The sequence below is a fragment of the Luteimonas sp. AC640a genome (assembly GCF_979256585.1).
This window is the reverse complement of the sequence record NZ_CEEDOV010000010.1, coordinates 623,534-731,884: the sequence shown is the minus strand read 5'-3', so window position 1 is coordinate 731,884 and position 108,351 is coordinate 623,534. Positions and strand designations below refer to the sequence as shown.

The window sequence follows — 108,351 nt, the reverse complement described above, 5'->3', positions numbered from 1 at the left end:
GATTTCCATGCGCATCCCGCGCCACGCCCCGCGACCGCCCCCGCGCGTCGCCGCGGGATGCGCATGGAAATCCCGCCGAATCAATCGTCTAGCGCCCGGATCGCCACCCCCAAGCGGCTCCAGGCCGGCCATGCCGGCTGGGGTTGGCTGTGGTCCTGGCTGCCCGGCGATGCCCGCCGCCGCAGTGCCCCGGCATCGATCGAAGACCGGTTTTCGGGAGACAAAATCCCATGAAAGGGACAATCAGGGCGCCTCTGGTGATTGTGGGCGCCACCGGGATGGTCGGAACGCGCGTGGTTGCGCAGGCCTTGGCCGCCGGGCGCCGCACGATCGCGGTCGCCAATGACGCCGAAGCGCTGGACCAGCTGCAGGCCAAACACGGTGCCGGACTGACCACGCTGTTCGCGGATATCCGCAGCGACGGTGACGCGGCCGATCTCGCCATGCGCCTGCGTGCACTGCCCGGCCCGGCGCCGGGTGCGGTGATCGCGGCGATCCGCGGCGCCGCCGGCAGCCAGCGTGTGCTCGATGCACCTGCCGACTTCCTGCGTCGCCGTCTCGACGAAGACCTGCTGCCACATCTCGCCATCGCGCGGCATCTGCTGCCGCTGCTCGCCACCCAGCCGCGCGCCGGTTATGTGCTGGTGGGCGGCCCGGGCGCGGACCAGCCGTGGTCCGGCTACGGCCATCACTCGATCGGCGCGTCCGCGCTGCGGATGCTCGCGCGGGTGCTGCACGAAGAAGCCCGCACGCTGCCGGTGCGCGTGCAGATGCTCGCCGTTGATTCGCCGGTGCGCTGCGATGCCAACGCCGCCCATGCGCGTGCGCAGTGGCCGGATGTCGATGCGATCGCCGACCACGCGCTGCGTCTGGTCGATGGCGCCGCGAATGCCGACGTCGCCCTCGTGCGCTTCCCGATCGGTGCGGCCGTGCGCCCGCCCGGCCTGTCCGACGACCTCGACGTCGGCCCCTGCGCACCCACCCATTCCCACCAGACCGATGCCAGCGCCTTGCTGCGTCGCCTCGCCACCGCCGCCTCCCCCCAGGAATCACGCTCATGATCCGCTCCCACCTCACACCGCGCGCGTGGCGCGCCCTCTCCGCGACTGGTCTCGCCGTGGCCGTCGCACTCGTCATCGCCGGCTGCGACACCCAGGCCCAGGAACAGAACCAGCCGCCACCGCCGGATGTCGGCGTCGCCGCCGTCCTGTCGGAACAGGTGCAGGACTGGAACGACGCTACCGGACGCATCGCCGCGATCGAAAGCGTCGAACTGCGACCGCGCGTCAGCGGTTACGTGCAGCGTGTGGCGTACGCCGAAGGCGATGAAGTGAAGCAGGGCGACCTGCTGTTCGTCATCGACCCGCGTCCGTATCGCGCCGCGCTGCAGCGCGCGGAAGCCGAACTCGCCCGCGCCCGCGCCGATGCCCAGCTGGCGACCACGCGTCACGCACGCGCACAGTCGCTGATCGATGCCAGCGCGATCTCGCGCGACGATTTCGAAGCCCGCAGCGCCGGTCGCGCCGAAGCCGAAGCCGCGGTGCGCGGCGCCCAGGCGGCGGTCGACACCGCGCGACTCGATCTGGCATTCACCGAAGTGCGTGCCCCGGTCGCCGGTCGCGCCGGTCGCGCGATGCTGACCACCGGCAATCTCGCCCAGGCCGATGCGTCGATGCTGACCACCGTGGTCTCGCAGGATCCGGTGCACGTCTACTTCGAAACCGACGAACGCACCTATCTGCGCCACCAGGCGATGTCGCGTGCCGGGACACGCACCAATGCCGACAACGCGGTGCGCGTGGGTCTGGCCGACGAGACCGGCTATCCGCACGTCGGCACCGTCGACTTCCTCGACAACCAGATCGATCCCACGACGGGCACCGTGCGCGCTCGCGCCGTACTGCCGAATCCGGATCGCCGCTTCACCCCGGGCCTGTTCGCCCGCGTGCAGTTGGAAGGCGCGGCCGCGCGGCCGGCGATCCTGATCGACGACAAGGCTGTGATCACCGACCAGGACCGCAAGTTCGTCTACGTCGTCGGCGAGGACAACACCGCGCAGCGTCGCGACATCGTGCCCGGCCGCGTCGTCGAGGGCCTGCGCGTCGTCGAATCGGGCCTCGCCGCCGGCGACAGGGTGATCGTCAACGGCGTGCAGAAGGTGTTCATGCCGGGCATGCCGGTCGCGCCGAAGGCGATTGCGATGCGTGGTGGCCAGCCGATCGAGGCGGTCGCGAAGCACTGACGCGCGCTGCTTGAGCCCCTCTCCCCTCGGGAGAGGGGTTGGGGTGAGGGCTGCCGGTCGCACCGGGATTGCCCCGCCCTCATCCGGCCCTCCGGGCCACCTTCTACCCCGAGGGCACGTTGTCCCCAAGGGAGAAGGGTTCGCTGTTTCGATTTTTCTCCAAACGGCCCCTGCGCCGCCCACAAGGATTTCCCCGTGGACTTCTCCCGCTTCTTCATCGACCGGCCGATCTTCGCCGCGGTGCTGTCGATCCTGATCTTCGCCGGTGGCCTGATCGCCATCCCGCTGCTGCCGATCGGCGAATACCCGGAGGTCGTGCCGCCTTCGGTGGTCGTGCGCACCGTGTATCCCGGTGCCAACCCGAAGGTGATCGCCGAAACCGTGGCGACGCCGCTCGAGGAAGCCATCAACGGTGTCGAGGACATGATGTACGTCAAGTCCGTCGCCGGCTCCGACGGCGTGCTGCAGCTCACCGTGACCTTCAAGCCCGGCACCGATGCCGACGAAGCGGCGGTGCGCGTGCAGAACCGCGTGGCCCAGGCGCTGGCGCGATTGCCCGAGGATGTCCGACGGCAAGGCGTGACCACGCAGAAGCAGTCGCCGGTGTTCCTGATGGTCGTGCATCTGACCTCGGAAGACGGCCGCTACGACTCGCTTTACCTGCGCAACTACATGCGGCTTCACGTCAAGGACGAGATGGCCAAGATCACCGGCGTCGGCGATGCGCAGCTGTTCGGTGGTGGCGATTACGCGATGCGCTTGTGGCTCGATCCCGACAAGATCGCCGCACGCGGCATGACCGCGAGCGATGTGGTGCGCGCGGTGCGCGAGCAGAACGTGCAGGTGTCCGCCGGCCAGCTCGGCGCCGAGCCGATGCCCAACGGCAGCGATTTCCTGCTGCCGATCAACGCGAAGGGTCGGCTGGAGAGCGTCCAGGAATTCGGCGACATCGTGCTGAAGTCCGGCGCCGATGGTGAGCTGGTGCGTCTGGCCGATGTCGCGCGTATCGAACTCGCTGCCGGCGACTACACGCTGCGTGCGCGCCTCGACGGCAAGAACGCGGCCGCGATCGGCATCTTCCAGGCACCTGGCGCGAACGCGCTCGACATCCGCGACGGTGTGGTCGCGAAGATGGACGAGCTGCGCCCGCAGCTGCCGCCGGGCGTGGAGATCCAGTCGATCTACGACACCACGATCTTCGTGCGCGATTCGATCAAGTCGGTCGTGGTCACGCTGATCGAAGCCACGCTGCTGGTGGTGCTGGTGGTGATCCTGTTCCTGCAGACCTGGCGCGCGTCGATCATTCCGCTGCTCGCGGTGCCGGTGTCGATCGTCGGCACGTTCGCGGTGCTGTATCTGCTCGGCTATTCGATCAACACGCTGACCCTGTTCGGGCTGGTGCTCGCGATCGGCATCGTGGTCGATGACGCGATCGTCGTGGTGGAAAACGTCGAGCGGCATATCGAACTCGGCGCCACGCCGCTCGAGGCCGCGCATCTGGCGATGAAGGAAGTCTCCGGCCCGATCATCGCGATCGCGCTGGTGCTGTGTGCGGTGTTCGTGCCGATGGCGTTCCTGACCGGTGTGACCGGCCAGTTCTACAAGCAGTTCGCGGTGACCATCGCGATCTCGACGGTGATCTCGGCGATCAATTCGCTGACCCTGTCGCCGGCGCTCGCCGCGAAGCTGCTGCGCGCGCACGACGCACCGAAGGATCGCGCGACGCGCATCATCGATCGCCTGTTCGGCTGGCTGTTCCGTCCGTTCAACCGTTTCTTCAACCGCAGTTCGGAGCGTTACGAGAGCGCGGTGTCGCGTTCGCTGGGCCGTCGCGGTGCGGTGTTCCTGGTCTACGCGGTGCTGCTGGTCGGCGCGGGCGTGATGTTCAAGGTGGTGCCGGCCGGCTTTATTCCGGTGCAGGACAAGCTGTACGTGATCGCCGGCGTGAAGATGCCCGAGGGCGCGTCGATCGAGCGCACCGACGTGGTGCTGAAGAAGATGGCCGCGCTCGCCAATGAAGTGGACGGCGTCGCCAGCGAGATCGCGTTCCCGGGCCTCAACCCGCTGCAGTTCACCAATACGCCCAACAACGGCGTGATCTTCTTCACTCTCGATCCCTTCAGCGAGCGCTCGCGCACCGCCGAAGAGATCACCGCAGAACTCAACCAGAAGTTCTCGACGATCCAGGAAGGCTTCACCTTCGCCTTCATGCCGCCGCCGATCCAGGGCCTCGGCAACGGTTCGGGCTGGTCGCTGTTCGTCGAGGACCGCACGCGTCTGGGCTACGGCGAACTGCAGGCGGCCGTGCAGGCGTTCCAGGGCGCGGCGATGCAAACGCCGGGTCTCGGTTATCCGATCAGCAGCTACCAGGCCAACGTGCCGCAGCTCGATGCCGACGTAGACCGCGTCAAGGCGAAGGCGCAGGGCGTACCGCTGACGGAACTGTTCGACACGCTGCAGACCTATCTGGGTTCGGCCTACGTCAACGACTTCAACATGTTCGGTCGCACCTGGCAGGTCATCGCCCAGGCCGACGGCCAGTTCCGCGACGAGGTGACCGACATCGCCAACCTGCGCACGCGCAATGCAGCGGGCGAGATGGTGCCGGTGGGTTCGATGGTCAACGTGCGCCAGACCTACGGCCCCGATCCGGTGATCCGCTTCAACGGCTATCCCGCCGCTGATCTGCTGGGCGATGCCGACCCGCGCGTGCTGTCTTCGGGTGAGGCCATGGCCAAGGTCACCGAGCTTGCTGGACAGGTGCTGCCGGCCGGTATGGGCATCGGCTGGAGCGACCTGAGCTACCAGCAGTCGAACCAGAGCGGTGCGGCGATGGTGGTGTTCCCGCTCGCGGTGCTGCTGGCATTCCTCGTGCTCGCGGCGTTGTATGAGAGCTGGTCGCTGCCGCTGGCGGTGATCCTGATCGTGCCGATGACGCTGCTGTCCGCCCTGTTCGGCGTGTGGCTGGCAGGCGGCGACAACAACGTGTTCGTGCAGGTGGGGCTGGTCGTGTTGATGGGCCTGGCATGCAAGAACGCGATCCTGATCGTCGAGTTCGCCCGCGAACTGGAAATGCAGGGCAAGGGCATCGTCGAATCCGCGCTGGAAGCCAGCCGTCTGCGTCTGCGTCCGATCGTCATGACGTCGGTCGCCTTCATCGCCGGCACCGTGCCGCTGGTGCTGTCGACGGGTGCAGGTGCGGAAGTCCGCTCGATCACCGGCGTCACCGTGTTCGCCGGCATGTTGGGCGTGACCCTCTTCGGCCTGTTTCTGACGCCGGTGTTCTACGTCGCATTGCGCAAGCTCGCCAATACCCCGGTGGTGTCGCACAAGCCGGTGCCGCATGACGCACCGGTCGGCAGCACGCACGCATGAGCCACGTCGCACACATTTCCTTCTTCGAGCCAGGCCGCGCCCCCGCGCGCGGCCGCGGCCCGCATCCCCCCACCAGGAGTCATCCATGAACACTTCGTCCCGCATCGCCCTCGTCACCGGTGCCACCCGCGGCATCGGTCTGGAAACCGTGCGTCAGCTCGCCGAAGCCGGTGTGCACACGCTGCTGGCCGGTCGCAATCGCGAGCGCGCCGTCGAAGCCGCATTGAAGCTGCAGGCCGACGGCCTGCCGGTCGAAGCCATTGCGCTCGACGTCACCGATGCCGCCAGCATCGCCGCGGCGGCGAAGACCATCGAAGACCGTCACGGGCGGCTCGACATCCTGGTCAACAACGCCGGCATCATTGCCGACGATCCGCAGCTCGGCACCGCCGGCCAGTCGATCGACACCTGGCGCACGACGTTCGAGACCAACGTGTTCGGCCTGATCGCGACCACGCAGGCGCTGCTGCCGCTGCTGCACAAGTCGGCAGCCGGTCGCATCGTCAACGTGTCCAGCCTGCTCGGCTCGATCAGCGAGCACCAGAACCCCGAGTCCTTCATTTACGACTTCAAGGGCGTGCCGGCCTACAACGTGTCCAAGAGCGCAGTGAACGCGTGGACCGTGCACCTAGCGCACGTGCTCAAGGACGCCGGCATCAAGGTCAACACGATCCATCCGGGCTACGTGCGCACCGACATGAACAAGTCGGGCGACGAACAGAACGGCGAACTCGAAGTCGCCGATGGCGCGCGCACCAGCGTGCGTCTCGCGCTGATCGACGATGCTGGCCCGACCGGCGGCTACTTCTATCTCGATGAGGTGCTGCCGTGGTGATGCGCCCACTGATCACGGTGCTGGCGGCAGCGCTGCTCGCCGCCTGCGCCGTCGGCCCCGAACACGTGCGGCCGTCGATGGCGGTGCCGCAGACCTTCGAAGGCACTGCCGCGCCGGATGCGACCACGGCGACCGCGAGCCCCGCGACCGCCACCGCCGCGCCGTTAGTGGCCGACACCGCGTTCTGGCAGGCGTTCGGCGATCCGCAGTTGAACGCGCTGGTCGACGACACGCTGCTCGCGAACCACGACCTGCGCATCGCGCTTGCCCGCTATGACCGCGCGAACGCATTGCTGCGCGGTACGCGTTTCGACCAGCTGCCGACGATCGATGCCAGCGGAACCGCCAGCAGCAATCATGCGAGTGCCGACCAGGCGCCCGGCGTGCCGCGTGATGCACGCGACACCGACAGCTTCGACGTCGGCGTCGGCGCGAGCTGGGAACTCGACCTGTTCGGCCGCGTGCGGCGCAGCGTCGAGGCCGGACGTGCCGATGTGGCCGCGAGCGCGGATGATCTGCGCGCGTTGCAGGTTGCGATCGTCGGCGAAGTGGCGACGGCCTATCTCGATCTGCGCGGCCTGCAGGAACGCTTGCGTGTGGCGACCGAGAACGCCGGCAACCAGCAGCACACGCTGGCGCTGGTCGACGCACGTCGCAATGCCGGACAGGACAGCGATTTCGATAGCGCGCGTGCGTCAGCGCAAGCCGCGTCGACGGCAGCACGCATCCCGATGCTGGAAGCCGAGATCGCCGTCGCGACGCATCGTATCGCCGTGCTGACCGGGCGCACGCCCGATGCATTGCGTGCGCAGCTGACCGTCGCGCGCGCATTGCCTGCGGTGCCGCGCGCGATCGATCCCGGCACGCCGGCCGACGTGCTGCGTCTGCGTCCCGACGTCTCCGCGGCCGAGCATCGCCTGCACTCGGCGACCGCGCGCGTTGGCGTCGCGACGGCGGATCTGTTCCCGCGGCTCACGCTGGGCGGCCTGATCGGCAGCCAGGCTGGTGACATCGACGCGCTGTTCGGCCGCGACAGCGAAACGCGACTGGTCGCGCTCGGCATTGACTGGTCGTTCCTCGACATCGGCCGCGTGCGTGCACGCATCGCCGCAGCCGACGCCGACGCCTCGATGGAACTCGCGCGTTACCAGCAGACCGTGCTGCGCGCGCTCGAAGACACCGGCAATGCATTGGTGCGCTTCGACCGCGCCCACGACGCCGACGTCGAACTCGAACGCGCCGCCCGCGACAGCGCCCGCGCCGCCCAACTCGCCCGCCTGCGTTTCGACGCCGGCGGCACCAGCCTGCTGGAAGTCCTCGACGCCGAGCGCACGCAGCTGCAGGCAGAGGACGCCTTCGCTTCGGGCCGCACGCGCACTGCGACGGATGCGGTCGCGCTCTATCGCGCGCTTGCGGGAGGCTGGCCGCAGACCTTGCCGGCGCGGGAGACGGCGGGGGTGCGCTGAGGGCCATCGCCTCAGATCATTGATCGGGGCTGCTACTGCTCGGAGCCCGTCATCCCGGCGGCTTCTAACGGACGAATGTCTGGTCAAGCCGGGATCCAGTGCCTCCCACTCGCTACGCATGCGCCCTCTAAGCCAGATTCGGGCGGTGGCTTGATTGGGTAAGTCGCGATTCGTGAAGCACCAAAGACACTGGATCCCGGCTTTCGCCGGGATGACAGATGGATAAGCAAAATTGCTCTGCTGAGATCGGTTGTCTCTGATGAGGGTCAGATCTCTCGCATGCGCAAACCCGAATCGATCAGAGCGCAGGTCCGTCCAACTCATGCGCCGGTGCCAAGACATGCGGGCCACCGCGTCCAGCGACATCGCGCGACTGCCGCTCCAGCGCTTCGAATCCCTGCTGTAGCCACGCCTGTCCGGCATCACTCGCCAGCTGCTCGCGCAAGCGTTCGGAGATTGCATGCCCATCCTCGCGCGCGGCAGATGACAGCAGATCACTCGCGAACGCGGAGGTCTCCAGACCTGCATCGCGCACCGGCACACTGCCCTGCACCGGGCCGATTCCGACACGCTGCCACTCCAGCGCCGCGGCCATCGCCTCGTTGCGCGGCATCGCGTCGCGGCAATCGATCTGGCACAGCGACGGCGGGGCCAACAAATCTCGCATGCCACGCCCGCCCGCCTTGTCGAAGACCGAAGTGCCGTAGATGGAGAGATGCTCTTCGGACCTATGGACCACGTATCGATCTGGATCGTCGGGAAGCGCGCGCTTTTCCAGCGGCGGCGGCCGGATCATGCTGTTGAGGTAGTCGATCCCGAGATTCCCCGCAAGAATTCCGAGCCCATCACGCCGATAGCCGCCACCGATGTCGCTGTGCGCGCCCGCAACGCCGACGTTGAGGAAGCGGCCATCCGACGTGGTTCCGAAATCGGTGATCCATGTGCCCTGGAACAGATTGCGCCGCTCGCTCATCGCCGTGATCTGGAACGCGGACACGACGGACTCCGCGAGGCGCCGGTCATTCTGCCGCGGTGCGCCGGTGCCGACCGGATCGAACAACGCCGCGGCCTGGATCACGGTACCGGGTTCGCGCAGCGGCGGATTGGGATACGACACCTGGCCAACGATCAGGCCATCCACATTGCGTTTGACGACTGCGTCTGTCGGATCTTGGACGCCGCGTTCTTCCACGAGTCGGGTAAACCCGGCCGCCTGTTCCGCTCCACGGCTGAAGCCGGTGGCCAGGATGCGAATGTCGGAGTCTGGATTCTCGATCAGCCATTTCTGGGCTTGGATGGCGAACTGAAGATACATGTCTTCGATACGCGCTTCGTAGCTGCCGCCATACGCGGCATCGATCATGCCGCTGACGCCACCCTGCGTACCTGGCCCCGCAACGTAGCCGGCATGGATTGGCACATAGCCGAGTCGGTCTTCTGCTGCCCGCGCGTAGCTGCGAATCTGCTCATCGACAAGCGCGACATTGGTGAACTTTGCCGGATCGCGCTTGCTGTTTCCGGTGCCGTCGAAGGACGCAACGAACAGGCGTTGCTCAGGCTTCTCCTCATCCAGCAGGAATGGTGCAGTAAAACGCTCGAGTGCGCGTTCGGCCTGCTCGAAACTCACGAGCTGCGCGGCTGTCGCGGCATCCGCCCGCACCCCATCGGGATGTCGATTCCCGCCCATGCTCCACCTCCATGTGGATCCGGATCAGTACGTTCTGCTCCACGCCAGCACGAGGTCGCTTCGTGAGTTGCTGTAGCGATTGCCGGGAATACGTGGCGCCTTCAACGAGATGAATGCCTTCATGTAGACATTGATCGTGCGGTCGTTGATTTCCATGATGACGTCAGGGTTCACCATCGGCGTGTACTCGGACATCTCTTCGCGTGGGGTTTCGTGGACGACCAGTTCATTCTTGAAGATCTCACCGATATCGACGTCAGCCTCCAGCGGCGTGCCGTCGCGGCTCTTCCACTTCACCACGGCGGGCGGTGGGAAGTTCCGGATCATGAGGTGGTTCGCGGTCTTGGCCTTTAGCGAGTTGGGGTGCACGTCTTCGAGCGCGGGACGCGGTCCGCTCGTGTGCGGACGGTCCGCGTAAACCACCAGACACTCCTGCACCGCGTAGGTTGCGATCCCGAAGTTGTGGCGCATGAACCTGAGTGGCCAGTCGGCCACGATGCGGGGGTCCGCATTGGCCGGGGGCACTGCGTTGGAGTCCTGTGTTGCCGCCATGCCCTGGCATCCTGTCGTTGTGAGTGCAGTGGCGATGATCGCGGCCGCGATCCGCTGCGCTGGCCTGCCATATCGATGCGGCTGCCCGATCCTGTGGGCCATCGTCGTGCTCCTGCCGTTGAACGGTTCCGCCGTGCGTCCCGGCACTTGCTCGATCTGTCCGGCGGGTTCGAACGGACGCGGGCGGAGATGCACAGGATGGCGCAAGCCGATGCTGCATGGAATCGGGGCATGCCGGGTCGCTGTGTGGGGGTTGGCGGGCAGGCAGTTCATGAGCGCATCGACATGCGGTCAGGCGATGAGGTGTCCCTCAAGCCAAAGCCCCCTCACCCCAACCCCTCTCCCGGGGGGAGAGGGGCTATCAGACGCCGCGCGCGGTCCGGAATCACGATGTGCACGCTTCGAGCCCCTCTCCCTCCAGGAGAGGGGTTGGGGTGAGGGCGGACACGCTCTGGAACACAACGAACTTGCAAGCCTGACCGGGCGCAATGCGGCTCATCGTCCACAGCATAAGAGCGCGTCTTATAGCTGTTGTGTCGCACACGCAAAGCGGCACGGCAGCTACAGACAGGTCGCGCGCGTCACGCGTCATGCGCTCGGAACGTTTGCCCCCACCCAACCCTCCCCCGCGTGCGGGGGAGGGCTCAAGACTTAAGGCCGCAGCTGGAGGGCTGCATGCGCTTCGGCAGCCCGGTTCAACCGCCCAACAGCACCCGGTTCATCCGCTGCACGAACGCAGCGGGATCCGGCAGCGGCGCGCCCGCGGCGATCTCGGCCTGCTCCAGCAGCAGTGTCGAAAGATCGGTCGCCTTCGCATCATCCGCTTCGCTTTCGATCCGCTGCAGCAGCGCGTGCTGCGGGTTGATCTCGAGCGTCGGCTTGCTCTCCGGCACGTCCTGGCCGGCTTCGCGCAGCAGGCGGGCGAGGTGCGGGGCCATTTCGTAGTCGGCCAGCGCCAGGCACGACGGCGAATCGGTCAGACGCGCGGACACGCGCACATCGCCGACGCGCTCGCCCAGCAGGGTCTTGATGCGCTCGACCAGTGGCGCGGCAGCAGTGGTGGCTTCGGCCTGCTTCGCCTTGTCGGCCTCGTCGAGCGGCAGTTCGCCCTTGGCGACGTTCTTCATCGACTTGCCGGCGTACTCGTGCAGGCTGCCGAGCATCCATTCGTCAATGCGGTCGAACATCAGCAGCACTTCGATGTCCTTCGCGCGGAAGGCTTCGAGCTGCGGGCTGCCGGCAGCGGCCTTGTGGCCATCGGCGGTGATGTACCAGATGGTGTCCTGGCCGACCGGCATGCGGCCGATGTAATCGTCCAGCGATACGGTCTGCGAGGCGCCCTCGCCCTTGGTCGATGCGAAGCGGAGGAGCTTCGCGATGCGCTCGCGGTTGGTCGCGTCCTCGACGATGCCTTCCTTCAGCGTGTTGCCGAAGGCCTTGTAGAACGCGGTGAACTTCTCGGGTTCGTCGCGGGCCAGCTTCTCGATCAGATCGAGCACGCGCTTCACGCACGCGCCCTTGATGCGGTCGAGCTGGCGGTTGTGCTGCAGCAGTTCGCGGCTGACGTTGAGCGGCAGATCGTCGGCATCGACAACGCCGCGCACAAAGCGCAGGTAGTTGGGCAGCAGTTCCTCGGCGGCGTCCATGACGAACACTCGCTTGATGTAGAGCTTCAAACCCTTGCGTTCGTCGCGCCCGCCCATCATCAGATCGAACGGCGGCTGCGACGGCAGATACAGCAGCGTGGTGAAGCTCTGGCTGCCTTCGACGCGGTTGTGGGTCCATGCGGCCGCGTCGTTGAAATCGTGGCCCAGCGCCTTGTAGAAGCCCTGGTATTCCTCGTCGCTGATCTCCGACTTGGGTCGGGTCCACAGCGCGGACGCGTCGTTGGCGGTTTCCCACTCCGGCGCGGCGTCGGCCTTGGCCGCGTCTTCGCCCTCGGCCGGCATCGGCGCGTCCTTGGGCATGCGGATCGGGAACGCGACGTGGTCGGAGTATTTGGTGACCAGCGACCGCAGCTTCCAGCCGTCGAGGAATTCGTCCTCGTCGGCCTTGAGATGCAGGATCACCGTGGTGCCGCGCTCGGGCAGGGTGACGGTCTCCAGCGAATACTCGCCGCGGCCGTCGCTTTCCCACTTCACGCCGGCCTCGGGCGCCGCGCCCGCGTGGCGGGTCAGCACGGTCACGCGGTCGGCGACCACGAAGGCCGAGTAGAAGCCCACGCCGAACTGGCCGATCAGGCGCGCGTCGGCCTTCTGCTCACCGCTCATCGCTTCGAGAAAGCGACGCGTACCGGAGCTGGCAATGGTGCCGATGTTGGCGACCACGTCGTCGCGATCCATGCCGATGCCCGTGTCGCGGATCGTCACCGTGCGCGCCGCCTTGTCCCAGCTGACATCGATGTGCAGCTCGCCGTCGCCGGCCAGCAGGTCGGGGCTGGCGATCGACTCGAATCGCAGCTTGTCGCAGGCGTCGGAGGCGTTGGAGATCAGCTCGCGCAGGAAGATCTCCTTGTGCGAGTAGAGCGAGTGCGTGACCAGATGCAGGACCTGGGCGACTTCGGCTTCGAACTTGCGGGTTTCGGCGGGTGCGGTCATTGCGTGCGGCGTCCGTGTGGAGGTGGTGCGAGCGGTCGATATTGGTGTGGATGGTGAGGAATCAAGGCGCGATGGACCGGCCGGGTGATGACGCCCGGCCAGCGTTCGAGACGCTGTCCACAGCGCTTCGTCGACATCCGAATCGAAGCGGCGTTAGACATCCGTCCAGTGCAGAGCGGTCGCGTGCGTCCAGCGGCGCGGGCTGGGCTGCCGCCATCGGCTCGCCATTGGAGAAGTGGCGCCGGCCTGGCACGCGGGACGGCCCGCGGTTCCGTCAGTCGCGCCTCAAGGATCGGATGTTCGTGTCGCCTCTGGAAGATATCGATCTGGTGCGTGGCAGCCGCGTTGTCCAGTGGCGTTAATTGCGTGCCGCCTTGGGACGCAGCCGCGTCTTACGAAGGAATCTGAATAGCGATTTCCTGCTTCCCCAGGAGATGAATAGCCCTGTGCGCTAAATCCGCGTTGAATATTCAGAGAGATAAACCCCGTTAATAGCGCTTCGTCACGGGAGCAGCACGTTAACCAAATATTAACTGCGCGTAGTCGCTCCAGATTAGATGGGCGCGATCCCTGCAACCGCCATCCATGCAAGTTGACGCCTGAGGATCTTCCGATGCACACGATCAACCGTGGTTTCGGGGTGCGACGCACCCGTCTCAGCCTTGCTGTTCCCGCCGCGCTCTGCGCGCTCGCGCTGCCGATCGCAGCGTCGGCCCAGAGCAGTACTGGACAACCGACGACGCTCGACCGCATCACGGTGACCGGTTCCAACATCCCGCGGACCGATACCGAAACCGCGTCGCCGGTGCAGGTGATCTCGCGCGAGCAGATCGACCGCACCGGCAAGACCACGGTCGGCGAGTATCTGCAGAGCCTGTCGGTCGATGGCGCCGGCTCGGTGCCCAAGAGTTTCGGCAATGGCTTCGCTGGCGGCGGCTCGGCGATCTCGCTGCGCGGCCTGGGCGCGGGGTCCACGCTGGTGCTGCTCAACGGGCGGCGCATGGCACCGTTTGGACTCGCCGATGACGGACAGAAGGTCTTCACTGACCTCAGCACGATTCCGCTGGACGCGGTCGCGCGCATCGAGATCCTCAAGGATGGTGCGTCGTCGATCTACGGCTCCGATGCGATCGCCGGCGTGGTCAACGTGATCCTGCGCGACGATTTCGAAGGCGCGATCGCCAGCGTGTCCTACGGCTGGTCCGGCGATGGCGGCGGCGATCAGCCCAAGGCCTCGCTGACCGCGGGCACCGGCAGCATGAGCGAAGACGGCTACAACGCGTTCTTCAGCATCGAGGCGGCCAAGACTGACGCGATCCGCGTGCGCGACCGGCGCGATCGCAAGTGGATCGGCACCGGCGACCTGCGCCCCTACGGCTATGCGATCGGCACCAATCTGCCCGGTCGTATCACCGGCGGCGGCACCGGTGCGGGTGGTGGCCCCAGCGGCGCGATCGAGAATCCGAACACCGGCCTGTTCGAATCGCTGCCGGGGTGCGCGGGGCTGTCGAACGTGACGCCGCAGGATCCGGCAGGCGGCTGCCTGTGGGATGTCGCGCAGTTCCGTGATCTCTCGCCTGAAGAGGAATACGTGAACTTCTTCTCGCGCGCGGCGTTCGCGGTGGGCGATACCGGCGAGCTGTACATGGAACTCAGCGCGGCGAACAAGAAGACGACGTTCCAGAACACGCCCTCGGGCGTCTCTGGTGCCTGGGGGTTCCCCGGTGGTCCGGTCAACGCCAGTGATCCCGGCCCCGGCGCCACCGTGCTCGGCCCGGACCATCCGGACAATCCGTATCCGGGCACCGCGAACCGGCTGCGTTACACCGCGTTCGATGTCGGCCCGCGCGTGACCTACAACGACAGCCGGTTCGTCCGCCTGCTGCTGGGCTTCAAGGGCACGGCCGGTGCGTGGGACTACGACGTCGGTTACCTGCATTCGGGCACCGATCTGACCAACGAGCGCACCGGCTTCCTGCAGTACAGCCACGTCAAGACCGCACTGGAAGATCCGAACAGCCCCGTCAGTTACTGGCGTATCGGCGACAACGGCGGCCAAAACTCGCAGGCGCTGTACGACTACATCTCGCCGCGCATCAGCGCGACCGGCCGCACGCGGCTCGACATCTTCGATGCCAAGGTCACACGCCCGTTGATGGATCTGCGAGGCGGCGCGCTCGGGCTCGCGCTCGGCGCCGAGTACCGGCGCCAGTCCGTGCTGCTCACGCCGCAGACGTTCACCGACCAGGGCGACATCATCGGTCTAGGCTATTCGGCCTACGGCGGCGTGGAGAAGGTCACCAGCGCCTACGCCGAACTGCAGGCACCGGTGCTCGAAAGTCTGGAGCTGACCGGCGCGCTGCGCGTCGACAAGTATGACGGTGGCGATACCGCGACGACGCCCAAGGTCGGCGTGAAGTGGTCACCGACGGACCGGATCGCAGTGCGCGGCACGTATGCGGAAGGGTTCCGTGCCCCGAACCCGGCAGAAGCGGGTACCGGCGGCCTCGCGGCTTTCAGCACAGCAGTTGATCCCGTGCGTTGCGCCGCACCAGGCAACGAACCACAGGATTGCGATGCCGCCCCGATCGCGCTGATCACCTCGCCCAATCCCGACCTCAAGCCCGAGGAGTCGAAGAGCACAACGGTGGGCTTCGTGCTGTCGCCATGGACCGGCGGTTCCCTCGCGTTCGATGCGTTCCGTATCCGCCGCACCGACGAGATCTTCGGTGGCAGTGCGGACGCAGCGATCGCGGCCGGCGGCGACAACGTCGTGCGCGGCACCAACGAGATTCCCGGCACGCCGGGCAGCGGCTCGATTCTCGCGGTGCTAGTGGGTTACGAGAACGCGTCGTCGACCACCGTTGAAGGCTTCGACGTCGATATGGAGCAACGCTTCGACCTCGGTGCGGGCAATCTGCGGCTGGATCTGCAGTTCACCCACATCAGTGCGTTCGAGCGCGAGGATCTCGACGGCACCGTCTACGAGTTCGCCGGCACCCACGGCAACTGCGATGTGACCAACTGCATCGGCACGCCGAAGAACAAGGCGAACTTCGGCGCGACATGGGAGATGGATGCGTTTTCGATCAGCAGCGTCGTGAACTGGCGCGACAGCATCCGCAATGTCACCGAGGCCGGCGACACCGAATGCGCCAACGGGTTCGCCAATGGCGACGACGCACCCAGCGGTTGCGAGCTCGCCTCGTTCTACACCGTCGACCTGTCGGCGCGCTGGATGCCCACCGCTCACTGGGAACTGTTCGGCTCGGTCAACAACGTCACCGACCGCATCGCGCCGCTCGACCCGCTGACCTACGGTGCGATCAACTACAACCCGATGGATTTCAGTGGTGCGATCGGGCGTTATTTCACGGTCGGCGCGAAGTTCAAGTTCGACTGAGTGTCATGTGAGACACCACAACGCCCCGGTAGTGCCGGGGCGTTGTGGTGAAGAGCGTTATGCGGAAGGCATGCCGGGATACACGCGATTTTCAGGGCGTTCCCAGATAGCGTCTCAAAGCGCACACACGCCGGACCGACATCCGATGCCTATGCAAGCGCGCGATGGGACATCCATCGCAAAAACAGATCACGCCGCGCTGCGCAGAGCACCGCGCAGGTTCGACCTCAGTTCCCGCGCGTCCCGAGATGCGACGTATCGACCTCGCGCGGCGGCGGCGCGGATTCGCCGCTCGCCATCGCCTCGAACACGCCGTCACGGCGCACCCAGGCGTGGAACAGCGCAGCGGCGAGATGCATCAGCACCGTGGCGAACAGCAGCATCGCCAGCCAGGTGTGCGCGGTGCGCAGCAGACTGTAGACCGCCGGGTCGTGCGGGGCGATCGGCGGCAGTGCGAATCCCGACCACAGGGTCACCGGATTGCCGGCCGCCGACACCATCGCCCAGCCGATCAGCGGCATCGCGAACAGCAGCGTGTACAGCGCCCAGTGCGAGGCGTGCGCGGCGAACACCTGCCAGCGCGGCAGGTCGGCGGGCAGCGGCGGCGGGGTGTGGAACAGGCGGTTGACCAGGCGCACGACGGCGAGCAGCAGGATCGCGATGCCGAGCGGACGATGCAGGTCCACCAGCGTCGGCCGCAGCGTCATCGAAGCGACCATGCCGACACCGACGAACAGCATCGCCAGCACCATCAGCGACATGCTCCAGTGCAGCACTCGGGCGAGGCCGTTGAAGTGGCGGGGCGCGTGCGTGCTCATGGTGCTTCCTCCTTCGTGGGCCGCTCGCCGGTCGTGGCCGGTGCGCCGCTGCCGGTGGCGATCTCGCGCTCGCGGCGGTCGAACGACTGCGCGTACACCGCTGCGCGCGCGGCGAGGATCGGATCGTCGGAGACCGCGACACCCGGCGGCAGGAAGGTCGGGTCGAAGTTCAGGTCGCGGCAGGCGCCGGTGGCTTGCGGTGATGCGCTTTCGATGACGACAGTGCCGAGCACGACCTGCTCGCGATCGTCCGGCCATGCGATCGACGGATCGGCGGTGTCGTCCTCCGGTCCTGCGACCGTCGCGACCATGTCCCAGCGCAGCGGGCCGGATGCCAGACGCGTTTGCAATTCCTGCTGCAGGTAGTCGTCATCGGCGGCCTCACGCTGCGCGGCCGACATCTCGACAAACGGCGCCTGCGGGCGCATCGCCCAACGCACCATGCGGCTGCCGCCGTTGGCATCGGTGAAACGGAATGCATGGATACCGTTGAATTGGGTGCTGGCGAAGCTGTCGGACCACGGCGCGGACTTGGCCCATGCGCCGAACTTCGCGCTTTCCGGATGTGCTTGCGCGAAGGCGGCCATACGCGCGGGATCGGGCTTGCCGGTGGCCGGGTCCGGCGCGCCGGCGACGGCCTGCGCGTGGAAGGCTTCGATCGAGGCGACGCCGAAGAACGGAAAGCTGTTCATCGCCATGCGCCATTCCTGGCCGTCGTCGCCCTTGAGCACCAGCGCCATGCTGCGCACGCGTGCCTGTGCGTCCAAGCCGTAGGGCGAGCCGCCGCCGATCGACATGCGGCCCAGCAGCGGCGTGCTGCCCGGTGCCAGGACCCGCGCTTTCGTCAGTGCCGCGGCCGCCTCGCTGCCTTCGAAATGGCCGACCACGCAGACGCCCTTCGCATGGGCCCGGCGGAATCCCGGGTAGGCCTCCGCCGATGTGCCTTCGATCGCATCGGTCATGCGCGCCGGCGTCAGCCGCTGCGGCGTCAGCCAGCCCGCGACCCACGCGAACAGCAAGGCCAGCGCAGCGACGATCGCGGCGATGGCCACGTAGGCACCCAGAGGGCGGGACGCCGGCGTGCGCGGCGGTGGTGCGGAAGGTGACATCGTGGCGTCCCGGAGGTGGCTGCGGCCGAGCATACGCGCGGCGGATGCGCACCGTGTGCAGGCCGCCAGCGACGTGCGCGGACTACAGCGGCCACACCAGCAGCAGCATCGGCATCGCCACTGCAATCACCACCACCTGCACCGGTAGTCCCAGCCGCCAGTAATCGCCGAAGCGGAAACCACCCGGGCCCAGGATCAGGGTGTTGTTCTGGTGGCCGATCGGGGTGAGGAACGCGCACGACGCGCCGACCGCCACCGCCATCAGGAACGGATCGGGACTGACGCCGAGCGTGGTCGCCGCGCCGATCGCGATCGGACACATCACGGCCGCAGTCGCCGCGTTGTTCATCAGGTCCGACAGGGTCATCGTCACCACCAGCACCAGGGCGAGGCCGACGATCGGATGGCCCTGCGCGACGGTGTCGAACAGGAAGCGTGCGATCAGGTCCGCGGTGCCGGTCGCTTCCATCGCGCCGGCCACCGGAATCAGCGCCGCCAGCAGCACGATCACCGGCCAGTCGATGGCGGTGTAGACCTCGCGCGGCGGCACGGTGCGCAGCACCATCGAGGCCAGCACGCCCAGCGCGAACGCGACCGCCGCCGGCACCAGACCGAACGCGGCAGCGGCCACCGACAGCGCGAGGATGGCCGAGGCGGTGAGCGCCTTGCGCCGGTCGGGCATGCGCAACTCGCGCTCGGCCAGCGGCACGCCGCCGAACTGCGCGACGAACGCGCTGATCGAATCCTGCGTGCCTTGCAGCAACAGCAGATCGCCGGCGCGGAATACGCGCGAACGCAGCCGCTTCATCGAGCGCTCGCCCTCGCGCGCGAACGCCAACAGGTTGATGCTGTACTGCGTGCGCAGCGACAGGTCGATCGCGGTGCGTCCGACCAGAGTCGAGCCCGGCAACACCGCGATCTCCTGCAGCACGATGTCGCTGTGCGGCGTGCGTGCTTCGTCCTTGTCTTTTTCGTCCTCGTCGTCGGCCGCATCGTCTGCGGGCTCGATGCCCGCAGCGTGCGTCCCGGTGCCGGCCTGTGCGTCGGTGCGCGTGGCGTGGTGCGCGGCGGTCTCGCGGTCAGGCGCGCCTGCCTCCGAAGTGGCCGGCGCGGTGTCGTCGCTGTCCGCGTCCGCTTCGTCGTCTTCGTCGTCGACGGCTTCCTCCAGCGCCAGGCCCAGGCTCGACAGCGCACCGGCGAGTGCGTCCGCCTCCGCTTCCAGCACCAGGATGTCGCCGGCCCGCACCCTGCGCGAGGGGTTGGGCGCATGCACGCGGAACTCGGCCTGCACCATGCCGACGATCTGCGCTTCGTGTTCGTCGAGGATCGTCTCGATCTCGCGCACGGTCTTGCCGACCGCCTTCGCGCCCTCGGGCACGCGCGCCTCGGTGAGATAGGCGCCGGTATCGAAGCCATCGACGCCCGCATTCTTGCGCGCCGGCACCAGCTTCCAGCCGCCGAGTGCGATCAGCACCACGCCGGCGACCGCCACCGCCACACCGACCGGCGAGAAGTCGAACATCGTGAACGCACCGGCATCGGTCTGCGCGCGGAAGCCCGAGACGATCAGATTCGGCGGCGTGCCGATCAGCGTGGTCATGCCGCCGAGGATCGAGCCGAACGCCAGCGGCATCAGCACCTGGCCCGGTGCCAGTGCCTGCTTGCGTGCGATCTGGATCGCCACCGGCATCAACAGCGCCAGCGCGCCGACGTTGTTCATGAAGGCCGACAGCAGCGCGGCCAGCGCAGTCAACGCGGCGATCGTCAGCATCGGCCCGGCCTTCGCGGGCAGCACCACGCGCGCCAGCGCATCCACCGCGCCGGAGGTCTGCAGCCCACGGCTCAACACCAGCACGCAGGCCACGGTGATGACGGCCGGATGGGCGAAGCCCGCGAACGCATCGCCACCGGGCACCAGCCCGACCAGCACGCACAGCAGCAGCGCCGCGCCGGCCACCATGTCGTGGCGCCAGCGGCTCCACAGGAACATGCCGACAGTCGCAGCCAGGATGGCGAGAATCAGGATCTGGTCAGTCTGCACGGTGGCACTGTGATGGAAAGGGCGTGCGGCAGACTAAAGCACGCCCGTATGCGGCAAGTGCAAGCGCGTGTGCACCATCGGATCTGTGCCGGTGCGGTGTGCCCGTATCGATGCGACGCGGGATGTGCTGCGCGCGTGCCAGCTATTGCGCGCAGCGCCCCCACACAGCGCGGTCCACGTGGCATGCCATGGCGTGCACCGCCGGGGTGAGGCTGGATGCACCAGCCTCACCGTCGCCCGCGTGATGCACGCGGACAGATCCGATCAGGGCTGGTAGCAATCGCCCGACGGATCGACCTCGATCTGGATCAGATCGCCACCTGCGCCGCCCCAGACATTGCCGCCGGTGAAGATCAGGCAGCCCTCGTCGCGGAACAACGCCTGCAGGCGCGTGGCGTCATTGCCGAAGTAGAACGGAATCCAGCGCTTGCCCGATTCATAGGTGTGGAAGCGGTCCGGCGTGCCGTCCATCAGGTCCTGCACATCCTGCATGCTCATGCCGATCTGCAGCTGCGCGAACTTGCTGCCCTCGGCGGGCGTGCCCACGATTTCGCCGGTGAACGAGCCATCCTGCGACGGCACTTCCCGCGTCTGTCCATCATTGGCCGCGACCATCCCCGACGCCGCGACCGACAGCGCCAGTACGGCGCTGATTCCCCAATTGCGCATTGCAATCCCCTTGCGTGCTGCGTCGCCGGAATGACGACGGCGGGGGAATGCTAGCAGGCGGCAACGCTCGCCGAGGATCCCGCCGGTGCGCGCTACGGCGTTGCGATGTAGATCCCGTGCGCGGCGTACAGCATGAAGAGCACCTTGTGCGCGAGCGTCGAGATCACCGCAGTCCTGCGCGATCGTGATCGCAGCAGCAGATAGCCGACATTGAGGACCAGCACGATCCATGTGGACACCAGAATCGCCAGCGCGCCACCCGACCAATGGAACACCGCACCGTAGCCAACGATGCCGATGACCGCGCCGACCGACGCAGATCGCAGCCAACGTGCAGCGAGTTCGATGCAACCCACCGTCCAGAACAGCCCCTCCAGAATGCCGATCGGGATTGCCACCGCCAGGAAAAGCCCGATCGGCACATCCGACAACCCGGCGTCGACCGGAGGCGGTGAGAGCAGCAGCAGGTCCGCCAGCTCCAGACCACCAAAGAGCAGAAGTGTGGTCATCAGCACGAACCGCCACACGGATCCGGTTGCTGCATCTCCCTCATCGAGCGCGCGTATTGCAGCGGGTGACGCCCCGGCGGCGAAGCGTTCCAGGCGTTCCAGCGTCAGACGTTGGTTGTGACGCAGGAAGCTGTCTTCGAGATCCTGTCCTGACAGGGACGCATCGGACTGCTCCGACAGCCAGTCCACGAACGGCAGGCGCCCAGCGAAGACCTGCCGCTCACTGGACGACTGCGGCCCGGCTGCACGCGTCGGTGGGTCACCATCATTGACGGCATCGTAGAGATAGAGGTCGCCGTCCTTCGCGAGACCCATCCCGCAGTAGTCGCGATGCGCGTAGACAAGCACGTCGCCCGTGTCGAGCCGGTCCGCAACGCGCGTAGCGAGCGTCGGTCCGACGCGCATGGTTACGCGCTGTCCCGTGCGTCGACCAGACTCCGCGCCGCCCCATTACTGCGTCCGATCTCCCCGATCGCCGTCAGATCCACGCCCTCGATGCACGCCAGATTGAACCCGTACTCGTTCGGCGCGCTGCGACGCTGGTGATGCGTGTAGATGCCGCAGACACTGCAGAACCAGTGTTTGGCGATCTTCGTGTTCCATTGATACAGCGTCAGCACGTCTGCACCGCGGGTCACCCGCAGGCGGTCCAGCGTCACGCCGGCCATCACCGCGCCCTTGCGGCTGCAGATCGAGCAGTTGCAGCGGCGGATGTTCTCGAAGCCGTCGATCAGATCGACCTCGAATTCGACGGCCTTGCAGTGACAGGTGCCGGTGACGGTGTGCATTGCATGGATCCTGGATGGCCTGCGTGGGCGCGAACTATGATCCCACGTGCCGTCGGTGGAAGACGCGCCGCGCTGCCCGTCGGGCGGACAGTGAAAAACGAATCCGCTTGCGACCTGTCAGGCTTGGCGAGTGCCCGTACGTCACCGTCAGCTTCCTCGCATTCGTGACGGGCAACATGATCCTCAATCATCTTTGAGGCGCGCCGCACGTCCCAGCGTTCATTCGCGCACCGCAGTCACCCAAGCTGCATCACCCCGCGTCGAGCAACGCGCGCAGCTTGAGTACCGTCGCCCAGTTGCGGGTCGTCAATGCGCGACCTGCCTTGCCCAACAACGCCGGCGCAACCTTGCTCTCCAGCAAGCCGGCCGGACATTCCAGATAGCCGGCGTCGCCGGTGACGACCAGCCGCTCCGGCAATACCGCCAGTGGCTGCAGATCGTCCAGCAGCCGCAACGTTTCCGGTGCCTGCGCGAAGATCACCAGACACCGCGAATGCGCCGACTCGGCCGGCGCCACTGGGCTCTCGCTGACGATGCGGTCCACCTCCGCTGCCGACTTGACGATCACCGGCGTCGACACGCCCATCTGCGTGGACAACGCATCGGCAATGGTCTGCGCGAACTTCGCCGTCGAACGCACCGGCGCAGTGACCACCGCATTGCCGCTGTTGAGCAACGTCCGCACCTGCGTGCAGCCCAGGGATTCGAGCAGTTGCTTGAACGCCGCCATCGACACGCGGTTGCCTTTGCCGACATTGACGCCACGGAGCAGAACGACGAAACGAGGCATGGCGATCATCCGGCATGTTGGGCGCACCGCGAGTGTGCAGCAACGCAAGGCACTCCCGGAGCGGAATCAGCGGTGTCGTAACGGAGCTGCGGGACGACATGCGAACGCGTGTATCTCCTGATCGCATCGATCAGCTGCCGCACGACGTGCCGCCTACGCGATTGCGGCCTCGCGTGATGTCGCACCGCCCGTGAGCGGCGCTGCTTCCGGACACAGTCTGTCGAAACGGCAGGCATTCAAGCCGAACCGGCCCGTGCCCTGGGTCAAAAGCTCGCGGGCTTACAGCGTCTGGGCGGAGCAGGACACCCGCTCGAACTGGAAATCCATGGCGCGTTGCGCACCGTTCCGCGTGCCTTCGATGCGTACCGACATGCCCGAGTCGTTCGCTCGTGAGTAGGTGATGCTCTGCGGAAAATCGTGCGCCGGATTCTCGAACGTTGCCGTGCCATCGGCAATCCGGGTGGCGACGAACGCGGTCTCCTTCTGCTGCGAAGGCGTGGCGGTGTAGATCACCTGATTCTGCCCGTCCACATGCAGGCGGAGGAACTCGTGCTCGACAGTCCTGCCGTCGCGGATCAGTCTGCCGACGCCCAGCATCGTGCCGCCGGCAAGTGGCTGCCAGTACTCTCCGGAGCCGGCGTCACCCTGCGGATTCGACCAGCAGCCCCCGATCCAGGCCAAGGGTTCCAGTGGGCCTGCACGTAGCGGCGAGGCGCAACCGAAGCACAGACCTGCCGCAAGAAGCACCGAGAGCTGACGCATGCGGACCTCCAAGACCAAAGTTTGAATCGACGGCGATGCACGCATGGCGATTCCCGTGTGGGTGGTGCCTCTGATACCGGCGATGACGTCGAGGTGCAAATGACGACGCCCACATCGCGCGTCACCGGCGGTCCGCCATGTCTGAAGCCGAACGTGCTACAGGCCCGGATCGATCGAGCCGTCAGAATTGGACGCGGGCACCTTGCGCGTAATCGTCTCCTGCAGACGGCCGATCGGAATGCCGAGCAGTCTGACCACGCCCACGTTGTCGATCGTGCGCCCGTCCGCAGACAGCACCAGTTCCTGATGCATGAACACCGGTCCCTTCACCCTGTAACGCAGCGACAGGCGCGATCCCGAGACCGTCGCCTCGACCGGCCCTGCCGCGTCGCTGAGCGTGGCCGCGTAGTGATTCCTGGCGGTGCGCGTCATGACCCAGAAGCGCGACTGCGGCGGCTCGCCGGCGAAGGTGATGGTCTGATCCAGACGGAACGTCCCGTCGCTCTGTTCGATGCCGTGGCTGGTGACGTGGAAGGCGCGCGGCTTGCGAAAGACGAATTTCAGCGTGCCGCGACCTTCGCTCTCACCCCCGAATCCAGCGCGTGGCGTGAACTCGACGGGCGCCTGCGCCGCGGCCAGCGAGCACGCCACGGTCGCCGCAGTAAGGAGTGCAAGGAACAACCATTTCAGTGCGCTTGCCATGCTCGACGCCTGCGTGGAACGGACACGTAGTGTGGCGGCAAACCGTGCGATGTAGATCGAGGGCTGCACGCGACAGCGCAGTCCACGCCCTGCTCAAAGCATCCAGCGAAATCAAGTGAACCTGACGCAGTGATCGCTCAAGAACGCACTGATGAAAAGTTGTGGGCGTGTATGACAAGGTGCAACGCAGCACGAGAAGCAGTCTGCCAGTGCTGCACCCCTGAGCGCCCTCGTCACTCCGACAGCGTGACGCGCAGTGGCCCAATCCTGCGGGCCACCAGGTTGTAGAACGAAGCGAGCGCTGCGGCCAAAGCCGTACCCGCGACCGCGCTGAGCAGCGGATACAACAAGAAGACGCCTGCCGATGGCATTCCGTCGAAGCTGAGACTGATCGGCCCGTTCAACGAAAGGGCGGTGACATGTCCCGGCGCGAGCCACGCGCTCACAGCTGCAGTGACCGACGCAAATACGCCGAGTCCGAAGAACAGGACCGCGGCGACCGGAAGCACGCTTCTGATCGATATACGGGTGATTGCTTTTGACACGTGCGGCCTCTCCCTGAACGCTTTGCCTGTGAAGCGCATTTGAGCATCTTGCCGGGCTCGAAGGCGGCGCTCAACGCGCAGAAGCGACCGTCCGGTTGCATGAAGTGCTATGGGCACAGTGATCCTGTGCGCTTCACGATGCGGGATCGAAGTGGAAGACCCGCAGTTCCTGCTCGCACCGGCAGGCGGTTGCGAGCCGCGCGGCCCACGCCACCGCTGCGTCGCGTGACGGAAGCTCGAGCACCGCGAAGCCACCGTCAAGTTCAGGCCCGGATGGATAGCCGCCTTCAGCAACGCTGCCATCGCCCGAGACGCGAACCACCGGCACGCCCGCATCGACACCGCCGCCGAACACATAGACGCCGGCCGCTTTCGCCGCTTCGATGACCGCATGGGAGTCGCGGCTGGCGCGTTCCAGCTCGGCGTCGCGCACCACCATCGCAGCGGCAGGGAAGGAGATCAGGTACTTCGCCATCAGGATCCACCTTGCAGAAGACCGGCGTCGCCGCGGGACGTGAACCAGGCACCGTTATCTATTCGGGTGGCGAGCGTTCGTACCGGTGCTTCAGTCGCCACGTCAGAACAGGAGTGTGCCGATCACGAAGACGGCCGGAATCGACAGCACACCGTACGTCACCAGGGTTGCGCGATAGGCCGACGTGTTCGGAACAAGTCGCTTCCCCCAGGCCCGCATCGCCAACGCAACCGCCAACAACGCCGGGAGAAAGAGCAGGGCCGACAGGTATCCGGCGCTCCCTTCGAACGTCGATGCGCCGGCGATGTAGGGGACAAGGAACGCAATCGCACCTGCCACTGTCACCGCGGCCAGCACTGACAAACATCGATGTAGGGCGCTTGCTTTCATAGGACTCGTGTACATGACGGAGCGCCACGCCCTTCGCAGTTGATGCCTTGCGCGACGCTTCCGCTGGAATCAAGTGAACCTGACACCGTTATGTTTCCGGTTGTCAGCCGGCCAACCCTTCCACCTCTGCAGGTGAGAGCACGACCGCGTGCTTGTAGCCCGGATTGACCGCGATTCCAAACGGAGGACGTGTGATCTTCAGCGCCCAATTGAACTCCGTGACCAGAGAGTGCTGGAACTCCGGCTGCTCCTTGAGCAACGGCGCGGCCTTGTCCGGGCTCGTAAAGACCGCCAGCACCGGAAAGCCTTGAGGGCCATTCAATGTCATGGGCTTGAAATCTGCAGGCAGCACGCCGTTCTCCAGCCCTTTATTCAGGGGCACGGCGACGCGCGAGCGCAGCAGCATCGTGATGAGCTCTGGCCGAAGGGCCGGCTCGGAGGTCGTACGAATGATCAGCGCTTACAACACGTTTGCATGCATCTCGTCTCCGCGACCCGACGTTTGAGTTAAGCCGCGCAGGAGAGCGGCATCGATTCGAATGGACAACTATGCGCCGGATGTGAACCTGACCCAGTTATCTCGTTATCTGCGCAGAGAGGTGATAGGTAAACCTGGCGCCGTTATCCCACGTGCAGTCAGTTGAGCGCTCTGCATGCGGAGACGGCATCGTTCGGACCCGGGTCGTCCACGATGCAGATCACGAACTTTGCGGACTTCTCGAGCGTGAACGTGAACCTGTTTCGGCTGTCCGATTCGTAGTTGGCGCGCACGATGGCGCTCGAAGTGATACGCCAGCCATCATTGAGCAGCGCTTCCATCGAATTCTCCAACGGCGCCCATCGCGTTGAAACAGTGTTCGACGCGAGAGCGCCGAACGATGCTAATAAAGCGGCAATTCCCACTGCAGCGGTTAGTCTATTCATCGCCTCAGATCTCCAGAAGTTAAGTAAAACTACACCGTTATCGCAACGCGGCTATCGCGCGCAACGGTTCGAACGATATTAAGTGAACCTGGAACACTTAGTCCGCAGCCCCTTGCCCGTAATGACTCTCTCGGAGCTAACGGCGCGATTGGAGCTCATAAATGCCCATGAGGACATCGCAATTGCCGCAAGTGATGAGGCCAAACTGAGTGTGACGATCGTCCGTGACAATTCTCTACTCCTTTCGATTGACTGAGCTAGAAGGGCCAGCCTCCACTAATTCTTGAGCGCAGCTCTTCCCATACGCAAGCAACTGTCGACGATCTTCAGCCCACGCTGCGCAGTTGCCTACTCACTATGCGCCACGTCTTCCATGTCGACAGTCATCACGAGATGCATCCCGACCTCAGATCTCGTAGTCCTGCCTATGCATCCGGGTGCGGACAGACGGCGAGCGTCTGCCCGCACCCCGGTTCTGGTACTGCGATCAGTGCGGCCGTAGGCCGGTAGCAGACTGGACGCGCGCCAGTGCGCGGTGATGAGGCATCACGCCATAAGCAGGCGGCGCTTCACGAACGCGGTTCTGCGCCGAGCTTTGATCAAGAGTCTGATCTTCAACTTGCAGAAGGATCTCGCGCACCTTGGCCGCGTGGTCGAAGATCGCGTGTCCCACGACAGGCATCGTCTGCGTCGCGTAGTCCGCCATCTCGCCGGCGGACACCACATCACCATGCGCTGAAATCAGTTCGAGCAGGCGGTTGAGCGCATCGATCTGGTCCAGCGTCACACCGAAGCGCAGTATCGGCGCGTCGGCGTCGGCTGCGTGCACGTCGATAGCGTCGTCAACCTCTGTGCCGTCTTCGTCCTCATCGTCATCGTCACCTTCGGTGTCCTCGGCCGCAGCTCGCGCCTTGCGTGCCTTCCGCATCGCCGGGAACGTCACCTCGTCCAGCACCAGCTCCACCTGTTCGCCCAGCAGCTCCAGGCACACCGCCACCTCGCCTGCACGAATGTCCGGGATGTACTCGTCGTCCTCGTTCGCCGTGCGCGGCTGCGCCACACGTGACAGGAAATCCATGTGCTCGCGCAGCTTCTTCAGCCGGAACTGGCTGTCCTCGGGCAGGAAATAGCCCACCGTCTCTTCGGCATCCATTTCGAACTTCGACATCGTCGCCTCTCCTCAATCCATGAAGTGCCCGGCCACCGGAACGGTGGACGGGAAGTCGGGAGGCTAGAAACCGCTTAGAGCCGGCGGGCGTATTCCCCCGAAGGGTGTTGTATTAGCCGCCCTCCCGACGCAGGCATCGCGTCGGTTGCGCCCGCGAAACGACGGGCACAAAAAACCCACCAGTTTGTCGGAGGTGGGTACCGCTCTAAGAGGAGTTTCTAGGCTCCTTGTGGCCGAGTCTGCTACGGCTCGACGTTGCCGGTCAAGTCGGAGAACTTGCATGGCACGGGTCGGAAATTCCGATGCGGTCGCACCTAACGCGACTATGCATCCCCTTCCGGTAACAACGTGACCTATTAATGATTACAGTCCGCCTCTGTTTACTCGGCGCTAGGAGTGATGCCTGGCCTGCAGAATTAAGTGAACCTGGCACCGTTATCGCCGCAGTCTGCAACGGCTGAATCACCGAATCACTCTGGCGAGTGGTACTGCAGCACCCGACAAAAGGAGAACAGCAAATGCCTCAACGCTCAGGCGCGGCTGTCATGCACTCGGATTTGACAGGAAGCTCCTTACGGCACTGTTAGGAATCATCCTGCTGGGGATCTTTTGGCGGAAGGAGCAATTTGACGTCCACACTTCGAATGTTACCGCCATTGTAAATTTGTTTATCCGCGTACCGAGCAAGTCGGTCATTGATTGGCCCAAGCAACTTTTTGGCAACTATGTTGCCAGTTAGCACTCCGCTTCTTTCGATTTCCGCAGCCAAAGTGCTCTTTGACAAGCCCTTTCGAAAATGCCTTGAAACATAAAGTCCAACCCCAGCCCCCAAGAGAACCATCAGGGTTGCTGATCCTGATCTAACACCTGTGATACCCACGTATGAAAGCTCGCTTGACCGCTTGCGAGGGTGGAAGTATGTGTCGGAAAGCGTGCCAAACCGAGTCCATTCATAGTATTCCTCAACGACGCTATCTATATCGTCAATGATCGATGCAAGATCGTACTTCGTTATGAACTGATCGAATTCGATTGTTACTTCAATTCTTGCTTCGGAATCCATAATCATCACCGTGAGTCAGCTTATGTTTTACACTTTCCCTACTGTAGGTGCCGAGAGCCCGGCGTGAGCGGCCGATAACGCCTCGATGTCAGCAACACCGTTCCAGCAAGGGCCACACGCCGGATCTCGCGCCTTGCGCCCGAAAAGCTGCACGAGGCAACTCTCGTACCGATAAGCGTGGGCCCGGGCGCGATGCTCTCGACAGGTTAACTCTATCGGATAATTGCGATGACGGCAGTGGGAATCGATGTGGGCAAGGCGGCACTGGATGTCGTCATCGACGGCGCATCCGTCGTGACGCAATTCGCCAACAGCGCAGCCGGTACCCGCAAGCTCGTGCGTCGATTGCAAGGCATCGGCGATGCACGTGTCGTGGTCGAGGCCACGGGCGGCTACGAGGACGTGATGCTTGAAGCCTGCAGCCATGCCGGTGTGTGGGCATCGCGGATCAATCCGCGACAGGAGCGGGACTTCGCGCGCGCGACCTAATAAATAGCACTCCGACCCTTGTTCGGTGCGATTAGCAAATTCCCACATGTCATCTAGCGCAACTCCCCGATCCTCTACTAGTACCGACGTGGCCTCGGGAGAAATTGCTCTCTGACCCCTGTTACTCGCCTTCTAGCGGAGCTACGTGAACTTGGCACCGTTATCCACTATCGCCCACTTAGTACTACGCAAAGCACCATCAGTGCACCGAGCGCGCCTGAAATCCATAGCATCACAAACACAGACGACTCTCCAGATCGCAACGGAGAGGTAACCAACTCGCGGTACTCACTTATAGTCAAGTAGCGATAGATCTTACGCCTCCACTTAACTCTAAATTGTCTCTGTTGCGTCAGAAAGACCCAGTTTGCGTAAATTATTGAGATCAAGTACGCGAGCCCTATCAGGGCCATTACGTTAAACACCCAGGCTGGAACTTGACTGGTCAGTTTTCCTGCTATCAATGCAAGTCCATAGAATAAGGCCCCAGCGGTACCAAGAGATAGCTGCTTAAAGTTATCGGATATCTTGGACGTCTCTTCATTAACGACCTTCCTTAGATCCTCAAGGCTTTTCATTGCATCTTTGCTTTGTTCATACAAACCAAAGCGATAGGTAATCTTGGCGCCGTCCAAAGCAACGGCACAAGCTTCCTTGATCACAGCAGCAACTCGCTTACTTCCGCGTTCCGCTACCCGAGAGAGTTCGTGAGCGAAGATTCGGTGACGGATCTCAGATTCGCGTCCAATCTCATATACCCATCGCAGCGCTGCTTGCAGGTCCAAGAAACCGTCACTTCCGAGCTCTGACGGATGCCATCCATGATCTGTCTCGCAGATAAGCTTTGGCGGTCCAGCGAATTCCAACCTAGAGCTTTCAGCCTCCGAAGCGAGACACGTTGATCCGGCCTGAAAAGAGGCCGGCAACCACGCTTTGAACGCAGGGTCACCCCACGGGGTGGGGCTCTCAGCTGTCAATACAAATGGTCTTACGTCAGCTGGCACAAGATCCGCGCCGCCTAATGACCTGACAAGTTCGCGCGGCGATTTGATGCGAAGATGATTAACAACTTTACAGTCTTCCTCCCAAGAACAAATCTTAAATCCTAGGGTTTCAAATCCAACATTTGAGGATGCAACGCGGACCAGACCAACCGATGAGGGAGCACCATCGAGCCAGCTTCTAAAGGCTTTAATAGTTAAGAACCCAATCCCAACATCCACTTCAGGCTTATCAAACGAAACGCTGTAAGGCTCAAGCCCCGAATGCAGCGCATCTTCCAGCACCGAAAACTCAGCCGCATCCGTAATATCGCAAGGCATGCCGTTCTTTCTCAGTATCTCTACAAGCGTTCGCGAATCGTCAACTGACAGACCGTTTATCGTTATGGATTTATCCACGCCCTCAGAAACGCTCACTTCATTTTTTTCAATCAGCTGCTCTACGAAGTGCGCCAATGGTTTCAGAGACTGTTTCATCGACTTCGATCTTCTCTGTAGTTATCGTTATGGTTGCGAAACCATTGTCCTTAATAACCGTCGTTACTCGCACGTTCTGAAGCGACTCGGGGTACTCGATGCTTACCTTTTCCTTTGTTCTTATCTTTCGTTTTGCTGCCGACCTCAAGATTTGAAGATTGGGGGCAAAACTTAGCCCAGCAATTTTTCGTTTTCGAAGAAAGGCTAGTGTTATTTCTCTCAGCTCTTCGGCTTCTATCTCGTCTTCTGGTCGGCCGGCTGCGACAAAGACCGCATCGACTATCGCCCGATTATCAATCTGTACGGACCTGCGCAAACTATCAATAATCGTAGCGCGAGCTACTGCCGGGCCGCTTGGCCACGTTTCATCTGGACAAGACTTCAAAATATCGAGAACTGCGTCGGATACAGCTTTGTTCAATTCGATATCGTCTCGCTCTCGTGTCACACCAAGGAATGTGGAATAGAAGCCAGTGATATCGGGAGAACGCGCTGCACGGTCCTTCGCAGCGACCGAACTCTCACAGACACCATCGACTACGCGAAATAGAGCCGACTTCTGTAAGGCACGCTTATCTTTTATGAACGCTTCGACGATACGGCGTAGCTGTCTCGTACTTTGAGAATCGCGAGGCTTTCGAAATGGCGTGAGGACTTCGCTGTAGTCGTATTTGAGCATGGCAAACAGCTTGGTTTCGGGTTTTCCGCACGAAAGTTCGAAGCAGAAAAATGCTCCTTTTCCAGTTTGCCCTCCACGGTGAAGACGGTGAAAGTCCTTAGCTAGGGAAGTGGCGCCGGTAGCAAACTGCTTTGCTGGAGTTGAGACCTCTTCGAGCGTCCTCTTGGTTTCACTGTCTTTCTCGAATTGGAAAACAGGCGCGACATCGACGGCGAGAATTCGTTCAAGAAAGAACTCTGCATGCTCCACTTCCTGCATTCGAGCTCTTGCGATGAAATCGCCATCTCCAATAACCTGAAAGTTCATCCTTACAATTGCGAGATTAGCCAGCTCTTCATCTGAAAAAAAACTCATGGTTGCTTCCTCCCTGAACCACGGTTATTGCTGTTGATGACTTCGAGAACGTAGATCAGAGTTGACTTTTCGAGCTTCTAAAGCAAGAGGGGCGCCCAAATTGGGCACCCCTCCTGCATCCTTCTAGAATTTAAGGCCTACCTCACTTCAACCCACGATGCTCCAGCAACGGCTCCACGCTCGGCTCCTTTCCGCGGAACTCGCGATACGCCACTGCGAGATCCTGCGAGTGGCCGATCGACAGAATCTTGTCACGGAAGATCTGGCCGTTCTCGCGGGTCAGGCCGCCGTTCTCGCGGAACCACTGGAAGGCGTCGTGGTCGAGGACTTCGGCGCCGAAGTAGGCGTAGTAGCCGGCCGCGTAACCGCCGCCCCAGATGTGGCTGAAGTAGCTGGTGCGATAGCGCGGCGGCACGGCGGCGAGGTCGACCTTGTACTTCTCGAGCGCCTGCTTCTCGAAGGCATCGACGTCCTGCTTGGCTTCGCCCGCGGGCAGGGTGTGCCAGGCGAGATCGAGCAGGGCGGCCGAGAGGTACTCGGTGGTGGCGTAGCCCTGGTTGAAGGTGCGGGCGGTGACGATCTTGTCGACCAGTTCTTGCGGCATGGCGTCGCCGGTCTGGTAGTGCTTGGCGTAGTTGGCGAAGACCTTGGGATCGAGCGCCCAGTGCTCGTTGAACTGCGAAGGGAACTCGACGAAGTCGCGCGGGGTGTTGGTGCCGGCGACCGACGGGTACTTCGTGTTCGAGAAGAAGCCGTGCAGCGCGTGGCCGAACTCGTGGAACAGGGTGGTCACGTCGTCGAAGCTCAGCAGCGCGGGCTGGCCGGCGGCGGGCTTGGTGAAGTTCTCGACGTTGTAGACGACGGGAATGGTGCCGGTCAGGCCGTTCTGCTCGACGAAGTTGCCCATCCACGCGCCGCCCTGCTTGCTGTCGCGCTTGAAGGGGTCGAGATAGAACAGGGCGAGCTGCTTGCCGTCGGCGTCGAAGATGTCGAACACGCGCACGTCGGGGTGGTAGACGGGGATGTCCTTCCGCTCCTTGGCGGTGATGCCGTAGAGCTGGTTGGCGGCGAAGAACACGCCGTCGTTGAGCACGCGGTCGAGCTCGAAGTAGGGCTTGATCTGCGACTCGTCGAGATCGAACTCGGCCTTGCGGACCTGCTCGGCGTAGAAATCCCAATCGGCGGCGCCGGCGGTGAAGCCGCCGTTCTGTGCATCGACCACGCCCTGGATCTTGGCGAGCTCGGCGCGCGCACGCGCGGTGGCGGCGGGCACGGTGTCGGTGAGCAGCTTGAGTGCGGCTTCCGGCGTCTTCGCCATCTGGTCGGCAATGCTGTAGGCGGCGTAGTTCGGGAAGCCGAGCAGCTGCGCCTTCTGCGCGCGCAGTTCGGCGAGTCGCTGGATGGTGGCGCGGGTGTCGTTGGCGTCGCCCTTTTCGGCGCGGCCGGTGGACGCGGCGAGCACGCGCTCGCGCAGGGCGCGGTTCTTCAGCGAGGCGAGCACCGGCTGCTGCGTCGTGTTCTGCAGGCTCAGCAGCCACTGGCCTTCTTTACCGGCGGCCTTGGCGGCATCGGCGGCGGCGGCGATCGCGCCGTCATCCAGGCCGTCGAGTTCGGCGACATCGGTGACGAACACGCCGCCGGCGTTGCCGGCCGCGAGCAGCTTGTTGCCGAACGCCGTCGACAGCGAGCTTTCCTCGATGTTGAGCTTGCGCAGCAACGGTTTGCCGTCCTCGCGCTCCGACAGCTGCGCGCCCGCGCGCACGAAGGACTCCTGGTAATGCTCGACCAGACGCTTCTGCTGCGGATCGGTCAGCGCGTCACGCGCTTCGTAGATGGTTTCGACGCGGGCGAACAGGGCGGGATCGAGATAGATCGCGTCGCTGTGCTCGGCGAGCTTCGGCGCCAGCGCTTCCTCGGCGGTCTGCAGCGCCGGATTGGTGTTGGCGCCGGTGAGCATGAAGAACACATTGGTCGCGCGGGTCAGCAGTTCGCCGCTGCGCTCCATGGCTTCGATGGTGTTCTCGAAAGTCGGCGCGTCTGGGTTGTCGGCGATGGCGCGGATCTCGGCCAGGTGCTGCTTCATGCCTTCTTCGATGGCCGGCTGGTAGTCGGCGTCTTTCAGCTTGTCGAAGGGCGGGGCCTGGAACGGCAGCGCGCTGGCGGTGAACAGGGCGTTCTCGGCGGGCGCGGCGGTGGCGGCGGTATCGGTGGCAGGCATCGTGGGCTCGGTGGGCGTGCGGTCGCCGCAGGCGGACAGCGCCAGCGCGATCGCGGAAGACAGGAGCAGCGTACGCAACATGGGAGGGAACTCCGGAAAGACAACGCAGGGATAGCGTCGGTCGCGCTGGGCGCGGCCCGCCAGCCGCGCAGCGTGCGCCTGTCGCGGGCACTTGGGTATGTGCCGTTCGTTGGCCAGTTCAGCTTGTGGTGCGGGAGGGCGCGGCGCGGCCGCGACGGGTCACTCGGTGCACGCGTCCTGGTGAACGCTCAGACGGTGCCGCGGTGCTTGCCCATCCAGGGCGCATACCAGTTGCGGATCATCGCCATGTCGGCGTCGGCATCGTCGCTGGGCTGGAACATCGGGCCGAAGCCGATGACCTTGTCGGGGTAATGGAAGTACAGCGTCTGGATCGGCACGTTGGCGGCCTTGGCGATCTTCCAGAAGCCGGTCTTCCAGCGTTCGACACGCTTGCGCGTGCCCTCGGGCGCGAGGCCGTACCAGAAGGCGTCATTGCCATTGATCGCGGCGGCGGCCTGTTCGATGACGCGCGAGGCGCGGCTGCGGTCGACCGGAATCACACCGAGCGCGCGCAGCGCCCAGCCGAGCACCGGGATACGGAACAGCGAGTCCTTGCCGAGCACGCGGATGTCGAGGCCCAGCGCGGCCTTGGCGGCGAAGCCCCAGACGCCGTCCCAGTTGGACGAGTGCGGCGCACCGATCAGCACCAGGCGCGGGACGTCGGGCAGTTCACCGACGATGCGCCAGCCACCGACACGCAGGATGCTGCGGCCGACCCAGCGTGCAAGGCGGCTGGGCCTGACACGCGGCGCGCGCGGTGGAACGGGAACCAGGAACGGATACTTCGAAGTACTCATGCGTCCTCGGCGCAGGGCCAATGTGACGGGATCAATCCCAGTCGCGCGTGGCGCGACCGCGCTTGATGGTACTGCGTTCGCGTTTCGCCCCGAGTCGCCGCTCTTTCGAGCCGCGTGTGGGCTTGGTCGCGACGCGCGCCTTGGGCACTTCGTAACCGAAGGCGACGAAAGCGGCCAGACGCTCGCGCGCGTCTTCGCGGTTGCGGTCCTGGGTGCGGAAGCGTTGCGCGTTGATCACCAGCACACCGGCTTCGGTGATGCGCCGGTCGCGACGTGCCAGCAACCGCGTGCGCACGTGTTCGGGCAACGAGGGCGAGCCGGCGATGTCGAAGCGCAGCTCGACCGCGGTCGAGACCTTGTTGACGTTCTGGCCACCGGGACCACTCGCGCGCACGAAACGTTCGACGAGTTCGTCTTCTGGAATGGCGGGCGGCGTGGACATGGGCGGCGATTGTAGAGGGTGGGGGTGGAGGGGCGGTCGCTGGGCTTGCATGCGCGCCGGCGAAGCCGCTTTCGAGCCCTCCCCCGTGAACGGGGGAGGGCTTGAGCCACTACGCCGGCATTCCCGGAAACAACATCAACGCCTTCGCGAACTCGTCGCCGGGCGGCGTGTCCACCACCAGGCGCGCGCCCGTCTGCGGATGATCGAACCCCACGCGCTCGGCGTGCAGCAACATGCGGTGGATACCGAGCATGCGGAAGTTGCGGTTGTGGCGGCCGTCGCCGTGGCTGGTGTCGCCGATCAGGTGATGCGACAGATGCTTGAGGTGCCGGCGGATCTGGCGGAAGCGGCCGGTCATCGGTTCGGCGCGCAGCAGTGCATAGCGCGACGTCGGGAAACCCGCCGACGGCACCGACAGTTCGGTCGTCGCCAGTCGGGTGAAACGCGTAACCGCAGGTTTCTTCACCGGCTTGCCGGGGCCGCCATCGAGCGGGTGATCGACGACGATGTCATCCGGCCAGCCGCGGCAGATCGCGAGGTAGTGCTTTTCGACGCTGCGGGCCATCCACTGCGTGCCGAGTGCGGACGCAGTGTCGCGATCGAAGGCCACGAGCAGGCCGCCGCTGGTCGCGCGGTCGAGCCGGTGGATCAGGAACAGCGGTCGGCCGAACTGTTCGCGCAGGCGATCGGCGAGGAAGTCGTGTTCGTCGCGCGCGAGTGCGCTGTCGTGGACCATCAGGCCCGCTGGCTTGTTGACGACGGCCAGCCATTCGTCGATGTAACGCACTTCGATCATCGTGAATCCACTGGTGTGCCGCCGCCGGTCGGCCGCAACTGATCTGCTATTTTCGTCGATCGTCTTCGCCAACGGGGGATCCGCATGCAACGTCGTCTGCGTGCCTGTGTCGTGGTGCTGTTGCTCGGCGCCGCATGGCCGCTGTGGGCCGCGCCGCCGCAGCTCGATGCACCGGTGCACGAAGCCGAAGGCATCCGCGAGTAGCGCTTCGACAACGGCCTGGCGCTGGTGCTGTTTCCCGACAACAGCAAGCCGGTGACCACGGTCAACGTGACCTACCGCGTGGGTTCGCGCCACGAGGGCTACGGCGAAACCGGCATGGCGCATCTGCTCGAACACTTGGTGTTCAAGGGCACGCCGACGCACACCGATATTCCCGGCGAAATGCGCCGCCGCGGCGTGCGCTTCAACGGCACCACGTGGCTGGACCGCACCAACTACTTCGCAAGCTTCTCCACCGATGCCGACACGCTGGACTGGGTGCTGCGCATGGAGGCCGACCGCATGGTCAACTCGCGCATCGCGCGCGAGGATCTCGACAGCGAGATGACAGTCGTGCGCAACGAGATGGAATCGGGCGAGAACAATCCGGTGCGCGCGCTGGTGCAGCGCGTAATGGGCGCGGCCTACCAGTGGCACAACTACGGCAACGCGACGATCGGTGCGCGCAGCGATGTGGAGAACGTGCCGATCGACCGGCTGCAGGCGTTCTATCGCACCTGGTATCAGCCCGATAACGCAGTGCTGGTCATCGCCGGCGATTTCGATCCAGAGCAGGCACTGGCCGTGGTCGGTGCGAGCTTCGGCGCGTTGCCGAAGCCGACGCGTGCGTTGCCGGTGACCTACACGCGCGAACCCGCGCAGGACGGCGAACGTCACGTGGTGGTGCGCCGCGTGGGACGCACGCCGTATCTCGTCGCCGGCTATCACATTCCTGCCGGCCGCCATGACGACAGCGCAGCGGTGGCGGTGCTGTCGCAGGTACTGGGCAGCACGCCGGGCGGACGCCTGCATCGCGCGCTGATCGAACCGGGCCGCGCGACCGGTGCGTCGGCATCCGCACTGGCGATGGACGAACCCGGCTATCTGACCTTCGTCGCCGAGGCGCCGGAAGGCAGCGACCTCGACGCGCTGCAGACCGAGCTGCTGGCGCTGGTGGAAGACGCGACCACGACGCCGTTCACCGATGCGGAGGTCGACGATGCGAAGCAGCGCATGCTCGCCGGATACGAACGCGCGATGCGCGACCCGAATGCGATCGGCGTGGCGTTGTCGGAAGCCATCGCGCAGGGCGACTGGCGTCTGCTGCTGCGCACACGCGATCGGCTCGACGCGGTGACCGTGGATGATGTCACGCGCGTCGCGCGGACCTATCTGCGCCGCGACAACCGCACCACCGGCCAGTTCCTGCCCACCGACGCGGTCGAGCGCGTGACGATCACCGAAGCGCCGACGGCCGAGGCCGCGCTGGCGGATTTCGTGCCACGCGCCGCACTCGATGCCGGCGAAGCCTTCGATCCGTCGTACGCCAACATCGATGCACGGACGAAGCTGTCGACGTTGTCCAACGGCGCGAAGCTCGCGGTGCTCGACAAGGACACGCGCGGCAATTCGGTGCAGATCCGCATGAATCTGCGGCTGGGCGATGCGCAGCGTCTGCAGGACCGCGCGACTGCCGGACAGATGGCCGGCACGCTGCTGATGCGTGGCAGCGCAGGCTACGACCGTGCGGCGCTGTCGCGACATCTGACATCGCTGCGATCGACGCTGAGCGTCGGCGGCACCGCGACCACGGTGACGGTGGCCGCGACGACCGATCGCGAACATGTCGGCGCGCTGCTCGATCTCGTCGCCGATGTCCTGCGCAAGCCCACCTTTCCGGACAGCGAGTTTGCTCAGCTGCGTAGTCAGCAGCTGACCGGCATCCGCGGCAGCATGAGCGAACCGGGCGCGGTCGCGAACCAGGCACTGTCGCAGCACTTCAATGCGTTTCCGAAGGGCCACCCCTACCACGCGACCACGTTCGAAGAACGCATCGCGCTGATCGAAGCCTTGCAACTCGACGATGTGCGCGCCTTCCATCGCGATTTCTACGGCATGGGCGAGGGCACGACGATTGCGGTGGTCGGCGATGTCGATGCGGACGCGGTGCGCACGCAGCTCGACGACCTGTTCGGCGACTGGACATTGCCGACGCCATTCGCGCGCATCGAAGCGCCGTATGTCGCGCGCGAGGCGGTGCACGAACAGCTGCACACGCCCGACAAGGCCAATGCGACGCTGATTGCGCGGCAGTCGCTGCGCATGGATCAGGACCACGCGGATTACCCGGCGCTGCTGATCGGCAACTACATCCTCGGCGGCTCGGGCATGAAGTCACGCCTGGGCGATCGCATCCGCCAGCGCGAAGGCCTGAGCTACGGCGTGGGTTCGAACTTCTCCGCCAGCGTGTTCGACGATGCCGGCATGTTCGGCGTGTCGGCGATCGCGGCGCCGGAAAACATGGCGCAGGTGGAAACCGCGGTGCGCGAGGAGCTGCAGCGCATCCGCAGCGAAGGCATCACCCAGGCCGAACTCGACGACGCACTCGACGGCATGCTGCGCGCCCGCCGCACCTCACGCGCGAATGATCCCGAACTCGTCGGCATGCTCGACAGCAATCTCTATATCGGTCGCGACATGGCGTATTCAGCCGCGTTCGAAGAGAAGCTGCGTGCGTTGACGCCGGAAGACGTGCGGGCGGCGATGGCGCGGCATCTGCAGCCGGAGGCGTTGTCGGTGTTCATCGGTGGGGATTTCAAGGATTGAGTGGCGTTGGCGTTCTTTCTCGGAAGAAGAACGCAGCCTCGTAGGATGGGTAGAGCGAAGCGAAACCCATCGCTGCGAACAATCCATGCGGTCTTTTGAGGCCCAAGTGCGTTGCACCGTCGACGTCGTGTGTTGGCGTCAACGGTTGATGGGTTTCGCTGACGCTCTACCCATCCTACGGAGGCATTGACCTCTCTACCTGCCCTCACCCGACGCGCCTCGCGCGTCGACCCCGGATCTGGTCCGGGGTTGGCTCTCTCCCAGAGGGAGAGGTGCTGATTCGCTGCTGCCGATGGGTCGGCGCCCGATCGGGGAGCCTGGTCGGTCATCGCTGAGAGTTGCGGCGCCTTTTTCTGAGCCCTTCTCCCTTTGGGAGAAGGTGCCCAAAGGGCGGATGAGGGCGCTTCTCAACGGTCCTCTCTACCAGCCCTCACCCGACGCGCCTTGCGCGTCGACCTCTCCCAAAGGGAGAGGTGCATAAAGAGCACGCTTGACTCAACCCGCCGGCGTGGGCGGTGCCTGCGAGGCCATCGCCTCGAGTTCGTCGCACATCTGCTTCTGCTGTGGCGGCGTGGCCTGGGTGAACTGGGCGTTGGTCTTTTCGTGCGCGGAGGCGAACTCGCCGTCGAAGGTGCCGACGTCGCCGCCCATCTTCGTGAACTCCTGGCGCAGCTGGTCCTTGGCCTGATTGAGCTGCGCGTCCGACACGTTCGGATCGCAGAGCTTCGCGGCCGCGTGCATCGCGCCGGCGATGCCGGCGATCTGGGTCAGCATGGTGCTCGCCGCATCACCGGTCAGCGGCGCATCGACCGGCGGCTTGCCGGATTCGATCTGCGCCTGCGCGGCGTCCGATGGCTGGGTCTGCGTGTCCTCGACCGGCTGGGTCTGCGTTGCGTCATCGCTCGCGGGCTGCGGCGCAGCGCCACAGGCGGCGAGGCCGAACACCGCGGGCACGAGCAGGCAGGCGAAACGTCGGGTACGGGGAAGCGTCATGCGGCCATCTCCATCAGGGGAGCGGCGAGCCTAGCAAACGCGTTGCGAAGGCCGGGCGGTGTCCCGTCAGGGCGTCTGCGGTGTGGCGCGGCGCGAGCGGTAGGCCTGCAGATGCACCCAGGCGGCGTCGACATGCGGCACCGCGCGACCGGCCGCGCGTGCACGCGCGCGCAGGTCGCCGATGATCTGCAGCGCTTCGACGTCCTGACCGGACTCGAGATCGCGCAGCATCGAGGCGGTGACCGTCGAACCGGCCTTCGTCAGCAGTGCGCGCGCCTGCTGCGCGGCCTCGGTCGGAATCGCATGACCGTCCGCGGCGGCGACCGCGAGGCATTCCTCGTGCAGCGCCGACAGGAATGCGCTGCCGCCATCGCTGTCGACGATGCGACCGATGCTGGCGCGCATCAGGCAGGTCGCCGCGGCCAACGCGGCGAGGAAGGTGAACTTGTTCCAGGCGGCCTGCATGAAGCTGTCGCTGCGCACGGCGTCGAAACCGGTGGCGCCTGCGCACACCGCCTCCAGCGCGCGCGTGCGTGCACTGCCGTTGTGCGCCGCGTCGCGCTCGCCGAAGGTCATCGACGGCGGCGACGGGAGATGCACCACTTCGCCATCCTCACCCTTCATCGCGCTGATGAAACACAGGCCGCCGAGTACGCGCGCAGCGCCGAAGCGCGCGTCGAGCGCGGCGTAGTGCAGCAGGCCGTTGAGAATCGGCAGCACCGCGGTGTCCGTCGTCACGGCCGGCGCGATCGCGTCGATCGAGCTGTCGAGGTCGTAGGCCTTGCAGCTCAGCAGCACCAGATCGAAAGGCCGGTCCGCGGCGAGTGCGGGCAGCGCATCGGCCGTGACGTGCGCCACCGGAAACTGCGCATCGCCCAGGCCACTGCGGATGCGCAGGCCGTCCCGTTCGAGCTGCGCCGCACGCGCGGCACGCACGAGGAAAGTGACGTCGACACCGGCCTGCGCGAGGCGACCGCCGAAGTAACCGCCGGTGCCACCGGCGCCGAGAACGAGAATGCGCATGACCAGTCCTTGTGCAGGGATGCGCGCGGCGCTCGCCGCGCGCAGGTAAATCTCAGCTGCGCAGACCGATGCCGCGCTTGAGCAGCCACAGCGCCAGCGCGCCGAGTGCGATGACGAAGCCGATCATCAGCGCGAACGACACGCCCAGCGAGACGTCGCTGACGCCGAGCAGGCCGTAGCGGAACGCGTTGACCATGTAGAAGATCGGGTTGGCATGCGTCGCGGTTTCGGCCCAGCCGGGCAGCAGCGAGACCGAATAGAACACGCCGCCCAGATACGTCAGCGGGGTCAGGATGAAGATCGGCACGATGGCGACATCGTCGAACTTCTTCGCGTAGACCGCATTGACGAAACCGGCCAACGCGAAGATCGTCGCGCCCAGCAGCACGGTAGCGAACGTCACCAGCGGATGCGGAATGCGCACGGTGGTGAACAGCATCGCGATGCACAGCACGATGACACCGACGGCGAGACCGCGCGCGACCGCGCCGATCACGTAACCACCCAGGATCACCCAGCTCGGCATCGGGCTGACCAGCAGCTCTTCGACGTGGCGGCCGAACTTCGCGCCGAAGAAACTCGACGAGATGTTGCCGTAGCTGTTCTGGATCACGCTCATCATCACCAGGCCCGGCACGATGAAATCCATGTAGCGGATGCCGTCCATCTCGCCGACACGCGCGCCGATCAGGCCGCCGAAGATCAGGAAGTACAGCGTCATCGTGATCGCCGGCGGCACGAGGGTCTGGCCCCAGATGCGCAGGATGCGGACGATTTCGCGCCGCGCGATCGTGTACAGCGCAACCCAGTGGCGCTGCGCGGTGCCTTCGATGGCGGCGACGTCGGTGTGGGTGGTCTTCGTGTTCATGCCGTTTTCTCCTGCTGCGAGGCGGCATTGGGGCCGGTCATGCGCACGAACAGTTCCTCGAGGCGGTTGGACTTGGTGCGCATCGAACGCACGCGGATGCCGGCGCCGTCGAGCGTGGCGAACACGCGGTTGAGATCCATCGCGCGCGGCATGTCGAGTTCCAGCGTGTGGTCGTCGGTCGCGACCAGCTCCGCGCCCTCGATCGGCGGCAGCGTGGTCGGCAAGGTCCCGTCGATGTCGAAAATGAAACCCTCGACGTCGAGCTTGGACAGCAGCACGCGCATCGGGCCCTGCTCGACGATGATGCCGCGATCGATGATCGCCAGATTGCGGCACAGGCTCTCGGCTTCTTCCAGGTAATGCGTGGTGAGGATGATCGTCGTGCCGGCGGCGTTGATCTCCTTGAGCGTCTGCCACATGCCGCGGCGGATCTCGATGTCGACGCCGGCGGTGGGCTCGTCGAGGATCAGCAGGCGCGGGCGCGTCATCATCGCGCGGGCGATCATCAACCGACGCTTCATGCCGCCCGAGAGCGTGCGCGACATCGTCGTGGCCTTGTCCCACAACTGCGCGCGCTTGAGTTCCTCTTCGGCGCGCACCATCGCCTCGGCACGCGGGATGCCGTAGAAGCCCGCGTAGTTGACGAGGATGTCGAAGGGCTTTTCGAAGAAGTTGAAGTTCAGTTCCTGCGGCACCAGGCCGATCAGGCGCATCGCCGCGTCGCGGTTGGTGTGCAGATCGGTGCCGAACAGGCGCACGTCGCCCGAGGTCTTGTTGACCAGCGAGGAGATGATGCCGATCAGCGTCGACTTGCCGGCGCCGTTGGGGCCGAGCAGGGCGAAGAAATCACCGGGCGCGACGTCGAGCGAAATGCCCTTGAGCGCCTCGACACCGCCGTCATAGGTTTTACGCAGATCGCGCACCGACAGGGCGGCGTCTGCCTGGGAATTGGGGGGCATGGTCCATCGCTCGTGCCGCGGATGGCGCGGCGGGGGACCGTAGTATAAGGACGCCTCGACGGCGCAGGCCGCAACGGCGCGTTGCATGCGTGGGGCGGTGCAGCGGCACAACGCGGTGTTGCGGCCTGTGCACCGGGCGCCCCGCACCGACCCGCTACCATAGGCGCATGGAGCCCCACCGGCCGCGCACAGCGCCGGATGCTCGCCGAATCACGGACAAATTCCCGCAGTGGCCATCACGCAGTTCCCCATCAAGCTCGTCTCGCGGCGCATGGTCGCGCCGACCGTTGCCCACCTGTCCTTCGTCCGCGACGACGGCCAGCCGCTGGACTTCATCCCCGGGCAGTTCATCCAGATCCATTTCGAGTACGCCGACGGCACCGCGACCAAACGCTCGTATTCGCTGGCGACGATCCACGACCATGCGATCGGACCGGGCGAGGCGATCGAAGTCGCCGTGAGCTACGTACCCGGCGGCGCGGCGACGGCGCTGTTCGAAGGCATGGATCTGGGCAGCACGGTGCAGGCCAGCGGCCCGTTCGGGCGTTTCTGCCTAATGCCGCAGGACACCAACCGCCGGTATCTGCTGGTCGGCACCGGCACCGGCGTGACTCCGTACCGGGCGATGCTGCCGCTGCTGGAGACGGCGATCGCCGAGCGTGGCGTCGAGGTGGTGCTGCTGATGGGCGCGCGCACGCCGGCCGAACTGCTGTATGGCGACGACTTCCGCGCGTTCGCCGACGCCCACCCGAACTTCCGTTTCGTCCCGTGCTTCTCGCGTGAGCTGCCGGACGCGCCGCATGCCGATGTCCGCCACGGCTATGTGCAGCAGTTCCTCGAGGAATTCGCACCGGGCGAGGGCGACATCGCCTACCTGTGCGGCAATCCGAACATGGTCGACGCGACGTTCGAGGCGCTCAAGGGCTTCGGCCTGCCGGTGCCGCTGATTCGTCGCGAGAAGTACGTCAGCAGCAAGTGACCCGGTGCGGATGACGACGCCCGACAGCGCCACGCCGCAGCACGCCCCGTTCGCCTCCCTGATGCCGCCTGCGCCCGAAGCGCCGGCAGCGAAACGCCCACTGTGGCGGCGCGCGCTGCGGCCGCTGGCGCTGTTTCTCGCTGGCGGTCTGTTCGGCGTTGGCCTCGCGAAGCTCGGCCTGCCGGCGCTGGAAACGCTGCCACGCGGCACGGGATTCGCGCTGCTGGCCGGTTTCTTCCTGTCGCTGTGGCCGCACATCGTGTTGCACGAAGCGGGGCATGCGCTCGCGGGTCTGTCGCGCGGTATGTCCGCGATCGCGTTCGGTGTCGGGCCGCTCCGGATCGAGCGCGGCAGCAACGGCCGCTGGCGCTGGCGCTACGGCGGGGGCGTGCGCGGCATCGGTGGCTTCGCGGCGTTACTGCCCCGCGGCGAACGTGGCCTGTCGCGCCTCGACCAGACCGTTTTCCTGCTGGGCGGGCCGCTGGCGAATCTGGTGACGGCTGCGCTGTGCCTGGCCCTGGTGGTCTGGGTGCCGATGTCGACCTGGTGGATCGCCGCAGGTCTGGGCGTGACGCTCGGCGCCGTGTTCATGGGCCTCGGCAATCTGGTCCCGCTGCACAAGGAGGGGTGGCGCTCCGATGGCCGCGGCCTGCTCGATCTCGCGCGTCGCACGCCGGATGCCGCGCTGCAGTTGCAGATCAACCAGTTGATGGCGCTGAGTCTGGCCGATGTGCGACCGCGCGACTGGCCGGCCACGTCGATCCCCGTCGTGGATGCCGACGTCGCCAGCAGCGGCCTGCAGCTGACCGCGCGCCTGTTGCGGCTGTCGTACGCCTCCGATCGCCGCGATGCCGAGGCCGCGCGCCAGGAAGCCGAGGCGCTGGCCGCCGCATTTCCGAAAGCGCCTGCCGTGTTCCAGTCCGCCATCGCGGTCACGCTCGCCAGTCATGCGGCGCTGCTGGTCGGTGATCGCCCTTTGCTGGCTGCCTGGCGTGCCCACTGCGAAGGCGGGCTGATGGATCTGTCGCCGTATCGCGCATGGATCGATGCCGAAATCGCAGGCCTGGACGGCGACACAGACGCGGTCGCGTCGCATCTGAAACAGGCCCACGTGCTCGCGGAACGGCTGCCGGACGCGGCCAGCCGCCGCGTGTTCGAGGAGCGCCTGGCCGTGCTGGCGCAGACGATCGACAGCGTGGCCATCGCGCCCTGAAGTATCAGGCGGCATGTCAAGCACGCTTGACACGCCAATGCGCGCCACGCATGCTCCGTGTCAAGCCAACTTGACACACGGTCCCGCCATGGACGCATCGTCTGCCCGTTTCCCGCTGCGCGCCGTCGCCGTGCTGCTGCTCGCCGCTGCGGTCGCCTTGCGGCTGCTGGTGCCGACGGCGCCGGAATGGACCAGCGCCCTGATCCTGCTGTCGGCGGTGCTCATCGGCGTGGTGTCGCTGTCCCGGCGCGCGACCGCCTGCGATGACGCGCCCCCGGCGCTGCGGCGTCGCTATACCCGCGATGTACTCATCGGCATGGGCGCCTACACCGTGCTGCTGTTCGTCTCCCTGCTGCTGCTGCGCAGTGTCGAGGCGCCGACGCTGCGCGCGCTGATCGCCCTGATGCCGGTCGCGCCGATCGCGCTTGTGTTGCGGGCGATGGTCCATTTCGTCCGCGGCGTCGACGAGCTGCAGCAGCGCATCGAGTTCGAAGCGGTCTGCATCGCCGCCGCACTGGTCGCGTTCGCGTACATGACGGCAGGGTTCCTGCAGGCGGCGCGTGTCATCGACGTGCCCGCGAGCGCGGCGATGCTGTGGGTGTTTCCGCTGCTGTGCGGCACCTACGGCATCGCCAAAGCCATCATCGCGCGGCGCTACCGGTGAGCGCGCGCGGATGAAGAGCCGGGTGCGCGAACTGCGCGAGGCCTGCGGCTGGTCACAAGCACAACTCGGCGAACGTCTGGATGTATCGAGACAGACGATCAACGCGATCGAAACCGGAAAGTACGACCCCAGCCTGCCGCTGGCGTTCCGGATCGCACGCGAGTTCGCCGAGCCCATCGAATCCATTTTCCTGTTCGAGGACGTTCCATGACAGCAATGAGGCTTTCCCTGCTGGCGCTGGCCGCGAGCGCGACGCTCGCCGGCTGCAGCGGCGGTGCACCGGCCCCCGCCGAAGGCGACGGCGCGCGACCGGCGCGTATGTTCGGCCAGATCCCGTTTCACGCCTGCACGCTCGACGGCGGCAACGCCGCCACGCGCGTCGAGGCGCAGTGCGCGACCTTCGAGGTGCCGGAGAATCCCGACGCGCCGGAAGGCCGCAAGATCGGTCTCAACATCGCGTGGCTGCCGGCCGACGCAAGTGACGGCGGCACGGCCGACCCGGTGTTTTTCCTCGCTGGCGGACCCGGTCAGGCGGCGACCGAACTGGCCGCGCAGATCAACGCCGGCCTGCGCGAAGTGCGCCGCCAGCGCGACATCGTGCTGGTCGACCAGCGCGGCACGGGCAGTTCGAACCCGCTCGACTGCGTGGACGCCGATGGCGCGCCGATGGAACTCGATGCGCTGACCACGCCGACCGATACCGACCTCGATGCCTATGTCGGCCGTTGCCTCGCCGGTCTGGCGGATCGCGCCGATCCGCGCTTCTACACGACCGCCAACGCGATCCGCGACCTCGACACCGTGCGCGCCGCACTCGGCGCCGAACAGTTGAACCTGGTCGGCGGCTCCTACGGCACGCGTGTGGCGCAGCAGTACGCGATGGCGTATCCACAACACACGCGCAGCATCGTGCTCGACGGCGTGGCGCCGAACGATCTGGTCGTCGGCGGCGAGTTCGCGCACACCTTCGAGGATGCGCTCAGCCTGCAGTCGAAGCAGTGCGCGCAGGACGCCGCCTGCCGGACGCGCTTCCCGACCGATCTGCAGGCGCAGCTGCGCGGCGTGCTGTCGACGCTGCAGACGACGCCGGCGCCGGTGACCTATCGCGATCCGACCACCGGCGCGCAGCGCGATGGCGTGGTCACGCCGGACACGGTGACCGGCCTCGCGTTCCTGTTCTCGTACGCACCGCAGACCGCGTCGCTGCTGCCGCTGATCCTCGATGAAGCGGCACAGGGCCGCTACGGCCCGCTGATGTCGCTGTCGCAACTGATGGTCAGCAACGTCGGCGGCCAGATGACCCGCGGCATGCAGTGGTCGGTGATCTGCGCCGAAGACGCCGGCCGGTATCGCGAAGACGGCCGCGTCGCGGACACGATCCTCGGCCCCGGTGTCGCCAGCATGTTCTTCGGCGCCTGCCGCACGTGGCCGACCGGTACGCCGCCGGCCAACCACACCGCGGCGCTGCAGTCGGACGTCCCCGCGCTGCTGATGTCGGGAGAACTCGACCCGGTGACGCCGCCCGCGTATGCCGAGCGCGTGCTGGCCGGTCTGCCCAACGGTCGCCATCTGGTGTTCAAGGGTCAGGGCCACGGCACGTTCGCGCTCGGCTGCGCGCCCAAGCTGCTCGCGCAGTTCATCGAATCGACCGACGCCAAGGCGCTCGACGCCACGTGCCTGGACGCGATGCGTCCGGTGCCGCCGTTCACCAGCTTCAACGGGTGGTCGCCGTGACCGCGCCGCGCCTGTCGACTTCCCTCTTTCTTCCGGAGCTCCGCCGATGATCACGGCCCAGCAACTGCACAAGGCGTTCAAGACGAAGACCGGCGCGGTCAAGGCCGTCGACGGCGTCGACTTCGTCGCCGAGGACGGCCGTATCACCGGCCTGCTCGGCCCCAACGGCGCCGGCAAGACGACGACGCTGCGCATGCTCTACACGCTGATGCAGCCCGACAGCGGCCGCGTGCTGGTCGACGGCATCGACGCTGCGCAGGACCCGGCTGCGGTGCGCCGCGTGCTCGGCGTGCTGCCCGATGCGCGCGGCGTCTACAAGCGCTTGACCGCACGCGAGAACATCCGCTACTTCGGCGAGCTGCATGGTCTGTCGAAAGCGGAGATCAATGAGCGCACGCGTGTGCTCAGCGAACAGCTCGACATGGGCGAGATTCTCGACCGCCAGACCGAAGGTTTCAGCCAGGGCCAGCGCACCAAGACCGCGATCGCCCGCGCGCTGGTGCACGACCCGCGCAACGTGATTCTCGACGAGCCGACCAACGGCCTGGACGTGATGACCACGCGCGCGATGCGCGAGTTCCTGTTCAAGCTGCGCGACGACGGCCGCTGCGTGATCTTCTCGAGCCACATCATGCAGGAGGTCGCAGCCCTCTGTGACCGCATCGTCATCGTCGCCAAGGGTCGCGTCGTCGCCGACGGCACCGCCGACGAACTGCGCGAGCGGTTCGGCAAACCGAATCTCGAAGATGCATTCGTCAGTGCGATCGGTTCCGAGGAGGGCCTGCTGGCATGAGCAACCTGAAATGGATGTGGTGCGTGGTGCGAAAGGAGCTGCTCGACATCGCACGCGACCGGCGCACGTTGTTCATGGCGCTGCTGCTCGGTCCGTTGATGTACCCGCTGCTGATGCTGGGCATGAACTTCATGGCCGAGAAACGCATGAAAACCGAACAGGACCGCGTGCTGGAAGTGCCGGTGATCGGCGCCGAACACGCACCGAATCTGGTCGCGCATCTGGCGACGCTCGGTATCCAGGCCGTCGATGCACCGGCGGATCTCGACGCCGCGATCGCCGGCCAGGACATCGACGTGGCGATCGAGATTCCGGCGAGCTTTGCCGAGGACTGGCATGCCGGCCGCCCGGCGACGGTCGAGATCATCAGCGACAGCACGCGCCGCAATGCCGAGACGCCGACGCGTCGTGTGCGTACCGCGATTGCCGCGTACGGCCAGCAGGTCGGCGCCTTGCGCCTGCTCGCCCGCGGCATTGATCCCGCGGTGGTGCAGCCGGTCGCAGTCGGCACCCGCGATACCGCAACCGAGGAAGCCAAGCGCGGCATCATGCTGGCGGTGCTGCTGCCGTATCTGCTGATCCTGTCGAGCTTCATCGGTGGCTCGTACCTGATCCTCGACGCCACCGCCGGCGAACGCGAACGGCAGTCGCTGGAACCGCTGCTGGCCACGCCGGCCTCCCGCGGCGCCATCGTCAGCGGCAAGATCGCCGCGGCCTGCATCATCGGCATGTGTTCGCTGTTGCTGACCCTACTCGCGTTCAAGATCAGCGCGCAGATGGGCGGCGGCTCGGCGCGGATGCTCGACGTGAGCTTCATGGCCATCGGCAAGATGCTGCTGGTCCTGCTGCCGATGCTGTTCGTCGGCACGTCGCTGCTGACGTTCCTCGCCGCGACCGCCAAGAGCATGAAGGAAGCCCAGAGCCACATCGTCTGGCTGATGCTGCTGCCGATGGTTCCGAGCTTCGTGTTGATGATCAACCCGATCAAGACCGAGCTGTGGCAGTTCGCCGTGCCGTTCCTCGCGCAGAACCAGTTGCTGCTGAAGATCATCCGCGCCGAACCGATCGCACCGGAAGTCTGGGGTGTGTATCTGGGTGCGAGCCTGGCGCTGGCTGCCGCGCTGTGGCTGCTGGCGGTGTGGCGATATGGGCAGGAGAAGTTGGCGGTTGCCGGCTGACGTCAGCCTTCGCCTTCAGAAGAAAGCCCGGCATGTGCCGGGCTTTTTTTGCCTGTCCTTGTCAGACGTCTCGACGCATGGGGCGGCTGTTCGTCACGCCGCGATGCACCCGCTTACCCGAAGGGCGCCGCTCATGGCTGTGCGGCGTTTTCCAGGTCTGCGATCTGGAGCAGGGCGTTCTGAAGAACAATGCAACAGCAACAGCGAAAACAGAACACCGCTACCGCTCCGAATGCCCAGCGTCCTGATGATCCCGCCGCACGAACAGATCCGGCTGGATCAGCTCGATGAAGGCCCGCGCTTGCGGTGACAGCACCTTGCCCTTGCGCACGACAACGCCGTAGGAGCGCGCCGGAAACCACGCCGACACCGACCGCGTCGCCAGTCGTGCGCTGTCGCTGTCGTCGAGGCAGATCGAGCTGACGATCGAGATGCCCATGCCCATCGCCACGTACTGCTTGATGACCTCCCAGCCGCCGACTTCCAGCGCCACCGTGTAGGGCACCCGCGCCTGCTGGAACACCTGGTCGACGAGGCGGTAGGTGATCTGGCGTTTCGGCGGGAGGATCAGGCCGTAGCGGCCGATCTCCTCCAGCGTGAGCGTTTTCGCGCGGGCGAGGGCGTGGTCGGGCGGGGTCAGCAGGATCGGGTCGAAGCGGTAGACCGGCGCGTAGCTGAGATCGCCGGGCACATCGACCATGGAGCCGACCACGAGGTCGACGGCGTCGCTTCGCAGCAGGTCGGTGCCGTCCGCGGTGATCGCGTCCTGCAGCGTCAGGCGGACGTCCGGGTGCTGGCGGCGGAACAGATCGACGATGCGTGGCAGCAGATAGAGGATGGTCGAGCTGTTGGCCGCGACCGTCAGTTCGCCGGCATCGAGTCCGCCCACTTCGCGCCGGAACGCCGCCGGCAGGCCGTCGAGCCCTTCGACCAGGGGCATCGCCAGCGCGTAGAGCGCTTCGCCTTCGCGCGTGGGCACCAGCCGCCGGCCGCTGCGCTCCAGCAACTTGACCCCCAGCTCGCGTTCCAGGGCCTGCAACTGCAGCGAAATTGCCGGCTGGCTGACGTACAGCGCCTCGGCGGCCCGTGAGACTGACCCCAAACGCGTGGTCTGACAGAACGCGCGAAGTGGTTTGAGTCGATCGCTCTTGTACGGAAACCTGAGGTCTGATGGGGACTTGGCGGACATGGGATTGCTCGTATAAGCGCAGCTGATGATAGTCATTGACAGAACTCGGTTGTCAAATAATCGGCATGGGAGGACGGTCTGCTGCACCGCAATACCGCCGCTGCACGCGAAAGGACCGCTCCCGTGAATGCCGTCATCAAGCCCGCTCCGCCCACCGAAGATCCGCGCACCACCGTGCCTGCTGGCACCCCGGCCGACCTCCTGGACACCGCCGCCCTCGCGTTCCTGGCCGATCTACACGACCGGTTCGATGCCCGCCGGCTGGGCCTGCTGGCCGAACGCCAGAACCGCCAGGCCGCCTTCGATGCCGGCGCGCTGCCGGACTTCCGCACCGCGACACGCAGCATCCGCGAGTCCGAATGGCGGGTCGCGCCATTGCCGGCCGCGCTGCGTGACCGGCGGGTCGAGATCACCGGTCCCGTCGATCCGAAGATGGTCATCAACGCGCTGAACTCCGGCGCCAGCTGCTACATGGCCGACTTCGAGGATTCGACCTCGCCGACCTGGCGCAACCTGTTGACCGGTCAGCGCGCGCTGCGCGACGCGATCGCCGGCACCCTGGCATTCACCTCGCCCGCCGGCAAGCGTTATGCGCTGAAGCTCGAGGACCAACGTGCGGTCCTGATCGTGCGTCCGCGTGGCTGGCATCTCGACGAGAAGCATGTGCGCATAGACGGCGCGCCGATGTCGGGCGCCCTGTTCGATGCCGGCCTGTTCGCCTTCCACAACGCGCACGCGCTGGCAGCGAAGGACCGCGGCCCGTACTTCTACATTCCCAAGCTGCAGTCGATGGAAGAGGCCCAGCTGTGGGACGACGTGCTGGCCCACATCGAACGCACGCTGGGGCTGCCGGCCGGGCAGATCCGCGTGACGGTGCTGATCGAAACCCTGCCGGCCGTGTTCGAGATGGACGAGATCCTGCACGCGCTGAAGGGCCGCATCGCCGGTCTCAACTGCGGCCGCTGGGACTACATCTTTTCCTATCTCAAGACCTTCCGCCGCCACCGCGACCGCGTGCTGCCGGAGCGCGCGCAGGTCACGATGACGCAGCCGTTCCTGAAGGCGTACTCGGAGCTGCTGGTGCAGACCTGTCACCGCCGCGGCGCGCATGCGATGGGTGGTATGGCAGCGCAGATTCCGATCGCCGGCGATGACGCGGCGAACGATGCGGCGATGGCGCGCGTGCGCGCCGACAAGCTGCGCGAGGTCACCGCGGGCCATGACGGCACCTGGGTCGCGCATCCGGCACTGATTCCGCTGGCGAAACAGATCTTCGACGAGCGCATGCGCGGCACGCACCAGCACGCGATGACGCGCGACGACGTGCTGGTGGACCGCGACGATCTGATCGCACCGTCCATCGGCACGATCAGCCGCGCGGGATTCGACGGCAACGTCGAGGTCTGCGTGCGGTACATCGCCGCCTGGCTCGACGGCAATGGCTGCGTGCCGATCCACCACATGATGGAAGACGCCGCGACGGCCGAGATCGCGCGCGCGCAACTCTGGCAGTGGATCCACTACGCCGACGACGGCCACGCGCCGCTGCATCTCGAAGACGGGACTGCGATCGACGAGGCGCTGCTTGACCGGGTGCTGCTGTCGCTGCCTTCGAAGCTCTCCGGTCAGGACATCCCGGGCGCGGCGCGCGTGCCCGAAGCCATCGCGCTGCTGGAAGACCTGACGCATCGCGACACGCTCGAAGACTTTCTGACATTGCCGGCGTACGCGCGGCTTTGAGTCGCCGTGATCGCCGCCGATCAGACGCTCGTCCAGATCACTCATCCCGCATCCCGCTCCAAAGGAGACCTGCCATGACCACCCGCCAGCAACAGATCGACGCCCTGCAGCAGGACTGGACCACCAACACGCGCTGGAGCGGCATCCAGCGGCCGTACTCCGCCGCCGATGTCGTGCGTCTGCGCGGCAGCGTGCAGCCCGAGCACACGCTGGCCAAGCGCGGCGCCGAGAAGCTGTGGGACCTCGTCAACGGCGAGGCGAAGAAGGGCTACGTCAACGCCTTCGGCGCGATCAGCGCGGGCCAGGCGATGCAGCAGGCCAAGGCCGGTCTGGAAGCGGTGTATCTGTCCGGCTGGCAGGTCGCCGCCGACGGCAACAGCTCCGAAACCATGTACCCGGACCAGTCGCTGTATGCCTACGACTCGGTGCCGACGATGGTCCGCCGGATCAACAACACTTTCCAGCGCGCCGACGAAATCCAGTGGAAGAACATCGCTGACGGCAAGCTCGACGAGTCTGAGGCGATCGATTTCTTCCTGCCGATCGTCGCAGACGGCGAGGCCGGCTTCGGCGGCGTGCTCAACGCCTACGAGCTGATGAAGAACATGCTCGTCGCCGGCGCCTCCGGTGTGCATTTCGAGGACCAGCTGGCCGCGGTCAAGAAGTGCGGTCACATGGGCGGCAAGGTGCTGGTGCCCACCCAGGAGGCCGTGCAGAAACTGGTCGCCGCGCGCCTGGCCGCGGACGTGCTCGGGGTGCCGGCGATCGTGCTCGCGCGCACCGATGCTGAAGCTGCGAATCTGCTCACCTCGGATTTCGACGCCAACGACGCGCCCTTCGTCACCGGCGAGCGCACCGCGGAAGGTTTCTACAAGGTGCGCAACGGTCTGGAGCAGGCGATCAGCCGCGGCGTGGCCTACGCGCCATACGCGGATCTGGTCTGGTGCGAGACCGGCACGCCGGACATCGGCTTCGCCCGCGAATTCGCCCAGGCGGTGCACGAGAAGCATCCCGGCAAGCTGCTGAGCTACAACTGCTCGCCGAGCTTCAACTGGAAGAAGAACCTCGATGACCGCCAGATCGCAAGCTTCCAGGAGGACCTGGCGGCGCTGGGCTACAAGTTCCAGTTCATCACCCTGGCCGGCATTCACATCAACTGGTTCAACAGTTTCCAGTTCGCCCACGACTACGCCCGCGGCGAAGGCATGAAGCACTACGTCGAACAGGTGCAGGAACGCGAGTTCGCCGCGCGCGACAAGGGCTACACCTTCGTCTCGCACCAGCAGGAAGTCGGCGCCGGCTACTTCGACGACGTGACCACGGTGATCCAGGGCGGCGCGTCGAGCGTGACTGCGCTGACGGGTTCGACGGAAGAAGAACAGTTCTATGAAACCAGGGCGGCCTGACTCGGCGATGCGGGTGAAGGCGTTATCGCCAGATACGGCAAAGCGTGGCGGTCGACTGAACGATAGTGTCGATATCCCGCGACAGCTCGGAGAAAAGGATGACCCGAACCCGATTGACCGCCGTATTGACAGCGTTTCTGATCATACCCGCTGCGTTCACCGCCATCGCGCAGGAGCCTGCTGCTGAAAGCAGCGTGGTGAACGCGGCCCAGGAGGAGCGCGTGGAGAAGGACGAAGAGGCACTGGTCTGCACGCGGACCAGGCAGACCGGCAGTAACCGCGTGACGCGGCTTTGCAGGACGGCGGAAGAGGCGCGTGTCGAAAGACGCGCGGCGGAAGAGGCGATGCGGCGGAAAAAAAGTCAGCCCACGCGACCAGACCAGTCCTGAAATCGGTGCAAGGCGCGCGGGTGCGCCTTACACCCCCGATGACCTCATCAGGCGGCTCTCGACGCGGTCCGCCACTTCACGTGCGCCTGAATGGGGCGTTTTGGTGCAAGGCCGCGTCAAGTGGGGTAGGGTCGACAGCCAACTCACTTTCTAGGAGCAACCGATGCGATCGGTCGGCCTTGCCGCGGCATGTTTTGCCCTCAGTCTGATAGTTGTTCCAGTGTCCTTTGCCCAGGATGTCGCCGCGCCCGCCGTGGTTGCGCCGGCGGAAGCGGCCCCGGTGGTCGCTGCGGCCGAGCCCGTGCGGCCCGCCCAGGCCGCGGCCGAGGAGCCGACGATCTGCCGGCATGAGAAGCCCATCGGAAGCAAGCGGGCGACGCGTATCTGCAGGTCGGCTGCATCCAAGGAAGAGGCGCGCGAAGATACGCTCGATGCGCTTCGCTATCGGCGCGGCACACCGCGCGGCCAGGATCTGGGGATCTGACGGACGTTTCGATCTGAAAAGTGCGTCGGTCCGCCATGGCGGCCAATTCGTGATTTTTTTTCGCCGAGCGGGCATGGCGATAAGCGTGGCGTGCTCGCGTGTGAGATGTGGACGAGGCATGGCGTCGCTCCGGGGCGATTGCACGCGACGTTGGAAGCGGTCTTACGTGACGTGTCCGCAGGTTGGATCGGAACGGTTTTCTGCCTGCAGTGAGATAAACCGTGCCGTGCGGGGCGCTGGGGCATCAGGCGCATCCCGCGGCGCGAACGCCGCGGTGACACTTGTTACTTCCGCACTTCCTGCGTATGCGACTTCAGCGCATCCGCCAGGCCCGGCACGCCATCGGCACCGGTCGTCACGGTGATGCTCGAGCCCTTGAACTCTTCGCCGATCGGCTGCGAACGCCCGCCGAGGCAGGTTTCGAGGAAGCCTTCGGCCACCGCATTGAACGCCTTGTTGTTTTCCGGCCGCGCAAAGCCGTGGCCTTCGTCGGGGAACAGCACATAGGTGACCGGAATGTTCTTCGCGGTCATCGCCTCGACGATCTGGTCGCTCTCGGCCTGCTTCACGCGCGGGTCATTGGCACCCTGGCCGATCAGCAATGGCTTGGTAATCGCGTCGGCACGGCTCAGCGGTGAGCGTTCGGTCAGCCAGGCCTTGCCTGCATCGGTACGCGGATCGCCCATGCGCCGGGTCAGCTGCTCGAAGAAGCTCGCCCAGTACGGCGGCACCGTCGACAGCAGCGTGTTGAGGTTGGCCGGGCCGACGATGTCGACGCCGCAGGCGAAGGTCTCCGGCGTGAACGTCAGGCCGACCAGCGTCGCGTAGCCGCCGTAGCTGCCGCCCATGATCGCGACCTTGTCGGACGTGGTGACGCCGCTGTCGACCGCCCATTGCACGGCGTCGATCAGATCGTCGTGCATCTTCGCCGCCCACTCGCCGTTGCCGGCGTTGGTGAAGTCCTTGCCGAAACCGGTCGAGCCGCGGAAGTTGACGCTCATCACCGCATAGCCGCGATTCGCCAGCCACTGGTCCATCGCGCTGTAGCCGTAGCCGTCGCGCGCCCATGGGCCGCCGTGCACCAGCAGCACCATCGGCACGGGCGCATCGGCCTTGCCGTCGTTGTCGGCGTCGGCGTGCTTGGGCAGGGTGAGATAGCTGACGAGGGTCAGGCCGTCGCGCGACTTGAGTTTCAGCGGCCACATCGGCACCAGCGGCTTGCCGTCCAGCGCAGGGCGGCCGGAGAACAGCTCGGTCAGCGTGCCTTCGGCGCCGTTCTCGCCGCGGTCGTACCGGTAATAGACCACCGGTGATTCAGCGGCGGAGTACGCGACCAGCCAGTGGCGATCGTCGAGCGTGCGGCTGTTGATCGAGACCTCGCCCGGGCCGATCGCTTCGAGCTTGGCGAGATCGGCCTTGATCGAATCGTCGAGCGTCGTCCATTCCTCGCGCAGATAATTCACCGACACTGCCTGCAGCACGCCGGTGCGCGGATCGGTCAGGCTGCCGCCGACATCGGCGCGCGGATCCTGGTGCACCAGCGTCTTCTCGCCGCTGGTGGTGTCGATCGCATACAGCGCGGCGGTGTTGCGTTCGCGCGAATCGGACATGTACAGCGTCTTGCCGTCTTCGGTGAGACCTGCCGGCGCGGTGGTCAGCACGTCCTCGAACGGGATGTCGTCCTGCACCTCCCAGGCATCGCCGTTGCGACGCAGGACGTCCATGCCGCCATCGGGCCGGCTGCGCGAGGCGAAGCGCAGCGCGTAATCGGCATCGGCGATGTAGCCGGCGATCTGGTCGCTGTTCTGCTCGACCAGCATGCGCGCGCCGCTGGCGAGATCGACCTTGTAGAGGTCGTGCCACTGCGCGTCGCGGTCGTTAATGCCGACCAGCAGCGTGTCGGGTTGGCGATGGCTCACGCCGACGACCTGCGCGGTGGTCTTCGGGAACGGCGTCAGGTCGCGCGCCTGCGCGCTGTCGACATCGACTGCGAACAGATGGAAATCCTCGTCGCCGCCGGTGTCGCGCAGATACAGCAGCGTGCCCGACTTGTAGGTCCAGAAATAACTGCGGATGCCGCGCGCGGTGTCCTGGGTGACTGCCTTCGCCGCGCCCGGATTGTCGGCCGGTGCGACCCAGACATTCATCGTGCCGTCGACCGGTGCGATCCAGCTGAGGTATTTGCCGTCGGGGCTCAGCTGCACGCCGGCACGTTCAGGATTGCCGAAGAGTGCCTCACGCGGAATGAGTTCGACATCGGCGAGCGTGGTCGGCGGGGCGGCGGCGGGTGCCTGCGCGGCAGCATCGGCAGGTTCGTTGCGACCGCCACACGCGGTCAGCGCGACGGCGATGCCGGTCGCGAGCATGAGTTGACGCATTGGTATTCCCCGGGTGAGTTGTGCCGCTTGACGCTAGCGCGACGGCCTGCCGGACGTGTTGGAAACCCGTTAAGTACTCGGCGTGACCGATGGCAGGGTGGCGCAGGTCTGTGCGGGGCACGATGCTCGATCGCGCGCTGCGCGTTCCGCGCATCCAGCGTCATCCGCTTTTCCCCGACTCTTTCTGGAGAGATTCATGCACGAGTTCCGACGCGTTGCGTGGTGGTCGACATGCGTGCTGGCGATACTGATGAGCGGCTGCGCGAGGCAGCCCGGCGGGGCGGAGGAGATGACGTCTGCGGACGCGCCGCAGGCCGAGGTCGTCTCTGCGGAAAACGCGTCGGCTGCGGGCGCAACGGTCGACGCGCCCGTGCAGATGGCATCCGGCGCGATGACCCAGAACGATCCTGGCCGGAGTTTCGTGCGGACCGCGGACGTGCGGTTCTCGGTCGACGATGTCTACCGGTCGGCGCTCGCCATCGAAGACCTTGCGGCCAGTCAGGACGGATTCGTGGTCTCCAACCGGATCCGTTCCGATACACAGGAGGTGCGACGCCACAGGATCGGCGACGGACGACTGCTGGAACTGACCGAGTACACGACACAGGGCGAGCTCGTCGTCCGGGTGCCCAGCGATCGCGCGCAGGTCTTCCTGCGTGAACTCGCCACGCAGATGACGTTCCTCGACAGCCGCGACTTCGAGGCCCGGGATGTGCAGTTCGATCTGCTGCGCCAGCAGCTCGCCCATGCGCGGTCGGAGACCTTGCAGCAGTCGCTGGCGCAGGCCGTCCGTGACGAGGATCGCTTGGACCGCAAAGGCGAGGCGTTCGCCGCTCGCGAGCAGGCGCTGGCTGCACGCGACGACGCCCGCGTCGCGCAACGCGAGGTCGAAGACCGCATTGCATTCGCGACGCTGTCGTTGTCGCTGTATCAGCCGTCGCAGGTGCGGCGCAGCGAGCGGCCGGATCCGGATGCGGCATTCGCGCAGCATCGGCCGGGATTCTTCGCCCGGATCGGACAGGCGCTGCGCGGCGGCTGGCAGGGCGTGCTCGATGTCACGGTCGGTCTGGTGGCCATGTGGCCGTTGTGGGTGTTCGTACTCGTCGCCGTGCTGGTCGCGCGTGCCTGGATGCGCGTGCGCACGCAAAGGAAAAGCTAGGCATTCGACGCCGCACACCGGCTCAGGCCTGGGGCGAGCGTCCTGCGTTGGCGCCCCGATACCCCAACGCCTCGGTGAGATGCGGCGTGGCAATGGCCTCGCTGCCATCGAGGTCGGCAATCGTCCGCGCGACGCGCAGGATGCGGTGCATCGAACGGGCCGACAGGTGCAGAGCCTCGATCGCGCGCTCAAGCAGTGCCTGGTCCTTCGGCGCGAGGCGGCAGTCGCGCGCGGTCGTGCTCTGATCGAGCTGGGCATTGAGCGTGCCGGCACGCGCGTACTGTCTTTCGCGTGCAGACGCGACGCGCGCGGCGACGTCGGCGCTGGGTTCGCCGCCAGGCGCATCGGGGCGCAGTGCCGACGGTGGCAGGCGTGGCACATCGACATGCAGATCGATGCGGTCCAGCAGCGGTCCGGAAATGCGTGCGCGGTAACGGGTGATGAGGTCGTTGCTGCAACGGCAGCGGCTGGAGACGTCGCCGGCCCAGCCGCATGGGCACGGGTTCATCGCCGCAACCAGCTGGAAGCGCGCGGGGAACTCGCTCTGGCGCGCGGCGCGCGAGATCGTGACGACACCCGATTCCAGCGGCTCGCGCAGTACTTCCAGCGCGTGCCGCTGCCATTCCGGCAATTCGTCGAGAAACAGCACCCCGTTGTGCGCCAGCGAAATCTCGCCGGGTCGCGGTTCGGCGCCGCCACCCACCAGCGCGACCGCGCTGGCGGTGTGATGCGGATTGCGGAACGGGCGCGTGCGCCAGGCGGTCGGATCCAGTCCGCGCCCGCTGACGGACAGCACCGCCGCGGTCTCCAGTGCTTCGGCCTCGCTTGCGGGTGGCAGCAGGCCGGGCAGTCGCGACGCCAGCAGTGTCTTTCCGCAACCGGGCGGTCCAACGAGCAGGAGGTGGTGTCCGCCAGCCGCTGCAATCTCCAGCGCGCGTCGCGCCTGCGCCTGGCCGCGCACATCGCGCAAGTCGATCGTCGGCACCTCGCGTTGCGGTGGTGGCACCGCCTGCGGCAATGACTTCTGGCCGCCGAGCATCGCGCAGACTTCGAGCAGCGTGCGGGCGGTATGGACGGCCACATCGGACGCGAGCGCGGCTTCGGGGCCGTTCGCCGCGGGCACCAGCAGCGAACGTCCGGTACCGGCGACTGCAAGCGCGGCAGGCAGCGCACCATCGATCGCGCGCAGTTCGCCGGTCAGGCCGAGTTCGCCGACGAACTCCCAGTCGCGCAGCGCGTCGGCTGGAATCTGTCCGCTCGCGGCGAGGATGCCCAGCGCGATCGGCAGATCGAAGCGGCCGCCGCTCTTGGGCAGATCGGCGGGTGCGAGATTGACGGTGATGCGGCGTGCGGGAAATTCGTACTGCGCGCACTGGATCGCGGCGCGGACCCGGTCCTTGGCTTCGCGTACCGCGGCTTCCGGCAGCCCGACGATCGACATCGACGGCAGGCCGCCGCCGAGATGCACTTCGATCTTGACCTCTGGGGCGCGGATGCCTGCGCGCGCACGTCCGTGCACGAGCGCAAGTCCCATGGTGTGTCCTCTAGTGGGCGGTGTTGCTCACGTTGCCGGTCGACGCGGCGCTCGCCGGCGACGACTGGGCCTCGATCTGGCGCACCTGCGCTTCCAGCGCTTCGAGCTTCTCGCGCGTGCGCAGCAGCACCGCGCGCTGGACTTCGAATTCCTCGCGGGTCACCAGATCCAGCTTGGTCAGGCCCGACTGCAGCACGGCCTTGAAGTTTTCCTGGATCTCTTCGCGGCTCTCGCGCAGGCCCGGCGGCACCAGGCTGCTGAGGCGGCGGGCGAGTTCGTCGACGGAGTTCAGATCGATCATCACGGTGTCCTTGATTGCATGGCCAGACTCGCCCGGCGGTTGAATGCATGCCGTCGGCAGCGGCCTTGGGGCGCGGTAGGGGAATCCCGGCGCCTGGCGGGGCGGCACTACAGCATGCGGGTAGGACCGCGACAAGCCGCGGTTGCAGCGATCGTGTGGGGCGTCGCGTGAGCGTGGCGTATCCTTGTTCCGAATCCATACCGGGGAGGCCCATGCGATGAAAATGGTCATGGCCATCATCAAACCGTTCAAGCTCGACGACGTGCGCGAAGCGCTCGCCGATGTCGGCGTCAACGGCATTACCGTCACCGAAGTGAAAGGCTTTGGCCGCCAGAAGGGCCACACCGAGCTATATCGCGGCGCCGAGTACGTGGTCGACTTCCTGCCGAAGGTGAAGCTGGAAATCGTGATTACCGACGACATCGTCGACAACGTCGTCGAAGCGATCCTCAAGTCCGCCGGCATGGGCAAGATCGGCGACGGCAAGATCTTCGTCTACGACCTCGAACGCGCGGTGCGGATCCGCACTGGCGAGCTCGACGGGGATGCGATCTAGCGCGCCCTGGCTCGTATTGCTGCCCGCGTTGCTGCTGAGCGGCGCGAGCACGTCAGGCAATGGCCCGCTGCGTGTAGATCCGCAGCCGGTCCATTACGCCGAATGCGGTTGTTCGCTCACGCATGGCGAGGTGCCTTGGGCTTGGACCTTCGTGCCACCGCTGCTGATGCAGCGCCTCGATGCCGGATCGCCAGCGGTCATTCGCGTCGACGGCGCTGACCGGGTCATGAGCGAGGTGAGCGGCACGCTGAACGTCTGGGGCGTGCGTTGCGGCATGCCGATCAACGCCCGCTTCGAGGGCGGACGCTACACGGCCTGGTTCGCAGGCTTCGTCACGCGCACCTGTTACGAAAACGAAGGGTGCGAGTACTTCAAGTTCCGCGGACGCCTCTCGGTCGTCCGCGATGATGGCGCGCGCATCGCACGCCCGGTCACGGGCAGCTGCGGCTGCTGAGAACTCAGCCTTCGCCCAGCGCCTTCGCAACGAACGGCGGCAGCGACTGCGCGCCCTTGTGGATGTCGGCGGTGTAGTAGAGCGTCTCGAACGGCTTCGCGCGTGCGTCGGCTTCGCGGAAGTCGAAGCCCTGGCCCTTGCGCGCCAGGGTGCAGCTCCACCAGCCGGTCGGGTAGCACGGCTGCGGGAACGGCAGGGTCTGGAACGTGGTGAAGCCGGCTTTGCCCATCTCGGCGCGCATGGCCTGGATCAGCTCCAGCAGCACCAGCGGCGATTCGGACTGCTGGACGAGGATGCCGTCGTCCTTCAGCGCGCGATGGCAGCTTTCGAAGAAGGCCTTGTTGAACAGGCCCTCCGCCGGGCCGACCGGATCGGTCGAATCGACGATGACGATGTCGACACTGCCGGGTTCGCAATTCGCCATGTAGGCGATGCCGTCGTCGAACAGGATCTCGGCGCGCGGGTCGCCATTGGATTCGCACAGCTCGGGGAAGTACTTCTCCGCCATACGCGTGACCTGCTCGTCGATGTCGCACTGCACGGCCTTCTCGACGCCCGGGTGGCGCAGCACTTCGCGCAGCGTGCCGCAGTCGCCGCCGCCGATGATGACCACGGTCTTCGGCGCGGTATGCGTGAACAGCGCCGGGTGCGACATCATCTCGTGATAGAGGAAATTGTCGCGCGTGGTGACCATCATCGCGCCGTCGATGAGCATGACGTTGCCCCAGTCGGTGCTCTCGTAGATCTCGATCTTCTGGAACGGCGACTGCACCTCGTCGAGCTTCATATTCACGCGGAAGCCGATGGCCGAGCCGGCGGTTTCGAAGTTTTCGTAGAGCCAGTTGGGCGCGGTCATGAGGTGTCCTGGAAAGCGGATGAGGGAAATTCCGGCGACGGCGTGTAGAAGCAGTGCCCCGCGCGAGGGGCGAAATTGTAGCGAAGTCCAGGTGTCGGCTTCGTGTCCGGGCCGATGCGATACTGCGACGCACCCGCTGCCCACACCGCCCGAGCCCATGGAAGATCGCCGCGCGGCGCAGGCCGCCACTGCCCGCCATTGCGCGCGAGTCGAGCGCCTCGAAACCCTTGCCGCCGCGGCGCCACGCGCATATCTGATCCGGGTCCTGCTGCTGGCACTCGCCGGTTACGGTTTCCTGATCGGGCTGTTGCTGCTGCTCCTGGCCGCGCCGCTCGCGATCGCATGGCAGGTGCTCGTGCAGGGCGTCCGTTTCGACCCGCAACTGGCGATCGTGCTGCTGATCGCCGGTGCCGGCATCGCCGCGCTGGTACGCGCGCTGTGGATGCGCTTCGAGGTGCCGGACGGACGATTGCTGGCAGCGGATGAGGCGCCGATGCTGCAGGCCGAAGTCGAGCGTCTGCGCAAGGCGACCGGTGCACCGCCGCTGGCGGGCATCGTCATCGACACCCAGCTCAATGCCGCCGCGGCCAGCCTGCCGCGCCTGCTGGGACTGGCCGGACACCGGCATTACCTCGTGCTGGGTCTGCCCTTGCTGCAGCTGCTCGATCGCGACGAGGCGGCCGCGGTGATCGCACACGAGTTCGGACATTTCGGCGAACAACACGGCCGCCTCGCCGGCTGGCTCTACCGCGTGCGCTTCACCTGGTATCGCGCCGTCGACGGCCTGGCGCGCAGCGGCTTCCTGCTGTCGCTGCCGATCGCGCGCTTCTACGCGTGGTACGCGCCGCTGTTCGACGCGTGGAGCTTCGTCCTCGCGCGGGCACACGAGTTCCGCGCCGACGCGACCGCCGCACGGGTGGTCAGCCGGGACGCGATGGCCAGTGCGCTGCTGCGCATCGAACACGGCAGCGGGCGCCTGCAGTCGACGCTGTGGCCGCGCGTGCTGGCCCGCGCCCGCGTGCAATCGCATCCGCCGGCGCAGTTGCTGGCGCCGTTGATCGATGGCCTGCGCGCTGGGCCACAGCCGGATCCGGCGCGCCTGCTCGCGATTGCCGATCGCGATGTCGACCCCTATGACACGCATCCGGTGCTGGCGCGGCGTCTCGACGCGCTGAACGCGTCTGCCGTCCTGCGCACGCCCAGCGAACCTGCATCGGTGTGGCTCGGCGACGCGCTGGACGCCATCGAACGCGAACTGGACCAGCACTGGCGCACGCAACTGAGGACGGAATGGCAGGCGCTGCACGCCGCGGGCGCGGACGATCGCGCACGTTTCCATGCGCTCGACGCCTCGCCGGAGCGCTCGGCCAACGAAGCCGTCGAACATGCGCGTCTGTTCGAGACAGTCGAGATCGACCGTGATCCGCTACCGGTGCTGGCGCGCGCGCATGCTGCGCATCCGGACAGCGCAATGGTCGCGTTCCGGCTCGGACTACGCCAGCTGCAGGCGGGCGATATTGGCGGCATCAGCCATCTGCGTCAGGCGGTCGCGCGCGATGCAGGCGCAGTCGGGCCGGTTGGCGAGGCGCTGGCGGCACTGCTGCGCGATCCCGACGTGGATGCCGACACGGCTCGCCAGATCACCGCGCTGCGCGACGAACTCGCCCCGCGCGCCGACGATCTGCGTGATCGCGATGCCGTTGCCGATGGCGATACCCTGCAGCTGCACGATCTCGACACCGCCGCGCTGGGGCGCCTGACCGCCACGCTCGCCAGCCACGAACGTATCGTCAGCGCGTGGCTGGTGCGCAAACAGGTCGCGATGCGCGAACAGTCCGCGCATTACGTGCTGCTGCTGGACTGGCGTGGCTCGATCGCCAGCGAAGCCGCCGGCCTGCGCGCGGTGTCGGAGGCGATGCAGCTGCCGGGCAGCCACACCGTGTTCACCGGCAGCGACGCCGCGGCGCTCGCGAAGCGGGTGCGGCGCCTGTGCGGCGCGCCGGTCTTTCAGAAGGGGAGGGGCCGCGCGCTCTGAGCGTGGCTGCGGCCGGTGTCACCACAGGTTCGGCTGCCAGACCCTAGACTATGCGGCCTTCACGCTCGACCGGAATGCCGCCGATGACCGCCTGGTCCACCGACCTCGCCCGCAAGACCTACTCGATCCCGCACTGGAGCGAGGGGTATTTCGACGTCGATGACGCCGGCCGCATCGTGGTGTCGCCGCGCGGCAAGCACGGCCCGTCGATCGCCCTGCCAGAGGCGGTCGACGCCGCGCGCGCGAACGGCGCGCAGCTGCCGATGCTGGTGCGTTTCCCCGACATCCTCGGCGATCGCCTCGCGCGATTGCAGGAGGCCTTCGCGCAGGCCCAGGCCGAGTGGGAGTATCCGGGCGGTTACACGGCCGTCTATCCGATCAAGGTCAACCAGCACCAGGGCGTCGCGGGCACGCTGGCCACGCACCACGGCGACGGCTTCGGTCTGGAGGCGGGCAGCAAGCCGGAACTGATGGCGGTGCTCGCGCTGTCGCGTCCGGGTGGTCTCGTGGTCTGCAACGGCTACAAGGACCGCGAGTACATCCGTCTCGCGCTGATCGGCCGCAAGCTCGGCCTTGAGACCTTCATCGTCGTCGAGAAGCCGTCCGAGCTCGCGCTGGTGATGGAAGAAGCCGCGGCGCTCGGCGTGAAGCCCGGCCTCGGTGTGCGCATGCGCTTGGCTTCGCTCGGCGCCGGCAAGTGGCAGAACAGCGGCGGCGACAAGGCCAAGTTCGGCCTCAACCCGCGCCAGCTGCTCGACCTGTGGAAGAAGCTGCGCGACGCCGGCATGGCGGACTGCCTGCAGCTGCTGCATTTCCACATGGGCTCGCAGATCTCCAATGTCCGCGACATCTCCAACGGCATGCGCGAAGCGGTGCGGTACTTCGTCGAGCTGACCAAGCTCGGCGCGACGATCAGCCACGTCGATGTCGGCGGTGGTCTGGGTGTCGATTACGAAGGCACGCGCTCGCGCAGCTACAACTCGGTGAACTACGGCATCCGCCAGTACGCCGGTTCGATCGTGCAGCCGCTGGCGCAGGCCTGCGCCGAACACGGTCTCACGCCGCCGCGCATCGTCACCGAATGCGGCCGCGCGATGACCGCGCATCACGCGGTGCTGGTCGCCAACGTCTCCGAAGTCGAACGTGCGCCGGAAGGCCGCGTGCCCGACGTGCACGATGACGAGCCGGCAGTCGTCGCGAACCTGCGCGAACTGCATGCCGAACTGACCTCGCGTCCGGCGGTCGAGCTCTTCCACGAAGCGCAGCACCAGCACGCTGAAGGCCTGGCGCTGTACGCGCTCGGTCAGATGGACCTGACGCACCGCGCGCGCATCGACGATCTGTTCTATGCGATCGCGCATGCGGTGCGCGCGCGGCTGACCTTCGACGAGAAGAGTCATCGTCCGTTGCTCGACGAGCTCAACGAGCGGCTGGTCGACAAGTACTTCGTCAACTTCAGTGTGTTCGAATCGATGCCGGACGTCTGGGCGATCGACCAGGTGTTCCCGATCGTGCCGATCGAGCGCCTCGATGAACTGCCCGAGCGCCGCGGCGTGATCGCCGATCTGACCTGCGACTCCGACGGCAAGATCGACATCTACGTCGAGAACGAGGATCTCGACACCTCGCTGCCGCTGCACGCGTTGCGCAAGGGCGAGCAGTACCGGCTCGGCTTCTTCATGGTCGGTGCGTACCAGGAAATCCTCGGCGACATCCACAACCTGTTCGGCGATACCGACGCGGTCGAAGTGAAGATCGAAGGCGATGGCATCACAGTCGTGCAGCAGCGCCGCGGCGACACCACCGACGTGATGCTCGACTACGTGGGCTATCGCCTCGAAGACCTGCGCGCGCGCTACACCGCGCTGGTCGACGATGCCGCGCTGGCCGCCGACGAATCGCAGCGGCTCAAGGATGCGCTGGAAGCCGGGCTCACCGGTTACACGTATCTGGACGACACACCGTTGGAGTGATGCGCCGGTGATCAGGGCGCGACCACGCCATGCAGCTGGCGCGCTTCCTGCAGTGTCACCTGGCCGTCCTTGTCGAAGTCGGCCTGCAGCACCATGTTCACCTGTGACTGCAGGTAGTTCTCAAGCGTGATGCGGCCGTCGCCGTCGACGTCGTAGATGGCGAATGCGTTGTTGGTGACCACGGCCAGCAACGCAGGCGTGAGCTGGTCTGCGCCGTGGCGTAGTTGCTGTTGCCTGACTTCATCCCGGCTCAGGATCCCATCGTTGTCGAGATCGTCCTTGCGGAAATGACGTGCCGATGCCGCACGGACTTCGGCCTGCGTGATTACGCCATCGCGGTTCGCGTCGGCATCGCGGAACATGAATTCAACATGGGCTGCCCCGCCCGGATTGGCTTGGGCCGGCGTTGCGCCGAGCAGCAACAGCGGCGCGAGCGTCGCGAGACAGATTCCTTTCATGGGCGTGGCGTCCTGCCGTGGATGTGTGGCGGACACGTTAGCAATCCGGCTGCGCGCGCAGGGCCGCGTCGTCGCATCGGAATTCTCCGCACGCCGCGTCATGCCATCGCGTCCCGGTGACATGCAGCAGCCCGTCGGCGTCGGCAATCGGACGCGATGTTGGGTCTATGCTGCGGCGCTATCGCGGCTTGCCGCGTTCCACGTCGACAGGAGATCCGTCATGCGTCACTTCAATCCCACCCGTGCCGTTCTGACCCTCGCGCTCGCCGCCGTGCTCGTCGCTTGCGCCGAGCCAGCGCCGCCGCCGGCTACCGTCGATGCCCCGCCGCCGCCGATGACGACCGCCGACACCGCGCCTGCCGCTGACAGCGCCGACGTGCATCGTTTCAAGATCGGCACGCTCGATGCAGCCGTGCTGCGCGATGGCGACATCCGGTTTCCCAATGACGGCAAGACGCTCGGCATCGGTGCGCCGAAGGCCGAAGTCGACGCGTTGCTGACGAAGGCCGGCGAACCCACCGACACGGTGCATCTGAGCGTGCAGGCGCTGCTGGTGCGCAGCGGCGATCGCGTGCTGCTGTTCGACACCGGCGCCGGCGATGCCGACTTCGCTGATGCCGGCCGCCTGCCTGCATCGTTGCGCGCGGCGGGCGTCGAGCCCGCGCAGATCACCGACATCTTCATCAGCCACGCGCATCCCGACCACGTCGGCGGGCTCGTCGACAACGCCGGCCAGGCCGTGTTCGCGAATGCGACCGTGCACCTCTCGGCGCCGGAATGGCAGGCGCTGCAGGCCGACGCTTCGAACGCCGCGCTGGCGGCGGCGATCTCGCCGCGCGTCGACGCATTCGCACCGGGCGCGGAGGTGGTGCCGGGCGTTACTGCGGTGGTGGTTGAAGGCCACACGGCGGGACATAGCGCCTACGAGATCGTCGACGGCGATGCGCGCCTGCTCTACATCGGCGACGGCGCGCACCACTTCGCGGTGTCGGTGCAGCGCCCGCAGTGGACGATCGCGTTCGACGGCGATGCGCCGGCCGCCGAAGCCAGCCGCGAGGCCCTGCTGACCCGCGCGGCCGACAGCGGCGTCACCGTGGCCTCGCCGCATTTCCCGTATCCGGGTCTGGGTCAGATCGTGCGCCGCGAGGGCAGCTTCGTCTGGGCGCCGTTGCAGTAAACCGTCGCGCCGGTGCGGGCGCATGCCGTCCGCACCGTCTTCAACGCGTCGGCGCGATGACGCCCTGGTGCATGCGGATCAGTTCGGCGCGCGTGACCTTGCCGTCGCCGTCGTGGTCCGCCATCAGCAGGCCGTGCACGAAGGCCTGTTGCGTTTCGGCGAGCGTGACCCGGCCATCGCCGTTGGCATCCCAGAGCTGCATCGTCGCCTGTCGCAGCGCGACGTGGATGTCGGGTGGAAATCCGACGCCGCCCGGGCTGCCTTTTGCGACCTGAGGGTCGAGTTCGCCGATGACCAGCACATCGTCCCGGTTCGTATCGAGTGTCCGGAAGACCCGCGCCGCTTCCGCGCGGGCTTCGGCCTGGTCGATCACACCATCACGATTGGTGTCCTGCCCGGCGAACATGCGGTCCACCTCGCGATTGGCCGAAGCGGCTGTGGACACGAGCAGCAGCGGAACGAGCAGGGCGGCGGTGCAGAGGCTCCGGAACATGACGACTCCTTGTCGGGCAGGACGCGCGTCTGTGCGCATCGGCAGTGTATCGAGGCAACGTGTTTGCGCGGCCGCGCGCCGTCTCAGGCCTCGCGATGGATCTGGAAGCCCGCGAACGACTGGCTCACTGGCATCACTTCGAGCCGGTTGATGTTGAGGTGCGGCGGCAGGTTCGCGACCCACCACAGGGTCTCGGCGATGTCGTCGGCGACGATCGGCTGCGCGCCGGTGTACAGCGTGTCGGACGCGTCCTGGTCGCCGCTGGTGCGGACGAGGGTGAACTCGGTTTCGGCCAGGCCAGGCTCGATCGAGGTCACGCGCACGCCGGTGCCGTGCAGATCGCTGCGCAGGCCCAGCGAGAACTGGGTGACGAAGGCCTTCGTGCCGCCGTAGGCGTTGCCGCCGGGATACGGATAGCTGCCGGCGATCGAGCTGACGTTGAGGATCGCGCCGCGGCGTTCGATCAGCGTCGGCAGCAGCGCGTGCGTCAGCGTGACCAGTGCGGTGACGTTGGTGTCGATCATCTGCCGCCACTGCGCAAGATCCGCGTGCTGCGCCGGCGCGGTGCCGAGTGCGAGACCGGCGTTGTTGACCAGTGCGTCAATGTCGCGGAAGTCCGCTGGCAGCGCATCGAGCGCGGCATGCATCGCGGCTTCATCGCGGATGTCGAACGCGGCGGTGTGCAGGCGCTCGCTGCCGTGCGCATCGACCAGCGCCTGCAACCGCTCGACGCGACGACCCGTCGCGACCACGCGCCAGCCGCCGGCGAGAAAACGTGCGACGGCCGCTGCGCCGAAACCGGAGGTGCCGCCGGTGATGAGAATGGTGCGGGTCATGGCGAGTCTCCTTGAAGCGCGACGCGCCGGCAGGCGGCGCGCGATGGATGCGGAATCAGGACGTGCCGGCGCGTGTAGTCCGCGCCGGGTTGCGGCTTACTCGGACGCCTGGTCCGCGCAGCACTTCTTGTACTTCTTGCCGCTGCCGCAGTTGCAGGGATCGTTGCGGCCGGGCACGTCGGCGCGCTTGGCCGGCGCAGGACGACGGTCGTGCAGACGTTGCAGGTACATGTCGTAGAGCATGTCCGGCAGGTCGTAGGTCAGGTCGAAACGCTCGTCGAGGGTGAGCATTTCCTCGGCCGTCATCTCCGCATCGGCGAGCTGCGTGGGATCGACGATCGCCAGGCGCGTGATCACGCCCAGATCGTTGTCGATCGCCTCGTGGTCTTCCATCCACTTCGCCCAGTCGTCTTCGAACTGCGCGGCGCCGCGCAGGAAGCCGGCGGCCCAGGCTGCGGCGAACGGGAAATCCTCGGGGATGCCGTCGAGCGCATCGGCGCCGTCGGCCTTGTCTTCGTCGCCTTCGGATTCGGGCGGCAGGCCGAGCAGCGGCATCAGCGATTCGCGATCGTTCGCTTCCGAGGGATCGTGGCGGATGCGCTGTTCGACTTCGGCGGCCAGTCGCGTGATCAGCGCCTCGGCTTCGCGGGTCTGACGTTCGTCGCGGCGCGGCACCTCGCCGCTGCCCCAGATCGCCGGGAACACCGTCGGCAGTTCGACATCGACCGGGCCGACCGCGAGCGCGGACAGAAAACCGTCGAGCATTTCCAGATTGCCGAGGCCGGTTTCGGGATCGGTGCAGCGATCGAGCAGCACATCCAGCCGGTCGAGTTCGGCGTCGCTGAGGGCGGTCGTGGGCTGGGTGGTCATGCGGAGTCGGCAACGTGCGGGGGTGGTACAGCTTACCCGGTGACGTCGCCGCGCCGGCTCACCAGATGCCGGGCAGAAGCCGACGCGTCGTGCGTGCGTATTCGGGATAGTCGACCGGGAACGCCGCCGACAGCGCGGCCTCCTCGATGCGGATGCGCCCGCGCAGCGCGAACCATAACGGCGCGGCGACGACCAGCGGCGCCAGCCAGCTGCCGAGGACGCACAGAAACCCCGCGAATGTCATCAGCAGTCCGGTGTACGAGGGATGGCGCAGCTGCCGGTAGGGACCACTGCGGATCAGCTTGTGGTCGGCGGCGATGGCCACATCGACCGTGAAGTGCTCGGCGAGCTCATGGATCGCCCACCAGCGGAACAGCATGCCGGCGAGCATCAGCGTGCAGCCGCCCCACAGCAGAGTGGGCTGCCAAGCCGGCGGAAACCGACCCGGTGGCCAGATCGACACCAGCATCGCCACGGTCACGCAACCGCCGATCACCAGCACCAGCCGCGCCAGCGTGCCGGCATCGCGCCTTCGGTCGGACGCGCGATGACGCAGCCCGATCCACAGTTCGCTCAGGCACCACAACACACTCATTGCCGCGAACACGAGGACGCCGGCCATGGGCAGGTTCCGGAAGAGGGAGAGACGAGCCTTGCAGGCTCAGTGTGATGTCGGAGTGCCGGGCGTGGGTGTGCCCGGCGGCTTGATCGCGGGTGTTTCGTTTTCGACCGCTTCGCTCGGCACGCGCCGCCGACCGGTGGTCGACTTGCCGCGCGTGCGCGCTTTCGTCGCGCGATGTTTCTGCAACATGTCCTCGGCCAGCACCACATCCTCGGACAGGATGCCGGCCGCACGCGCGATCGCGATGCGCGCCGCCGCCCGGTTCTCGTCCGGATTGGCCTGCAGCAGTTCGCGGATCGCCTCGCGCACCGACGCCTGCGCGTTGTGCTTCAGCTTCAGATCGCTGCCCTGCTGGAACAGCGCCAGCAGCACGTCGACGACGGGTTTGATCAGTGCCGCTTCGATGGTCATGGCGCCCTTCCTCCCTTGAGCCTCCATTGTCCGCAGGCGGATCGCGTGGGCTGCGATCCGGGTGCGACGGGGGACACGGAATGGGGAGCTGGAAAGGCACCGGCGCGGAAAGCTGAAGCGCTCCGCTTCGAGCCCCTCTCCCCGGGGAGAGGGGTTGGGGTGAGGGGCGGACGCTCGCCATGAGCGGAACCCGGGCGCGGGAGCTCTACCCTCACCCGACGCGCGCTGCGCGTCGACCTCTCCCGGAGGGAGAGGTGCTCAATTACGCCGTCTGGGCGGAAGACTCGTGCTTACTGCGCCTTGATCGCCAGCGCCGGCAGGCCGCCGTTGCCGAGCTTCTGCTTGGCTTCTGCCAGATCCGTCGCAGTGCCGTAGGGCCCCATGCGGACGCGATACACGGTGCGGCCGGCGGCTTCGCCCGATTCCACGCGTGCGGTCAGGCCGAGCAGGGCGATGCGGGCCTTGAGGGCTTCGGCGTCCCCGGAGGCGCTGAACGAGCCGGCCTGCAGGATGTAGCGGGCATCGCCGGCTGCGGCCGGCGTGGCGCTCGCTGCAGTGGCCGGCGCGGTGGTCGCCTGCTGTGCCGGCGTCGGGCGCTGTTCCGGCAGCGGCTGCGGGCCGGTCGTCGCGCCGCCGGCCATGTCGGCGGCGTCGGGATGCTGGGCCTGCAGCGCCTGCTGCTGCGCCTCGGCCCGCTGCTGGCGCTGGGCTTCGGCGCGCGTGCTTGCAGCGAGTTCGGCGTCCGTCATCGGGACTTCCTGCTCGGGCAGCATCGTGTAGAAATCGTAGTCCGTCGACGCGCCCTGCTGGCTCGCAGCGGCACGCGGGCGCTGCCCCGCTGGCGTCGGCAGTTCGGGTTCTGCATCCGCGTCCGTGGTGCTGACCGCCGGCTGCGCATCGGGATTCGGGCTCGGCCGGAAGAAGCCATCCTGCGAATCGGGTTTGAGCAGGCGCGGCACCGCCAGCACGATGCCCAGCGCGAGCACCACACCGATGATCATCCATGCCCAGCCCGGCAATCCGCCGGAGCTGCCGCCGTTGCGTCGGGCCTGGGTCTTGCCGCGTCGTGCCGCCATTACATCGCCTCCGGGGCCTGCACGCCGAGCAGCGTGAGGCCGTTGCGCAGTACCTGTCGCACTGCAATGGCCAGCGCCAGACGTGCATCGCGCACGTCGGCGTCATCGACCAGGAACTGGTGATCGTTGTAGTACGTCTGGAAGCCCTGTGCCAGCTCCAGCAGGTAGGTCGCGATCAGGTGGGGTTCAAGCTGCGCGCCCGCGGCGGCCACGATTTCCGGCCAGCGCGACAGGTCGATCAGCACGTCGCGCAACGCGACGTCCGCCATGTCCGGCAACTGCGCCAGGCCGTTCTGCAGATCGAACGCGAGACCCGCGTCGCCGAGCTTGCGCAGCAGACCGCAGATGCGCGCATGCGAGAGCTGCACGTAGTAGACCGGGTTGTCGAGCGACTGGCTGCGGGCCAGGTCGATGTCGAACACCAGCTGCGAGTCGGGCTTGCGCGCGACCAGGAACCAGCGCGTCGCATCGCGGCCGGCTTCGTCGATCAGATCGCGCAGCGTCAGATAGCTGCCGGCGCGCTTGCTGAGCTTCACTTCCTCGCCGCCGCGCATCACCGTGACCATCTGGTGCAGCACGTATTCCGGCCAGCCCTGCGGAATGCCGGCATCGAGCGCCTGCAGGCCCGCGCGCACACGCGCCAGCGAGCCGTGGTGATCGGCGCCGAGTTCGGTGATCGCACGCGTGTAGCCGCGCTGCCACTTCGACAGGTGATAGGCCACGTCCGGCACGAAGTACGTGTACGTGCCGTCGGACTTGCGCATCACGCGGTCCTTGTCGTCGCCATAGTCGGTGCTGCGCAGCCACAGCGCGCCGCCTTCTTCGTAGGTGTGGCCGTGGGCGACGAGCTCGCGCACGGTTTCTTCCACCTTGCCGTCGGCGTACAGCGACGACTCGAGGAAGTACACGTCGAAGCCGACGCCGAACGCGGCGAGGTCCTCGTTCTGCTCGCGGCGCAGCCACGCCACGGCGAAGCGGCGGATCGCGTCGAGATCGTCGGCGTCGTTGACGCCCGCGACGGTGTGGCCGTCGACTTCGACCGTCGCGCCATCGAGATACGCGCGCGCGACATCGCCGATGTAGTCGCCGTTGTAGGCGTCGGTCGGCCAGTCGGCATCGCCGGGCTTGCGCCCCTTGGCGCGCGCCTGGGTGGAGCGGGCGAGATTCTCGATCTGCACGCCGGCGTCGTTGTAATAGAACTCGCGCTTGACGTGCCAGCCGTTGGCATCGAGCACGCGTGCGATGCAATCGCCGATCACCGCCGCGCGGCCGTGGCCGACATGCAGCGGGCCGGTCGGGTTCGCCGAGACGTATTCCACGCCCGCCGTCTGCGAGGCCCCCCTGTCGTTGCGGCCGAAGGCATCGCCCTGCGTGTGCACGGCGACCAGCTGGTCGCGCCATGCCTTCGCGGTGAACCGGAAATTGAGGAAGCCCGGGCCGGCGATCTCGACCGCGGCGATCGAGTCGTTCACCGGCAGCGCATCCACCAGCGCCTGTGCGATCGCGCGCGGGTTCGACTTCGCGGGCTTGGCCAGCAGCATCGCCGCATTCGTCGACGCATCGCCGTGGCTGCGATCCTTCGGACGCTCGACGGTGAAGTCGGGCGTGGCGAAGTCGGCAGGCAATGTGCCGGCGGCGCGCAGGGCGGCAATGGCCTGCTCGACGAGCGGCTCGATCAGGGCGCGGAGCTGGGATTTCACGGAATTTCGATCGCGGACAAACGGCCCGCCATTGTACGCGAGCGCTGATGGCGCCCCGGGTTCCGTGATGGACGAACGTGCGAAGCCCTCCCCTGCAACGCGGGGGAGGGTTGGGAGGGGGCAAACGAACCGATCGACGAGAGCCCGACTCACGCGGCGACTCCGCGCCCGAGTCTTGAACTGCGCCCACTGACGGTTCGCCCCCACCCAACCCGTCCGGCCCGGCGCAGCGCGCCCGGCATTCGATCCCTCCGCGCGGCAGTGCCGCGCAAGCGGACGGCTCTCATCCCCCGTTGAAACGGGGGAGGGCTATGGTCCCCACCGCGCGTATGCTTTGCGCCCCTCGACCCGACTGCCCACGTGGACGCGCTGTTTCCCGAACTGATCTGGCTGGTCTGCGTCGCCTTCATGGCCGGGCTGGTCGATGCCGCGGTGGGCGGAGGCGGACTGGTGCAGTTGCCGGGGCTGTTCACCGCGCTGCCGCAGCACACGCCCGCGGCGCTGCTGGGCACCAACAAGTTCAGTTCGTTCTTCGGCACCGCTGCCGCCGGTTGGCGCTACGCGCGCAACGTGCGCTTTCCGTGGGCGCCGGTGCTGTTCGCCGCGGCCACCGCGTTCGTGTTCTCGTTCCTCGGCGCCACGGCGGTGACGCTGCTGCCGCGCGACGCCGTGCGGCCGCTGATCCTCGCGCTGCTGATCGCGATGCTGGCCTACACGCTGGTCAAGAAGGATTTCGGCGCGCTGCACCGGCCGCGCGATGTGGGCCGCCGCGAGCTCGGGCTGGCGTTGTTGATGGGCGCGGCGATCGGCTTCTACGACGGCCTGTTCGGCCCCGGCACCGGCAGCTTCCTGATCTTTCTGTTCATCCGCTTCTTCGGGCTGGACTTCCTGCGCGCCACCGCTGCGTCGAAGATCGTCAACATCGCGACCAATCTGGCCGCGCTGTCGTTCTTCGTGCCCTCGGGCCATGTGCTGCTGGCGTTCGCGGTGCCGATGGCGGTGGCGAACGTGGCCGGCGCGTTCGCCGGCACCCGGCTCGCGCTGCGCGGCGGCACGCCGGTGATCCGCAAGCTGTTCGTCACGCTGGTGGTCGTGCTCATCGCCAAGATGGGCTGGGACACGCTCGCCGGCGCCTGAGGGCCGGCGGAAACAAACCTTAAGGCAACGCTGAGAAAGTCGTCATTCCCGCGAAGGCGGGAATGACGAACAAGGACAGATTTGCGCAGTGGTGCCTCAGCGGCGGTTGCCGCCCACTTCGATGAAGCGCAGGAATTCGGCGCGGGTGCGGGCGTCTTCGCGGAAGCTGCCGAGCATCGTCGAGGTGATCATGCTCACGCCGCGCTTGTGCACGCCGCGGGTGGTCATGCACTCGTGCGCGCCTTCGACGACCACGCCCACGCCCAACGGCGCCAGTGCACGCTGGATGCAGCCGGCGATCTGCGCGGTCATCTTTTCCTGCACCTGGAAACGCTTGGCATAAGCTTCGACCACGCGCGCCAGCTTGCTGATGCCCACGACCTTGCCGGCCGGCAGATAGCCCACGTGCACCCGGCCGATGATCGGTGCCATGTGATGCTCGCAGTGGCTTTCGTATTCGATGTCGCGCAGCACGATCAGCTCGTCATAGCCGGCAACTTCCTCGAACGTCCGCGCGAGATACGCATCGGCATCGGTCGCATAGCCGCTGAACCACTCGGTGTAGGCGTCGGCCACGCGGCGTGGCGTGTCGAGCAGACCTTCGCGCGCCGGGTCTTCGCCGGCCCAGCGCAGCAGGGTGCGGACCGCGGATTCGGCGTCGTCGCGGCTGACGCCGTGGCGGGCGTCGGAATCAGAAGAACGGGTCATGGGCGGGCACCGCGACAAAGAGCGCCATGGTACCGCGTCGTATTCACCGCATCCGCGGCCGAACGCTCAGCCGACTTTGGGGCCGGGCGAATCCAGCGCGACATCGACATCGTCACCAGGCGTGAGCGACCAGGCGTCCTCGACCGCGCCACGGGCCTCGATCCAGCCGAGGCGGGACTTGTCGCGCGCGCTGTTCCATTCGCGCTCCAGCTGCGGCTCGACCTGGTCGAAGCGGCTGCCGACATGGCGCTGGCGGCTGTCGCGGCCGAACCGGTAGGCCGGGGCGTAGTCGTTCCAGTGACGGCCGGCCGAGTAATAGGGCGCCTGCGGGAGACCAGCCTTGAACTGGGCCTCGAGCGCGTCCTGGCCGTCAGCGGCCGCATCGGCTGGCGTGCGTTGGTCTGGCGTAATGGCGCTGTTGTGCAGGTCGTTGGTCATGGCGGGTCCCGCGAGCACGCCAGCGCCGACAAGGCGTGTGGGAGGACGTGCTGCACGATGGACGCTAGCCCCGCACCTGTCTGACAGCGGTGAACAAGCGCGGCAGCGCGAGCCTTGCACCAGCTGCGATTCAGCGCGGCGGCGTTTCCGCTTCGAGACTGGCCAGCACCGCCGCGGTGAATGTCGCCGGATCGAAGCGCTTGCCGGTCGGATCCTCGCCCCGCCGCACCAGCACCACGCCGCGCGACGGCACCACGATCACGTACTGCCCGCGGTTGCCCATCGCGGCGAAGGTGTCGGCCGGCACGCCCGGCGCGCGCTGCATCAACCACAGGGTCGCGCCGTAGCCGAGATCGCCTTCGGGCTGCGGGCCGGACGGCGTCGTCGCGGCGCGAACCCAGCCGTCGGGCAGCAGACGGCGGCCTTCGAAGACGCCGCCCTGCTGCAGCAGCAGGCCGAAGCGGCCGAGGTCGCGCGCGGTCGACCAGACCTGACTCGACAGCACGAAGCCGCCACGCCAGTCGGTCTCGGCCACGGTGCGGGTCATGCCCAGCGGCCAGAACAGGTCGGTGAACGGCCGCGACAGGGCACGGGCCTCGTCGCCAGTCGCCGCGCGCAGGGCATGCACGGCCAGCACGCTGTCGTTGTTGGCGTAGCGGAACTGCGTGCCGGGCGGGTGCGCCAACGGCCAGCCGGTCGCGGATTCGGCCACGGTGACGCCGCCGAAATACAGGGCGTCGGTGCGGTTGCCGGCGGTGTCGCTGTGCAGGCCGCTGCTCATGCGCAACAACTGGTCGACGGTGATCGATGCGCGCGGATCGCCCGGCGCCTGCCATTCGGGCACCGGCGCCGGCTTCGACGGATCGAGTTCGCCGGCCGCCTGCGCCACGCCGACCAGCGCGCCGGCCAGGCTCTTGGCCACCGACCAGGTGCGCTGCGAGGTGTGCGGGCCGAAACCATCGCGATAGCGCTCGGCGACGATGCGGCCGTCCTGCAGCACCAGTACGCCGGTCGTCGCATGGCCTTCGCCGTAATTCGGCGTGTCGAATGCGGCGGCCACGGCTGCTTCGAGCGCGGCCGCATCGCCGCGCGGCGTTGCAGTCGCGTCGCGTTCGCCGAGCGGCCAGGGCCGGTCATCGAGATCCGGCGTCGCGGTATCGAAGCGCGGCAACGCGGAGATCGCATCGACGCCCGCACCGATCGGCAGCTGCGCGCAGCCGAGATTCGGGCGCCACGCGGCGATGCGCGGCGGCAGCGCGTCGTCGAACGCGACCGACACCGTGTGCGCGTCGGCATCGACCACCGCGTCCAGCCCCAGCACGTCGTCCTGGTAATCGGGATAGATGCCGACGAACTCGAGCGCCTGCGCCTGTGCCGCCGTGCGACCGGCATTGAACTGCACGCTGCACAGCGTCAGCGCCTTGTAGCCCGCAGCGATCGCGCGTGCATGGGTCACGCGTTCGCGTTCGGCCGTCGTCTGCGCAGCGGCGGACGTGGTGATGAGCAGCAGCGGCAGCAACAGGGCGAGACGCATCGGCATTCCGGGCAGCGGGACTGAACGCCAGTGTAGGCGTCGCGCTTTGCCGCGCGACCGGCGACGGGCATCATGTCCGGCCGGACACACGCAACACACGGAGCAGGACATGACGGACGCCACTGGCACGCGACGCATCAAGCGGTCGAAGACGACGGCCCTGCTGTTGATGGGCACCGCGCCGTTGCTGTTCAGTGCCTGCCAGCGCACCGCGCCGGTGGAAGTGCAGGACGGCCTCTACACCTCGGTCGACACCTGCGCGCAGGCGGTCGGCGACACCGCCACCTGCCGCATCGCGTTCGAGCAGGCCAAGTTGCAGTCGGCCGACACCGCGCCGCAGTACAGCAGCCGCGCAGCTTGCGAAGCGGAGTTCCCGGCCGAGGAGTGCGTCGAGCAGAAGACCTCGACCGGGCATTCCTTCATCGGTCCGCTGATGGCCGGCTTCTTCCTGTCGTCGATGTTGAACAACAACCGCGGCGGCCTCGCCCAGCAGACGCCGCAAGCCTCGCCCGCGTTCCGCGACAACCGCCAGGGCTGGTTGCGCCCGAACGGCGCACCGGGCGCCGGCCGCGCCGGCATGGCGCCGGTGTCGGCGACGCCGGATCGCGCGGTCACCGCGAATCGCGGCGGCTTCGGCCGTTCGGCCAACGGTCGCAGCACCGGCGGCTGAGGTGCGGCGCGTCGCAATCGTCGAACGCGGCGACTGGCAGGCGCAGGCCGCCGAGTGCGGCTTCCGGTTCCACACCATCGATGGCGCCCGCTACTGGGACGAGCGCGCGTATTACGCGTTCTCGATGGCGCAGATCGAGCACGACCTCGAAGACCCCAGCGTCGAAGTGCACCAGATGGCGATGGGCATGGTCGACGAGATCGTCGAGAGCGATGCGCTGATGCAGCGCCTCGCGATTCCGGAAGTCTTCCGCGACTGGATCGCCGAGAGCTGGCGCAAGCGCGAACCGCATCTCTACGGCCGTCTGGATTTCGCCTACGACGGGAATGGCCCGGCCAAGCTCTACGAACTCAACTACGACACGCCGACCTCGCTGTTCGAAGCCGCGTTCTTCCAGTGGCAGTGGCTGGAGGACCAGCGCGCCAGCGGACGTCTGCCGGGCGACGCCGACCAGTTCAATTCGATCCATGAAGCGCTGGTCGACCGCTTCGCCGAACTCGCGTCCAGCCTGCCACCGCCGCTGTTGTTCGCCGCCGTGCGCGAATCCGAAGAAGACCAGGGCACCATCGCCTACCTGCGCGACTGCGCATCGCAGGCGGGCCTGCACGGCGCGGCGATCGCGCTGGAAGACATCGGCCTGTCCGAAGACGGCCGCTACACCGATCTCGACGACACGGTGATCGGCTCGCTGTTCAAGCTGTATCCGCTCGAAGACCTGTTCAACGACGACTTCGGCCGCGCGCTGCCCAAATCCGGCCTGCGCCTCATCGAACCGCCGTGGAAGGCCGTGCTGAGCAACAAAGGCCTGCTGCCGCTGCTGTGGGAGCGGCATCGCGGGCATCCGAATCTGCTCGCGGCCGAATTCGACACCGGCGGCGACCTGCCCGCCGGCTGGGTACGCAAACCGCTGCATTCGCGCGAAGGCGCGAACATCGAACTGCATCTCGCCGACGGCCAGCGCCTGCACAGCGACGGCCCTTACGCCGGCCCGAGCATCCGCCAGGCCGCGCATCCGCTGCCGGCGTTCGATGGTCATTACCCGATGGTCGGCAGTTGGATCGTCGGCGATCACGCGTGTGGCATCGGCATCCGCGAGGACGACTCGCCGATCACGCGGGACAGCGCGCGCTTCGTGCCGCACGCGATCGTCGAAGCGGATGCACCGGCGACGTTTTACGCCTGAGGATTGAGGCACTAAGCGCGAGTGGAGCTCGCGGGCGTGTCGCTAGAGCCCTCCCCCGCGCGCGGGGGGTGAGAGCGGTCCGCTTGCGCGGCATGCCGCGCGGATCGATCGAACGACCGGCGCGCTGCGCCGGGCCGGGCCGGATGGGTTGGGTGGGGGCGAACGTTCCGCCCACGCACGACTCAATCCATACGTACGTCCCGCGCTTCGATCCACGCATCCATCACGCGACAGACACCATCCGGATTCGACAGCACGTCGTCGTTCCAGAAGCGCAGCACATGAAATCCGCATCGACGTAGATACGCATCGCGCGCTGCATCGGATCGCGAACCGTTGTGCTGCCCGCCGTCCACTTCGATCACCAGCGCGGGTTCCAGGCTCGCGAAGTCGACGATGAACGGTCCGATCGGGTGTTGCCTTCGGAACTTCAGGTTGCAGCGCTGTCGGGCACGCAGGTGATGCCAGAGCGCGTGCTCAGCAGGCGTCATTGCACGTCGCAGGCGTTTGGCGAGCAGGTTGCGTTGGCCAGCGCGCATGGCGAATGTCCGGCAGAAGCTGGATCGACAGGCTGTGCTTCTCGCGAATCGGAGGCCAGCGGCGCAATGACCTAGCGAGCGTCGGGTCTGCCCCCACCCAACCCTCCCCGCTCGCGGGGGAGGGCTCAAGACGCACGTGACATAAGTCGGCGCACGCGGCCCATTGCCCGGGCGTGTCCCGCGCTGCGCTGGATGGTCCCGACGCCGCGCCCTCGGAGCCCTCCCCCGCTAGCGGGGGAGGGTTGGGTGGGGGGCAGCCTCTCAGCGCCAGAGTGGGTTTAACGCGCGTCTGCACGCGATCGAAAACCGGCTGGCCTTCCACCTTCGAATGCCTACCCAGTGCATGTCATCCGTTACGCAGCCCCCCACTCCTGCGATCATGTACGCATGACCACGCCTCTTCCGTTCTCCACGCTCGCGCTGTCGCCTGCCCTGTTGCAGGGCGTCGATGCCCTCGGCTACACGTCGATGACCCCGATCCAGGCCGAATCGCTGCCGCCGATCCTCGAAGGCCGCGATGTCATCGCCCAGGCGCCGACCGGCAGTGGCAAGACCGCGGCATTCGGGCTCGGCCTGCTGCAGAAGATCGATACCGGCCTGATCGAGACCCAGGCGCTGGTGCTGTGCCCGACCCGCGAGCTCGCCGACCAGGTCGGCAAGCAGCTGCGCAAGCTCGCGCTCGGCATTCCGAACCTCAAGCTCTCGCTGCTGTGCGGCGGCATTCCGCTCGGCCCGCAGCTGGCGTCGCTGACGCATCCGCCGCATGTGGTCGTCGGCACGCCGGGCCGCATCCAGGAACTGGCGAAGAAGAAGGCGCTGCACCTGCGCCACGTGCGCACGCTGGTGCTCGACGAAGCCGACCGCATGCTCGACATGGGCTTCGAGGAATCGATCCGCGACATCGTCAAGCGCGTGCCGCCGACGCGGCAGGGCCTGCTGTTCTCCGCCACATTCCCGGACGAGATCCGCGATCTCGGCACCGCGATGCTGCGCGAGCCGGTACAGATCGGCGTCGAAGGTGACGCGCCGGCGCCGAAGATCGAGCAGATTTTCCACGAGGTCGAACCGTCGCGCCGCGCGCCGCAGCTGGCCGCGCTGCTGCTGCGGCATCGCCCGGAATCGGCGGTGGTGTTCTGCAACACCCGCGCCGACGTCAACGAAGTCGCCGGCTCGCTTGCGCACTACGGCTTCGATGCGCTCGCGCTGCACGGCGACATGGAACAGCGCGATCGCGACGAAGTGCTGGTGCGCTTCGCCAACCGCAGCTGCAACGTACTCGTTGCTAGCGACGTCGCCGCGCGCGGGCTCGACGTCGAGGACATCGGCGCAGTCGTGAACTACGAACTGCCGCACGACGCCGACACCTACGTGCACCGCATCGGCCGCACCGGTCGTGCGGGCCGCTCGGGCCTGGCGCTGAGCCTTGTGACGCCGCGCGAGATGCCACGCACCGCGCTCGTCGAAGGACAGTTCGGCGCACCGCTGCGCTGGGACAAACTGTTGCCGCTCAGTGGCAAGGGCAGCGATGTGCCGGCCGCGCCGATGGTAACGCTGCGCATCGATGCCGGCCGTACCGACAAGCTGCGCCCCGGCGACATTGTCGGTGCGCTGACCGGCGACGCCGGCCTGCACAAGGACGCCATCGGCAAGATCGACGTCTTCGCCACGCGCAGCTACGTCGCCATCACGCGCGGCAAGGTGCAGCAGGCGGTCAACCATCTGCGCGACGGCAAGATCAAGGGCCGCCGCTTCCGCGTGCAGCCGCTGAAGACGACGTAATCGTCCGCGGCGCTGCGCGAGACTGCGCGCATGCGCCTGCTGATCATCACCTACGGCACCGAGGGCGACGCGCGACCGCTCGCCGCGCTCGGCTTTGCGTTGATGCGCGCCGGGCACTCCGTGCATCTGCTCGGCGATGCCGACACGCTCGACAGCGCACGCGCTCTCGGTGTGCCGGCCACCGCATTGGCCGGTGACATCCGCGGCACGCTGTCGCGCATGCGGGCGATGCGCCAGATCGAACGTGCACTGATCCGCATCGTCGAGGTGCGCACGCCCGAATGGATGCAGCAGGCGATGTCACTCGGTGCGGGCTGCGACGCGGTGATCGTGTCGGGCCTCACCGCGTTCGTCGGCCTGTCGGTGGCAGAAGCGCTGCGCGTGCCGGCGATCGGCGCGATGATGATTCCGATCAGTCCGACTGCTGCGTTCACCTCGCCGCTGTCACCGCTGCGTCTGCCGCGCGTGCTCAACCGCAGCTCGCACGCGTTCGTGAACCACATGGTCTGGCGCACGTTCCGCGCGACGACGAATCGCGGCCGCGTGGCGGTCGGTCTGCCGCCGCGCACGGCGCTGTGGACCGCGCATCCGGTGCTCTATGGCGTGTCGCCGGCGCTGCTGCCGGACATCGACGACTGGCCGGACGACGCGATCGCCTGCGGCCAGTGGGTGCCGCCGTCGACGGACTGGACGCCACCGGCCGATCTCGCCGACTGGATCGCGTCGGGTCCGCCGCCGGTCTATGCCGGCTTCGGCAGCATGAGTGGCTTCGATGCGCCGCGCGTGCGTGATGCTTTGCTGGAAGCGGTCGGCGATCGGCGCGTGCTGTTCAATCCCGGCTGGAGCGGCATCGACACCACCGGTCTTCCGCCGAACATCCACGTCATCGGCAGCGTGCCGCACGACTGGCTGCTGCCGCGCTGCGCGCTGGCGATCCATCACGGGGGCTCGGGCACCACGCATTCCGCGTGCCGCGCCGGCATTGCGTCGGTGATCCTGCCGTTCGCCGGCGACCAGCCGTTCTGGGCCGGCCGCCTGCGCGCGCTGGGCATCGCCGATCGCGTGCTGTCGGGCCGCCGTCCGTCGGCGTCCGGCCTGCGCGCCGCGATCGCATTTGCCGAACGTCCGGAAACCCGCGAGCACGCGGCTGCACTAGGTGCGGTGATGCGGACGGAAGACGGGTGCGCGACGGCCGTTGCGTGGATCGCGCGATTGGTCGAGCGCGGCGCCACGGTACGCCGCGTATAGCGTTCACCGCATCCTGGCTGAACGGGCGCGCCGGACCTCGGGTTCACCCGAGTGTCGGCATCGAGCGCGGTCAGGAAAATGAAATTCCCCACTTCGGAAGGACCGCAGCTTATGAGCGACAACGCATCGGGCGTCTCGGGCGCCGACTCTTCGAACGGCGCCAGCGACGCGCGCGGCGCTGCGGCTGAAGCCGCCGCCGAGCACGGTCTGGACGCCACCGCCAGCGCGTCCAACGAAGCGGTGTCCGCAGCCGAGACCGGCAAGGCCGCCGCCGCTGCGGGTGACACCTGCACCGCCGAAGCCTCGACGAACCGTGCGGAAGCGGCGGCTGCAGAAGCGGTCGAAGCGGCTGCGGCACTGGCCGACATCGCGGCGAACAATCCGACGCCGGCGACCGAAGCAATGGCGGGTTTCGCGGCGAGCTATGCGCAGGCAGCGACCGAGGCCGCTGCGTCCGCGCGTAGTGCGCTCGACGGCATGCAGGCGTCGCAAGGACTGGGCGCCTGCGTATCCGAAGCGCCGACGTCGCCGACGCAGGGACTGGCGCTGTCCACGATCAACCAGTTGGGCGGGATCTGGTCGTGATTGGCTAGCGCTGGCAAGCGTTCTCGCGTTCTGCCCCTCTGCCCCTCTGCCCCTCTGCCCCTCTGCTTTTCGCTTGTGGCTTGTGGCTTGAGCAGGCTTTGCTCTCTCTTTCTCTCAGCTCGTCACTCATGCACACCTCTCCCTTAGGGAGAGGTCGACGTGCGCAGCGCGTCGGGTGAGGGAAGCACCCATGTGCGGCACTCGAGAACGTCTGCTGCGACCCAACAACCCATCTCTTCTGGCCGGCATTCCGCTCTGAAGGACGGAAAGCGCGAACCGTGCAACCTCGATCTCGACTCAGCGGCATGACTCGTATCGAGTCGCGTCGCGCGCCCAGTGGCTGAAGTCGCGGTCGCCGAGGGACGAGGCGTCGGAGGAATGGTCTCGCGCTGAAGTGGCGAGCCCTCACTCGACGCGCCGGGCGCGTCGATCTCTCCCAGAGGGAGAGATGAAAGTCGCGCGCTTCAGGGGCGCGTGGAAAATGAAGCGGCAGGCTTGCGGGGCTTGGTGCCGAGGACCTCAGCCCTCGCTCGACGCGCGTCGATCAATCCCCGAGGGAGGAGATGCGGGGATCGCACGGGTTTACGAGGACACCGGCTCAGCCCGCTTCGCAAAATCTGCGCACGTGCTCGATCAGTGCACGCAGTTTCGGCGGCAGGTTGCGGCGATCGGGGTAGTACAGAAAGAAACCGGGGAACGGCGGCAGGAAGTCGTCGAGCACGGTCACCAGTTCGCCGCGCGCGATCCACGGCGCGAACGTCTCCTCGATGCCCATGGTCAGGCCGCCGTCGGCGAGTGCGGTGCGCACCATCAACAGCATGTCGTTTGTCGTGACCTGCGGCTGCACGGCGACGTCGAAATCCTGTCCGTCCTGCACGAATTCCCAGCGATAGGGCGCCACACCCGGCGCGGGCCGCCAGCCGATGCAGCGATGCGCGACCAGTTCGCGCGGATGCGTCGGTGTGCCGTGTGCTTCCAGATAGCCGGGCGTCGCCACGACGACCTGGCGCACCGGCCCGGTCAGCGGCACCGCGATCATGTCCTGCTCGATCACCTCGCCCAGCCGCACGCCGGCATCGAAGCCTTCGGCGACGATGTCCGACTCGTCGTCGGTCACGGTCACGTCGAGCACGACCTGCGGATAGGCCTGCGCGAACGTCGCGACCAGCGGGCCGGCGAGAAAGCGTTCGGCGATCGAGGTCACCGCGACGCGCAGCAGGCCACGCGGTGGGCCATCGTCGAGCGCGTCATCCAGCGCAGCGCCGATCCGCGCCAGCGGCTGCGCGATCTGTTGATGCAGGCGGTGCCCGGCCTCGGTCAGCCGCACGCTGCGGGTGGAGCGCGTCACCAGCGCAACGCCCAGCCGGTCCTCCAGCTTGCGCATGCCCTGGCTGACGGCCGATCGGGTGACGCCCAGGCGATCGGCGGCAGCGCGGAAGTTGTCGCTTTCGGCGACCGCGACGAACACGCGCAGCAGGTTGAGGTCGAGATCCATTGGTTAGCCAGTCTAACCACAGCATCCAGTGCGGAGGGAGTTCTCGCGACACCGGGCCGCGCCTACCGTATCTGCACCGGGCCCAGACGCCCCACGCAGGAGTTTTCCCATGCAGCAGGACCTCGCCAATCGCATCGTGTTGATCACCGGCGCCAGCAGCGGCATCGGCGCCGCCACCGCGCGCGAACTCGCCGCCCGTGGCGCCACCGTCGTGCTCGGCGCACGCCGCGTCGATCGCCTGGATGCCCTGGTCGCGGAGATTACGGACGCAGGCGGCCGCGCCGAAGCGCGCGCGCTGGATGTCGTGTCGGCAGACGAGGTGCAGGCCTTCGCCGACCACGCGCTCGCCGCGCACGGCCGCATCGACGCCCTCATCAACAACGCCGGCGTCATGCCGCTGTCGCCGTTGTCGGCGCGCAAGCGCGACGAGTGGGATCGCATGATCGACGTCAACATCCGCGGCGTGCTGCACGGCATCGCGGCGGTGCTGCCGGCGATGGAACAGCAGGGCTTCGGCCACGTGATCAACGTCGCCTCGATCGGCGCGCATCAGGTGTTTCCCACATCGGCCGTGTACTGCGCCACCAAGTACGCGGTGTGGGCGATCTCCGAAGGCCTGCGGCAGGAGACCACCACGCTGCGTGTGACCGTGGTCAGCCCGGGCACCACCACCTCGGAACTCGCCGACACCATCACCCACGCCGGCGCAGCTGCAGGCATGCGCGATTTCCGCCGCATCACGATCGAGCCGGAGGCCATCGCGCGCACGATCGCGTTCGCGATGACCCAGCCCGACGACGTCGATGTCAGCGAGCTGATCGTGCGTCCCGTCGCGAGTCCGTATTGATGGCCGCCCGCATGGTGCCGCACTGCTGCCGGCTCGCCGGCCTCGCGATCGCGATGGGACTCGCGGTGCCGGTGGTGCCCGCGCACGCCGGCGATGCCCCGACGCAGGCCATCACCCCCGACAACGCTGCGCAGATCCGCGCTGCGTTCGAGGCCTGGCGACTCGGGCAGGGCAGCGTGTTCGACCTGCTCGCCGACGATGTGGTGTGGACCGTCGCCGGCGACAGTCCGGTCTCGGGCACGTACCGCTCGAAGCTGGCATTCCTGGACGATGCAGTCGCGCCGATCACCGCGCGACTCGCGACGCCGATCGTGCCGCAGGTGGTACGCATCGTCGCCGATGGAGCGCATGTCGTCGTGCTGTGGCAGGGCAGCGCCACCGCGCGCGACGGCAGCACATACCGCAATCACTACGCCTGGCATCTGGAACTCGCCGACGGCCGCATCGTGCGCGCGACCGCGTTCCTCGACACCTGGGCGCTCGCGCAGTTGCTCGATCCCACCTGAACACGTGACGCCCCGCGCAGCTACACTCCGCTCCGGATCTGGGGAGACCGCGCATGCAACACGAGACCGACGCCGCATCGCGGCCCGTCGACGGCACGCCGATGCCGGCCACGCCGGGTGGCCGCATCAGTTTCGAGCGCCTGCGCGAGCGCAGCGACGAACTCGAACTGCTGATCTCCGGCCTGCTGGTGTTCGGTCTGTTCACCGTGCCGGGCCGGCTGTTCGACGCGTGGGTGTCCAACACCATCCACGCCGACGGCATGGCGCAGTACGCGATCTGGTTCGGATTCGCAGTCGGCGTGGGCGTGAGCTACGCACTGGCGACTGCCTTCATGACGCACATCGCGATCCGCGGTTACTGGGTCGCCCTGATCGGTCTGAAGGCGACCTTCCCTGACGGCGTGCGCTGGGACCGGCTCACGTCGATGGGGCCGGTGTCCCGTGGCTACCAGCGTGACCTGATCGGCGACATCGGACAGGCGATCGAACGCGCCGACCGCATGGCGTCGATCCTGTTCGCGATGAGCATCCTGATGGCGATCACCATCGCCGGCGTCGGCGTGACCGCGATCGCATTGATGGTGCTCGGAAGTCTGGCCGGTGCACTGTTCGGCATGGCCGACCGCGTCGCGCTGATCGTGGGCGTGGTGCTGTACGCGGTGTTCCTCGCCGGCACGCTGGCGATGGTGGTGTGCGAGAAAATGATCGCGCGCCGCGACGCGGCAGGGCGTCCCAGCGACGGTCTGCGCCGCCTGTTGCTGCGGCTGTTGCGCCTCTACAGCGTGCTGGTGCCGCAGCGCCTGATCGGGCCGATGCAGCTCACCCTGCAGAGCAATCTCAACGGCCGCGCGTTTCTCGTCGTCTACGGGCTCGTCATCGGCGGCGCGATGCTGATCGGCGGTCTGCAGGTCATCAATTCGATGAAGTTCTCGCTGCTGCAGGGTTACGACGTCATCACCGAAGAAGCCGTGGACCACGGCATGCTCGGCGCCCACTACGAGAACATGCGCGCCGAACACGACGCCCTGCTGCGCTTCCCGATGATTCCATCGGACCGCATCGCCGAAACACATCTGCGACTCTTCATTCCGCACCAACCACAGCGCGACAACGCACTCGCGCGCCGCCTGTGTCCGACGCTCACCGACGGCCGCAACACGGCTGAAGGCACGGCCGCCACCCGCAATGCCATCGACTGCATGGCGGCGATGTGGACCGTGACCATCGACGGCGTCGCGATCCCGCTCGACGACTTTGTGCCCATCGAACGTCGTGATCTCGGGATGCGCGGCCTGGTCGGCTACATCCCGCTCGGCGAGCGTCAGCCCGGTCGTCACAACCTCGCACTGACCTGGAACGCCAAGGGCGACGAAAGCGGCAAGCAGCGCCGCCGCGAGTACCGCATCCCGTTCTGGTTCATTCCGCAGATCGCCGAGCGCGTGGAGCGGGATTGATCGATCCGCGAACCGTCCGCGCGATGCGGAATCGTGACGCGACACGCATTTCCAGCCATCGACGCGTGACGCACTCCGATCCGGTGTCCGGTTCCCGAAGAGCGACGCGTTTCCGTTAGTCGAGCAGACGATTGACTGCCTGCCGGCAGTCCTTGTCCATCGCATCGATTCGATCGTGCGCAGATGCGTGCGATGACGGAGGAGCGCGCGTAATGAAAGGCATTGTGGACGACGCAACGGAGAATCCGCTGACCCTGCCGGACGTGCCTGGCATGCGCGGAAAATGGACGCCCATCGAGGGCGTCGACGACAAGCAGCTGCAGGAAGTCTGGCAAACACTGGAAGCGCAGCAGGAACTGCAGCATCTCAAGGCGACGTCGCAGATTCCGGATGCTCTGGCGCGCTTCGCGAAAGATCAGGCACTGCAGGTCGATGATGTATCGATCACGCCCAGCCAGGTGACCTTGCAGTTCGTACAGCCAGATGGCCGACCCGTGACCGGCGCCCGTGTGCGCCTCGCCGCGGCAACCGAGGACGAGGGCGAAATTGAGGCGCTACATACGCGCACTCAAGCCCTGTCTTCGGATGGCTCCGCCGTCTTGAAACTGCCCACCGAGTGGCATGCGAGACACATCAAGGCACTGCAGCTGGTGCTGATCGGCGGCAACGGGACGCAGGCGATCACGATTCCGCTGCCACGCGGTACCGCGGACGGCGATCTGTTGCCTGCCACCGTGCGCGAACAGGTCGAGCCGCTGTCGCTCGGCGTGTTGGCCAAGCTGGCGGATCTCGCCGCAGGTGGCGATCGCGAAGACGTCGAGCACGCGGTGCCGGTCAAGCCTGAGGTCGCATTGGGCGAAGGGGACTGCGGCATGGTGTTCCGATCCGATCCATCCCAGGACCGGTTCTCCTACAGCCTGATGTTCCGCCTGACGGATCCCGCGCTGAGTCGCAAAACGCTCGCGCGTCTGTCACACCTGCACAGGGAAGGCGGCCAGTTGCAACCGGTCTACCCGGGCATTCCGGTGTCGGGACGCGATCCGTTGTTCGCAGTCGACCGCGTCGCGATCGATCGGCCTATCTCGACCGAATCCTTCCGTCGTGCGATCTCGGGCGTCGGCGCGGTCTCGACGACGCCCCTGGCTGCCACGTTGGCGATCGGATACGTGGTGACACTCGCGCAGCGCTGGACGCAGAACGGACTGGCACTGGGTGATCTCGTCTACTCGCTGCCTCTGGCGCCCGGCGAGCAGCAGCGCATCGCCGTCGTCGAACGCACCGAAACTGCGAGCGTCATGGAGCGCGAAGCGCTGGAGCAACGCGAGGACATGCGCTTCGATCAGGCCGATTCCAGTTCGGTGCAGGCCACGTTCGCCGCGGGCTTCAGCGAGTCGGCGCAGGGCGGGTCGGAGTACAGCGCGAATTCCAGTTCATTCTCCGTGGCCGCAGCCGCCGGTGGCGGTGGTGTGTTTCCCTTCGGCGCGTTCGCAGGCGGAGTTGCCACGAGCTATGGGCAGGCGAGTGCGAACGGCTCCACATCGACGTGGATGTCCGGCGCCCGGCAGTCGACCTCGAACGCTGCCCAGAACACCCAGGCATCGGTCAGCCGTCGCGCGAGTGCGGTGCGTAGTGCGTCGCGCGCGTCGATGCGGCTCGCCACTGCAAGCGAGACCACGCAGGTCACCACCAAGGTCATTACCAACCACAACAAGACGCGCGCGCTGACCATGCAGTACTGGGAAGTGCTGCGGCTGTTCGATGTCACGACGGTGGTGCAGGACGTCAACCTCGTCTGCCTGGTGCCGCTGGACGTCGTCGACTTTCTTCCGGCAGGCCAGGCTGCAACGCTGTCGACGTCTGCCCTGAACCGGAACCAGCTGCTGAGCCGCTACGCCAAGCTGCTCACGCATGCCGATGTGCTGCAGCGTGAGGTGCCTTGGCGACTGCGCAAGGGCCTGCAGGCGTTGATCGAGTTCGCAGCCGACCCACGCAGCGACGTGCAGGGGCCGACGGGGCCGGCCATCACGACGATCGTCGTGAAGGTGACGGGTGGATTCACGGCATTCGACCAGCCGCAGGTGCAACTGCTGTTCCGCAATGGTGTGCGGTCACAGACGACGCGGCTCGGTGGTAGTCCGCCGTCGCCGCCGACGGGTGAGCATGCGTTCTCCGAAGAGATCGAACTGTTCGACTGGCTGCGCAGAACACGCGACGGTGCGCTTGAGCTGAAGGCCAACATTCCGTTGCCGAGATCGCTTCCGCTCAACGACGTGGTCGGCGCGGTGATCACGAACGGCGCACGCAGGCTGGATTACGTGTTCGCGCCGAAGGGCGCATCCACGGCGCAATCGTTCCTCGGCGCGAATCCTGTCGAACTCGCAGGCCTGCTCGGCAAGCTCGCACTGGACGTGCGCGTGTCGAAGTCGTATCCGGCCGAACGCGTCGAACGTGAAAGCGGCGACCTGGACGTGACAGTGAGTGCCGCGCCACAGGACGTTAGCGGGGGCCAGCCACCGGATGTGATCCCGACCTCGAGCGGCACGATCGTGCCGGGCAGCGGCCTGACGGTCTCGGCCAGCCGTATGGCGGCGCTGCTGTCCTACGACGATCTGCTGGAGATCGAGAAGACCCTGCAATGGGTGTTGCGCAACGCGGTCCGCTGCAGCATCCGCGTGGTCGCGTCGTTGACGGCCGAGGAGCGCACGATGCTGCTCGAACGCTATTCGGTGACACCGCCGTTCGTGGACAAGGACGGCGATGTGCAGGAAGGCGTGCCGCTGTTGTCGTGCGTCTCGAACAAGGTCCTCGGCTTCTACGGCAACTCCATCGTCATGCCGTTCCAGATCCCCGCTGTGCTCGCCGAGGAGATCGGGACGGACACCGGGAAGCTCCAGCGCGCACTCAAGCGCTTCCACATGGAAGCCTTCGATCAGCCGGTTTCGACGATCGCGTTGCCGACGCGCGGTGTGCTCGGCGAAGCGGTCCTCGGCCGGTGCCCCGCCGCCGAGAAGATCGACCTCACCCGGTTCTGGAACTGGAAGGATTCACCCGGCGACGAAGCCACTGCGATCGATGCGATCGGAATGCCGTCCGGCAGCCTGACCGCCGGCCAGACCGCGCCCAATACCCTCGGTCCGGCGACGCCGATCATCAACAACTTCTCGACCAGTGGCACTGCTGCCGACAGCTCGCTCGCCGCGGCGATCGCGCAGCGTGCGATCGATCTGGGCAAACCGTTCGACGTGGCGGCGTTGACCAACGCCGGCAACCTCAAGGACGTCGTGAACAAGACCACCGACACTGCCGAGTCGGCGCGCAAGGACGCGTTGTCGGCGGCCAAGGAAGTCGCCATCAAGGCGATGGAGACCGCAGTTGCCTACAAGGGTGTGAAGCCTGCGGCCGGAGAGAAAGACGGCGCAGGCGGGAAGAAGGAGGAGCCGAAGACACCGACGCCCACGACACCTGCGACACCGGCACCAACGCCCACACCTGCGCCGCAACCGGCACCATCCGGGCAGGTCGTCGTACCGGCGGCGGCGAAACCCGCGCAGCTGCAGGTGTTCTTCAACAAGCGCGAAAGCGTCATGACCGACACGACCGCCGAGGGTCGGAGCGGACAGAACGTGCGCGTGGCTGCATTCGTCGATGCAGCGAAGGCCTACAAGGCCACGCGGATCGTCGTGCGTGGATCGGCATCGCCCGAAGGCACGCTGCAGTTCAACACCGAGCTCATCGCAGACCGCGGCGAAACGCTCGCGTTGAAGCTCCGGGCCGCATTGCCGGGGGTCGCGGTGGATATCGCGGCGGGCAGCATCCGGCCCGGCGCACCTTCGGACGAATATCCCGAACTCCGGCGCGCGGACGCCGACATCACCGCGCCCTGAGTGCGGACGCAGAGGATACGGACATGGCAGATGGATTCGATCCGATCGACGAAGCGCTGGCTGCGGTCATCCGCGCGGCGGCTTCGCCGGAAGTGCAGGAAGCGCAGGTACTGATGCTGCGCCGGCTCGCGCTCGAAGGCAGCGTGGTGCCGTCGCGCATTCCCGCGCCGCTCAACATCACCGAACTGGGGGGCTACCTCAATCTCCTGTCGACGTCGGGCGACACCGCCCTGCGTACGTCCGCCATCGCGGCTGCGCTCGGTCTCGCCAGCCCCGGCGCGATGGCCTGGGAGGATGCACCGCCGGGCATCGGCTTCGGCCAGATCGGCAATGACACCACCGGCATTGCCGAGGCTGAGGGGATCCTGCTGTCGGTGCCGATGCGGGCCGATTTCGCCGAGGCCTGGCGGCAGCGCGTCCTACCGCGGTTGGCCGAGCTCGGTGCGTCACTGCCGTTGTGGGCACCTGCGTTGCGCCTGCCGTCCCTGGACCCTGCCGCCGTACCGATCGATCCCCTGTTTCTGCTGGGGCGTCGTGTCTGGATAGCGCCCGAGGCCGCGCTGACTGATCCCGATACGGATCCGGTGCGACTTGGCCGGGGCGATGACGATCCGCAGGACACCCAGCGCGTCACCGTGCGCGCAACCCGCGGTGTCATCGGTGCGCCCTGGCATGCGCTCGTATGGGACCGGACAGCCGATACCCTCGTCGTACGTGCACTCGCCGAAGTCAGCGGTGCCGACGTCGGGCCCATCGTGGCCCTCGCCGGATTCCGGCTGGAGCAGGCTGCGGGACCGCCGTCGCAACGGTTTGATCTGTCGTGGGGGCGGCTCACGAATCTCACCGGCCTGATGCCAGGCGTCAGTCGGCTCGGCGATGAACTCGAAGCCGTCTGGTCGCCCCGTGCAATTGCACGCAGTGCGTTTGCAGCCCGCGTCGACGAGGTGTGGAACGGGGCCGGCTTCGCAGCGTCAGACTGAAGCGTGCAGCCGACGCATCAGCGCGTCTCGAGCGTGATGTTCGGATGCGCTGCGATGATTTCCAGCACGAGATCGAAGAACGTCGGTCCGGTGCCTGCCTCGAGCGCGTCGAGGTCGCGACGGATGCGCGCCTTGTCGTAGCGGCCGGGCGTGTCGAGCTTGTCCTGCAGCCACGCGCGCGTGACGTCGATGCCGAGATCGCGTCGGTTCTTCTCGAAATCCGTCCAGACCAGCGTCACCGGCGCGTCGCCATCGAGCGCGCCGTAACCGCCGTAGAGCATGTCGTCGAGCGCATCGAGGCTGTGGCCGAGCGGCCAGTCGACGCCGGTCATGAAGACCCGGTTGACCGCGTCGTAGAACGACGCGAGATCATGGATGCGGCTGCCGTCGAGGGTCAGGGCCTGGGACATGGGTGTCGGGCGATGGCGGTGCGGGAGGTCTGCATCATCGATGCACGCGCGTGACGACAGGCCCCGGCGTGGGCGATGTGGGCCGGCGACATGTGCAAGCGCCGGTAGTAGGCACTCAGCTCTCGAGCACGCGCCCGACCGCCGCGTCCCGGCCGTCTTCCACTGCGCGGGCCAGCGCCGCCACGCCGCGGTGGATGTTGACCTTCACCAGAGATTCGGACTGGCCGGTCATGCGGCTCGCCTCGACGACGCTGTAGCCCTGCAGCTTGACCAGCCGGATGGCGGTCGCCTGTGCCGGCTTGAGCGTCGCCAGCAGCGCATCGAGCAGCAGCGCGCTGTCGATCTCGCCGCGCGGATCGGTGGAGACAAGGTCGGGGTCGAGCGGTTCGTCCTGGCGGCGCAGGCCGCGCAGGCGGTCGATCCACTTGTAGCGCGCAATCGCCGCGATCCAGGGACGCGCGGGTTCGCCGGCTCGATAGGTGTGGCGCTTTTCGTGCACGGCGATCAGTGCGTCCTGGGCCGCGTCGTCGACCATCGAGGCCGGCAGGCGATGGCGGTAATAGCTGCGCAGCCACGGCCCCAGTTGGGACAGCAGGCGTGCGTAAGCGCGCGCGTCGCCGGCCTGCGCGGCCACGAGCAGCGTCTCCCAGCTGTCGGCGTCGGCCCCACCGTCCGCCCGCGTCGTCACCATGCCGGGCCTCCCGCCTGCGCACGCGGGGAGTGTGGCGCATCGCTGCGCCGCAGACGCGCCGACCACAGTCCCGGGCTGCCGCAGGCCCGCGGCCGGTGCCGCGCGGGTGCCGTCACCCGGCATCGCGGTCGCCGCGCGCCGGCGGCAGCAGCGCGGCCAGCAGGCCCGCGTGCAGCCAGCTCGATAGCATCCCGCCCGCGATGTGGACGGCGTCGTCCTCGCCGTGCGCCGCCACGAGTCCGGCACACAGCGCACCGTAGGACACGCCGGCCGCGATCTGGCGGAGCGCATCGCCTTCGCCCGGTGTCGCGCGGCGGCAGACCGGCTCGCCGTCCTCGCGCCAGACGACGATCTGCCCCGGCTGCGCGAGCACGGCGGCCTCGGGCGGCGCCTCGTCGCCTGCGAGCGCACGCCAGGTGGCGAGGCAGTCGGTGCGGATGTCGACGACCGCGAGCGCGGGCACCAGCTGCAGGCGCAGGCCGGCCCAGTCGTCGCCGTCGAAACCGGCCGCCGCGCGCTGGAAGGCCGCAGCGTCCAGCGGGTGCGCGTCGCCCGCGGAGAAGACGCCATGCATCGCCCAGTCCAGCGCGGCGATGTCGGCGACGTCCGCTTCGTGCACGAACAGCGTGGCCAGCAGATCCGCGAAGCCCTCGCCGACCGCGTCCAGGGTCCAGCTGCCGGGTGGATGCTGGATCAGGTAATGCGCGGCCGCCGCGGTGAACGGCCCGTCGCCGACGCAGCGCCGCGTGCGCGCGAACGTGCTGCGCATCGCCTCGAACTGCGCGCTGCGCGTGTTGTTGCGGTAGACCGCCAGCCCGCGCGCCATGTCCGGGCCCCAGTCGGAAGGCAGCGCCGCCGCCTCGTCGTGCAGACAGCCCATGAAGGTCGACTGCAGTGCGGCCAGGCTCATGCGACGGCCTGCTGCGGCGTGGCGTCCGTCGCCAGGGTGCGCGCACGGTCGAGTTCGTGTTCCAGGTCCTCGAGCGGCGGAATGTCGCCGTCGCGCTCGAGCATCGTCGCCACCGTACCGGGACATCGGGCGATCACGGACCGGTAGAGGGCCCAGACCGCGTCGCAGACCGCGCGGTCGTGAGTGTCGATGCGCAGTTCGCCGGGCGTATGGCCGGCCAGGTGGATCTGCCGCACCTGCGCCAGCGGCAGGCCGTCGATGTAGGCGGCGGCGTCCCAGCCGTGGTTGCAGGCGCTGACGTAGACGTTGTTGACGTCCAGCAGCAGCCCGCAGCCGGTGCGGTGCGCCATCTCGGCGATGAATTCCCATTCGGTCATCGTGTCGTCCGGGAACCGGCAGTAGCTCGACGGGTTCTCGAACAACATCGTGCGCCCCAGCCGGGTCTGGGCGCGGTCGATGTTCGCGCAGACCAGGTCCAGCGTGCGGCGGGTGTAGGGCAGCGGCAGCAGGTCGTGGCTGTTGTGCGCCTGGGTTCGGGTCCAGCAGAGGTGGTCGGACAACCACAGCGGTTCGATCCGGTCGGCGAGTCGGCGCAGACGCACCAGGTAGGCGTCGTCGAGGCCGTGGGCGGATCCGACCGACAGCGAGACGCCGTGCAGCGCAACGGGCCAGTGCTGGCGGACGCGTTCCAGCGTCGCCAGCGCACGGCCACCGTCGACCATGAAGTTCTCCGAGATCACTTCGACGAAATCAACGCGCGCATCCCCAGCGAGGAAGCGCGGATAGTGCTCGCGGCGCATGCCCAGGCCGAACGTGCGGGCAGGAGGGACGTGCGGCATGGGCGGACTCCGGAACATGGGGCGCCCGCATGCCGAAACGGGCACGCGGGTCGCCGGTGAGCAGGTCAGCGCAGGTCGCCGATCGTGCCGTTTTTGGTCAGGCACTCGCCGGCCTTCAGGGCCACGAAGCCGTGGCCCGCGCAGGCGTTCATGCCCTTGCAGCTGTGCTCGGTGGTGGCGCAGTCGGAGTTGCCCTTGCAGTCGTGGACGCCGTAGCAGTGGATCGTGTCGTCACTGTTGATGGCGCGGCCGGCGCTGCCGTTGGGCGCGGGTGCGGCGAAGGCGGCAGCGGACAGGGCGAGCGCTGCGGCGGATGCGGCGAGGGTGGCGATCGAGCGGTGGGTGATGTGCATGGCAAGCCTCATGGGTCGATGGGAGTGAACGGAGTCACGGGGCGTCGACCCGCGGGCCGATCGCTAGACAGGAGTTCGCAGCAGCGGGTGCGCCGGTTACAGCACGACGATTTTTTTTCGTCTGTAACCGCGGTGACGCTTCGTCCGAACTCCGATAGGCCACCGCGGATTTGCGGGGCCACCCACCCACGACACCCAGGAGTCATCCCATGGACACCCGTACCCTCGCCCGCATCTCCGGTCTCGCCCTCGCCGCCGGTCTGTTCGCCCAGGCCGTCCCTGCCGTCGCCCAGGACGCCGGCGCACCCGAAAAGTGCTACGGCATCGCCAAGGCCGGTCAGAACGACTGCGCCGCCGGCCCCGGCACCAGCTGCGCCGGTTCGTCCACGCGCGACTACCAGGGCAATGCCTGGAAGCTCGTGCCCAAGGGCACCTGCACCACGACCCGCACGCCTGCCGGCACCGGGTCGCTGACCCCCATCGACCGCTGACGGCACGCCGCCATGACCCGTACGTATCCCCACCCCGGCGGCATCGTCCGCCACCTCTCTGGCCCGGTCGGCGAGGGGCTGGCGCTGCTCGTCGCCCGCCTGGCCCTGGCCAGCGTGTTCTGGCGCGCCGGGCGCAGCAAGGTCGTCGAGGGCACTTGGCTGCAGATCAGCGACGGCACCCGATATCTGTTCGAGCACGAGTACGCCGGCGTGCCGCTGCTGCCGCCCGAGCTCGCGGTGCAGCTGGCGACCTGGGCCGAGTTCGGGCTGCCGCTGTTGCTGCTGCTCGGCCTGGGCTCGCGTCTCGCAGCGACGGGTCTGCTCGGGATGACCGTCGTGATCCAGCTGTTCGTCTATCCTGACGCCTGGCCCGTCCACCTCGTCTGGGCCGGTCTGGCCCTGGTGCTGATCTCGCGCGGCAGCGGCCTGTTGTCGTTCGATGCCGTCCTGGCCCGTGTCGCGCGCGGTCGCGGCGGCACTGCTGACGCCGCGACCCGCCCGAGGATGACGTGATGGACCGAGACGACGCCCTGATCGCACGCCTGTCGGCGGACCTGCGCCCGGTCCGCCCGCAGCGCGCGCGCGCGGGCTGGGGTCTGCTGGCGCTGGCGGTGCTGGGCACGGCGGCGCTGGTGCATCTGGGTTTCGGCCTGAAGCCCGGCATCGTCCTGTCGCCGGACGGGCGCTGGGTGCTGCTGGCGGAACTGGTGCTGGCGACGCTGGGGTTGGCCTGCGCCCTGGCGGTCGTCGCGATGGCCTCGCCATCGCGCACCGCGCGTCCGGCAGCGTTCTGGCTGGTGGCAGCGGCCTCGCTGATGCCGGTCGCGGGTCTCGTCGTGCTGGCGGTTCCGGGATTCGGCGACGGCGCCGTCCACAGCGAGCAGGGCCATTGGGAGTGCGCGTTGTGGGGTTCGGTCAGCAGCCTGCTCACCGCGGCCGTGCTCGTGGGCTGGTTGCGGCGCGGCGCCCCGGCCTCGCCCGCCCGCGCCGGGCTCTACACCGGCCTGGCATCGGGCGCGCTCGGCAGTGCCATCTACGGCCTGTCCTGCCCGATCATCGGCGTCGAGCACTGGGCGATCTGGCATTTCCTGCCAGTGCTGGGCTGTGGCCTGGCCGGACGTCTGGCACTGCCGCGGCTGCTGCGCTGGTAGCAGTGCAGGTTCGTCGGTCCGGTGACGCGGGCGCCCTACGCGAACGCCGTCGATAGAGCGCATCCCGTTCCGGTTCATTCCGCAAATCGCCGCGCGCGGTTCGAGCCTGATCTGCGGATGCAACGCCGGATCGCCGAACCTCGGGCCGCTGCTGACCGCCGCTGCATCGAGGTCACGCTAAACGCGTGCCTCGTCGTCGCGGCCTGGCGTGTCGAGCTTGTTCTGTCATCACGCGCGCGTGGTGATCGTTCGCCTGGACGCCTCCCATCTTTCGATACAGGCCTCGCATCGCATCGGCCATGCGGTCGCTCAGTTCTTGTGGAACGCTGGCGGCGGGAACGTCGCGATCTTGGCTTCCTCCACCGCGGCGCGCGCTGTGGTCCAGTCGTCACGCAGAAATGCATGGATCGCGCCGATCTCCGCATCGCTCAGATGCGACAGCTGCTCCCGCGCGACGATGCCCATCAGACTGCCCTGCGCATACAGATCGCGCCCGTCGCGTGCGATACCGGTCCGCAGCAGCGTCGTGAACTCCGCGGGCGAGTACCCCTTGGCGAGCACCAGCGGTGGCGCGTTGATGATCTGTTTCGGCGTCTGGTGATGGCAATTGACGCACCCGACGATGTAGACGAGATGCTCGCCGGACGGCGCGGCCGCAACGGGCGCCGCAACCGAAGCCGCCGCAACCGGCACAACCGGCGGTCCGGGGGTGCAGGACGCCAACCACGGCGCGCAGCAGAGGGCGAGGGCGAAAAGACGTGTGCGGGTCATGCCGGGCCTGCTTTCGAATGCATCCATCGAAAACAGACGTGGACGGCGGGGCGATGCGGCCAGGTCTGACACGCCCGGCGTCCGCGTCGTCGCCTGAAATGGTGGGGGCGATCGGCGATTGCTAGGCTTGCGCCGGCGTCGCGCGATGCCGCACACGGACCCCCTGATGACGCACATCCGCCTGGGCACCTGGAGCCTGCTGCTCCTGCTCGCCAGCCTGCACGGTCTGCTGATGGCGGCGCTGCTGTGGCGGACCCGCGAGAACGGCACCGCCAACCGCGTACTCGCCGCGCTGCTGATCGTCATGGTGCTGAAGATCACCCCGTACACGATCGGCTACGCGGGCGTGTACGACGCATTCCAGTGGCTGACGTTCGCGCCGTTCTACTGGGACCTGGCGATCGGGCCCTGCGTCTGGCTCTATGCGCGCCAGCTCGCGATCACGCGCCTGCCGCGCGGCTGGGCGTGGCACCTCCTGCCGGCGGCGCTGCAGGGCGCCTACTACCTCGTGCAGTTCATGCGGCCGCTGCCGGACAAGCTCGCGTTCAACGCGGCGGTCCATCACCCTTGGGCGCTGCCGGTCGAAACCGCTGCGGTGCAGCTGTCGATGCTCGTCTACCTGGTGCTCGCGTATCGCAGCTTCCGCGGTTACCAGCACTGGCTCGAACAGCACAGCGCCGCGCGCGAGGAGTGGCGGCTGCGTTGGCTGCAGCGTTTCATCGTGGCGATGCTGGCGTGGAGTCTGCTGCGGCTGGGATTCGCGATTGCCGACCGTGCCGTGGGCGGACTCGGCTACTTTCGTGAGTTCCCGATGTACGTGGCGCTGGCAACGCTGGTCTATTACCTCGGGCTCGAAGGCTGGCGCCATGCACGCGATGTGCGACCGCGCATCGGCGATGCGGGCCCGGGACTCGCGGCACCGGATGCGTCGGTCGACACGCCGCCTGACATGCCGTCGGCCCGGGCGCCCCGCGACTGGGCTGCCCTCGGCGCACGTATCGAGGCAGCGGTCGTCGAGGGTGGTTGGTGGCGGGAGCCGACGCTCGACCTCGACGCGCTGGCGCGTCGGGTCGGCAGCAACACCAACTACGTGTCCCGCGCGCTCAACGAAGGTCTCGGGCTGAGCTTCAGCGCCCTGATCAACCGGATGCGGGTCGAGGACGCGCAACGCCGGCTGGTCGGCGACGACGACATCCTCGACATCGGCCTGTCGGTCGGCTTCGGTTCCAAAGCCACCTTCAACCGGGTGTTCCGTGCGTCCACCGGCTGCACGCCCAGCGAGTGGCGGCGCAGGCGACGTCCCGATTCCTGAAACGCGTGCAGACGCTGGTGCGATGAGGCGCCGCGCGGCGGCGGCGGGTCGATGCTCCGACATCGTCTCTCCACTGTCGGAACGTCCATGGCGCGCTTCGTACTGCTCCTGTGTTGTCTGTTCGCGTTTCCGTTATCCGTGTCGCTGGCCGCAGCGCCCGACCCGGATCGTGCGCGTCTGGACGATGTCCTGTCGGGTGCCGGCCTCGTCTCCGATATCGATCGGCTGCAGCGCACCTACACGGCGCTCCATCCCGGCCTGTATCGCTACGCCACGCCGCAAGAAGTGCGGACGCGCTTCGACGGTCTGCGTCGCGCACTCGCCGGCGGTGCCACGCGCGGCGAGGCCTTCCTGGCATTCGCGCGTTTCGCCGCCACGATCCGCTGCGGACACACATTCCCCAATGTCCTCAACCAGCCCGAAGCGCTGCAATCCGCGCTGCTCGGCGGCGCGCAGCGGCTGCCGTTCCACTTCCGCTGGATCGCAGGCCGCATGGTGGTGACCGACGGCTTCGGCATTGCGGATCTGCAACCCGGCGCGGACGTCTTCACCATCGGCGGCGTGCCTGCGCAGGACATGCTGACCGCGCTGCTGCAGGTCGCCCGCGCTGACGGCGGCAACGACGCCAAGCGCATCGCGCAGATGCAGGTGCTGGGCTACGACGCCATCGAGGCGTTCGATGTCTACCTGCCGCTGCTGTACCCCGGACTCGGAGAGCGCCCGATCGTGGTCTGGCGGAATCCCGATGGCACGCGCATCGAGCGCGCATTGCAGGGTTTGACGCTCGCCCAGCGCCGCGCGCAGTTGACGAATCCTGCCGCAGCCTCGCCAGGTGCGCCGGCATGGTCGCTCGACACGCGCGACCCGGCGCTGGCGGTGCTGCGCATGCCGACCTGGGCCCTGTTCAACAGCACGTGGGACTGGCGCGCCTTCATCGACACTGCGTTCGCGCAACTCGATGCAGCCGGCACGCCCGCGCTCGTCATCGATCTGCGCGGCAACGAAGGCGGACTCGGGGTCGGCGAAGTGCTGCTCGCGCATCTCGCGGCCGCACCGATCCAACTCCCGCGCATCGAACATCGGGTCCGCGTCCGTCGTGTGCCGGACGACCTGCGTGCTGGCCTGTCGACCTGGGACCGCAGCTTCTACGACTGGGGCGACGCCGCCACGCCGCGCGCCGGAGATGATCTCCGTCTGACGCGCTGGCAGCCCGACACTGGCGTCGAGCGCATCACGCCTGTCGCGCCGCGCTACACCGGGAAAGTCTTCGTCCTGATCGGCGCCGAGAACAGTTCGGCGACCTTCGAATTCGCGCAGCAGGCCAAGGCCAGCAGACTGGCCACCCTGGTGGGGCAGACCACCGGCGGCAACCAGCGCGGCATCAACGGCAGCGCATTCTTCTTCCTGACCCTGCCGCACAGTGGCATCGAGCTGGACCTGCCGCTGGTCGGCCAGTTTCCGCTCGGTCCGTTCCCCGATGGCGCGCCACCGGATGCCGGTATCGCGCCCGATATCCGGGTAGAGCACACGGTGCAGAACATTATCGAAGGTCGCGATGCGGAGATGGACGCGGTCAGGCGCGCCCTGCGTGCGGGCTGAAGTCCCGGGACCGTGTCACCGGCCGCGACGCCGGCTGCTTCGCGCAGTGTCTGCTCGATCTTGAACCCGTGGCGGCCTGCACCGCCGGGCCCCAGCGTCGAGTGGGCCGTGCCCCGCGCAGGTTACCGTCGACGGTGACCTTGCTGCGCGTGGGCAGCCGTGCGCTGGCGGCGGGCGGCAGCACGAAGAACGTCCACGTCGCGGTCTTCGGCGTGGCCGTTCGCAGGCGTCGGGCCGTGAAGCGGATCGGGTGGACTGCACGTATGCGGCGACGACAGGTGCGTCGCGCATGACCCACGGTCCCGGAGGCGGACCAGCGCACCTGTCGGCTCGACGCCACGCGCGCTCGATCACTTCAGCAGTTGAGATCGTATGTCGTCGCACGTCGCACGTCGCACGTCGAAAACGCAGACGCAGACGCGAAGATCAAACTGGATCCCAGCGTGCGCTGGGATGACGGGCTGAAGGCTCGCAGGCCGGTGTCCAGTCGAGCGCGACCGATTTCCACGATCTCGCATCAGCATGCGCCTGCGAAGACTTCGCAACTGGCCTGCTCCACCCACAGAAAGTCCCGACCCGCATCGCGTCGACGCCCGCACGCCCGCAGTACGATCTGCATTCCACACGCGGAAGACACGCATGACCTGGTCCGCCACCCAGTACAGCCGTTTCGAGGAGGAGCGCACGCGCCCGTCTCGCGATGTCGTCGCCGCCATCCCGCGCGACAGCGCGGCGTATGCGGTCGATCTGGGCTGCGGTCCCGGCAATTCCACGCAGGTGCTGGCCGCGCGCTATCCCGACGCGACGATCCTCGGCATCGACAGCGCCGACGACATGATCCGCGCCGCACGCGAACGTCTGCCGGACGTCGCGTTCGACGTCGCCGACATCGCCAGCTGGCGCGCCGAACGCCCGGTCGATGTCATCCTCGCCAACGCGTCGCTGCAGTGGCTGCCCGATCACGCGCAGCTGTACCCGCAGTTGCTGGCGCAGCTCGCCGACGGCGGCTGTCTCGCCGTGCAGACGCCGGACAATCTCGGCGAGCCGCCGCATCGCGTCGCGCAGACGCTCGCGGCATCGCCGCGCTGGTTTCCGCGTATCGGCCATGTGCAGCATCCCGACCGCCACGACGCCGCGTGGTACCACGCACTGCTGACGCCGCTGTGCAGTCGCGTCGACATCTGGCGCACGACCTATTTCCATCCGCTGGCCGATCACGCCGCCGTTGTCGAATGGTTCAAGGGCTCCGCACTCGGCCCCTATCTCGCGCCGCTGGACGACGCGGAGCGCAGCGAATTTCTCGATGCGTATTGGGACGGCATCACGCGCGCGATGCCCGCACAGGCCGATAGCAGCGTGCTGCTGCCGTTTCCGCGTCTGTTCGTCGTCGCGCAGGTCTAGCGGGACGCGAACTGCGTTGCCGCACACGCGTGGTGCGGGAGGCAGTCCGCCTGCGAGGAAGTCGATGGAAAGCTCGACTGCGGCAGGTCGATATCGATCGGTTTGCGGAGCATCCATGCAGCGACGAATGCGAACACGAACATCGCGACCAGAAGCATCACGCATGCACCCAGCAGGATCTTGATTCCACGCGACATCGGCGCCGTGCGCCGGCGCGGGTAGCCACATTGGGGGCAGGCGATCGCCTGGTCACTGATCTCGCGTCCGCACTCCTTGCATTGCACCAGAGCCATTCGAATCTCCTGTCGATGAAGGGATCGCGTCTGCACGACCGACCGGACGACGCAAGCACCAGCCCCAGACTAACGCCTGATCCAAGGTGTCATCACATCCGCACGATTCTTTCATGCGGCCTTTGCAAACGCCGCCACACACTCGCCGTTCCCTTTCAAAGGAGTGACCCGCATGGGCCTGTTCTCGAAAATCGCCGACCGCATCTTCGGTCGCAAGGATGCACCCGCGCCGACGTCCAAGCCTGCCGCGCCCGCCAAGCCGGCGGCCGTGATCTTCACCGGCAGCGAGAACGATCCCAAGGTGTCGCCGCCGTCGCACAATCCGGCGCCCGCCGGGCCCGTGCCCGCGCAGCCGGCCGAACCCGTCGATGTCGAAGCGGTGCTGACCGCGCTCGCCGCCGAGAAGGGCGGTGCCAGCGACTGGCGTCGTTCGATCGTCGACCTGCTGAAGCTGCTCGATCTCGATTCCAACCTCGAGGCGCGCAAGGAGCTCGCGGCCGAGCTCGACGTCAACGCGGGCGCGCACGGCAGCGCCGAGCAGAACCTCGCGCTGCACAAGGCCGTGATGCGCAAGCTGGCCGAGAACGGCGGCAAGGTGCCGGACGATCTGAAGGACTGACCGGTCGAAACGACATGTAGAAAAGCGGGCCGGCGCCTCACACGCGCCGGCCCGCTGCATTCAATCCGCACCGCGCGACATGATCAGCCGCGTCCCGCAGGTTTCACCAATACATCGATCGCGCCATCAGCGCCGCGCGCCGCCCGCACTTCGAACAGCTGGCCGCCTTCGACGTCGGTCATGAAGAACTCGACCGCGCCGTCGGCCGCGAACTGCGGCGGGTGGAAGCTGTAGCCACCACGCTCGATCGCGCCGCGGTGCGCATCGCTGGAAATGTTCGCCTCGGTCTCGGGCACGCGTCCCGGCGGCACGTCATCGCCGAATGCGACCACCGCTTCGGCCCAGAGCGACGGGCTCGCCTCGTCACCGCAGGCGTTGAGGACGCGCGCGAGCGCATCCGTGTCACCACGGCCGACGACTTCGTCGCCGTGCAGCACCGCGTAGGTTTCCGTCAACGCCGACAGCACATTGTTCGAGCGCACGCCCACCAGACGGCATGCGCCTGCCGCGCCGTCCGGCAGGTCAGTCACGACGACATCCGTCACCTGCCATCCATGGGCCTTCGCAGCCGCTGCGGCCACGCGCTTGCTGGTCTCGTCCATCGACTTCGCCGTCGATTCGGTTGGGGTCGCCGCGGGCGCGCCCGCCTGCTGCATGCACCCGGTCGGGGCGACCATCAACAGGCAACAGCCGGCGGCGTGGATCAGCGTGCGCATGGGTCGACTCGAATCCTTTCGCAGATGAAATGGGCGAGGCCGCGCTTCAACGACCGGTGGCTGGTGCGCGGCATGCATCACCACCCTGCAATCTGCACGGCGCGGCGTCCATCCGGGCAGGCCCCAACTGCGCGCGTACGGGATGAACAGGGGCGTTGCGGCGTCATCTGATGCCTGCGACTGGTCGTCGGGCCTGGCGTCGCCCGGCACCTGCATGCCGGCTGGATCACAACCGTCACGTGCCCGCGTTTGCACATCCGCTCGCGTTACGATGCCGGTCCCCACGCCGCACCTCCAGATTCCGCATGAAGGCCCGCACCTCCGACGCATTGCAGGCGGCATGAGCGAGGCGTTTCGCCGTCCGGAGGGACGCGCCCCGTCCCGCAACGAACGTCTGCAGCCGTGGTTCTCCGCGCTGGTCAGCGCCGTGCTGCATGTGCTGTTCGCGTATCTGTTGCTGACCTCCCAGCCGATCGTCTTCAAGACGCCGCAGGGCGCATCGGCCGGCAGCCCGATGGCGGTCGAGTACATCGGCATCACCCCGCCGCAGCCGGTGACCGCGCCAATTGCGAGCCCGCCACCGCAGACGCCGCCCACGCAGGCCGCGCCCGTGACGTCGCGTGTGGTGACCACGCGTGTCGAGGAAGCCGCCGAACCGGTGCCGCCCGACGAGGTCGCGCCCGTCGAAGCCCTCACCGAAGTCCGTCCGCCGCGTCCCGCGCCGCCGGCCCCGGCGACACCGCCGCAACCCGTGCAGTCGCAGGCCGCCGCCAGCCCGCCCGATGCCCAGCGTCGCACGCGCACCTGGGGCCAGCCGCCCGGCATGCTGCCCGAGGCGACTGCGCCGGTGAACGCCGGCCGCGAACGTACCGCGCGCATCGGCCAGGGCCGCGGCCGCGATTCCACGTCCGACCAGCCCAGCCTCGAAGTCGGCGGCTACCAGGTGGTCTACGACACCACCAGCGAAACCCGCCTGCGCGAATGGCGCGACGAAGGTGTCACCGAACTCTTCATCCCGCTGCCCGGCACCCGCGATTACATGGTGTGCCCGCTGGAAACCGCGATCCGCCGCGAGTCCAGCGACTGCCGCATGCTGGCCCCGGAAGATCCGCAGATGGCCAACATCCGCGACGCGCGCGAGGTCATCGGCTTCCATCGCGTGTACCGCCGCGGCGAAGTGGTCTGGCGCGGGCCGGGGCCGTACCGCTGAGCGTTCAGGGTCGCGCGTCACGTGTGTTGCCGTGACCGACGACCCGACCGTGGACAGCTGACCGCGTCGATCGATGCGCTGCGAAGCCGTGGGCGGCTGCCACTGGAGAATGAAAACCTCGAGTCGTGACGATGACCGTTGCTGATCGGTTTAGTTTCTGTTAACCATGCTGCAGCGCGGCATAAAGCGGCCGCAACGGTTACGGAACCCGGGGGGGTCACCACTGCCGAGGACTACGCCATGCATGCCACGCAGCACACGCGCCGCTCAGATCTCTCACGTCTGAGCGTCGCAATCCGGGGAGGAATCGCTGTATCAGTGCTCGCAGCCGGCGCACCCGTCTTCGCGCAGCAATCCCCTCCTGCCCAGGAGGAAGCGGCCACGCTCGACACCGTGTCGGTGCTCGGCAGCCGCAGTCAACCACGGTCGGTGTCGTCGTCGGCGGTGCCGATCGACATTATCGGCGCAGACGAATTCCGCAACCAGGGCGCCACCGACGCGCTCGATCAGCTGCGTGTGCTCGTGCCGTCGTTCAACGTCAGCACCGTGCCGATCGATGATGCATCCAGTCTCGTGCGTCCCGCCAATCTGCGCGGCCTGCCGCCAGACAACACGCTGGTGCTGGTCAATGGCAAACGCTTCCACCGTGCAGCGGTCATCACGTTCCTCGGCCATGGTCTTTCCGATGGCGCGCAGGGCCCGGACCTGTCGGTGTTTCCGTCGCTGTCGCTGGGCCAGGTAGAGGTGCTGCGCGATGGTGCCGCCGCGCAGTACGGCTCCGATGCGATCGCGGGCGTGATCAACTTCGGTCTCAAGGAACTGCGTGAGGGCGGTACGGCCGAAGTGTTCGCCGGGCAGTACTACGAGGGTGACGGATTCACCACGCAGTACTCCGCGCAGATCGGGTTGCCGCTGACCGAGCGGGGATTCGCGACGTTGACCGCCGAATGGCGTCAGGCCGATGCCACCTCGCGCAGCGTCCAGCGCGACGATGCCGCGGCGGCGATCGCGGCAGGCTATCCGGGCATCGGAAATCCCGCGCAGATCTGGGGCTCGCCCGAGGTCAAGGAGGACTTCAAGTTCGTCGCCAATACCGGCATCAGCACGGACGTCGCCGATTTCTACCTGTTCGGCAACTACGCCAAGCGCGAGATCGATGGCGGCTTCTACTTCCGCGACCCGACCGCACGTTCGGGCGTGTACTCCAACGACGGTGGCGAGACCCTGCTGGTGGGCAGTCTCAGCGGTACCGGTGTGTGTCCCACCATCGCACTGCGTGACGCCGATGGAACCCTGTTGCCTTACGCCGGTGTGAGCGCGGCCGTGGGTGCGCTGCCGGCCGATTGCTTCACCTTTCTCTCCACGTTGCCCGGTGGATTCACGCCGCGCTTCGGCGGCGAGCTCGAGGACGTCTCCATCGTGGCGGGTGCGAAAGGCGCGTGGGGCGAGTGGTTCTGGGATGCCAGCGCGACCTATGGCCGCAACCAGGTGGACTTCACCATCCGCAACACGGTCAACGCCTCTTTGGGTCCGAACCAGCCTGCAGGTCTGGTCTTCCGCCCCGGTGGCAACGTGCAGACCGAAACCGGCGTCAACTTCGACCTGGGCCGGGATTTTGAAACCGGCTTCACCGTCCGGCCGCTGAGCGTCGCCGCGGGTCTGGAGTGGCGCAAGGAAGAGTTCGAGATCAGTGCCGGCGACAGCGCGTCCACCGCCATCGGTCCGTTGACCGCGCAGGGCTTCGCGCTCGGCTCCAACGGATTCAACGGTTTCAGCCCGCGCACGGCCGGGACGTTCGATCGCGCGAACTGGGCGGTGTATCTGGATACGGAAGCGCAACTCACCGAGCAGCTGCTGCTCGCCGCCGCGGTGCGCTACGAGGATTTCGACGATTTCGGCACCACCACCAACGGCAAGCTGACCGGCCGCTACGACTTCACCGACACCTTCGCATTGCGCGGTGCGGTGAGCAGCGGCTTCCGCGCGCCCACGCCCGGGCAGGCCAACGTCAGCCAGATCACGACCGCGTTCCAGGGCAGTGGCCTGGTCGATATCGCCACGCTGCCGCCAACCAATCCGATTGCCGCTCTCAAGGGTGCGCAGCCGTTGACGCCGGAAGAATCGGACAACCTGTCGTTCGGTCTGGTGTGGGACAGCGGCAACTGGCTGGTGACCGCCGATGCCTATCGGATCGAGGTCAAGGACCGCGTTGCCCTGAGCTCGAGTTTCGAACTCACAGATGCCGAACGTGCGCAGCTAGTGGCGTCGGGCAACCCCGAAGCGGCCTCACTGACATCGGTGACCTATTTCGGCAACGCGTTCGACACCACCACCAGCGGCATCGACCTGGTGACCAGCTACGAGAGCGATCATTTCGGCGGCACCACCACCTACGCGCTGGCCGGCAACTGGAATCGCACGGAAGTCGACCGGTTCAACGCCGACTTCGTCGACGAGGCACGCGTCTACAAGATCGAGGAATCGCTGCCCAGGACCAAGGGTTACTTCAGCATCAACCACCAGCGCGATGTCTTCCACGCGAATCTTCGGTTGAGCTACTACGGCTCGTGGTTCGAAGATCACGTGGACAGCGGCGTGATCGCGATCGAGGACGGTGGCCTTCCCATCGACAACGGCAGTGCAACCATCGTCGACCTGGAGGTCGGCTGGAAGTTCGCTTCCGGCCTGTACGTCAACGTCGGCGCGCAGAACCTGTTCGACCGCGTGCCACGCGACAATCCCTGGGGTGCATCGGTGGCCGGCGCCGCGTATCCGGTGCATTCGCCTTACGGATTCAACGGCGGTCTCTACTACGCACGGGTGGGCTGGAACTTCTGACCGCGGAGGTCCGCGCGCGGCGATCACGTCGAGGCCCCACGCGGCAGAACATGCGCGCTCCGATCCGGAAGGGTCGGGGCGTTCGCATTTCTGGACGCGTCCGAACCGCGCCACGTCCGCGTCCGAAACGCCGCCCGGAGAACCGCCCGCAGCGCGTCCGCAGGTGAAGGGGCCGGATGATCGGGGAGCAGCGACGATCGCGCGGCC

General features: G+C 66.9%; 100 protein-coding genes. 46 read left to right on the top strand and 54 right to left on the bottom strand.

Going from position 1 to position 108,351, the window contains the following annotated elements; translation table 11 throughout:
• The 6 genes from ACZ9YD_RS12350 to ACZ9YD_RS12325 form a co-directional block, all read left to right on the top strand.
• The coding region (locus tag ACZ9YD_RS12350) for a hypothetical protein (protein WP_465075510.1) at positions 1–234 on the top strand (234 nt) is incomplete at its 5' end.
• A 44-nt stretch (positions 235–278) separates the two neighbouring features.
• Positions 279–1,061, top strand: coding sequence for an SDR family oxidoreductase (locus ACZ9YD_RS12345; protein WP_465075509.1), 783 nt, complete (start codon positions 279–281; stop codon positions 1,059–1,061).
• Entirely contained in the window at positions 1,058–2,242 is a 1,185-nt protein-coding gene (locus ACZ9YD_RS12340) for an efflux RND transporter periplasmic adaptor subunit (RefSeq protein ID WP_465075508.1), read from the top strand. Before ACZ9YD_RS12345 ends, ACZ9YD_RS12340 begins: the two co-directional genes overlap by 4 nt.
• A 195-nt stretch (positions 2,243–2,437) precedes the next feature.
• Positions 2,438–5,617 carry an efflux RND transporter permease subunit gene (locus ACZ9YD_RS12335; RefSeq protein WP_465075507.1) on the top strand — a complete coding sequence of 1,060 codons (3,180 nt, stop codon included), beginning with the start codon at positions 2,438–2,440 and terminating at the stop codon, positions 5,615–5,617.
• An 85-nt stretch (positions 5,618–5,702) separates the two neighbouring features.
• On the top strand, positions 5,703–6,452 hold the full coding sequence (locus ACZ9YD_RS12330; protein ID WP_465075506.1) for an SDR family oxidoreductase: 750 nt from the start codon (positions 5,703–5,705) through the stop codon (positions 6,450–6,452).
• The gene (locus tag ACZ9YD_RS12325; protein ID WP_465075504.1) at positions 6,452–7,918 is read left to right on the top strand and encodes an efflux transporter outer membrane subunit; all 1,467 of its coding nucleotides are present in this window, start codon (positions 6,452–6,454) and stop codon (positions 7,916–7,918) included. The genes ACZ9YD_RS12330 and ACZ9YD_RS12325 overlap by 1 nt, the downstream gene beginning before the upstream one ends.
• 298 nt (positions 7,919–8,216) lie before the next feature.
• On the opposite strand, the gene ACZ9YD_RS12320 is transcribed toward ACZ9YD_RS12325, so the two are convergent.
• From ACZ9YD_RS12320 to htpG, 3 genes are all read right to left on the bottom strand, one after another.
• Positions 8,217–9,605 (bottom strand): phospholipase effector Tle1 domain-containing protein, encoded by a 1,389-nt coding sequence (locus ACZ9YD_RS12320; protein ID WP_465075503.1) that lies wholly within the window; start codon positions 9,603–9,605, stop codon positions 8,217–8,219.
• Between the two features lie 24 nt (positions 9,606–9,629).
• The gene (locus ACZ9YD_RS12315; RefSeq protein WP_465075501.1) at positions 9,630–10,430 is read right to left on the bottom strand and encodes a hypothetical protein; all 801 of its coding nucleotides are present in this window, start codon (positions 10,428–10,430) and stop codon (positions 9,630–9,632) included.
• A gap of 422 nt (positions 10,431–10,852) precedes the next feature.
• Positions 10,853–12,754: a molecular chaperone HtpG gene (gene htpG, locus ACZ9YD_RS12310; protein WP_465075499.1), complete on the bottom strand. Its 1,902-nt coding sequence runs from the start codon at positions 12,752–12,754 to the stop codon at positions 10,853–10,855.
• A 613-nt stretch (positions 12,755–13,367) separates the two neighbouring features.
• Here htpG and ACZ9YD_RS12305 point away from each other — a divergent pair.
• A complete protein-coding gene (locus ACZ9YD_RS12305) occupies positions 13,368–16,157 on the top strand; it encodes a TonB-dependent receptor (RefSeq protein ID WP_465075497.1) in 2,790 nt (929 codons plus the stop codon).
• Positions 16,158–16,384: 227 nt separating this feature from the next.
• On the opposite strand, the gene ACZ9YD_RS12300 is transcribed toward ACZ9YD_RS12305, so the two are convergent.
• The 16 genes from ACZ9YD_RS12300 to ACZ9YD_RS12225 form a co-directional block, all read right to left on the bottom strand.
• Positions 16,385–16,975 carry a cytochrome b gene (locus ACZ9YD_RS12300; protein ID WP_465075496.1) on the bottom strand — a complete coding sequence of 197 codons (591 nt, stop codon included), beginning with the start codon at positions 16,973–16,975 and terminating at the stop codon, positions 16,385–16,387.
• Positions 16,972–18,084: a catalase family peroxidase gene (locus ACZ9YD_RS12295; protein WP_465075495.1), complete on the bottom strand. Its 1,113-nt coding sequence runs from the start codon at positions 18,082–18,084 to the stop codon at positions 16,972–16,974. The genes ACZ9YD_RS12300 and ACZ9YD_RS12295 overlap by 4 nt, the downstream gene beginning before the upstream one ends.
• Before the next feature lie 82 nt (positions 18,085–18,166).
• Positions 18,167–20,125 (bottom strand): SLC13 family permease, encoded by a 1,959-nt coding sequence (locus ACZ9YD_RS12290; RefSeq protein WP_465075494.1) that lies wholly within the window; start codon positions 20,123–20,125, stop codon positions 18,167–18,169.
• A gap of 264 nt (positions 20,126–20,389) precedes the next feature.
• Positions 20,390–20,794 carry a hypothetical protein gene (locus ACZ9YD_RS12285; RefSeq protein ID WP_465075493.1) on the bottom strand — a complete coding sequence of 135 codons (405 nt, stop codon included), beginning with the start codon at positions 20,792–20,794 and terminating at the stop codon, positions 20,390–20,392.
• Between the two features lie 92 nt (positions 20,795–20,886).
• Positions 20,887–21,708 carry a hypothetical protein gene (locus ACZ9YD_RS12280; protein WP_465075492.1) on the bottom strand — a complete coding sequence of 274 codons (822 nt, stop codon included), beginning with the start codon at positions 21,706–21,708 and terminating at the stop codon, positions 20,887–20,889.
• Between the two features lie 2 nt (positions 21,709–21,710).
• Positions 21,711–22,091 carry a GFA family protein gene (locus tag ACZ9YD_RS12275; RefSeq protein WP_465075491.1) on the bottom strand — a complete coding sequence of 127 codons (381 nt, stop codon included), beginning with the start codon at positions 22,089–22,091 and terminating at the stop codon, positions 21,711–21,713.
• A 250-nt stretch (positions 22,092–22,341) separates the two neighbouring features.
• Complete coding sequence (locus ACZ9YD_RS12270) at positions 22,342–22,881, bottom strand: DUF1697 domain-containing protein (protein WP_465075490.1); 540 nt, start codon at positions 22,879–22,881, stop codon at positions 22,342–22,344.
• Between the two features lie 279 nt (positions 22,882–23,160).
• Complete coding sequence (locus ACZ9YD_RS12265; RefSeq protein ID WP_465075489.1) at positions 23,161–23,688, bottom strand: DUF6265 family protein; 528 nt, start codon at positions 23,686–23,688, stop codon at positions 23,161–23,163.
• Positions 23,689–23,799: 111 nt separating this feature from the next.
• The gene (locus ACZ9YD_RS12260) at positions 23,800–24,345 is read right to left on the bottom strand and encodes a DUF3833 family protein (protein ID WP_465075488.1); all 546 of its coding nucleotides are present in this window, start codon (positions 24,343–24,345) and stop codon (positions 23,800–23,802) included.
• A 233-nt stretch (positions 24,346–24,578) separates the two neighbouring features.
• Positions 24,579–24,890, bottom strand: coding sequence for a hypothetical protein (locus ACZ9YD_RS12255; protein ID WP_465075487.1), 312 nt, complete (start codon positions 24,888–24,890; stop codon positions 24,579–24,581).
• Between the two features lie 133 nt (positions 24,891–25,023).
• Positions 25,024–25,365, bottom strand: a complete 342-nt coding sequence (locus ACZ9YD_RS12250; RefSeq protein ID WP_465075486.1) for a YciI family protein — start codon at positions 25,363–25,365, stop codon at positions 25,024–25,026.
• 102 nt (positions 25,366–25,467) lie between these two features.
• Entirely contained in the window at positions 25,468–25,755 is a 288-nt protein-coding gene (locus ACZ9YD_RS12245; protein WP_465075485.1) for a hypothetical protein, read from the bottom strand.
• Between the two features lie 103 nt (positions 25,756–25,858).
• Positions 25,859–26,206 (bottom strand): SseB family protein, encoded by a 348-nt coding sequence (locus ACZ9YD_RS12240; RefSeq protein ID WP_465075543.1) that lies wholly within the window; start codon positions 26,204–26,206, stop codon positions 25,859–25,861.
• Positions 26,207–26,391: 185 nt separating this feature from the next.
• Complete coding sequence (locus ACZ9YD_RS12235; RefSeq protein WP_465075484.1) at positions 26,392–26,574, bottom strand: hypothetical protein; 183 nt, start codon at positions 26,572–26,574, stop codon at positions 26,392–26,394.
• A 592-nt stretch (positions 26,575–27,166) separates the two neighbouring features.
• Positions 27,167–27,847, bottom strand: coding sequence for an XAC0095 family protein (locus ACZ9YD_RS12230; protein ID WP_465075483.1), 681 nt, complete (start codon positions 27,845–27,847; stop codon positions 27,167–27,169).
• A gap of 583 nt (positions 27,848–28,430) precedes the next feature.
• Positions 28,431–28,910, bottom strand: coding sequence for a hypothetical protein (locus ACZ9YD_RS12225; RefSeq protein WP_465075482.1), 480 nt, complete (start codon positions 28,908–28,910; stop codon positions 28,431–28,433).
• A gap of 228 nt (positions 28,911–29,138) precedes the next feature.
• Between ACZ9YD_RS12225 and ACZ9YD_RS12220 the strand changes: the two genes are divergently transcribed.
• Positions 29,139–29,399: an IS110 family transposase gene (locus tag ACZ9YD_RS12220; protein ID WP_465075481.1), complete on the top strand. Its 261-nt coding sequence runs from the start codon at positions 29,139–29,141 to the stop codon at positions 29,397–29,399.
• A gap of 167 nt (positions 29,400–29,566) precedes the next feature.
• Here the strand turns inward: ACZ9YD_RS12220 and ACZ9YD_RS12215 are convergent, their stop codons facing one another.
• The 6 genes from ACZ9YD_RS12215 to ACZ9YD_RS12190 form a co-directional block, all read right to left on the bottom strand.
• Positions 29,567–30,877 (bottom strand): hypothetical protein, encoded by a 1,311-nt coding sequence (locus ACZ9YD_RS12215; protein ID WP_465075480.1) that lies wholly within the window; start codon positions 30,875–30,877, stop codon positions 29,567–29,569.
• Positions 30,828–31,910, bottom strand: coding sequence for a hypothetical protein (locus ACZ9YD_RS12210; protein ID WP_465075479.1), 1,083 nt, complete (start codon positions 31,908–31,910; stop codon positions 30,828–30,830). Before ACZ9YD_RS12210 ends, ACZ9YD_RS12215 begins: the two co-directional genes overlap by 50 nt.
• 142 nt (positions 31,911–32,052) lie before the next feature.
• Complete coding sequence (dcp, locus tag ACZ9YD_RS12205) at positions 32,053–34,209, bottom strand: peptidyl-dipeptidase Dcp (RefSeq protein WP_465075478.1); 2,157 nt, start codon at positions 34,207–34,209, stop codon at positions 32,053–32,055.
• Positions 34,210–34,397: 188 nt separating this feature from the next.
• Positions 34,398–35,006 carry a lysophospholipid acyltransferase family protein gene (locus ACZ9YD_RS12200; protein WP_465075477.1) on the bottom strand — a complete coding sequence of 203 codons (609 nt, stop codon included), beginning with the start codon at positions 35,004–35,006 and terminating at the stop codon, positions 34,398–34,400.
• A gap of 31 nt (positions 35,007–35,037) precedes the next feature.
• Positions 35,038–35,448 (bottom strand): alternative ribosome rescue aminoacyl-tRNA hydrolase ArfB, encoded by a 411-nt coding sequence (gene arfB, locus ACZ9YD_RS12195; protein ID WP_232136571.1) that lies wholly within the window; start codon positions 35,446–35,448, stop codon positions 35,038–35,040.
• A 109-nt stretch (positions 35,449–35,557) separates the two neighbouring features.
• A complete protein-coding gene (locus ACZ9YD_RS12190; protein ID WP_465075476.1) occupies positions 35,558–36,244 on the bottom strand; it encodes a pseudouridine synthase in 687 nt (228 codons plus the stop codon).
• A 228-nt stretch (positions 36,245–36,472) separates the two neighbouring features.
• On the opposite strand from ACZ9YD_RS12190, the gene ACZ9YD_RS12185 reads away from it, so the two are divergent.
• Entirely contained in the window at positions 36,473–39,052 is a 2,580-nt protein-coding gene (locus ACZ9YD_RS12185; RefSeq protein WP_465075475.1) for a M16 family metallopeptidase, read from the top strand.
• A gap of 495 nt (positions 39,053–39,547) precedes the next feature.
• On the opposite strand, the gene ACZ9YD_RS12180 is transcribed toward ACZ9YD_RS12185, so the two are convergent.
• From ACZ9YD_RS12180 to ACZ9YD_RS12165, 4 genes are all read right to left on the bottom strand, one after another.
• Positions 39,548–40,045: a hypothetical protein gene (locus tag ACZ9YD_RS12180; protein ID WP_465075474.1), complete on the bottom strand. Its 498-nt coding sequence runs from the start codon at positions 40,043–40,045 to the stop codon at positions 39,548–39,550.
• 66 nt (positions 40,046–40,111) lie between these two features.
• Complete coding sequence (gene panE, locus ACZ9YD_RS12175; RefSeq protein WP_465075473.1) at positions 40,112–41,068, bottom strand: 2-dehydropantoate 2-reductase; 957 nt, start codon at positions 41,066–41,068, stop codon at positions 40,112–40,114.
• Between the two features lie 52 nt (positions 41,069–41,120).
• Complete coding sequence (locus ACZ9YD_RS12170) at positions 41,121–41,936, bottom strand: ABC transporter permease (RefSeq protein WP_465075472.1); 816 nt, start codon at positions 41,934–41,936, stop codon at positions 41,121–41,123.
• Positions 41,933–42,895, bottom strand: coding sequence for an ABC transporter ATP-binding protein (locus ACZ9YD_RS12165; protein WP_465075471.1), 963 nt, complete (start codon positions 42,893–42,895; stop codon positions 41,933–41,935). Before ACZ9YD_RS12165 ends, ACZ9YD_RS12170 begins: the two co-directional genes overlap by 4 nt.
• Positions 42,896–43,124: 229 nt before the next feature.
• Here ACZ9YD_RS12165 and ACZ9YD_RS12160 point away from each other — a divergent pair, with 229 nt between their 5' ends.
• The 7 genes from ACZ9YD_RS12160 to ACZ9YD_RS12130 all read left to right on the top strand — a co-directional run bounded on the left by ACZ9YD_RS12160 (position 43,125) and on the right by ACZ9YD_RS12130 (position 49,456).
• On the top strand, positions 43,125–43,874 hold the full coding sequence (locus ACZ9YD_RS12160; RefSeq protein ID WP_465075470.1) for a ferredoxin--NADP reductase: 750 nt from the start codon (positions 43,125–43,127) through the stop codon (positions 43,872–43,874).
• Between the two features lie 10 nt (positions 43,875–43,884).
• A complete protein-coding gene (locus ACZ9YD_RS12155) occupies positions 43,885–45,087 on the top strand; it encodes a site-2 protease family protein (protein WP_465075469.1) in 1,203 nt (400 codons plus the stop codon).
• Positions 45,088–45,175: 88 nt separating this feature from the next.
• Complete coding sequence (locus tag ACZ9YD_RS12150) at positions 45,176–45,751, top strand: hypothetical protein (RefSeq protein WP_465075468.1); 576 nt, start codon at positions 45,176–45,178, stop codon at positions 45,749–45,751.
• Positions 45,752–45,761: 10 nt separating this feature from the next.
• On the top strand, positions 45,762–45,962 hold the full coding sequence (locus tag ACZ9YD_RS12145) for a helix-turn-helix transcriptional regulator (RefSeq protein WP_096296798.1): 201 nt from the start codon (positions 45,762–45,764) through the stop codon (positions 45,960–45,962).
• Positions 45,959–47,485 (top strand): alpha/beta hydrolase, encoded by a 1,527-nt coding sequence (locus tag ACZ9YD_RS12140; protein ID WP_465075467.1) that lies wholly within the window; start codon positions 45,959–45,961, stop codon positions 47,483–47,485. Before ACZ9YD_RS12145 ends, ACZ9YD_RS12140 begins: the two co-directional genes overlap by 4 nt.
• A 46-nt stretch (positions 47,486–47,531) precedes the next feature.
• The gene (locus tag ACZ9YD_RS12135) at positions 47,532–48,278 is read left to right on the top strand and encodes an ABC transporter ATP-binding protein (RefSeq protein WP_465075466.1); all 747 of its coding nucleotides are present in this window, start codon (positions 47,532–47,534) and stop codon (positions 48,276–48,278) included.
• Positions 48,275–49,456: an ABC transporter permease gene (locus tag ACZ9YD_RS12130; RefSeq protein WP_465075465.1), complete on the top strand. Its 1,182-nt coding sequence runs from the start codon at positions 48,275–48,277 to the stop codon at positions 49,454–49,456. The genes ACZ9YD_RS12135 and ACZ9YD_RS12130 overlap by 4 nt, the downstream gene beginning before the upstream one ends.
• 220 nt (positions 49,457–49,676) lie before the next feature.
• Here ACZ9YD_RS12130 and ACZ9YD_RS12125 read toward each other — a convergent pair whose 3' ends face one another.
• Positions 49,677–50,645, bottom strand: a complete 969-nt coding sequence (locus tag ACZ9YD_RS12125) for a LysR family transcriptional regulator (RefSeq protein WP_465075464.1) — start codon at positions 50,643–50,645, stop codon at positions 49,677–49,679.
• Positions 50,646–50,768: 123 nt separating this feature from the next.
• Here ACZ9YD_RS12125 and aceB point away from each other — a divergent pair, with 123 nt between their 5' ends.
• The 4 genes from aceB to ACZ9YD_RS12105 all read left to right on the top strand — a co-directional run bounded on the left by aceB (position 50,769) and on the right by ACZ9YD_RS12105 (position 54,664).
• Complete coding sequence (aceB, locus tag ACZ9YD_RS12120) at positions 50,769–52,385, top strand: malate synthase A (protein ID WP_465075463.1); 1,617 nt, start codon at positions 50,769–50,771, stop codon at positions 52,383–52,385.
• A 74-nt stretch (positions 52,386–52,459) separates the two neighbouring features.
• A complete protein-coding gene (gene aceA / locus ACZ9YD_RS12115) occupies positions 52,460–53,791 on the top strand; it encodes an isocitrate lyase (RefSeq protein WP_465075462.1) in 1,332 nt (443 codons plus the stop codon).
• A 98-nt stretch (positions 53,792–53,889) separates the two neighbouring features.
• On the top strand, positions 53,890–54,180 hold the full coding sequence (locus ACZ9YD_RS12110) for a hypothetical protein (protein WP_465075461.1): 291 nt from the start codon (positions 53,890–53,892) through the stop codon (positions 54,178–54,180).
• Positions 54,181–54,343: 163 nt separating this feature from the next.
• The gene (locus tag ACZ9YD_RS12105) at positions 54,344–54,664 is read left to right on the top strand and encodes a hypothetical protein (RefSeq protein WP_465075460.1); all 321 of its coding nucleotides are present in this window, start codon (positions 54,344–54,346) and stop codon (positions 54,662–54,664) included.
• Between the two features lie 284 nt (positions 54,665–54,948).
• Here ACZ9YD_RS12105 and ACZ9YD_RS12100 read toward each other — a convergent pair whose 3' ends face one another.
• Positions 54,949–57,042 carry a S9 family peptidase gene (locus ACZ9YD_RS12100; RefSeq protein WP_465075459.1) on the bottom strand — a complete coding sequence of 698 codons (2,094 nt, stop codon included), beginning with the start codon at positions 57,040–57,042 and terminating at the stop codon, positions 54,949–54,951.
• 196 nt (positions 57,043–57,238) lie between these two features.
• Between ACZ9YD_RS12100 and ACZ9YD_RS12095 the strand changes: the two genes are divergently transcribed.
• Entirely contained in the window at positions 57,239–58,201 is a 963-nt protein-coding gene (locus tag ACZ9YD_RS12095; protein WP_465075458.1) for a DUF4349 domain-containing protein, read from the top strand.
• Positions 58,202–58,223: 22 nt separating this feature from the next.
• On the opposite strand, the gene ACZ9YD_RS12090 is transcribed toward ACZ9YD_RS12095, so the two are convergent.
• Both ACZ9YD_RS12090 and ubiK read right to left on the bottom strand, forming a co-directional pair.
• Entirely contained in the window at positions 58,224–59,735 is a 1,512-nt protein-coding gene (locus tag ACZ9YD_RS12090; RefSeq protein ID WP_465075457.1) for a YifB family Mg chelatase-like AAA ATPase, read from the bottom strand.
• A 10-nt stretch (positions 59,736–59,745) separates the two neighbouring features.
• Entirely contained in the window at positions 59,746–60,036 is a 291-nt protein-coding gene (ubiK, locus tag ACZ9YD_RS12085; RefSeq protein WP_465075456.1) for a ubiquinone biosynthesis accessory factor UbiK, read from the bottom strand.
• A 217-nt stretch (positions 60,037–60,253) separates the two neighbouring features.
• Between ubiK and ACZ9YD_RS12080 the strand changes: the two genes are divergently transcribed.
• Both ACZ9YD_RS12080 and ACZ9YD_RS12075 read left to right on the top strand, forming a co-directional pair.
• Positions 60,254–60,592 carry a P-II family nitrogen regulator gene (locus ACZ9YD_RS12080; protein WP_159681108.1) on the top strand — a complete coding sequence of 113 codons (339 nt, stop codon included), beginning with the start codon at positions 60,254–60,256 and terminating at the stop codon, positions 60,590–60,592.
• Entirely contained in the window at positions 60,582–61,046 is a 465-nt protein-coding gene (locus ACZ9YD_RS12075; RefSeq protein WP_465075455.1) for a hypothetical protein, read from the top strand. Before ACZ9YD_RS12080 ends, ACZ9YD_RS12075 begins: the two co-directional genes overlap by 11 nt.
• 4 nt (positions 61,047–61,050) lie before the next feature.
• Here the strand turns inward: ACZ9YD_RS12075 and speE are convergent, their stop codons facing one another.
• Positions 61,051–61,902, bottom strand: a complete 852-nt coding sequence (gene speE / locus ACZ9YD_RS12070; RefSeq protein ID WP_465075454.1) for a polyamine aminopropyltransferase — start codon at positions 61,900–61,902, stop codon at positions 61,051–61,053.
• A 157-nt stretch (positions 61,903–62,059) separates the two neighbouring features.
• Between speE and ACZ9YD_RS12065 the strand changes: the two genes are divergently transcribed.
• Complete coding sequence (locus tag ACZ9YD_RS12065) at positions 62,060–63,937, top strand: M48 family metalloprotease (protein WP_465075453.1); 1,878 nt, start codon at positions 62,060–62,062, stop codon at positions 63,935–63,937.
• An 83-nt stretch (positions 63,938–64,020) separates the two neighbouring features.
• Positions 64,021–65,910 (top strand): arginine decarboxylase, encoded by a 1,890-nt coding sequence (speA, locus tag ACZ9YD_RS12060; protein ID WP_465075452.1) that lies wholly within the window; start codon positions 64,021–64,023, stop codon positions 65,908–65,910.
• 11 nt (positions 65,911–65,921) lie between these two features.
• On the opposite strand, the gene ACZ9YD_RS12055 is transcribed toward speA, so the two are convergent.
• Positions 65,922–66,368, bottom strand: a complete 447-nt coding sequence (locus ACZ9YD_RS12055; RefSeq protein WP_465075451.1) for an EF-hand domain-containing protein — start codon at positions 66,366–66,368, stop codon at positions 65,922–65,924.
• Positions 66,369–66,588: 220 nt separating this feature from the next.
• Here ACZ9YD_RS12055 and ACZ9YD_RS12050 point away from each other — a divergent pair, with 220 nt between their 5' ends.
• Positions 66,589–67,545, top strand: a complete 957-nt coding sequence (locus ACZ9YD_RS12050) for an MBL fold metallo-hydrolase (RefSeq protein WP_465075450.1) — start codon at positions 66,589–66,591, stop codon at positions 67,543–67,545.
• Between the two features lie 40 nt (positions 67,546–67,585).
• Here ACZ9YD_RS12050 and ACZ9YD_RS12045 read toward each other — a convergent pair whose 3' ends face one another.
• From ACZ9YD_RS12045 to argS, 7 genes are all read right to left on the bottom strand, one after another.
• The gene (locus tag ACZ9YD_RS12045) at positions 67,586–68,038 is read right to left on the bottom strand and encodes an EF-hand domain-containing protein (protein ID WP_465075449.1); all 453 of its coding nucleotides are present in this window, start codon (positions 68,036–68,038) and stop codon (positions 67,586–67,588) included.
• A gap of 83 nt (positions 68,039–68,121) precedes the next feature.
• Positions 68,122–68,874, bottom strand: a complete 753-nt coding sequence (locus ACZ9YD_RS12040; protein WP_465075448.1) for an SDR family NAD(P)-dependent oxidoreductase — start codon at positions 68,872–68,874, stop codon at positions 68,122–68,124.
• A 96-nt stretch (positions 68,875–68,970) separates the two neighbouring features.
• Entirely contained in the window at positions 68,971–69,744 is a 774-nt protein-coding gene (locus ACZ9YD_RS12035; RefSeq protein WP_465075447.1) for a UPF0149 family protein, read from the bottom strand.
• Between the two features lie 58 nt (positions 69,745–69,802).
• Complete coding sequence (locus ACZ9YD_RS12030) at positions 69,803–70,366, bottom strand: methyltransferase family protein (protein ID WP_465075446.1); 564 nt, start codon at positions 70,364–70,366, stop codon at positions 69,803–69,805.
• A gap of 39 nt (positions 70,367–70,405) precedes the next feature.
• Positions 70,406–70,777: a hypothetical protein gene (locus tag ACZ9YD_RS12025; RefSeq protein WP_465075445.1), complete on the bottom strand. Its 372-nt coding sequence runs from the start codon at positions 70,775–70,777 to the stop codon at positions 70,406–70,408.
• Positions 70,778–71,067: 290 nt separating this feature from the next.
• Complete coding sequence (locus ACZ9YD_RS12020) at positions 71,068–71,853, bottom strand: SPOR domain-containing protein (protein ID WP_465075444.1); 786 nt, start codon at positions 71,851–71,853, stop codon at positions 71,068–71,070.
• The gene (gene argS, locus ACZ9YD_RS12015) at positions 71,853–73,553 is read right to left on the bottom strand and encodes an arginine--tRNA ligase (protein WP_465075443.1); all 1,701 of its coding nucleotides are present in this window, start codon (positions 73,551–73,553) and stop codon (positions 71,853–71,855) included. Before argS ends, ACZ9YD_RS12020 begins: the two co-directional genes overlap by 1 nt.
• A gap of 360 nt (positions 73,554–73,913) precedes the next feature.
• On the opposite strand from argS, the gene ACZ9YD_RS12010 reads away from it, so the two are divergent.
• Positions 73,914–74,690: a sulfite exporter TauE/SafE family protein gene (locus ACZ9YD_RS12010; RefSeq protein WP_465075442.1), complete on the top strand. Its 777-nt coding sequence runs from the start codon at positions 73,914–73,916 to the stop codon at positions 74,688–74,690.
• A 96-nt stretch (positions 74,691–74,786) separates the two neighbouring features.
• On the opposite strand, the gene folE is transcribed toward ACZ9YD_RS12010, so the two are convergent.
• The 3 genes from folE to ACZ9YD_RS11995 form a co-directional block, all read right to left on the bottom strand.
• Positions 74,787–75,398 carry a GTP cyclohydrolase I FolE gene (gene folE, locus ACZ9YD_RS12005; RefSeq protein WP_465075441.1) on the bottom strand — a complete coding sequence of 204 codons (612 nt, stop codon included), beginning with the start codon at positions 75,396–75,398 and terminating at the stop codon, positions 74,787–74,789.
• A 66-nt stretch (positions 75,399–75,464) separates the two neighbouring features.
• A complete protein-coding gene (locus ACZ9YD_RS12000; RefSeq protein ID WP_465075440.1) occupies positions 75,465–75,836 on the bottom strand; it encodes a hypothetical protein in 372 nt (123 codons plus the stop codon).
• 130 nt (positions 75,837–75,966) lie between these two features.
• Positions 75,967–77,370 (bottom strand): serine hydrolase domain-containing protein, encoded by a 1,404-nt coding sequence (locus tag ACZ9YD_RS11995; protein WP_465075439.1) that lies wholly within the window; start codon positions 77,368–77,370, stop codon positions 75,967–75,969.
• A gap of 136 nt (positions 77,371–77,506) precedes the next feature.
• Here ACZ9YD_RS11995 and ACZ9YD_RS11990 point away from each other — a divergent pair, with 136 nt between their 5' ends.
• Both ACZ9YD_RS11990 and ACZ9YD_RS11985 read left to right on the top strand, forming a co-directional pair.
• Positions 77,507–78,040, top strand: coding sequence for a DUF1190 domain-containing protein (locus tag ACZ9YD_RS11990; RefSeq protein WP_465075542.1), 534 nt, complete (start codon positions 77,507–77,509; stop codon positions 78,038–78,040).
• A 1-nt stretch (position 78,041) separates the two neighbouring features.
• Positions 78,042–79,223, top strand: coding sequence for a glutathionylspermidine synthase family protein (locus tag ACZ9YD_RS11985; protein ID WP_465075438.1), 1,182 nt, complete (start codon positions 78,042–78,044; stop codon positions 79,221–79,223).
• 182 nt (positions 79,224–79,405) lie between these two features.
• Here ACZ9YD_RS11985 and ACZ9YD_RS11980 read toward each other — a convergent pair whose 3' ends face one another.
• Positions 79,406–79,762, bottom strand: coding sequence for an endonuclease domain-containing protein (locus tag ACZ9YD_RS11980; protein WP_465075437.1), 357 nt, complete (start codon positions 79,760–79,762; stop codon positions 79,406–79,408).
• A gap of 387 nt (positions 79,763–80,149) precedes the next feature.
• Here ACZ9YD_RS11980 and dbpA point away from each other — a divergent pair, with 387 nt between their 5' ends.
• From dbpA to ACZ9YD_RS11965, 3 genes are all read left to right on the top strand, one after another.
• Positions 80,150–81,541, top strand: a complete 1,392-nt coding sequence (gene dbpA / locus ACZ9YD_RS11975) for an ATP-dependent RNA helicase DbpA (RefSeq protein ID WP_465075436.1) — start codon at positions 80,150–80,152, stop codon at positions 81,539–81,541.
• Positions 81,542–81,571: 30 nt separating this feature from the next.
• Positions 81,572–82,789, top strand: coding sequence for a glycosyltransferase (locus tag ACZ9YD_RS11970; protein WP_465075435.1), 1,218 nt, complete (start codon positions 81,572–81,574; stop codon positions 82,787–82,789).
• A 111-nt stretch (positions 82,790–82,900) separates the two neighbouring features.
• Positions 82,901–83,374: a hypothetical protein gene (locus ACZ9YD_RS11965; RefSeq protein ID WP_465075434.1), complete on the top strand. Its 474-nt coding sequence runs from the start codon at positions 82,901–82,903 to the stop codon at positions 83,372–83,374.
• A 598-nt stretch (positions 83,375–83,972) separates the two neighbouring features.
• Here the strand turns inward: ACZ9YD_RS11965 and ACZ9YD_RS11960 are convergent.
• Complete coding sequence (locus ACZ9YD_RS11960; RefSeq protein WP_465075433.1) at positions 83,973–84,869, bottom strand: LysR family transcriptional regulator; 897 nt, start codon at positions 84,867–84,869, stop codon at positions 83,973–83,975.
• 109 nt (positions 84,870–84,978) lie between these two features.
• On the opposite strand from ACZ9YD_RS11960, the gene ACZ9YD_RS11955 reads away from it, so the two are divergent.
• The 5 genes from ACZ9YD_RS11955 (at position 84,979) to ACZ9YD_RS11935 (ending at position 92,540) form a co-directional block, all read left to right on the top strand.
• A complete protein-coding gene (locus ACZ9YD_RS11955) occupies positions 84,979–85,716 on the top strand; it encodes an SDR family oxidoreductase (RefSeq protein ID WP_465075432.1) in 738 nt (245 codons plus the stop codon).
• A complete protein-coding gene (locus ACZ9YD_RS11950; RefSeq protein WP_465075431.1) occupies positions 85,716–86,222 on the top strand; it encodes a nuclear transport factor 2 family protein in 507 nt (168 codons plus the stop codon). Before ACZ9YD_RS11955 ends, ACZ9YD_RS11950 begins: the two co-directional genes overlap by 1 nt.
• Before the next feature lie 53 nt (positions 86,223–86,275).
• On the top strand, positions 86,276–87,676 hold the full coding sequence (locus tag ACZ9YD_RS11945; RefSeq protein WP_465075430.1) for a hypothetical protein: 1,401 nt from the start codon (positions 86,276–86,278) through the stop codon (positions 87,674–87,676).
• Between the two features lie 212 nt (positions 87,677–87,888).
• Positions 87,889–91,560, top strand: coding sequence for a hypothetical protein (locus ACZ9YD_RS11940; RefSeq protein WP_465075429.1), 3,672 nt, complete (start codon positions 87,889–87,891; stop codon positions 91,558–91,560).
• A gap of 23 nt (positions 91,561–91,583) precedes the next feature.
• Positions 91,584–92,540, top strand: coding sequence for a hypothetical protein (locus ACZ9YD_RS11935; RefSeq protein ID WP_465075428.1), 957 nt, complete (start codon positions 91,584–91,586; stop codon positions 92,538–92,540).
• Positions 92,541–92,557: 17 nt separating this feature from the next.
• On the opposite strand, the gene ACZ9YD_RS11930 is transcribed toward ACZ9YD_RS11935, so the two are convergent.
• From ACZ9YD_RS11930 to bufA2, 5 genes are all read right to left on the bottom strand, one after another.
• Entirely contained in the window at positions 92,558–92,950 is a 393-nt protein-coding gene (locus tag ACZ9YD_RS11930; RefSeq protein WP_465075427.1) for a barstar family protein, read from the bottom strand.
• A gap of 115 nt (positions 92,951–93,065) precedes the next feature.
• Entirely contained in the window at positions 93,066–93,641 is a 576-nt protein-coding gene (locus tag ACZ9YD_RS11925) for a sigma-70 family RNA polymerase sigma factor (protein WP_465075426.1), read from the bottom strand.
• A gap of 112 nt (positions 93,642–93,753) precedes the next feature.
• A complete protein-coding gene (locus tag ACZ9YD_RS11920) occupies positions 93,754–94,551 on the bottom strand; it encodes an HvfC/BufC family peptide modification chaperone (RefSeq protein WP_465075425.1) in 798 nt (265 codons plus the stop codon).
• A complete protein-coding gene (gene bufB, locus ACZ9YD_RS11915) occupies positions 94,548–95,390 on the bottom strand; it encodes an MNIO family bufferin maturase (protein WP_465075424.1) in 843 nt (280 codons plus the stop codon). The genes ACZ9YD_RS11920 and bufB overlap by 4 nt, the downstream gene beginning before the upstream one ends.
• A gap of 65 nt (positions 95,391–95,455) precedes the next feature.
• Entirely contained in the window at positions 95,456–95,743 is a 288-nt protein-coding gene (gene bufA2 / locus ACZ9YD_RS11910) for a BufA2 family periplasmic bufferin-type metallophore (protein WP_465075423.1), read from the bottom strand.
• Between the two features lie 209 nt (positions 95,744–95,952).
• On the opposite strand from bufA2, the gene ACZ9YD_RS11905 reads away from it, so the two are divergent.
• From ACZ9YD_RS11905 to ACZ9YD_RS11895, 3 genes are read left to right on the top strand one after another with little or no spacing between them, the layout of a single operon-like run.
• A complete protein-coding gene (locus ACZ9YD_RS11905) occupies positions 95,953–96,234 on the top strand; it encodes a BufA1 family periplasmic bufferin-type metallophore (RefSeq protein WP_465075422.1) in 282 nt (93 codons plus the stop codon).
• 12 nt (positions 96,235–96,246) lie between these two features.
• The gene (locus tag ACZ9YD_RS11900) at positions 96,247–96,747 is read left to right on the top strand and encodes a DoxX family protein (RefSeq protein ID WP_465075421.1); all 501 of its coding nucleotides are present in this window, start codon (positions 96,247–96,249) and stop codon (positions 96,745–96,747) included.
• Complete coding sequence (locus ACZ9YD_RS11895) at positions 96,747–97,385, top strand: NrsF family protein (RefSeq protein ID WP_465075420.1); 639 nt, start codon at positions 96,747–96,749, stop codon at positions 97,383–97,385. Before ACZ9YD_RS11900 ends, ACZ9YD_RS11895 begins: the two co-directional genes overlap by 1 nt.
• 309 nt (positions 97,386–97,694) lie before the next feature.
• On the opposite strand, the gene ACZ9YD_RS11890 is transcribed toward ACZ9YD_RS11895, so the two are convergent.
• Positions 97,695–98,156 carry a hypothetical protein gene (locus ACZ9YD_RS11890; protein ID WP_465075419.1) on the bottom strand — a complete coding sequence of 154 codons (462 nt, stop codon included), beginning with the start codon at positions 98,154–98,156 and terminating at the stop codon, positions 97,695–97,697.
• A 166-nt stretch (positions 98,157–98,322) separates the two neighbouring features.
• Between ACZ9YD_RS11890 and ACZ9YD_RS11885 the strand changes: the two genes are divergently transcribed.
• The 4 genes from ACZ9YD_RS11885 (at position 98,323) to ACZ9YD_RS11870 (ending at position 103,380) form a co-directional block, all read left to right on the top strand.
• A complete protein-coding gene (locus ACZ9YD_RS11885; RefSeq protein WP_465075418.1) occupies positions 98,323–99,468 on the top strand; it encodes a helix-turn-helix domain-containing protein in 1,146 nt (381 codons plus the stop codon).
• 87 nt (positions 99,469–99,555) lie between these two features.
• On the top strand, positions 99,556–101,067 hold the full coding sequence (locus ACZ9YD_RS11880) for a S41 family peptidase (protein WP_465075417.1): 1,512 nt from the start codon (positions 99,556–99,558) through the stop codon (positions 101,065–101,067).
• Positions 101,068–101,706: 639 nt separating this feature from the next.
• Positions 101,707–102,468 (top strand): trans-aconitate 2-methyltransferase, encoded by a 762-nt coding sequence (gene tam / locus ACZ9YD_RS11875; RefSeq protein ID WP_465075416.1) that lies wholly within the window; start codon positions 101,707–101,709, stop codon positions 102,466–102,468.
• 465 nt (positions 102,469–102,933) lie between these two features.
• Positions 102,934–103,380 carry a DUF3597 domain-containing protein gene (locus ACZ9YD_RS11870; RefSeq protein WP_465075415.1) on the top strand — a complete coding sequence of 149 codons (447 nt, stop codon included), beginning with the start codon at positions 102,934–102,936 and terminating at the stop codon, positions 103,378–103,380.
• Positions 103,381–103,463: 83 nt separating this feature from the next.
• Here ACZ9YD_RS11870 and ACZ9YD_RS11865 read toward each other — a convergent pair whose 3' ends face one another.
• The gene (locus tag ACZ9YD_RS11865) at positions 103,464–104,096 is read right to left on the bottom strand and encodes a hypothetical protein (protein WP_465075414.1); all 633 of its coding nucleotides are present in this window, start codon (positions 104,094–104,096) and stop codon (positions 103,464–103,466) included.
• 340 nt (positions 104,097–104,436) lie between these two features.
• On the opposite strand from ACZ9YD_RS11865, the gene ACZ9YD_RS11860 reads away from it, so the two are divergent.
• Together ACZ9YD_RS11860 and ACZ9YD_RS11855 are read left to right on the top strand one after the other, a co-directional pair.
• Entirely contained in the window at positions 104,437–105,306 is an 870-nt protein-coding gene (locus ACZ9YD_RS11860) for a type II toxin-antitoxin system RelE/ParE family toxin (RefSeq protein WP_465075413.1), read from the top strand.
• A 318-nt stretch (positions 105,307–105,624) separates the two neighbouring features.
• Entirely contained in the window at positions 105,625–108,144 is a 2,520-nt protein-coding gene (locus ACZ9YD_RS11855) for a TonB-dependent receptor plug domain-containing protein (protein ID WP_465075412.1), read from the top strand.
• The last annotated feature ends 207 nt before the right edge of the window (positions 108,145–108,351 follow it).

What these genes read in the sequence shown, in the direction of transcription:
- bufA2 (WP_465075423.1), bottom strand. Translation starts at nt 95,743, where the DNA reads ATGCACATCACCCACCGCTCGATCGCCACCCTCGCCGCATCCGCCGCA.
- ACZ9YD_RS12030 (WP_465075446.1), bottom strand. Translation starts at nt 70,366, where the DNA reads ATGGCCGGCGTCCTCGTGTTCGCGGCAATGAGTGTGTTGTGGTGCCTG.
- ACZ9YD_RS12165 (WP_465075471.1), bottom strand. Translation starts at nt 42,895, where the DNA reads ATGCCCCCCAATTCCCAGGCAGACGCCGCCCTGTCGGTGCGCGATCTG.
- ACZ9YD_RS12270 (WP_465075490.1), bottom strand. Translation starts at nt 22,881, where the DNA reads ATGCCTCGTTTCGTCGTTCTGCTCCGTGGCGTCAATGTCGGCAAAGGC.
- ACZ9YD_RS12200 (WP_465075477.1), bottom strand. Translation starts at nt 35,006, where the DNA reads ATGAGTACTTCGAAGTATCCGTTCCTGGTTCCCGTTCCACCGCGCGCG.
- ACZ9YD_RS12190 (WP_465075476.1), bottom strand. Translation starts at nt 36,244, where the DNA reads ATGATCGAAGTGCGTTACATCGACGAATGGCTGGCCGTCGTCAACAAG.
- ACZ9YD_RS12300 (WP_465075496.1), bottom strand. Translation starts at nt 16,975, where the DNA reads ATGAGCACGCACGCGCCCCGCCACTTCAACGGCCTCGCCCGAGTGCTG.
- ACZ9YD_RS12215 (WP_465075480.1), bottom strand. Translation starts at nt 30,877, where the DNA reads ATGAAACAGTCTCTGAAACCATTGGCGCACTTCGTAGAGCAGCTGATT.
- ACZ9YD_RS12220 (WP_465075481.1), top strand. Translation starts at nt 29,139, where the DNA reads ATGACGGCAGTGGGAATCGATGTGGGCAAGGCGGCACTGGATGTCGTC.
- dbpA (WP_465075436.1), top strand. Translation starts at nt 80,150, where the DNA reads ATGACCACGCCTCTTCCGTTCTCCACGCTCGCGCTGTCGCCTGCCCTG.
- ACZ9YD_RS12225 (WP_465075482.1), bottom strand. Translation starts at nt 28,910, where the DNA reads ATGGATTCCGAAGCAAGAATTGAAGTAACAATCGAATTCGATCAGTTC.
- ACZ9YD_RS12180 (WP_465075474.1), bottom strand. Translation starts at nt 40,045, where the DNA reads ATGACGCTTCCCCGTACCCGACGTTTCGCCTGCCTGCTCGTGCCCGCG.
- ACZ9YD_RS11940 (WP_465075429.1), top strand. Translation starts at nt 87,889, where the DNA reads ATGAAAGGCATTGTGGACGACGCAACGGAGAATCCGCTGACCCTGCCG.
- bufB (WP_465075424.1), bottom strand. Translation starts at nt 95,390, where the DNA reads ATGCCGCACGTCCCTCCTGCCCGCACGTTCGGCCTGGGCATGCGCCGC.
- ACZ9YD_RS12000 (WP_465075440.1), bottom strand. Translation starts at nt 75,836, where the DNA reads ATGACCAACGACCTGCACAACAGCGCCATTACGCCAGACCAACGCACG.
- ACZ9YD_RS12275 (WP_465075491.1), bottom strand. Translation starts at nt 22,091, where the DNA reads ATGCACACCGTCACCGGCACCTGTCACTGCAAGGCCGTCGAATTCGAG.
- ACZ9YD_RS12320 (WP_465075503.1), bottom strand. Translation starts at nt 9,605, where the DNA reads ATGGGCGGGAATCGACATCCCGATGGGGTGCGGGCGGATGCCGCGACA.
- ACZ9YD_RS12040 (WP_465075448.1), bottom strand. Translation starts at nt 68,874, where the DNA reads ATGACCCGCACCATTCTCATCACCGGCGGCACCTCCGGTTTCGGCGCA.
- ACZ9YD_RS12100 (WP_465075459.1), bottom strand. Translation starts at nt 57,042, where the DNA reads ATGCGTCAACTCATGCTCGCGACCGGCATCGCCGTCGCGCTGACCGCG.
- ACZ9YD_RS11930 (WP_465075427.1), bottom strand. Translation starts at nt 92,950, where the DNA reads ATGTCCCAGGCCCTGACCCTCGACGGCAGCCGCATCCATGATCTCGCG.
- tam (WP_465075416.1), top strand. Translation starts at nt 101,707, where the DNA reads ATGACCTGGTCCGCCACCCAGTACAGCCGTTTCGAGGAGGAGCGCACG.
- panE (WP_465075473.1), bottom strand. Translation starts at nt 41,068, where the DNA reads ATGCGCATTCTCGTTCTCGGCGCCGGTGGCACCGGCGGTTACTTCGGC.
- ACZ9YD_RS12135 (WP_465075466.1), top strand. Translation starts at nt 47,532, where the DNA reads ATGATCACGGCCCAGCAACTGCACAAGGCGTTCAAGACGAAGACCGGC.
- ACZ9YD_RS12055 (WP_465075451.1), bottom strand. Translation starts at nt 66,368, where the DNA reads ATGAAAGGAATCTGTCTCGCGACGCTCGCGCCGCTGTTGCTGCTCGGC.
- ACZ9YD_RS11860 (WP_465075413.1), top strand. Translation starts at nt 104,437, where the DNA reads ATGAGCGAGGCGTTTCGCCGTCCGGAGGGACGCGCCCCGTCCCGCAAC.
- arfB (WP_232136571.1), bottom strand. Translation starts at nt 35,448, where the DNA reads ATGTCCACGCCGCCCGCCATTCCAGAAGACGAACTCGTCGAACGTTTC.
- ACZ9YD_RS11870 (WP_465075415.1), top strand. Translation starts at nt 102,934, where the DNA reads ATGGGCCTGTTCTCGAAAATCGCCGACCGCATCTTCGGTCGCAAGGAT.
- ACZ9YD_RS11885 (WP_465075418.1), top strand. Translation starts at nt 98,323, where the DNA reads ATGACGCACATCCGCCTGGGCACCTGGAGCCTGCTGCTCCTGCTCGCC.
- speE (WP_465075454.1), bottom strand. Translation starts at nt 61,902, where the DNA reads ATGACCGCGCCCAACTGGCTCTACGAAAACTTCGAAACCGCCGGCTCG.
- ACZ9YD_RS11880 (WP_465075417.1), top strand. Translation starts at nt 99,556, where the DNA reads ATGGCGCGCTTCGTACTGCTCCTGTGTTGTCTGTTCGCGTTTCCGTTA.
- ACZ9YD_RS11920 (WP_465075425.1), bottom strand. Translation starts at nt 94,551, where the DNA reads ATGAGCCTGGCCGCACTGCAGTCGACCTTCATGGGCTGTCTGCACGAC.
- ACZ9YD_RS12065 (WP_465075453.1), top strand. Translation starts at nt 62,060, where the DNA reads ATGGAAGATCGCCGCGCGGCGCAGGCCGCCACTGCCCGCCATTGCGCG.
- ACZ9YD_RS11960 (WP_465075433.1), bottom strand. Translation starts at nt 84,869, where the DNA reads ATGGATCTCGACCTCAACCTGCTGCGCGTGTTCGTCGCGGTCGCCGAA.
- ACZ9YD_RS12150 (WP_465075468.1), top strand. Translation starts at nt 45,176, where the DNA reads ATGGACGCATCGTCTGCCCGTTTCCCGCTGCGCGCCGTCGCCGTGCTG.
- ACZ9YD_RS11905 (WP_465075422.1), top strand. Translation starts at nt 95,953, where the DNA reads ATGGACACCCGTACCCTCGCCCGCATCTCCGGTCTCGCCCTCGCCGCC.
- ACZ9YD_RS12210 (WP_465075479.1), bottom strand. Translation starts at nt 31,910, where the DNA reads ATGAGTTTTTTTTCAGATGAAGAGCTGGCTAATCTCGCAATTGTAAGG.
- ACZ9YD_RS12105 (WP_465075460.1), top strand. Translation starts at nt 54,344, where the DNA reads ATGCGATCGGTCGGCCTTGCCGCGGCATGTTTTGCCCTCAGTCTGATA.
- ACZ9YD_RS11865 (WP_465075414.1), bottom strand. Translation starts at nt 104,096, where the DNA reads ATGCGCACGCTGATCCACGCCGCCGGCTGTTGCCTGTTGATGGTCGCC.
- ACZ9YD_RS11890 (WP_465075419.1), bottom strand. Translation starts at nt 98,156, where the DNA reads ATGACCCGCACACGTCTTTTCGCCCTCGCCCTCTGCTGCGCGCCGTGG.
- ACZ9YD_RS12305 (WP_465075497.1), top strand. Translation starts at nt 13,368, where the DNA reads ATGCACACGATCAACCGTGGTTTCGGGGTGCGACGCACCCGTCTCAGC.
- ACZ9YD_RS12285 (WP_465075493.1), bottom strand. Translation starts at nt 20,794, where the DNA reads ATGCGCAATTGGGGAATCAGCGCCGTACTGGCGCTGTCGGTCGCGGCG.
- ACZ9YD_RS12050 (WP_465075450.1), top strand. Translation starts at nt 66,589, where the DNA reads ATGCGTCACTTCAATCCCACCCGTGCCGTTCTGACCCTCGCGCTCGCC.
- ACZ9YD_RS12140 (WP_465075467.1), top strand. Translation starts at nt 45,959, where the DNA reads ATGACAGCAATGAGGCTTTCCCTGCTGGCGCTGGCCGCGAGCGCGACG.
- ACZ9YD_RS12345 (WP_465075509.1), top strand. Translation starts at nt 279, where the DNA reads ATGGTCGGAACGCGCGTGGTTGCGCAGGCCTTGGCCGCCGGGCGCCGC.
- ACZ9YD_RS12250 (WP_465075486.1), bottom strand. Translation starts at nt 25,365, where the DNA reads ATGGCGAAGTACCTGATCTCCTTCCCTGCCGCTGCGATGGTGGTGCGC.
- ACZ9YD_RS12125 (WP_465075464.1), bottom strand. Translation starts at nt 50,645, where the DNA reads ATGTCCGCCAAGTCCCCATCAGACCTCAGGTTTCCGTACAAGAGCGAT.
- ACZ9YD_RS11955 (WP_465075432.1), top strand. Translation starts at nt 84,979, where the DNA reads ATGCAGCAGGACCTCGCCAATCGCATCGTGTTGATCACCGGCGCCAGC.
- speA (WP_465075452.1), top strand. Translation starts at nt 64,021, where the DNA reads ATGACCGCCTGGTCCACCGACCTCGCCCGCAAGACCTACTCGATCCCG.
- ACZ9YD_RS12095 (WP_465075458.1), top strand. Translation starts at nt 57,239, where the DNA reads ATGCACGAGTTCCGACGCGTTGCGTGGTGGTCGACATGCGTGCTGGCG.
- htpG (WP_465075499.1), bottom strand. Translation starts at nt 12,754, where the DNA reads ATGACCGCACCCGCCGAAACCCGCAAGTTCGAAGCCGAAGTCGCCCAG.
- ACZ9YD_RS12230 (WP_465075483.1), bottom strand. Translation starts at nt 27,847, where the DNA reads ATGTCGAAGTTCGAAATGGATGCCGAAGAGACGGTGGGCTATTTCCTG.
- ACZ9YD_RS12340 (WP_465075508.1), top strand. Translation starts at nt 1,058, where the DNA reads ATGATCCGCTCCCACCTCACACCGCGCGCGTGGCGCGCCCTCTCCGCG.
- ACZ9YD_RS12315 (WP_465075501.1), bottom strand. Translation starts at nt 10,430, where the DNA reads ATGAACTGCCTGCCCGCCAACCCCCACACAGCGACCCGGCATGCCCCG.
- ACZ9YD_RS11925 (WP_465075426.1), bottom strand. Translation starts at nt 93,641, where the DNA reads ATGGTGACGACGCGGGCGGACGGTGGGGCCGACGCCGACAGCTGGGAG.
- ACZ9YD_RS12155 (WP_465075469.1), top strand. Translation starts at nt 43,885, where the DNA reads ATGACGACGCCCGACAGCGCCACGCCGCAGCACGCCCCGTTCGCCTCC.
- ACZ9YD_RS12025 (WP_465075445.1), bottom strand. Translation starts at nt 70,777, where the DNA reads ATGACCATCGAAGCGGCACTGATCAAACCCGTCGTCGACGTGCTGCTG.
- ACZ9YD_RS12145 (WP_096296798.1), top strand. Translation starts at nt 45,762, where the DNA reads ATGAAGAGCCGGGTGCGCGAACTGCGCGAGGCCTGCGGCTGGTCACAA.
- ACZ9YD_RS12090 (WP_465075457.1), bottom strand. Translation starts at nt 59,735, where the DNA reads ATGGGACTTGCGCTCGTGCACGGACGTGCGCGCGCAGGCATCCGCGCC.
- ACZ9YD_RS12045 (WP_465075449.1), bottom strand. Translation starts at nt 68,038, where the DNA reads ATGTTCCGGAGCCTCTGCACCGCCGCCCTGCTCGTTCCGCTGCTGCTC.
- ACZ9YD_RS12080 (WP_159681108.1), top strand. Translation starts at nt 60,254, where the DNA reads ATGAAAATGGTCATGGCCATCATCAAACCGTTCAAGCTCGACGACGTG.
- ACZ9YD_RS12130 (WP_465075465.1), top strand. Translation starts at nt 48,275, where the DNA reads ATGAGCAACCTGAAATGGATGTGGTGCGTGGTGCGAAAGGAGCTGCTC.
- ubiK (WP_465075456.1), bottom strand. Translation starts at nt 60,036, where the DNA reads ATGATCGATCTGAACTCCGTCGACGAACTCGCCCGCCGCCTCAGCAGC.
- ACZ9YD_RS12325 (WP_465075504.1), top strand. Translation starts at nt 6,452, where the DNA reads ATGCGCCCACTGATCACGGTGCTGGCGGCAGCGCTGCTCGCCGCCTGC.
- ACZ9YD_RS11970 (WP_465075435.1), top strand. Translation starts at nt 81,572, where the DNA reads ATGCGCCTGCTGATCATCACCTACGGCACCGAGGGCGACGCGCGACCG.
- ACZ9YD_RS12170 (WP_465075472.1), bottom strand. Translation starts at nt 41,936, where the DNA reads ATGAACACGAAGACCACCCACACCGACGTCGCCGCCATCGAAGGCACC.
- ACZ9YD_RS11995 (WP_465075439.1), bottom strand. Translation starts at nt 77,370, where the DNA reads ATGCGTCTCGCCCTGTTGCTGCCGCTGCTGCTCATCACCACGTCCGCC.
- ACZ9YD_RS12075 (WP_465075455.1), top strand. Translation starts at nt 60,582, where the DNA reads ATGCGATCTAGCGCGCCCTGGCTCGTATTGCTGCCCGCGTTGCTGCTG.
- folE (WP_465075441.1), bottom strand. Translation starts at nt 75,398, where the DNA reads ATGACCCGTTCTTCTGATTCCGACGCCCGCCACGGCGTCAGCCGCGAC.
- ACZ9YD_RS12295 (WP_465075495.1), bottom strand. Translation starts at nt 18,084, where the DNA reads ATGTCACCTTCCGCACCACCGCCGCGCACGCCGGCGTCCCGCCCTCTG.
- ACZ9YD_RS12245 (WP_465075485.1), bottom strand. Translation starts at nt 25,755, where the DNA reads ATGAAAGCAAGCGCCCTACATCGATGTTTGTCAGTGCTGGCCGCGGTG.
- ACZ9YD_RS12265 (WP_465075489.1), bottom strand. Translation starts at nt 23,688, where the DNA reads ATGCGTGCATCGCCGTCGATTCAAACTTTGGTCTTGGAGGTCCGCATG.
- ACZ9YD_RS12330 (WP_465075506.1), top strand. Translation starts at nt 5,703, where the DNA reads ATGAACACTTCGTCCCGCATCGCCCTCGTCACCGGTGCCACCCGCGGC.
- ACZ9YD_RS11950 (WP_465075431.1), top strand. Translation starts at nt 85,716, where the DNA reads ATGGCCGCCCGCATGGTGCCGCACTGCTGCCGGCTCGCCGGCCTCGCG.
- ACZ9YD_RS12280 (WP_465075492.1), bottom strand. Translation starts at nt 21,708, where the DNA reads ATGCGCGTCGGACCGACGCTCGCTACGCGCGTTGCGGACCGGCTCGAC.
- ACZ9YD_RS11935 (WP_465075428.1), top strand. Translation starts at nt 91,584, where the DNA reads ATGGCAGATGGATTCGATCCGATCGACGAAGCGCTGGCTGCGGTCATC.
- ACZ9YD_RS12035 (WP_465075447.1), bottom strand. Translation starts at nt 69,744, where the DNA reads ATGACCACCCAGCCCACGACCGCCCTCAGCGACGCCGAACTCGACCGG.
- ACZ9YD_RS12260 (WP_465075488.1), bottom strand. Translation starts at nt 24,345, where the DNA reads ATGGCAAGCGCACTGAAATGGTTGTTCCTTGCACTCCTTACTGCGGCG.
- ACZ9YD_RS11945 (WP_465075430.1), top strand. Translation starts at nt 86,276, where the DNA reads ATGCAACACGAGACCGACGCCGCATCGCGGCCCGTCGACGGCACGCCG.
- dcp (WP_465075478.1), bottom strand. Translation starts at nt 34,209, where the DNA reads ATGTTGCGTACGCTGCTCCTGTCTTCCGCGATCGCGCTGGCGCTGTCC.
- ACZ9YD_RS11980 (WP_465075437.1), bottom strand. Translation starts at nt 79,762, where the DNA reads ATGCGCGCTGGCCAACGCAACCTGCTCGCCAAACGCCTGCGACGTGCA.
- ACZ9YD_RS11895 (WP_465075420.1), top strand. Translation starts at nt 96,747, where the DNA reads ATGGACCGAGACGACGCCCTGATCGCACGCCTGTCGGCGGACCTGCGC.
- ACZ9YD_RS12110 (WP_465075461.1), top strand. Translation starts at nt 53,890, where the DNA reads ATGACCCGAACCCGATTGACCGCCGTATTGACAGCGTTTCTGATCATA.
- aceA (WP_465075462.1), top strand. Translation starts at nt 52,460, where the DNA reads ATGACCACCCGCCAGCAACAGATCGACGCCCTGCAGCAGGACTGGACC.
- ACZ9YD_RS11900 (WP_465075421.1), top strand. Translation starts at nt 96,247, where the DNA reads ATGACCCGTACGTATCCCCACCCCGGCGGCATCGTCCGCCACCTCTCT.
- ACZ9YD_RS12235 (WP_465075484.1), bottom strand. Translation starts at nt 26,574, where the DNA reads ATGGAAGCGCTGCTCAATGATGGCTGGCGTATCACTTCGAGCGCCATC.
- ACZ9YD_RS11965 (WP_465075434.1), top strand. Translation starts at nt 82,901, where the DNA reads ATGAGCGACAACGCATCGGGCGTCTCGGGCGCCGACTCTTCGAACGGC.
- ACZ9YD_RS12020 (WP_465075444.1), bottom strand. Translation starts at nt 71,853, where the DNA reads ATGGCGGCACGACGCGGCAAGACCCAGGCCCGACGCAACGGCGGCAGC.